The sequence below is a fragment of the Shinella sp. genome (assembly GCF_049651085.1).
Taxonomy (GTDB): domain Bacteria; phylum Pseudomonadota; class Alphaproteobacteria; order Rhizobiales; family Rhizobiaceae; genus Shinella.
The window spans coordinates 114578-225972 of sequence record NZ_JBASBL010000022.1 but is presented as its reverse complement, the minus strand read 5'-3'; the positions used below and the strand labels follow the sequence as shown (position 1 = coordinate 225972).

The window sequence follows — 111395 nt, the reverse complement described above, 5'->3', positions numbered from 1 at the left end:
GATTCCGTTCCGCCGAGGCTGACGGCAAGCTTGAAGATCTTCAGGGCGTTGAGGAACTTGAACGAGGCCGGCTGTCCGCCCTTGATGTCGAAGGAGAAGGTCGAGCCGGCGCCGCTGCACTGGGCGGCGAAGGTGCGCCCGGCCGGTGATGCCGGGTCGTTGAACGGCAGGTAGTGGATCTGCTCGACCTTGGGATGATCCCTGAGGAATTCCGCCACCGCCGCCGCATTGCTGTTTGCCCGCTCCATGCGGATTTGCAGCGTTTCCAGCGACCTGCCGAGCATCCAGCACGAATGCGGATCGAGCTGCGTTCCGATGGCGCCCCTCAGCGCCTTCACCTGCTTCATGACCGCCTTGCGGCCGAGCGCCGCCCCGGCGATGAGATCGGAATGCCCGCCGACATACTTCGTCAGCGAGTAGAGCGAGATATCCGCGCCGAACTCGATCGGCCGCTGGAAGACCGGCCCGAGCAGCGTGTTGTCGCAGGCGACGATAGGCACATGGCCCTGCCGTTCGCCGATCGCATCCGCGACCCGGCGGATCATCGCGACATCGACAAGGCTGTTGGTGGGGTTTGCCGGCGTTTCGATGAGGATGACGGAAACGCGGCCCTTCTGCATGGCGGCCTCGGCCGCCGCCTCGACCGAGGCCTCGCTGGTGCCATCGGCAAAGCCCACGGCCGAAACGCCGAGATTGAGGAAGGTTTTGGCAAGCAGGGTTTCGCTGCCGCCATAGAGCGGCTGGGAATGCAGCACGGCATCGCCCGGCCGCACGAAGGCCAGCAACGTGGTGGCGATCGCCGACATGCCGGACGAAAACAGCGCGCAGCTTTCCGTCCGCTCGTAGACCGCCAGCCGATCCTCGACGATCTCGCTGTTGGGATGGTTGAAGCGCGAATAGACAAGGCCGGCACCCCTACCCTCCGGCGGCTCCTTGCGCCCGGAGACATAATCGAAGAAGTCCCGGCCGTCTTCCGCCGACTTGAAGACAAAGGTCGACGTCAGGAAGACCGGCGGTTTGACGGCGCCTTCGGAAAGCTCGGGGTCATAACCATAGTTCAGCATCTGCGTTTCGGGATGAAGGGCATGGTTGCCGATATGGGTTCTCGGCGGGTGCGGCGCAGTCATGAGGCATCTCCCTTGAGTGATGTTCCGAACGTCAGACCACAAGCTACATCAAATTGCGCCGCGCGCTCCCGCTATTTGCCGCTCTCGAAGCGAACGCCTCATCGACGCCCCGCCTATTCGGGCTCGACGGGCCTTCGGTCCGAGCGAACGAGGCGCGCATGATCGGCGATGAAAGCCGCGACAAGGCCCGCTCCGTTCCGCCATGCAATCGAGCCGCAGCGCGCCCTGACCCGTGAGCGTTCCCAGGGATCGAGCAGGCGATCGACGAAGTCGCGACATGCCGGCAGATCCGTATCGCGCCGCATCATCCAGCCGTAGCCGTTGAGTTGCGCCCAGAGGCCGCGATTGGCCTGAAGATCCATCTCCGGCGCCTCGTTGGGAACAAACAGCGTCGGCAATGCGCCCAGCACGTTTTCGTGGAAACTGTTGTACCCGGCCGCCGAGACCGCCGCGTCGAACGCCTGGCTGTAGCGAAAGGCCGGGAAGGCTTCCCGGACGAAATGGCGCTCGTGGCCTGGAGCGACATCCGTGCCGCCGTTGCGGATGGGCGACTTGAGCTCGACGACAAAGGCATTCCTGTGGGCGAGAACGGCGCTGATGACCGCCGAGCGGGTTTCGCTCATGTCGAAATTGCTGCCCGAGCCGAGCTGGAGGAGGACAGCCGTTCCCTCCGCCGGCAGGTCGAGCAGCCGGCGCGCCGTCGCCGCATCGTGCCGGCAAACCGGGTCGACATGCAGAACCGGAGGCACGACGAGGCTGCGCGCCTGCAATGGCCGGGTCGGGCCGAGATCGAATTCGTTGGCCAGTTCGCCGCGCTCGATCACGGCGTCGAATGTGTCGTGATAGTCGAGGAACTTGCGGTGCACCTCCCGCCACATCGGGCGGCGCACCCAGATGGAATAGATATCCGGGAAAAGCGCGAGGACTTCGGCCACGGCCGGGTAGACCGGTGTCGCGTCATAGGCGATGACGGCCGGCCTCACATGGCGCACAAGCTCGAAAAGCTCCTCGGCAAAAACCGTGCTCCAGTCATCCGGATCGGCTTCCATCGCCCGGTGATGCGGTAGGAAATGCACCTGATAGCCCGCATCGACAGCCACCTTCAACGCATAGGACATGGTGGCGAAGACGGGCGTCAGGTCGGAAGGCAGGCGCTCGGCAATCGCCATCTGCTGGGTGAGATGGCCCATGCCGATGCCGTTGGAAGAAATGAAAAGCACGGTCCGGCGCGGCAGGGGCGGCATGAGCGGCGGCGCGGACACCGCCCCCGCCCTCTCCGGCCCTGTCGCAAGCAGCGCCGCGATCCGCTCGGCAAAGCGGCCGAGGCCATGACGCGTCTCGGCAAAGCGGCGTGCCCGCTCGCTCTGGTCGGCGTAAAGACGGGGATCGGCGACATGGCGATCGATGATAGCCTTCACCTCCTGCGGCGTGCCGTAAAGCGCGCCATCGCCGAAAATCGGCGCGAAACTGGCGGGCAGAATGGTGACCAGCCCCACCGCCAGCGCTTCGAGAATGCACCGCCCGAACGCTTCCGACCACGCATCGCTGTGATGGTAGACGTAAAAATCCAGGCCCCGCAGGAAGCCGGCGACATCGTCCTGCCGGAACGGCAGCAGGGTCCAGTTGGCGGGCACCTCGCCATAATGGTCGTGCAGGAAGCTGCCGCCCCCCAGCATCCGGTTTTCGTAGCGTTTCCCATCGGTCGGATAGGCGGCCTGCGCATCGTCAAGCCGGTCGGGCCATTTCTGGATATGCGGCCGGGAATGCCTGCCGATCCGGATCGGCAGGCCGACGGGTCGCGGCGGCCGCGGCAACCAGCAATCGAGGTCGATGAGATTGTCCCAGTCCTTCTCCATCAACCGGCAGCCATGCGGAAGCCGTTGCGGCAGGCTTTCGCGCACGACCGCGCTGACCGGCGCCAACAGCACTGGCCGGCCGAATGCCGCGACGGCATTGCGAACCACGCACACGAGCTCGAACTGGACGGTGCCCGCACGGTCGACGGCAGGATGGTGCAGCACGACGACAATCTGTTCCGCATCGATCAGCGGCCGCGGCTGCAACGGGTTCATCAGGATGCCCGGATGATGCAGCAGCACAAGTCGGGTTTCGACCTTCTGCAGCGGATCGAGCCGCATGGTGATCCCGGTGTCGAGATGCCCGCGAATTTCCGCATGAACCGGCAAAGGCAGGCCGATGATGGGGCCCTTGACCATCAGCAGGCCACTGTCATGGCCGGCTCGGGCGGCCGCCTTCATCTCGACTGACAGCGCAGTCGACGAACCACCCTCGAAACGGGCGTCAGCCACGAAGACGATATCGAGGCGGCTTACCGTCATGAATCGCCCTCTCCTTTCCGCACCGGCGCAGCGGCGAGAAAGCGGTCGATGTTGCGACCATAGGCGAGCACATGTTCGGGCTGCCATTTGGCGAGCAGCAGGTCCCAACGAATGCGCAGATAGCCCGGCCAGTCGAGCGCGCTCCCATGCGCCACCTGCTGCTCCAGGCAAGGAAAGTATTCGAACGCGGCACCCGCCGCCCGGAAATGCAGGAATTCCGGTATGTCGGTGACATAGACGATCCTGTCGAAACGGGCGAAGGCCGCGCCCACCTTTGCCACGATCTCGTCGTGCCCTTCGCGCGCCACGTCGAACAGCGTCACCATCACGATGCGCTTTCGCCCCTGTGACCGGTAGATATGGAGCTGGTTTTCCTCGTCCTGCTCCACGGGCGACCGGCGACGGAAGAATCGCAGAAGATCAACCATCGGCATGCTCCCGTTTTGCGATAGCGGCATCCGGCCAGCGATCCTGCGCAATCCGCATCAACCAGCCGGACAGGCCGGCAAGGTCCGGCCAGTCAGCGTCATGGGAAAAGAGGCAGGCCACGAGCAAGCCCTCCGGCGGCACCGGCAACACGGCAGCAAGGCGGCTTGCGGGGATCGACTGCTGCCCGTCGGCGGCCACGGGTGCCAGCGTTAGCGCCTGCCCTGATGGAGACACGAGGCGGGCGCACAGGCCCTTGGCCGATCCGCCGAAGCGGACGAAGTCGTCAGCGACTTCCGCCGGCAACTGCGTATGGCACTGCCATGTCACCGTCGGCGGTAGCGCCTGCCGGGGGATGAGGAGGTCCGCGACGATCGCCGCATCTTCAGCGAGTTGAAACGCGCGCAGGTGACGAAAGGGCGAAGCGGGGTCCGACACCTCGATTGCGAAACGCGCCTCCTCCGTTTCGTCGATGATCGCCCGGGCTTCGGCGTCGAGCGACTGTTCCTGTGCGAAGGCGACATTGTGCGCGCGGGTCTGCGCCGGAAAATGGTGAAAGCGCCCCTTCGGGTCAAAGTAGTCCGCCGCCGTGTAATCGCCCCGGCCGAGATCGCAGACGATGCGCTGGGCGTCGATCTCAAGCACGAAACTGCCGAGATCGAGATGGGCGTGATTGGTGCTGTTGCGCCCGCTGCGGGCTGCGAGGTAGCTCCTTCCCTGCCGAAGAACGGCGTATCCGGCATCGAAGATCTGCCTCTGCGGTGAGCCGTTCACGCTCTTCACTTCGGGAGGGGAATTGTACCAAACGAGGTCGAAGGCGTGCGGCTTGCCCGATATTTCCCATTGCCACGCCGCAGCTTCCCGGTCGCCATCGCGCCGTGCGAACCACCCGGCGACGGGCGAGCGCTGCGCCGTGGCAAGACTGTCGCCGGCGTTGAACACCATTCCGGACGGGCCGACCATCGCACGCTGGAAGCGCCAGTGTCGCGACACCCCATTCATGGCCTGCGGCTGGCGCTGCACGAGACCAGCCGCCGCCAAGGCCTCATGCGCGAGAATGGCATACCGCGCGCCATATTCGCCATAGGTCGCCCCTTCGGGCCATCCGCCCCCCGCATCGAAATGCTCAAGGCCCGATTGCAGGATCGGCAAGGCGAGATCGAGGACTTCCTCGCACAAGGGCGTCCGTTCGCTCCGCAACAACGCGGCGGCGACGACCAGGCCGCCGCTGCATACGAGCGTCCAGTTGGTGCCCGCTGTGGTCCAGCCGGAGCCGCCTTTCAACGAGCCGAGGCCGGGATGGAGCCCGAGGCGAACAATGCCGTCGACGACCGCCCCCCTCTGTCGCGCGGTCATCACGTCCTTCGACCAGTCGTAGCCGATGGCGACGGCGGTCATCATCTCGGCGGTGTCGATGAAGTGTTGCCGGTTCCAGTTGGGAAAGTCCGCCGCCGCCTGCACCTCGTCGATGATCCGATTGCGAAAGGCAGCGTGCCCGGTCACCATCCATGCCGTGCCAAGCGTGAAGATGCGCCCACCGAGGAGGCGGCTCGTCTCCAGCAGCGTGCCGCGATCCGGGTCGAGAACATGCGAAACCACATCCGCCCGGCAGATCTCGCAAGCCTGCGCAACCAGATAGTCCGCGATTTCGGCGGCATGCGCATTGCCAGCAACGCACCGTCGCAATGTCTGGGCGCCGAACGGGTTGAACAGGATCAAGGATTGAAAGACCGGCTCAGGTGCATTTCCCGCCTCGCTCCTCCCGAAGTTTACGCCAAAAAGCCATCTGCCACAGCCATTACAGCACGGCCTACATTAGCTTGACAAGCGCAGGTGGTGATCTCAGATTGAGCATACTTCCTTTTATTGGCTCCGGTTCGAAGCAACGCCACCCCGGGATACGGTCATGACGAAATTGCTTGCAGGGAAGATTTCGACACTCATTGCGGCGTTCACGACGTCGATGATTCTGAGCGGGTGCCAAACCGCAACATCCGGGCGTCCGGAACTCTGCAAGACCAATGCGAAAGCGGCCAACTGCGTAAAGCCCAAAGTTACTCCGAAGGCCAAGGCCGTGGTGCCGAAGCGCACCGCCTCCCGATGGAAAGCCCACAACGACTATTGACGGTCTGCAAAGCCGAACCGGAAGGAGCGGCAGGATGACGATGCGTTCGGTATATCTCGCGATCCTCTCTGCCTTCCTCCTGTTCGTGCTGCCCGCCGCGGCGCTTGCGCAGACAGGCAATGCGACGCGCCTTGCGCTCGTCATCGGCAACCAGACCTACAAGGACCTGCCCGCCCTCAAGAATGCGCGCGCCGATGCATCCGCCATGAAAGATGCGCTGGCCGAGGTGGGGTTCGACGTCGAACTCATAGAGGATGCGGAAAAGACCGGCATGGAGCGGGGGCTCATCGCCTTCCGCAACAAGATCACCGCCGGCGCCGTCGTGTTGATCTACTATGCCGGCCACGGGCTTCAGGCCTCGGAAGAGAACTACCTCGTCCCGACGGACGCCAAGGTCTCCGATGCCCTCGACCTGCCGCTTGTGGCCCTTTCGGCCAACCAGATCCTGCGCCAGTTCGAGAACACCGAAGCCGGGTCGATCATCTTCATTCTCGATGCCTGCCGCGACAACCCCTTCCTCGGCAAGGGCGGCAAGACGCGCTCCATCGGCAACCAGGATTCCATGTCGCGCGGCCTTGCGCGCATCGCCAGCAAGCACACCGGCACGCTGATCGCCTTCTCCACCTCGCCGGGCGATGTCGCCCAGGACGGGACCGGCAAGAACAGCCCCTATACGCAAGCCTTGACGGCCGCGCTGCGCATGCCCGGCAAGTCGATTGAAGCGATCTTCAAGGAAACTCGCGCGAACGTGGTCGAGGCCACGGGAGGCAAGCAGATCCCCTGGGAGAATTCCTCCCTGGTCTCGGATGTCGTGCTGATCCCCGAGGCCGGCGGGCCGAAGGTGGTGGAGGCCTCGCCTTGCGATCTTGCCGCCGCTCACCCGTCCGATCCGGAGCGCGTCGGGCCGAGCGTCGAATACGCCAATCTCGACACGCAGCTCGCGATCCCGGCCTGCGAGGCGGCGGTGAAGAGCGATCCCGCAAACATGCGCTTCAAGACCCTTCTTGCCCGCTCCCTCGACAAGGCGGGCCGCGGCGAGGAGGCCTACCAGCTCAACGAAGTGGCCATGGCTGCGGGCAATCTTGCGGCCTACCACAACATGGGCAACCTCTACCGCAAGGGACTGGGCGTGAAGAAGGATTTTGCCAAGGCCTTCGAGCTCTACCTCTACGCCGCCGAACGCGGCCACCCGGAAGACCAGAACAATGTCGGCTATATGTATTTCCAGGGCCAGGGCGTCGAACAGGACTACGCAAAGGCGAAGGTCTGGCTGGAAAAGGCCGCCAATCAGAACTGGGGTGCGTCCCATGACAAGCTGGGGCTGATCTACCTCAAGGGCCTCGGCACGAAAAAACAACCGGAGCGCGCCGCTGACTATTTCCAGAAGGGATCCGACCTCGGCGACCGGAGCGCCATGGTCAACCTGGCCAATCTCTACAAGAGCGGAACCGGCGTCAAAAAGGACCTGAAAAAGGCATTCGACAGCTATTCGCGCGCTGCCCGTCTCGGTGCCACGGCGGCCTATGTCAATCTGGGCAACCTCTTTGCGCAGGGCGAAGGCGTGGAAAAGGATCCCGTCGAAGCCGCCTTCTGGTACACGCTCGCCTCCCGCGACGGCCACGAAGAGGCGCTGGAACGCCTGCGCGAGGCCCTCACGAAACTGTCTGAGGAAGAAAAAGAGACGATAAAGCAGCGCCTTGAGGATTGGGCCCGCAGCCGGTTCGGTTGAGTGGCGGCGCTACGGATAGGCCACATGCCGCGATCACCGCGTCTAGCGTGGCCGCCGGATCGCCCTGATCTTCCCGCTACCGCCGCCACCGCAGAAAAACCGCTCGCCGCCATCGGCTTCCAGTCCGGAAATCCCCACTTCGGGAGGCATGTCTAGCTTTTCCAGCACAGCGCCCGTTTCAGGATCGATCCGCCGCAGATCGCTCTCGTCTCCTTCCCAGGTGGCGTGCCAGAGGTCGCCGTCCACCCAGCTGACCCCGGTGACGAAGCGATTGGACTCGATGGTGCGCAGAACCCTGCCGGTCTCAGGATCGACCTGATGGATCTTGCGGCCGCGATGCTGCCCGACCCACAGCGATCCTTCCGCCCAGGCAAGGCCTGAATCACCGCCGGCACCGGGCGCAGGGATGCAGGAAAGCACGGCGCCGGTTTCAGGATCGATTTTCTGGATACGATCCTCGGCGATCTGAAACAGATATCTGCCGTCAAAGGCGGTTCCTGCATGGGCGGCGACATCGATGCAGCGGTCTATTTTCCCGCTGGCCGGATCGAGCGCGTTCAGCCTGTCGCCGGAGGCGAACCAGACGTGATGCCCGTCGAAGGTGAGCCCATGCACCTCGGCGGCATCGGGAAAAGGGCCATATTCCTGAAGGACTTCTGCGCGGGAATGTTTCATCGGTTCCAATCCTCGGGGCGATGATCGCCGACTTGATATTAGCTGCCAGGCAGCGCGCCGGGGAGTAACAATGTCGTCGGGAATCCCGGCACGGGCGGTGTCATCCAGCGGCGCGCGCGGCCCCGCCCGAAGGACTGCACCCTGCCTGCGCCCGAAAGCTGCTCGAGCGCCCGTTGTACGCTGCGCGGGCTGATGCCGAGAGCAATCGCCAGCGCTGAACTCGACCAGGATTCGCCGTCGGCGAGCAGTGCAATGACCGGCGCGTGCCGTTCTTCGGTGCCCGGCGCCAGTACGACGACCTCGCGCGCTTCGCCTGGTGACAGTATGAAACCCCGCTCCGTCGCATTCACCTTAGCCAGCGTTACGAGTTCGCCGCGCAGCCGCCCGATTTCCACGCGAAGCCGGGCACGATGCGATTCATCGGCGTGTCTTGCCCCGAAAGCCTGCCTGACGAGCATGTCCCGGGTCACGTCGCCGGGCCAACCTTCGGCAAGCGCCCGCGCCAACGCGAACAACACCGGCCGGGTCGCAAGCGAGACCACCGTTCCCGTGGTCCTGACCACATTGCGGCATGCGTCGATGACCAGCCTCCCTGAAGCCAGAAGCGCCTCGACCTCCTCCAGTATGAGAAACCGCTCTTTCCCGCAGGCGATGACCCGCGCCGCCGGCCGCCTCATCAGGAGCGACACGTTTTCCACTTCCGCCTGCAGTGCCGGAATGCCCGCCGCTTGCGCCTCGTGTTCGGCCCGCGCGAGCGCCGCGCGCGCCGTCCCCGTCTGCAGGCGCCGGACCGCAATCCCGGCGACAGCAAGTTCGTAAGCCGTTCTCGATGCCGGCGGCAGCGGCGATGGATCGATTTCCAGGAGCAGGCGCTCCGCCTGTTCAAGCCGGCCGATCAGAAGCAGGCGGCGGGCCGAGAGGCAACCCGCATGCGCAGCATTGACGTGATCGCCGCGCCGTTCGAGCAGTACGCGCGCGGCGTCGAGCGCCTTGGTCGGCCAGGCTAGATCGCGCGAGACAAGGGCTATCTCGGCTTCGGCGACCACGCACCGCGCACGGGCAACCGGATGCCTCTGGCCGAAGGCGCGCGCGGCCCGCCGCAGGAGATCCTTCGCCCGAACAAGATCGCCGAGCTGCGCCATGGCAATGCCGCGTAGCGCAAGTGCCGGCGCATCGTCGCGCAGCGCAATTCTCTTCAATGCCAGGAGCGGGTCACCCGCAGCAAGAGCATGCGCAGCAGCGGTCATCAGCGAATCCATCGCAATCCCGTCACACTTGTTACTCTCACCGCTCGGTTTCCGGTGCCATGCTGTTTCATACCCAACAACGCGATGGGCCGTAAACGGAAAACGCGCTTCAGCCTTGAGGCGCGGAATCCGCCGAAACAAGGAGGTTTCAAAAGCCATGACGACCACAAACAGCCGCAAGGGCGGACAGCCCGGCATGAAGACACCACCGATCGTGTCGCAGGAGGCGTGGGACGCAGCCCGCAAGACATTGCTCGTAAAGGAAAAGGCCCAGACCCGTGCCCGGGACGCACTGGCTGCCGAGCGGCGGCGGATGCCCTGGATGGCCGTGGAAAAGGCCTATGAATTCGAGGGGCCAGCGGGCAAGGCAAGCCTGCTCGACCTGTTCGAAGGCCGGCATCAGTTGATCGTCTACCGCGCCTTCTTCGAGCCCGGCGTGTTCGGATGGCCCGACCAGGCCTGCCGGGGTTGCTCCATGGTGGCCGATCAGGTGGCGCATGTCGCCCACCTGAACGCCCGCGACACCACCCTTGTCTTTGTCTCACGCGCGCCGCAAGCCGACATCGCGCGGGTGAAGGCGCGGATGGGCTGGCGGATGCCGTGGTTCACCATCACGGACCGCTTCGACGCCGATTTCGGCGTGGACGAATGGCACGGCACGAACGTGTTCTACCGCGACGGCGAGCGCGTGTTTCGCACCTACTTCATCAACAATCGCGGCGACGAGCAGATGGGCAATACCTGGAACTATCTCGACATCACGCCGCTCGGCCGGCAGGAGGTCTGGGAGAATTCGCCCGAAGGCTATCCCCAGACCCCGACCTACAAATGGTGGAACTGGCACGACAGCTACGTCGCGGACGCCGCACCGGACAGGAAATGGGTCGAGGTGTCGGATGCCGGAGAGGCAGCGTTCCGGGATCAGGACGCGGGCATGAAGCGATGAGCCACGCCCTTCTTGACGGATCCGGCGGGCAGGCAACCCGCCGGGGCCGGGCAATGCAGAGGGCGGCGGATTGGCTGACCCTTGCCGCTGCGCCGACATTCGCCGCCATGGCGCTGCTGAGCGCCTTCCCCGGCGATGCTTCCGCGCAGATGCTTTGCTCGGCCGGCGCCGTTTCGCCAGTGAACGGGATGGTCGCGATGTACCTGTTGATGAGCGCCTTCCACCTGCCTGCGTGGCTGAAGCTGGTCCGCATGGCGTCCGCCGGAACCTCCCCCTAGAGGACAGCATCCGGCGTGGCGGCCCGGCCGCTTCGCTATCGCTTGGCCAGCTGATGCTCTCGCCAGACGGTGAAAAGGCCTGCGCCCACGACGATGAGCGCACCGATGATCATGTTGATCGTCACGTTTTCACCGAACAGGGTCACGGCGATGATGATGTTGAGGACCAGCTGGAAATAGGTGACCGGCTGGACCTCTGCGGCCTGCAGCAGCCCATAGGCCTTGATAAGGAAGTAATGGCTGAGCGTGCCGCAGACGCAGAGCGCCGCCAGCGCGAACCAGTCGGCGGGCTCGACTTCCACCCAGTAGAACGGCCCGATCAGCGAGATCGTGACGGCCCCGGCGACGCCGGCATAGAACAGGCTGGTCACCGCCGAATCCTCTCGGCTGACCGCGCGCGTGGCGATGCTGTAGAGCGCAAACAGCACCGCTGCCGCGAGCGGCAGAAGCAGCGACATGTCGAAGTGGATATCGACAGGGTTTATGATCACCAGAACGCCGATAAGGCCAACCACCACGGCGGCCCCTCGCCTCCATCCGACGGTTTCCCCAAGAAGCGGTATGGAGAGAATGGTGACGATCAACGGCGTTGCCTGGAAGATCGACTGGCTCATGGCGAGCCCTGCATGAACGTAGGCAAAGACGATGATGACGATTTCCACGACCAGCAGAATGCCGCGGACGATCTGCAGCCACGGGCGACGGGTCACGACAGCGCGGCGGATGCCACCGGGCGAAGACGCGGCAAACAGGAAGACGAAGAGCGCAAACGCCCAGAAGCGTATCATCGTGATGAAGAGCGCCGGGTAGCGATCTCCAAGGTATTTCGTAATCGCATCCTGGGCCGCAAAGATGCAGATCGCCAGGAAGGCAAAAAGGTAGCCGCGGGTCTTGGGATTCATTGCCTGTACAAACTCGGAAGCGTTGCGCACCCGATAGCACACTGTTTCACCGTTGGCCCGAACGAATCGCGACTATCGGGCAAGGATGCGTTCATAGTGGCCCATGCAATGGCGGCCCCCGAAGCGAAACGCTCGTTTCGAACAGGGCACCGCCACGCCATGGAATGTCAGGCCTGTGCGGGCCGATGTTGCGCTGCCTGCGCGACAATGCCGTCGAGCAGCATTTCGATGCTGAGGGCAAACACCGCATTCGGCGCCAGATCCTGATAGAGCGGCATCGCTCCCTTCAGCAGCGGGTGCGAATGATCCGGCAACTGCGCCAGTTCCTCCATGTCCTGCTGGCTGGCGGGCGCGATCAGGCCACCCACCTCGCCCATCGCAAGCCCGGTGATGCAGGCATACCAGCCAAGGCAGATCGACGGGACGTCGCGGGTCGGAATACCCGCCTCATGCAGCGCGCCATGCACCATTTCCATATGGTCGTAGTCGGCAGCGCCCGTATAGACGAAATGCTGCATCAGCCAGAAGCTCCTGGGAAAGCGTAGCGCGACGCTGCGATACTGGTCGGCGAGATGGCGCATGCGGCCGCGCCACGGCAGGCTGGCCGGCGCAATGCGCAACTGCGATTCCAGCCAGCCGGCCATTGCCCGGTAGAGGCCTTCCTTCGATTTGAAATGGTAGAGGATCGACATCGGATCACAGCCGACCCGGACGCCAAGCTTGCGCAGCGTGAACCCGACCTCGCCGCCGGCCTCCATCAGCTCCAGCGCGGCGGCCACCATCGTGTCCTTCGACAGGCCGCGCGGACCGGGACTGGCTTTCTGTCTGGGAGGGGTCATTGCGCTCATTCACGGAACTGCCGCTGGCTTGGAAGAGATGTCAGAGCGGAATCTAGTGGGTTGGCATCCATCTGTCGATGCCGCAGGCGCGGTTGGCGCAGGTTGCGGCGCAGTCAACGAAAACCGGCAGGCCCGCAAGGCCTGCCGGACCGGACTTCAGCGCAGCGCTTCCAGCTTCTGGAAATACCACATGCCGACGGCAAGCGCCCGGTTTCCGAGGTATCGGCCAACTGGAAAGCGCCAGTGGCGGGCGCTGGCGAAGACGTCGAAATCCCGGCTGTCGCCGGTGATCGCCGCGGCCATGATCTCGCCAATGATATGCGAGGTGGCGATGCCATGGCCGGAATAGCCCTGCGCATAGAACACATTGGGCGTGACATTGCCGAGCTGCGGAATGCGGTTGATGGTGATGCCGTCCTGGCCTTCCCAAGCGAAATCGATCTTCACACCGGAAAGCTGCGGGAAGGTCTTGCGGATCGCCGGCAGCATCGGTGCGCCGATGTCGTCGCTGGCCGTGCCCTTGTAGTTGGTGCCGCTGCCGAACAGCAGGCGGCGATCTGCGGTCAGTCGGTAATAATCGAGCACGAAGCGGGTGTCGTAGACGGCGAAATCCTGCGGCAGGATGCTTCTGGCAACATCCTCCGGCAGTTGTTCGGTCGCGACGATGCCGAGCGTTGCGGGAAACAGCAGGCCGGAAAGCCTGCCCGGCGCCAGATGATGATAGCCGTTACCTGCGAGCATCACCTTGCTGGCGCAAACCCGCCCCCGCGCGGTGACAAGCTCCGGCCGCTCTCCGTAGATGATTTTCTCGACCGGTGAATCGGTGAAGATCTGCGCGCCGAGCGAGCGGGCGGCATCGGCTTCGCCAAGGCACAGATTGAGCGAATGAAGGTGCATGTTGCGGCGGTTGATCAGACCGGCATGATAGATGTCGGTGCCGACATGCGCGCGCAGATCCGCGCCGTAGACCATCTCGACCTCATCGCCCATGCCATGCCGGCAGGCGGTGCGATACATGTCTTCCAGCTCGGCAATGTGCGATGGCTGATAGGCGGTCTGCATGTGACCATGCTTGAGGTCGCAGCGGATGCCGTATTTCGCGACACGATTTTTGATGATGTCCTGGCCGCGCCAGCGCAGGTTCCAGACGAAATCGGCGGCCTCGTCGCCGAGTTTGCGGCGAAACTGCTTTTCCATCGCCTTGTCGCCGGAGAGCGAACCCGTGACCTGTCCGCCATTGCGGCCGGAAGCCCCCCAGCCGATGCGGTTGGCCTCGAGCACCGCCACGCGCACGCCGCGCTCGGCGAGTTCGACTGCCGTTGCTATGCCGGTGAAACCGCCGCCGATGATCGCGACATCGACATCGATCTCGCCTTCCAGCCGTGAGAACGGCCCGGCCGGATTGGCGGTCGCGGCGTAGTAGGAGTTGCAATAGGGTTCAGCCATGCTCGGCTCCGTCAGATACAGGGGAAAACGTCGACCGGATCAGACCGACAGCCGATAGGTTTCGAGCTCGAATTCGGTGATACGCGCGCCGAACTCGTTCTGTTCCTGCTGCTTGCAGGCAGAATAGGCGATGACGAATTCCGGATGCAGCAAGGCTTTCGTCCTGTCGGAGGCCAGGAACAGGTCGAGCGCCTGCCGCCAGTCGCGGGCGAGCGCCTCGCAGTCCGCATCATGCGAATTGTTGCTGAGCGGCGTTGGCGGTTCGATGGCGCTGTCCATGCCGTGTAGCGCCGCGCCGAGAATGGCGGCCAGCACGATATAGGGGTTGGCATCGGCGCCGGCGACGCGGTGTTCGATGCGCCGCGCCGCATGCGCGCCCGCCGGAATGCGCACCGCCGAGGTGCGGTTTTCATAACCCCAGGCCACCGTGGTGGGCGCCAGCCCGCCGGGGCACAGACGCCGATAGGAATTGAGATGCGGCGCAAAGGCCAGCGTCATCTCGCTCATGGTCGCCAGCAGGCCGCCGACGGCATGGCGCATCGCATCGGTCCCCCTGTCGGTTCCGTCGTTGAAGATGTTGACGCCCTTGTCGTCGATGATCGAGAAATGCACATGCATACCGGACCCTGCCCAGTCGCGGCTCGGCTTGGCCATGAAGCTTGCGACATGGCCGTGGCGGCGGGCGATGTTCTTGATGATCTGCTTGAAGAAGATCGTGTCGTCGGCGATCTTCAGCGCGTCCGGCTGGTGCAGCAGATTGAACTCGAACTGGCGGGGCGAACCCTCGGCAATCGCCGCCTCGACCTCGATGCCGCAGGCCTCGGCGGCGCGATAGACATCGTCGAGGAAGGCCGCGGCCGCATCCAGCTCGTCCAGCGAATAGATATTGTCGAAATCGCCGCTGATCGTGCCCGGCTTTGAGGCTGCCGGGGCAGGCTCCCCCTCCGCCTCCAGCAGGTAGAATTCCAGCTCCGTCGCCACCACCGGGCGCAGGCCCTTTTCGGCAAAGCGCGCCAGCACCGAGGCGAGCAGATGGCGGGCATCGGCGAAATAGGGCGTGCCGTCCTCCTTCTGCATCGACAACGGCAGGAGCGGTATGTCGCGGCCGGCCCAGCCGAGCGACACCGGCGCGCGGCCGGTCGGCAGGCAGATGCCGTCGAGGTCGCCGCTTTCCAGCGTCAGCTTCGTGCCCGCCACATCGACGCCCCATATATCGACGCCGATCGAGGAGAGCGGCATGCGGATGCCGCCATCGCGGACTGCCTGCAGCTTGCCGCCGGGGATGCGCTTGCCGCGCAGGACCCCGTTGAGATCGCAGATCGCGGCAAAGAAATGACGGTTCTCCGCCGTCCTGTCGCGACAGGTGGTGGATGCGGCAAGATCGGCATTTCCGGCAAACATCATGGCTTCCATGACGGACGTCCCCATTGTCGTTGGCTTTGCGGCACTGATCCGAACGCATCGGTCCGCGCCTGCTCGGCAGGTTTCCGGCTCAAATCTCTACACTGTAGATATTCCAAGTCAAGCCCGCCATTTCCACCAGTGAATGCACCGATAAAACCGGGACGGCCGGGCGTTTACGAATAATATTTCGGCGCCTCATGGCACCGGATACGGCGGTCCGCAACAATCTGCGATAGCGCAACTCCACGAAACCGACTTGACGTACCCCCGAGGGCCTGTATTGTTTCTACATTGAAGGGTTCGGATTCAAGCGTGTGGAGGCGTTGGATCCAACAGGGGAGAAGAACAGGCCGCCGGGGTGGCGCAGGAACATGTCCCGCATCCGCCGATCGCCGTTTACACGTCAACATCGCCTTCTGATCACCCCGTCTCCTCACGCCTGCGCCCTGGCGGCACAGGACTGATTTCGGGCGCACAGAGGCAAAAGGGAGGAAACATGCGAAATCTGAAACGAAGCGCCCTGACGGCGCTGGCAACGGTGGCGATGCTGGCGACGGCCGCAAGCGCCCAGGAAAAATCCCTCAACGTCTACAACTGGTCCGACTATATCGGACCGACCACGCTGGCCGATTTCGAAAAGGCCACCGGCATCAAGGCCAATTACGACGTCTTCGATTCCAACGAGGTGCTGGAAGCCAAACTTCTGGCCGGCAGCTCCAACTATGACGTGGTGGTGCCGAGCGCCCAGTTCCTCGAACGGCAGGTAAAGGCCGGCGTCTACCTGGAACTCGACCGCTCGAAGCTCACCCATTTCGCCGATCTCGACCCGGTGCTGATGAAGCAGCTGGCCCTGAACGACCCGGGCAACGCCTATTCGGTACCCTATCTTTGGGGCGCAATCGGCATCGGCTACAACAAGGCGATGATCAAGGAGCGCCTCGGCACCGACGAGATCGATTCACTCGACGTATTCTTCAAGCCGGAAAATGCGGCCAAGCTCGCCGATTGCGGCCTGACGGTGCTGGATTCCTCATCGGAAATCATGGCGACCGCCCTCGTCTATCTCGGCATCGATCCGAACAGTGAGGATGCGGAGGATCTGGCCAAGGGTACGGAGCTGCTGAAGACGCTGCGCCCGCATGTGCGCTATTTCCACTCCTCGCAGTTCATCAACGACCTGGCCAATGGTGCGGTCTGCATCACGCTCGGCTATGCCGGCGACATGGTCAATGCGCGCGAGCGGGCGGCCGAGGCCAAGAATGGCGTCGAGCTGTCGATCGTCACGCCGAAGGAAGGCGGCATCCTGTTCTTCGACGTGATGGCTATCCCGAAGGATGCGCCGAACCCCGAAAACGCCTATGCCTTCATCAACTACATCTCCTCGCCGGAGGTGATCGCCAATATCAGCAACACGATCAATTTCCCGAATGTCAGCCTGGCTGCCGATCCCATGATCAACGAGGAAGTGCGCAACGATCCCGGCGCCTATCCGCCGACCGAGCTGCGTGACAAGCTGCACGCCATGAAGGCGCATTCGATGAAATACGACCGGCTGCTGACGCGCGCCTGGACCGAGATCAAAACCGGCAAGTAACGGCGAGGCCCCATGAACCGTGCACCTGAAATGCGATCCGCCGGCACCGAAACCGGCGGATCAGAGGCCGCACCCTTCGTCCGCATAGAGGGGATCACCAAGCGGTTCGGCGCAGTGGCGGCCGTCAACAAGATAGACCTCGACATCCAGCGTTCCGAACTGTTCTGCCTGCTCGGCGGCTCGGGCTCCGGCAAGAGCACGCTGCTGCGCATGCTGGCCGGTTTCGAGCAGCCGAGCGAGGGGCGCATCCTGATCGACGGGCAGGACATGACCGGCGTGCCGGCCTATGAGCGCCCGGTCAACATGATGTTCCAGTCCTATGCGCTGTTTCCGCATATGAGCGTGGCCGACAATGTCGCCTATGGCCTGCGCCGCGCCGGGGTGGCCCGCGCCGAGACAAGGCAACGCGTCGCCGACATGCTCGACATGGTCAAGATGGGCGCGTTTGCGCAGCGCAAGCCCAATCAGCTCTCCGGCGGTCAGCGTCAGCGCGTGGCGCTTGCCCGCGCACTCGTCAAACAGCCGAAACTGCTGCTGCTCGACGAACCGCTGGGCGCGCTGGACAAAAAATTGCGCGAGGAAACCCAATTCGAATTGATGAAGATCCAGTCGCAGCTCGGCACCACCTTCATCGTCGTCACCCACGATCAGGACGAGGCGATGACGCTGGCGTCCCGCATGGGGGTGATGAGCGACGGGCGGCTGGTGCAGGTCGGCGGCCCGCGCGATCTCTACGAATTTCCGGCCAACCGTTTCGTCGCCCAGTTCATCGGCGCGGTGAACCTGTTCGACGGCGTATTGATCGAGGACGAGCCGGGCCATGCCCGCATGCGCTGCGAAGAGGCTGGCTGCGTCATTCACGTCAGCCACGGCGTAACCGGCACGCTCGGCCAGACCGTGCATCTGGCGATCCGGCCGGAAAAGATCAATCTTGCCCATGACAGACCGGATGCACAGGACAACGTTGCACCAGGCACCATCGACGAAGTGGCCTATCTCGGCAATCTCAGCGTCTATCAAGTCCGGCTCGATACCGGCCGACTGATCCACGTCACGCTTCCCAATCTCGACCGCCACGAGGGCGAGATTTTCGAGGCGGGCGATGCGGTCTATTGCAGCTGGGGCGCGGCAAGTGCCGTGGTGCTGCCGTCATGAGCGCGCAGACGGCGCCCCAACGCAGGCCGCGTCGGCTCGGCCGCAACACGGTCATCGCCCTGCCCTATCTATGGCTGGTGCTGTTCTTCCTGCTGCCCTTCGCCTTCGTGCTGAAGATCTCGCTGGCGGAAGCCGATATCGCCATTCCCCCCTATACGGCGATGCTCGACTGGATCGACGAGACCACCGTCGCCATCCAGCTGACCTTTGCGAAATATCAGTTCCTGCTCGAAGACGGGCTCTATCTCGCCGCCTACCTCAACTCGCTGAAGATCGCCGCCATTTCCACGTTCTTCTGCCTGCTGGTCGGCTTTCCGATCGCGCTGTTCATCGTCAGCCGCCCGCCGCATGCCCGTTTCTTCTGGCTGGCCATCGTTATGTTGCCGTTCTGGACCTCGATGCTGCTGCGCGTCTATGCCTGGGTCGGCATCCTGCAAAGCAACGGCCTACTCAACACGCTGCTGCTCGATCTCGGCGTGATCCAGCAGCCCCTGGTGCTGCTCCACACCGATCTCGCCGTCTATATCGGCATCGTCTATTCCTACCTGCCCTTCATGGTCTTGCCGCTCTATGCGGCACTGGAGAAACTCGACGTCACGTTGCTGGAGGCCTCCGCCGATCTCGGCGCCAAGCCGGCCGTCTCCTTCTTCACCGTCACTCTGCCCTTGGCCTTGCCGGGCGTCATCGCCGGCTGCCTGCTGGTCTTCGTGCCGGCGGTCGGCGAATTCGTCATTCCGGCGCTGCTCGGCGCGCCCGACACGCTGATGATCGGCCGGGTGCTGTGGGACGAGTTCTTCTCCAATCGCGACTGGCCGATGGCCTCGGCGGTGGCGATCGTCATGCTGGTCATGCTGGTGGCGCCGGTGATGCTAATCCGCGCCCGCGAGACCAAGAAGCCGGAGGGCGCGTAGCATGCTGAGAACCGGTCGCTTCGTCACCGTCATGGCCATTGCCGGGCTGATGTTCCTCTATATCCCCATCCTGCTCATGATGATCCTGAGCTTCAACGACTCCCGGCTGGTATCGGTATGGGGCGGGTTTTCGACGAAATGGTACGGCGAGCTGTTGAACAACGAACAGCTGCTCAACGCCGCCTGGCTGAGCATCAAGGTTGCAGGCCTCAGCGCCACGCTGGCCGTCATCCTCGGCACCCTTGCCGGTTATGTGCTGACGCGCTTCGGCCCATTCCGCGGCCGGGTGATGATGGGCGGCATGGTGACCGCGCCGCTGGTCATGCCGGAGGTGATCACCGGCCTGTCGCTGCTGCTGCTCTACGTCGCCATGGAGGATTTCATCGGCTGGCCGCAGGGCCGCAGCCTCACCACGATCGTCATCTCGCACGCCACCTTCTGCATGGCCTATGTGACGATCGTCGTGCAGTCCCGGCTGACGCAGATGGACGGCGTGCTGGAAGAGGCTGCGCAGGATCTCGGCGCGCGCCCCTGGCGGGCCTTTGTCGACGTCACCCTGCCGATGCTGGCGCCGGCGCTCATCTCCGGCTGGCTGCTCGCCTTCACCCTTTCCTTCGACGATCTGGTCATTGCCAGCTTCGTCTCCGGCCCTGGCTCGAGCACCCTGCCGATGGTGATCTTCTCGAAGGTCAGGCTCGGCGTCAGCCCGGACGTCAACGCGCTCGCCGCCATCCTCATCGGCTTCGTCGGCCTCTGCGTCTTCGTCTACAGCTGGCGCGTCGGCCGCAGGATAAGACGCGGGGAATGAACGGCACCGTATTGTGCCCTGCGAAATAATTCGCGCATAACTGACTCTGCTCATGCGTTAAAGGAACGGGCGGGCCAATCGGGCTCACCGACACCTCGAACCAAAGCCAAATCATTTAAGAGACCATACCAATGAACATGAAACAGTTTGCCCTTTGCGCGATTACCACCCTTCCGCTTGCGGCCTCGCCGGTCTTTGCCGACGACACCCAGCTTCTCGTCAACTCCTCGCGCAACCAGCTCGGGCTGATAAAGTACTGCGTTGCCGAGGGTCACATCGCCAGCCAAGCGGTAGAGGCCTATCAGAAGATCGTCGCCGTGCTTCCCGCCCCGGCCGATGCGGCGCTGGCAGACCAGTATGAAAGCGAAGGGGAACAGGGCTATAGTTTCGACGGCAATGCCCGTGTTTCCATGCAGGAAATCGCCGACGGCACGGGAACGACCATCGCCGACCGCTGCGCACAGTTCTCCGCCCTGACGGCGCAATAAGCCCCCCACCACGGCGACGGGGCAGGCTGCCAACGGCCTGCCCCAGCCAGGTCGGTTCCAGAAAATTCGCACCGCCAGCCCGGGTTCTGGAAACAGATCCTACCCCGTCGCCGTCCGCAGGGCTTTGGCCAGTTTCCTGACCGCGACTTCGAGTTCGTCCGGCGTGTAGGCGGCAAAGCCCATCAGGAAGCCTGGCCTGCCGTCGCCGTCCGCATGGAGCGCCGACAGGCCCAGCAGTTCGACGCCGACCCGCCGGGCGGCATCGATGGCCACCCGTTCCGACAGATCGCAGATCAGGACACAGGGCATTTGCAACCCGCCGACGGGGACGCGCGGTTCGACGAATTCGGAAAGATGCGTGCGAACCAGTTCGGCCAACACGCCGAGCCTGCGGGAATAGACGCCGCGCATCGTGCGGACATGCGCGCCGAAATGCCCGCCTTCCATGAACCGGGCCAGCGTCAGTTGCGCAATGGAGGCGGTATGGCCGTCGAGCAGCGTCCGCGCGACGGCCATGGGCTTCACCAGTTGCGGCGGCAGCACGACATAGCCGATCCGCAATCCCGGAAAGAGGGACTTGGTGAAGGTGCCGATATAGATGGTCCGGTCATACGGATCGAGCCCCTGGACACAGGCCGTGGGTTTGCCGGCATAGTGGAACTCGCTGTCGTAGTCGTCTTCGATGATCCATGCCTGATTGCGGCTTGCCCATTCGATCAGCGCCAGGCGGCGATCCAGCGACAAGGTCGCACCGGTCGGAAACTGATGGGATGGCGTCAGGAACACCGCCTTTGTCGGGCGCGGGTCGTCCATGATCTGCTCGATGACGATCCCCTGTCGATCCACCCGAACGGGAACGCAGTCCAGCCCCGCCGCGTCGAATGCCTTGCGCGCACCGTAATAGGCGGGGTCTTCGATGATGATCCGGTCGCCGGGATCGAACAGCATATTGGCGCAGAGCGTCATCGCCTGCTGCGAGCTGGTGAGCACGAGCACCCGGTCGGCCGTGGCGCGGGCCCCGCGCTCGAGGTTCACATAGTCGGCAATCGCACGGCGCAGCGCCGGCGTGCCTTGCGGGTCACCATGAAGCAGGGCCTGCGTACCGGCCTCTTTCAACACCTGCCGTTCCAGGCGCTCCCAGAGCGCAAGCGGGAAGGAGCGCGTCTCCGGCACGCCATGCGCGAAGGGCCGGGGCAGCAGCATCTCGCTGACGCCCCCGCTGCGGAACATGGCATTTCCGCGCCGGCTGAGATTCGGCGCCTGGTTTCGCAACAGAGCATCACGCATAGAGCGGCGATGGCCGGGCGTGAATTCCGGCATTTCCGCGACAAAGCTGCCGCTGCCGACACGCCGCTCGATAAAGCTCTCTGCGTGAAGCCGGGCATAGGCGGATTCTACCGTGTCGCGCGAGACGCCGAGCGATCTGGCGAGCGCGCGCGAGGCGGGCAACGGCTTGCCGGGACCGAGCGTACCGTCGAGGATCAGCTGGCGGATCGCCCGCTGGATCCGCGCATGGAGCGGCATCGCCGCATGCGCGGGATGGGCAAGCGATGCCTTCACGGATTCGAGCTGGGAATGCCTGAACAAATGGTCTGGCCTTCTTGATGGAAATGGCTGGGCGTATCCGTCCATTTTTCCGCTAGATGTCAAGCCGTGTCATCGGCCCAGCGCCCACCTTCAGGAGATTCGTCAGAACAATGCCGTCCAGCCCATCACCATCGCCCCTCCGGTTGAATGACCTTCCCCATCCCATCGTCGCAGGATTGATCTCCGTCATCGTCAACTATGGCGGCACGTTCATTCTGGTTTTCCATGCGGCAAAGGTCGCCGGCCTCAGCCCCGAACTGACAGCATCATGGGTGTGGTCAGTGTCGATCGGCGTGGGCCTGACGGGGCTTTTCCTGAGCTGGCGCTATCGCGAACCGATCATCACCGCCTGGTCCACCCCGGCTGCGGCCTTCCTCGTGACGGCGCTTGCGACAACATCCTACGCCGAAGCCGTCGGCGCCTATATTGTCTCGGCCACCGCCTTCGTGCTGCTGGGACTGTCCGGCTATTTCGAGAAGGTCATCCGGTTGATCCCCCCCGGCATCGCCTCGGGCCTTCTGGCAGGCATCCTGCTTCAGTTCGGCATCGGAGCCTTCGGCGGCGCGAGCACCGAGCCGGTGCTGGTCGGCCTGCTGGTCGTCGCCTATGTTCTGCTGAAGCGCTTCACCGCCCGCTATGCCGTGGTCGGCATCCTCGTGATCGGGCTTGGGTTCCTGCTCGTGCAGGATCGCGTCGATCTGTCCGGGCTGCACCTCGATCTGGCCACCCCGGTCTTCACCGCGCCGGTCTTTTCGCTGAACGCGCTTCTGAGCGTCGCGCTGCCGCTTTTTCTCATTACGCTTACCGGCCAATACATGCCGGGGATGCTGGTGCTGCGCAATGACGGCTTCAGGACCAGCGCGAACCCCATCGTGACCGTCACAGGGCTCGGCTCGCTCGTCATGGCCCCGTTCGGCTCGCATGCCTTCAACATCGCGGCGATTACCGCGGCAATCGCCACGGGCCGGGAAGCGCATGAAGACCCTTCCAAGCGTTGGATCGCGGGCATTGCGGCGGGTGTCTTCTATGTGCTCGTCGGCGTGTTCGGCGTGACGCTCGCGGCCGTCTTCATGGCGTTTCCGCCGACCTTCATCACCACGCTGGCCGGACTGGCCCTGCTCGGCACGATCGGCGGAAGCCTTGCCGGCGCCATGGCGGAGCCGGCCTCGCGTGAAGCGGCACTGATCACCTTCCTCGCCTCGGCGGCAAATATCAACATGCTGGGTGTCGGCGGGGCGTTCTGGGGGCTGGTGATCGGTCTTGTCGCCCATATCGTCCTCAACGGCCGCATACCCCGCAGGCAACGCCCCGCACTTGTGGCAAGCGAGACCACGGCCAAGGGATGATCATGTAGGCAGGCACCATAGCCGCCTCTTCCAGGCGGGCCGAGCGTATCGACATCGGCTCGCCCGCGGACTTGTCCGTGCGCTACTGCGGCCCGGCGTTCGGCTGTCGAGCGTTCATTCGTCCTGAAGCGGGCGGGTCGCGGTCATCTCTGACAGCCAATCCCGGAATGCCGCAACTTTCGGCAGCTTCGCCTTCTGCGCCGAGGTGAGGAACCAGTATGAACCGGCTGCCTGAAGCCGGACGCGGAATGGCTCCACCAGCAGGCCGCTTGTCAACTCGCGCTCGACAAGGGCCGCCCGGCCGAGCAGGACGCCCTTGCCCTCCACGGCGGCGCGTATCGCCATGATCGATTGATCGAAGAACGACCCGGAAGAGGTATCGGCACCCTTCACTCCGACATGGGCGAGCCAGGTGTCCCAGTCTTCCGCATATCCGGGCACATGCAGCAGGTCGTGCCCCTTCAGATCCTGAACGCAGGCAAGCCCCTCGGCATATTTCGGCCCGCAGACCGGAAACGCCTCGTCGCGAAGCAGAAGCATGGCCTCGTGCTTCGGCCAGTTGCCCACCCCGAAGGCAATCGTGGCATCGACCTTGTCGTCGCCCTGATCAAGCGCGGTGAGCCTCAGATCGATATTGGGGTGTCGGGCACGAAAAGAGTCGAGCCTCGGCGCGATCCACTGGCTGGCAAACGATGTGGGCACATGCACGACCAGCATTTCACGGGTGCCATGCCCGGCGATCCGGCGGCTGGCCTCGTCAATCGCGGCAAAGGCACGGCCCAGTTCCTCGGCATAGCGCCGACCGCGATCCGTCAGCCTGACGCCATTGGCATGACGTGCGAACAACTCCTTGCCGAGCCTGTCTTCCAGCGCCCGGACATGCTGCGAGACGGCGGAGGGGGTGACGTTCAGTTCAGCGCCGGCCCCGGCGAAACTGCCGATCCGCGCGGCGGCCTCGAAGGCGCGAAGCCAGTTCAGCGGCAGATGAGAGGAGGCCATGGCACCATAAGTTTTTCTAACCCTTCCCCCAAGGTAATCGCGTTTGCCCTGCCTGGCAAGAACGGTTCCAATGCATGCAATTCATTCTTCCGGAGGCATTCCATGAACGTCCATTGGTTGCAAGCATACAAGCCCGGCTACGGCCTGCCGGGAGCTTTCTATACAGACCCGGAGATCTTCGCCGAAGAGCAACGGCGCATCTTCCGCAACAACTGGTTTTTCGCCGGCCACTCCGTGGAGCTTGCCGGTCCGGGCGACTACATGACGCTGAATGTCGGCGGCGCGCCCGTCGTCGTCATCCGCGATCGCGACGGCAAGCTGCATGCCCACCACAATGTCTGCCGTCACCGTGGCTCCATCATCTGCACCAAGGAAAAAGGCAAGACCTCCCGCCTGGTCTGTCCCTACCACTCCTGGTCCTACACCCACGATGGCCGGCTCATCGGCGCGCCGATGATGGGAGAGGATTTCGACAAGACGGCGCATGGCCTGAAGCACGCGCATGTGGAGGAATTCGACGGGCTCGTCTTCGTCAACCTCTCCGACACCCCCTCCCCGTTTCACGAACTGCGCGACCACCTCTCGCCGATCCTGAAATCGCAGGGCATGACCAAGGCCAAGATCGCCCTGATCCGCGACTACGAGCTGGATGTGAACTGGAAGATCGCCGTCGAGAACAATCGCGAGTGCTATCACTGCGAGGCCAATCACCACGGCTATGTCTCCGTGCAATACGACACCGAGAACGACAATCCCGATCTGCAGGAGGAAATCGCCGAACGATTGAGCGACTGTCGCGTGCGTTGGGAAAAGGCGGGCCTCGACGTTGCCCGCGTCAACACCTCGTCCCGCAACACGTCGGAATGGTTCCGCGCCAACCGCACGCCCGTGCGCAAGGGCATGGTGACCGAAAGCCCCGACGGGCAGCTGGTTTGCCGCACGCTTATGGCCGGTTTCACCGATGCCGACATGGGTACCGCGCGCGCCAACACCAACATCAATTTCTGGTGCCACGCCAATTCCGACTATGCCCATACCGTGCGCATCACGCCGGTTTCGCCGACGAAGACGATCGTGCGCGCCTATTGGCTGGTGGATGAAAATGCCGAGGAAGGGCGCGACTACGATCCCGAGACGATCGCGGCCTTTCATCATCAGGTGATGTCGGAAGACTGGGAAATCTGCCGCCGCCAGTGGATCGGCGTCACCTCGCCCGGCTTTGCACCCGGCCCCTACTCGCCGACCAAGGAAGAGAGCGTCGACCGCTATGTGCGCTGGTATGTCAGGCAGATGAGCACAGAGATCGCGCCTGAAGCCGCCCCGGAACAGGCGGCCTGTCCGGCGGCGTGATCGACCTCGTGCCGTTGCCCTGAACCCGGCCCCGCCCCCTGCAAGATCAATGTCGAAAGATCGAAAATGTCCAAGCTTCCCTCGCACGCCCGCATCGTCATCGTCGGCGGCGGCGCCATCGGCACCAGCATCGCCTACCACCTCGCCCAGGCGGGAGAAAAGGATGTGTTGCTGCTTGAAAAGACCGCACTGACGGCGGGCTCGACCTGGCACGCCGCCGGTCTTATGGGCCAGCTGCGCAGCAAGGTGAACCTGACGCGCCTCATGCAGTACAGCGCGGACCTTTGCGCCAGGATCGGCGCGGAGACCGGTCAGGACGTCGGCTGGAAGAATGTCGGCAGCCTGCGCCTCGCCGCCTCCGATGCCCGCTGGGAAGAACTCAAGCGAGCCCACACGGCCGCCAAGAGCTATGGCTTCGACCTGGAACTCATCGGCCCCGACGAGGTCAAGCGGCTGTTTCCTCTTGTCGATACGAAGGACCTGCGTGGCGCGACCTGGATTGCCTCTGACGGCCATGTGGATCCCTATTCGCTGACCCACGCCTATGCGAAGGGTGCACGCGCCGGCGGCGTGCGCATCGTCGAGGGCGTCACCGTCACCGGATTTGCCATCAAGGATCGACGCATCACGACGGTGCAGACGAACGAGGGCGATGTCGGCTGCGAGGTCGTTGTCAACGCGGCCGGCCTCTGGGCGCGCCAGCTCGGCGAACTTGCCGGCATAAACCTGCCGATCACCGTGGTCGAGCACGAATATTTCGTCACCGAGAAATCGCCGAAGGTGCCGGACGACCTGCCGACGCTGCGTGATCCGGACGCCAATTTCTACGTCAAGCCGGAACCCGGCGCGATGGTGATCGGCGGCTGGGAGAAGGAGACGCGCGCGGCCTACGGGCTCGGCAAGCTGCCGATGGATTTCGGCCAGGAATTGTTCGCCGACGATCTCGACCGGATTGCGGAGGTGATCGAGGGCGCATCGAACCGGATCCCGATCCTGGGCGAGCTTGGCGTACGCTCCGTCGTCAACGGCCCGATCCCGATCTCGGCCGATGGCGAGCCTGTGATGGGCCTGGCCGGCGACTTCGAGAACTTCTTTGTCGCCTGCGGCTTCACCTCCGGCATTGCCGCATCCGGCGGCGCCGGACGCGCCATGGCTAACTGGATCCTCGAGGGGGATCCCGGCATGGACCTGTGGGCCTTCGACCTGCGCCGCTTCGGCCATCCCCATGGCGGCCTGGCCTATCTGCGCGACAGCGCGCTGGAGGCCTACTCCAAATACTACGCCATCGCCTGGCCGGAAGAGGAGCGCTCGGCCTGCCGGCCGCTGCGCCGCTCGCCGCTGCACGCGACGCTCACCGCGCAGGGCGCAGTCAACGGCGTCAAGTTCGGCTGGGAGCGGCCCAACTATTTCCTCAAGCCGGGTGAGATCAAGCCGCCGCTCGAAACCTTCGAACGTGCACCCTATGCCGAAGTGATCGGCCGCGAGCACCGCACGATCCGTGAAGGCGTGGCGCTGGTCGATCAATCCTCCTTCTCGAAGTTCGAGATTTCCGGCCCCGGCGCGCTCGCCTATCTGCAATGGCTGGCGGCAGCGGATGTCGACCGCGGCGACAATGCAGTCGTCTATACCCAGCTGCTCAACCAGCGCGGCGGCATCGAGGCGGACCTCACCATCATGCGGCGCGGGGAGGACAGGTTCCACGTCGTCACCGGCTCGGGCTTCGGCACGCGCGACGGCGATACGATCCGCCGCCACATGCCACGGGATGGCTCGGTATCGATGCATGACGTGACGAGTGCCTACGGCGTGCTCAATATCTGCGGCCCACTGGCGCGCGAGGTGCTCGCCAAGGTCACCGAGCATGACGTCTCCAACCAGGCATTCCCCTATATGACCTGCCGGGAGATCCGCATCGGCTGGGCGCCGGCTTTTGCCGCGCGCGTCACCTATGTCGGCGAACTCGGCTGGGAACTGCATGTGCCGACCGAATATCTCGCCTATGTCTATGAGGTGTTGCGCGAGGCCGGCGCGCCCTTTGCCATCGCGGACGTCGGATACAAGGCGATCTCCAGCCTGCGCATGGAAAAGCGCTATCTCTACTGGGGCGCCGACATCACGCCCGACGACACGCCGCTGGAAGCAGGATTGGGTTTCGCCGTATCGATGAAGAAGGGGAATTTCCAGGGCCGCGATGCCATCGCGGCACAGAAAGAGCGTGGCCTCACCCGCAGGCTTGCCTGCTTCAAGCTCGACGAGCCCCTGCCGGTCTATGGCGGCGAGGCGATGCTGGCGAACGGCCGTGTCATCGGCATGACGACGAGCGGCGACTTCGGTCACACCATCGGCGCTTCCCTCGTCTTCGGCTATCTCAAGGAGGAGAACATGGCGCTGCGCGAAATCGAGATCGAAGCGTTCGGGCGCCGAAGCAGCGCGACGGTCGTCGACCGCTGCGCCTATGACCCGCAAGGAGACCGTGTGCGTTCCTAGGGATCGTGCATCGATGCGTTCCGGCGGGTCAAAAGACTACGCCGGAACGTAGGTCAACCGGATGACATCCTCGCCGATCCGGTCGTCGGTCACAAGGCGGAGGCGCGGCCGTGGGCCTGCGAAATAGGGCGTGCCGCGGCCAAGCACGACGGGGTGCAGGTAGATCCGGTACTCGTCGATCAAGCCAAGCTCGGTAAGGCTTCGTGCAAGGTCAGGGCCGGCAATTTCGATCTCCCCGTCGTGCTCGGCCTTCAGCGCACGGATAGAGGCCGCAAGATCATCGCCGACAAGCCGGGCATTGGGGCCGACAGACTTCAACGTGCGCGAGACGACCCATTTCGGCTGTTTGCGCCATGCCGCCGCGAAGGCCTGCTCGTCCTCATCCCATTCGGGACGATCGTCGTCCCAGTAGCGCATGATTTCATACATTCGACGCCCATATAGGCTGCCCGCCTGCCCTTCGGCCTCCTTGATGAAGTGGCGAAAGAGCGTGCGATCCGGCGCAAACGCCATATGATCGACATAGCCGTCCAGGGACTGGTTCATTCCAAACACGAGCTTGGCCATACCCACTTCCTTCCGCCAGTTTCCGTGTCCGTGCGGACCTGATTGCATTTTGCAATCGGTCCCATGCTAGATCGACCGATTTCATATCGCAACTGGTTTTTGGAATGCGCATTGAGACGGACACCATCGACAGGGAGTGGCCCGCTCAAAAACCCTTCGAGAGCAGATAGGTTCTGGCGATTTCGTGCAACCGGGCTTTTCCGAACCTCAGGCCGTGACCGCCGTGAACGGCATCGACATCGAGCTGCGACAGGCGCTGCATGGTCGCCTTGTAGGCCTCGACGTCGCAGCCCGGCAGGTCGTCCACCAGATTGCCGTCGTAGATTGCGTCGCCGCTGAAGAATGTTCCCGTCTTCTCGTCGAGAAGGCCGATGGAACCCGGAGAATGGCCGGGCAGGTGCAGGACCGTGTAGCGGGTATCGCCGATGTCGATGATGTCGTTTTCCGCAAGTATCCTGGTCAGCGGCGCCGGTGAAATCGAATGGGCTTGCGGCGTCACGCCGCTGGGCGGCACCTGCGCGAGAGCGTCCGGTTGCGAACGAAAATAAGCGGCCAGCGTGGCGGCGTCGGGCATCTGCGCGAAGGCGGCGGCCTCGGCTTCATGGCCCAGCCGGCTGTCAAATTCGTAAAACGAGCCGACATGGTCGATATGGACATGGGTCGCGACCGCGAGGACCGGCTTGCCGGACGGGATGTCCAGCTCGCCGGCAAGACTGCCGAGACCCATGCCGAAATCGATGACAAGGTCGGCGTCCCGGCCGACGACGTGGAACAGGTTGGCCCGGAAGAAGCGGTGGACATGCGGCTCATATAGCCGGGTCAGTCCCCCGCCGATCGCTTCCTTCGAAAACCAGTTCCCGTTGCCCACGCCTACCTCGCTCAATGCAGGAGCTTGCCAAGGAAGCGCTTCGTGCGCTCATGCTGCGGCGCCGAGAACAGGATGTCGGGCTTGTTGCGCTCGATGATCTGGCCGCCGTCCATGAAGACGACTTCGCTCGCCACCTCGCGCGCGAAATTCATTTCATGCGTCACGCACACCATCGTCATGCCGTCGGCGGCAAGCGAAATCATCGTGTCCAGCACTTCCTTGACCATTTCTGGATCGAGCGCCGAGGTCGGCTCGTCGAACAGCATGATACTCGGGTTCATGCACAGGGCGCGCGCGATGGCGACACGCTGCTGCTGGCCGCCGGACAGCTGGCCGGGATATTTGTCGGCTTTCTCCGGAATGTGGACACGCTCCAGATACCGCATCGCAATCTCGGTCGCCTCCTTCTTCGGCAACTTGCGCACCCAGCGCTGGGCGACCGTGCAGTTCTCCAGAACCGTCAGATGAGGAAACAGATTGAAATGCTGGAAGACCATGCCGACGTCGCTTCGAACGCGGTCGATGCGCTTGAGCTGGTTGGTGAGCTCGATGCCATTGACGACGATCGAGCCTTCCTGATGAACCTCCAGACGGTTCATGCAGCGGATCAGCGTCGACTTGCCTGAGCCGGACGGGCCGCAGATCACGATGCGTTCGCCCTTGTTCACCGTGAGATCGATGCCCTTCAGGACCTGGAAAGCGCCGTACCATTTATTGACACCGGCCACCTGGATTGCGGCCTGATGCGGAAAATCGGTCGTCATTTGCGTGTTCATGTCCAACTCGTGAATGAAGCGGGGATCAGCGATAGCCGCGCGAAAGCACGCGCTCGATGCGGTTCTGCGCGAGCGTCAGCACCGAGACGATGACGAGGTAGTAGACGAGCGCGGCGCCATACCATTCGAGGAAACGGAAGCTCGTCGCGATGGCGAATTGCGAGACGGTCATCAGTTCCTTGAGCGAAATGACGGTGGCGAGCGACGTGGTCTTCAGCAGCGAGATGAACTCGTTCATCAGCGCGGGAACCGCGATGCGGAGCGCCTGCGGCATCGTGATGACCAGAAAGATCTGCCAGCGATGCATGCCGAGCGCGGCCGCTCCTTCCTGCTGCCCACGGCCGACGGCCGCAAAGGCGCTGCGCAGGATTTCCGCCAGATAGGCGATCTGGATGAGCGACAGCGCCAGAAACGCCGCGACGAAGGGGGTGAACCAGCCGGCGCGGAAGATCTCCGAAATCTGCGGCAGGCCGTTCCACACGAACAGCAGCACCAACAGCGCCGGTGCGCCGCGGAAGAGCCAGACATAGAGCGTCACCAGCCAGCGCACCGCCGGTCGCGGGGAGCCCGCCATGGAACCGAGGCCCATGCCGAACACGAGGGACACGGCCATGACGCAGAAGGAAAGGCCGATCGTCAGGAGTGCCCCCTTGAAAAGGGGGGCACTGAAAACCGCCTGCAGGAAGAGGTCGAGCTGGAACAACGCGGACCGTCCTGTCGTCAGTTTACGTCGTGGGAAATATCGGTCGCCGTTTCCGGCAGGCTCCATTTCTGAAGCAGCGCCTTCATCTCGCCGCTCGCCTGCAGGGCCTCGATCGCCTCCTTCAGCAACTGGCGATCACCATCGCTCTTTCTCAGATAGATGCCGTAGTTTTCGCTTTGATCGTAGGTGTAGGAAACGCTCAGCCTGCCCGGAACCTGAAGCATGCGGTAGGCAGCCGTCGTATCCTGCGTGATGGTGGCCGTCGCGCGGCCGACCAGGATCTGCTCGATCACGCCGGAGGCCGAGGGGTAGGTCTGCGCCTCGACCGGCGCCTTGCCGGCGGCCTCAAGCTCCGTATTGAGATCAGCGACCATCTTTTCGTAGGATGTGCCGGCTTCGATCGCCATCACCTTGCCGCTGACATCGGCGGGAACTTTCGTCTCCGCGTCGCTGGCTGCGGTGACCATCACGATGCGCGAGCTGAAATAGGGGATGCCATCGTATTTTTCGAGGCGGGCCGGTGTGATCAGGATGCCGCTGGCGACAAGATCGCAACGCTTCGAATCGAGCGAGGGCAGCAGCCCCTTGAAGTCGCCGACGACATATTCGGCCGTCACGCCCCAATGCTTGGCGATCGCATTCATGACATCGACCTCAAAGCCGACGAGATCCTTGTCGCCCGGGTTCTGATAATATTCCATCGGCGGAAATTCGCCGCTGGTGCAGACTTTCAAAACGCCGCCCGATACGAAATCAGGCTTCTGCTCGGCGGCAAGACCATCGCTTGCGCCAATAAGGACGGCAAGCACCGTGCCGGCCAGAAGAGACGGTTTCATTCCCAGAGTTGCAGTCGTCATGGTCGTGTTCCCTTGTTTTTGGCTTCTTGGGTTGACGTTGGTGAAGTCGCTTACGCGCTCATTGCAAAAAACTAGGCAATCGCATCGAGGATCTGTCCGTACACGCCGGTATCGAACGCCGGGAGGATAAGCGGCTCGACATGCCCATCGCGGCGCGCGGTGAGGACGTATTGCATCATCGCTTCATTGCTCGGCATCTCGAAAACCTGCACGAAATCATAGGATCCGAGCAGGGCGTAGAAGGCGATCGATCGACCGCCGAGCGCTGCCACGCGATCCTCGCTGACCTTTCGACGCTTGGCGCTGTCAGTCAGTTCGGTGAGCCCCTTTTGCGTCAGGCGCATCAGGGAAACGTATTTCTGGTTCGCAGGTGCCTCGCTCATTTCGCGGATTTTCCAAGCTTCTTCAGGCCTTCGAGAACCGCCGCGCTATCGGTGAGCGCGCCGAAAATGCCGTTCTCGACGGTCACCATGTGAAGGGCCGCCTCATGGGCATACTGGTCGCCACTGGCGCAGGCGTCGGAGATCGTGAGGCACTGGAAGTTGCGGTCGCAGGCTTCCCGCAGCGTCGTGTGAACGCAGACATCCGTGGTGACGCCCGAAAACAGCAGATGCGTGATGCCCTGTGCACGCAGGACATGTTCGAAATCCGTATGCGTGAAGGCGCTGTTGCAGGTCTTGTCGATGATGACGTCTTCCGGACGAACATCGACTTCGGGAACGATCTCGAAGCCAGGGCTCGAACGCAGCAGCGCCGTGGTCCCTTCCATGCCGGACCGCTGCCGGCGCCATTTTTCGTAAGGGGTCATGTCCGCGAGATCCGCGCGATAGCCCTGCCGCGTATGGATGATCAGGATGCCTGCTTCCCTGCAGGCCGCGATGAGGCTGCCGACCGCGGGAAGGATGGCGCGAAGCGGCGCCGGATCGTATCCCTGACGGGCGAAGTATCCCGTCGTCGAGAGGAAATCCTCTTGCAGGTCGATGACGATCAGCGCGGTTTTCTGCGCTTCCAGATTCCCGTCGTAGGGATAGTCGAATGGTTTTGCCGCGATCATGAACAGCCCTCCTGTTTGCAGATGGAATAGCACCCTTAACAGTTTTGAAAAATCAATTTATAATCACCTATATCGTTCTCAAAAACTAAACGATTGAGCGGATACACCGATGAGCAGACTGCCCCCGTATCTGCAATATCTGCCGGCTTTCGAGGCCACCGCGCGCCTCGGCGGGGTCCGGCATGCGGCAGAGGAGCTGAACCTCAGCCCCAGCGCGATTTCGCTGCAACTGAAGAAGCTGGGCGAAGCGACGGGAATCGTCCTGTTTCAGAAATCGGGCAGGAACGTCGCACTGACCCAGGCGGGCAGGGATTTTTCGCAGGCCGTCGCCATATCGCTTGGGCAGCTCGACACGGCGACGCGGGCCTCGCGAAAAATCGCCACCGGCGACCAGCCCACCTCCCTGTCGGTCTCCGTACCGACGGCGCTCGGCATCGCCTGGCTGACCGCCGCCATCGTCGATTTCGCCCAATCAAACGGCATTGCCAGCCTGACGATCAACGAGGCGATCACGGCTGCGGAAGTGGACTGGGACAAGAACGACATGGCCGTCGTCTACGACAATCCGCCTTTCACGGGGAAATACTGGCGATCGCTCAGCGAGGTCAGGCTCTGCGCCGTCTGCTCGCCGACGCTGTTTCCCCGCCTCGACCTGCGCAATCGCGACAGGAAACTGAGTTCCGTCGCCCTGCTGCATGAAGACGACGGCGGCGAATGGGCAAAATGGTCCGTCGCCGCGCGGATCGGTCTTGCGGGCAACACCCGTGTCCGGGTCAACTCGGTCGCCCAGGCGATTGCATCCGCCGTCCAGGGCCGCGGCGTGGCGCTGGTCTCGGATGTCCTGACGCGGAACTATCTGAGCGAAGGCCGGCTCATCCAGCCATTTTCCACCATGATCAACGCGGCGCGGGAATATTACATTGTCTGCCGCGTGGATCCGGCGGGCGACCCCGTTCTTCGGGCGCTGGCCGACCGCATAGTCGAGCAGCTACGGCCGGGACGCGACCAGAATGCCTCCTGAACCTCTCTCGGCGCAGCGAACGTAGCAGTTGCTTACGGGACGCCACCCTGGCCCGGGTTCGGCTCGCAATGGCGCCGATCGCAGATCGCGCGCAGCAAGGGCATGTCGAGGTTTGCGGGGGCGGTCCAGGCGAGGAAGCCGGCGATCCGGCGCTCCACCTTGACGGCATGGTTCTGTGCGATGTCGGCGAGCCGATGTTCAAGGAAGGGATTGGCGAAACGCTCCAGCGTGACGGCCATGAAACGCGCCGCCTCGTCCGCCATGCCCATCGCGGCAAAGCCCGGCAGAACCTCCGTTTCGAGAATGTGCATCAGCATTTCGCGCCAGTCCGGATCTTCCAGTGCACGGCGCACCACGAGGCCTGCATCCGCCCTCGCAAGCCAGCGGTCCGCCAAAACGGTATGGCTGAGATTGAGGACATGCAGTTTCAGCCTCTCCAGCGGCTCAAGCGCCGGGACGACCATGATCGCCGGATGCCGGAAGGGCGCATCCTCGGGACGGTCGCCCTCGATTGCCCAAAGGGCATAGGGCTCCGCCACCGCACCCGCAGGCTCGATCGGTTCGGACACGATGCGGTCGACAAGGCTGTTGGCAAAGCGAACCTCGGCGCGCATCCAGTCGCGGAAGGCGCGCGGCAGGCCGGCGCGCGCCGCAAGATCGTCCAAGACCGCGCGCAGGACGTCACCATTGGCGCTGACCAGTTCGCAGGGAAAGATCGCAAGCCCCCGGCCGGTCTCGCGCCACCGCCGGTGCAGAAGCGCGGCCAGCCGCGCGGGAAAGCCCTGCGGGCAGCCATTCGGATCGGCCAGCGCCGCGCAATCGCCCTGTGCCTCTATATAGCCCGCATCGCCGGTATTGGAGACAATGAGGTCCGTTCGCTGGACAAAGGCGCGGCAGAGCACCTCCCAGTCGCCCGGCAGCGCCAGCGCGCCTGTCACCGACGTGACGCGGATTGTCTCGTCGAGCACCTGCCCGGCCTCGATGCCGCGCAACCGAACGGGATAGCCGTCAGGGGCGGCGAGCGCCGCAACGCGGTGCGTGCGCGCCGGATCGGGGGAACCCTTCACGACCGTGATCTCGATCTGCGCGTCCCCGGCGACATTGGCCTGATGGGCGAATAGATCGATATGGGCCTGAAGAAATCGGCTGGTGCCGAATTGCAGGATGCGCAGCGAAGCCACCGGTCAGATCCTCACCAGCGCCTTCACCAGGCCGCGCTTGTCCTGCGCCCAGCGGGGTAGGTCTTCGGCCACCCGGTCGAGGGAGGTCTCGTGCGTTGCCAGCAAATCCATCGGAACCTTGCCCGCTGCCATCGAGGCGATCACATGCACGAAGTCTTCGGACGTAGCGTTGCGGCTGCCGATCAGCGACATTTCGCGCTTGTGGAATTCAGGGTCGGAGAAGGTGATATCGTCCTTGACCACGCTGACCAGCACATAGGTGCCGCCGTGGGCGACATGCTGGAACCCCGCCGTGACCGACGCCGCGTTGCCTGTCGCGTCGAAAACCGCGTCGAAGCCGGAAGGCTGATGCTGGCGCACGAGCGGACCGTCGTTCTGGCCGGTCAGTTCCAGGACCGGCACGTCGCCGAGAACGGCGCGCGCCTGATCGAGACGCTCGGCGCTGATATCCGCCACCGTGATGGAAACGCCTGCGATCCGGGCGAAGATGGCAGTGCCGAGGCCGATCGGCCCGGCGCCGACGATCAGTGCGTGCCCGGCAGTACAGCCGGCGCGCCGGACGGCATGAGCGCCAATGGCGAGAAACTCGACCATGGCCGCGTCGCGCAGCGACAGATCCCCCGCCGGAATGAGGTTTGCGGCCGGCACCGCAAGGCGTTCGCATAGCCCGCCGTCACGATGGACGCCGAGAACCTCGATGGCTTCACAGCAGTTCGGCTTGCCGTTGCGGCAGGCGATGCAGCCGCCGCAGGCCAGATAGGGATTGACCACGACGCGTGCGCCGGCGGCAAGGCCGGGAACGCCATTGGCGTCGGCGACGGTTGCGGAAAGCTCGTGGCCGATCACCCGGGGATACGCAAGGAAGGGGTGCTTGCCCTCATAGATATGGTAATCCGTTCCGCACAAGCCGACATAGGCCATGTCGAGAAGAACCCACCCAGAAGGGGGCGCGGCCGGATCGGCGCATTCCCGCAGTTCGATAGCACCGGGATGATGGCAAACAACCGCTTTCATTGCGCCTGTCCTGTGGGTGGAGAGCCGAGCGTCGAGCACCTGCGAAAGCCGTCTCCCGGCGACCGATCGAGCAATCCGCACTGTCTATTATCGTTAAAGACCACATGGACGCTTCACCCCGGTTGTGTCAATGTGTTTTTTTCAGGTGTTATTTCTCGGATAAAAACAAGCAGGACTGACCAGGGAATGAAGGACAATTCGGTCTACAAGCGCAGCCACAACGCCTGCCTCGACCTGATCGGTGGCATGGCACCGGGCGATCTCCTTGGTTCGGAGCCCGCGCTGGCCGGGCAACTCGAGGTCAGCCGGACGACTGTCCGCACCATCCTTGCACGTCTGGCAGATGACGGGGTCCTGCATATAGACGGCCGCGAGAAGCGCATCCTGCGCCTGCCGCGCGACGAGGAATATTTTCCGGACGTGGAGACGGAAAGCAGCGCGGAACTGGTCGAGCGCAAGTTCATGGCACTCATCCTGCAAGGCGAGCTTGCCCCGGGATCAGTGATCAACACGCTTGAACTGGCGCGGCAGTTCCAGGTCTCGACCTCGGCGATCCGGGAATATCTGAGCGGGTTCAGCCGGTTCGGCCTGATCCTGAAGCGGCCGAACTCCAGCTGGGTGTTTCAGGGCTTCACCAGCTCCTTTGCGCTGGAACTGTCGGACATCCGCGAACTGTTCGAAATGCAGTCGCTGGAACATTTCGCCGCCAGCCTGTCCGATGGCGCCGGGCAGGCCAAGCTCCGCGCCTTCAAGGAGGAACATATCGACCTCCTGCGGCGGATCGAGACGGATTTCCACAGCTTTTCAGAACTGGACGAACGGTTCCACCGGGCCATCAACGACGCCTCGGGCAACCGCTTCATCCGCGAGTTCTATGATGTCATCTCACTGATTTTTCACTACCATTTCCAATGGAGTAAAGTTGACGAACGCGAACGCAACGAGGTGGCCATTCATGAGCATCTGGCCATTATCGCCGCGCTCGAGCAGGGCGATCTACCCCGCGCCAAGAAAGCCGCAGCCAACCACCTCAAATCCGCGCGGGAAACGCTGTTGCGGTCCGTGGTTCGCGGCTAGCCAGGAAGTCGTATCCGGGGCCCGCGCATGCACTCGATGCGATGGTCGAGGACTTCAACCTCTTCCTCTCGAGAAAGGAATCACACCGCCTGCGGCGCAATGAACTGGTAGTACGCCCAGACAAGCGCGATCACGAGCACGCAGGCGAGCCAGATCCTGCCGTTCTTCGGCCCTGGCGCGGCGGGCTTGTTGTCTTTCTCGGGTTTCCGGCGCTCGAATTTCAAAACATTCCTGTCGTTCAAGGCAACCTCCGTCGCGCAGTCGTTCGCCGCAGGCTTAGCGGCGATTTGGCCATTCCGGCAAGCGGTCCATGCACAAAGTTAGTGCCGGCCGGGAAAAATCGGCTAGTCGCGCCCGCCCTCGGCAAGGATCGAGAGGCCGGCTACATCGAGTACGAGGAGTTTCTGCCGCCCGCCTTCGACAAGGCCCTGCGTTTCCCATGCACTGAGAATGCGCGAGACGGTGTGCAGCGTCGTCCCGGTCATTTCGGCGATGTCCTGCCGCGAGATCGGGAAATCGATGCGGATGCCCTCCCCCTCCTTGCGGCCGGCCTGCTTGGAAAGCCGGAGGACGGCGTGGGCCACACGGCGCTCCACCTCCTGCGTCGACATTTCCCGGATGCGGGTATGCGCTTCCTCGAGCCGCTGGCCGATCGTCTGCATGGTGCTGACGGCAAGGCGTGGGTTCTGCTCGACGAAATGCGGCCAGAGGTCGGTCGGCCAGCCAAGGATGACGCTTTCCGTCGCCGCACGCGCCGTACCCGGATAGTCGGACCGCTGGAGGGCTTTCGCAAAGCCGAAAAGATCGCCGGGATGGACGACGCGCACGATGATCTGCTGGCCGTCCGCCGTCACCTGTGTCACCTTCAGGCGGCCATGCAGCAGCAGGAAGAAGCTGGCCGCCTGCTGGCCCTGCTCAAAGACGGCGTCGCCCTGCGCCACGCGGCGTGCCGTCGCGTGGGTGAGCAGTCTGTCGAGATCCTCGTCGCTCATCTTGTCGAACAGGCTGAGCGATCGCACGACGGTCCGGTCAATCTTCACAGTCGCGTCCCTCTGGCGTGAAAAGTCACCGGCTTCTATCACGCCTCATCGCCTGCCGGAAGTTCAGAGCGGAATACCGCGCTCCTTTAACGCGGCAAGCAAGGGAGCATACCAGCGCGTATCCTTGACGAGTCGAAAGCCGACATTGTCCGGCGGCACCCCGACGGCACAACCGCCGCCTTTCGGGTTGCGCACGAAGGAACTCATCGCCGCCCGGTGCTTGCCGCTCGCGACATAGATGCCGCACGACGAAGCGTCGTTCACCACGCGCCCCGCCTTGTCGAGATTGACGCGCCGGTTGCAGGTCGCGGTCCATTCCCAGACATTGCCGGCAAAATCGGCAAGGCCAAACTCGTTCTCGCCGAACTGGCCGAGCGGCTGGGGAACCGGATCGCGCGAGGCCTTGCGCCCCGCCTCCCGGCGGTAGTCCGCCAGCCACCGGTCCGCCGGGTTTGTGCTGTCGAGATCGACGCCGAGCGCATCGTCCGGGAAGCGCGCGCCGGCGGCGAACGCCAGATCCCGGTCGCTCGGCAGCGTCCATATCTCGCCGGTGCGCTCGCTGAGCCATGCGGCATAGGCCATCGCATCGTCGTAGCTGACGCCGGTTGCCGGCGTTCTGGTCGCGTCGACCGGCGTGAAGCCCGGCTCGGCCGGCGCGCAGGCGCCATCGGCGACGCAGTGCGCATAGTCGCTCGCAGTGACCTGGTATTTGGTGATGGTAAGCGGACGCCGCATCACGTCGTCCTTGACCGGCCCATCGACGGCAAAGCCGTTGCGGAAGAATTCGCCGCTCTCGCGATAGGTAAATTTGCGCGGCGCGATCTCGATCGTCTGCGGCTCGTCCAGCACATGGCCCGCCGGCGTCGTGCCGACAAGATCGGTCTTGACCGCAAGCACGCCGGCAAGGCCGACGAGCAGGACGGCGGGAAGTGCAAGCGATGTCCACGAAACGCCGGGCCTTGAAGTCATTGTAGCCATGATGGCCTCCTTGCACCTCGCCCGGACGATCACGGCGTCCGGGACGGGCGCCGATTTGCGACCGGATCGCCACCGGCGCTCCGGGGTGCCATGCCCAGTCTTGCGGATGGGCATGGCCGTTCCTTTGGTCTCAGGCGCCGGTCGGCGGCGTGACCGAGGTCATCAGGTCGTCGTTCCACTCCCCGGTCACGACGAAGTGGCCGGCAGCGCCCAGTTCGAAGGCCTCGATCAGGTTGTGGTTGACGTAGGCATAGATGCCGGGCTGCTCGAAGGTGTAGTAGGCCGCACCCGCCGTACCGCCCGGGATGAACCAGGTCTCCTGGTCGATATCCGGCATGTTGTGGAACTTGCCGGTTGCCCAGACATAGTCGCCATGGCCGCCGATGAGGTGCGGGCGGGTGTCGCGGTTGGCCTGCGAATGCACGATCAGCACCCGGTCACCCACCTTTGCCTTCAGCGCATTGTCCCCGGTGAGCGCCCCGACGGCGCCGTTGAAGACGATATGGCTCGGCGTCAGCGTCCGCATCACTTCAAGCGTATCAGCATACGATTCCCCGACGCTTTCATACTTCTTGTAGTTCCCTTCCGCATCGCGCGGCACGTAGAAGTCCTGCTCCCCGACATAGTAGACGTGGTCATAGGCCAGCTCCTTGCCGTGCCCGTCCGTCAGGCCCTCGCGCGGCAGCACCATGATCGCGCCGTTCATGCCCGACGTGACGTGCCAGGGCACCATTCCGGGAGGTGCGCAATGGTAGACGAAGACGCCCGCCTTGGTGGCCTTGAAGCGCAGGACCGTCTGCTCACCGGGGTTCACCACGGTCAGCGCACCGCCACCGAGGGCGCCCGTTGCCGAGTGGAAGTCGATATTGTGCTGCAGCTCGTTGGTATCGGGGTTGATCAGCGTCAGCTCGACATAGTCGTTCTGGTGCACAACCATCAGCGGACCGGGAACCGAGCCGTTGAAGGTCATGGCGTGCACCTCGGTGCCCTTGTCGTCGAGGATCATCTTCTTTTCCTCGATCGTCATGGTGAATTCGTAGACCTTCGGCCCGCCTTCAGCCTTCTGGGTGTGGGGGTGAACGAAAGGCGGCTTTACCAGCTCGACCTTCACGCGCTCCAGCTTCGCGATGTCGGCTACCGTTGCGGCTGCATTCGTTGCGATCGCACCACCTTCGGCACGCGCCACCGAAGCCGCAATGATCGGCGTCAGGACGCCGGCAAAAGCGGCCCCGCCCAGAATGGTGCGGCGTGTCATCTGAAACTGCTCAGTCATTGCTTCTCTCCTTGTAAGGACGGAGCGGCGTATCGCCCTGTCACTTCTGTTTTAGGAGCATTCGCGCCGGCCTCTTTGTCATGGCACAAATTACCCTTTCTGGTTGCCGCGGCATTTTGGCAGATGCTGATTTGCTCTTTGCCATCTCGCAAAGAAGCCAGCCCCCGCATCCCCTAGAAAGAGCTGACATTTGCAAAGGAACGAGACGATCATGAGTGCAAGCCAACCCGCAGCGCGCGTCAGCCGCGCCGTCCCGCGCGGTCTTTCGCGCACAGGCCCCGTGCTGTTTTCCTATGGCTTCCGGCCGTTCTTTCTGGGTGGCGGCGTCTGGGCCGTCGTTGCCATGGCCGCATGGATCGCGGCGATCTCCGGCAGGCTCGATCCTGCCGGTGACTATGGCGCGCCCAACTGGCACGCGCATGAAATGCTGTTCGGCTTCGCTCCCGCTGTTCTCGCCGGCTTCCTTCTGACGGCGGTTCCCAACTGGACGGGACGCCTTCCCGTTTCCGGCTGGCCGCTCGCCGGACTGTTTGCCCTGTGGTGCGCCGGCCGGATCGCCCTTCTCCTTACCGGGGAAATCGGCGTGGTGGCCGCGGCCGTGATCGACGCTCTCTTCCTGCCGGCGCTGCTGGCCATCTGCGCGCGCGAAGTGATCGCGGGCCGCAAGTGGAAGGACCTGAAGGTGCTCAGCGGCCTGCTGGCGCTGTCGCTCGCCAACGGCATCTTCCATCTTGCCGTCATCGACGGCGATCATGTCCATACGGCAACACGCCTCGCCGTCGCTGCCTATGTCGTGCTGGTGATGATCGTCGGCGGCCGCATCGTGCCGAGCTTCACGCGCAACTGGCTTAACAAGGCTGGTCGCACGGATTTTCCGGTGCCCTACAATCGCTACGACACTATCGCCATTTTCGCCGGCCTCGGAGCGCTCGGAGCCTGGACGGCGCAACCGCTGCATCCAGCAACTGCCGCGCTCGGGCTTGCCGCTGCGGCACTGCATTGCATCCGTCTGCATCGCTGGCGCGGCTGGACGACGGCACCGGAAAAGGTGCTCGTCATCCTGCATATCGCCTATGCTTTCGTGCCGCTCGGCCTTCTGGCCATCGGCCTCAGCGCGCTCGGCTATCTGGAGGAACGCTCGGTGCTGCACCTGCTTTCGGTCGGCGCGATCGCCTGCATGATGCTGGCGGTGATGACGCGGGCAAGCCTCGGCCATACCGGCCGCCCCCTCAAGGCCTCGCGCACGACCATCGCGTCCTATGTGGCACTGGTCCTTTGTGCGCTGGTGCGCCCGCTCGGTGAAGTGTTTGCCGATGCAAGCACCGAGATCTATGCCGCCGCCGGCCTGCTCTGGATTGTCGCCTTCGGCCTGTTCTGCCTTGAATATCTGCCGATTCTCGCCCGCAAGCGGCGCGCGCCGCTCTGAATGCAAATGGCCCGGAGCTGTCTCCGGGCCATTCGTCTCAGCCTTCCGCCGTCTCCATCATGTCCGGCGTCCAGGGCGGCTCATAGGTCATGTACACTTCAACATATTCGACGCCCGGTACGTACCAGACACAATTGCCGACCGCTTCCTTGAGATAGCCGCTTGCCGGACAGCCGCGCGTCGTCGTGGTCATGGTCACGCGCACGACGCCGCCCTCCTCCACCGCCACGTCGTAGATCAGGCCAAGTTCGACGATGTTGCGACCGATTTCCGGGTCGATGATCATGCGCAGCGCGTTGCGGATGTCCTCGACGAGCGCGGCTTTCTCCTGATCGCCCATCCGGTCAATCCTCCGCGTGGCCGACCCGCACGAGAATGCGGTAGGCCGCGCCGCTCGCATCGAAATTGCCGGCCCATTGATGGCCGCGCTTCGTCAGCTCCGGAAACAGGAACAGCGGCTCGCGCGAAAGAACAGCGAAGAGCACCTCGCCCGGTTCCAGCTCCTCGGCGGCGGCAAGGATGCGCACCATCGGCTCCGGCGGATCGAGATCGGCAAGGTCGAGGTGAAGCGACGGATCCGGCCAGGTCTCCGGTCTGTCGGCATCGACGGAGGTTTCCACCGGGGCTGCGCCCTTTTGCGGCGTGAACATCACCTCCCAATGGCCATCCTCGATTTCGCGGGCCTCGTGGTCGAAGCCGCGCCCCTCCATGACGCGGAACAGCGGCTGCGGACGGAACGGGGCGACAAGTTTCAGCCCCTGCCCCGGCACGAGGCCCTGCACCGCCTGCATGATCTCCTGGAACGGCTCGCCGCCGCTCTTCAGGATCGGCCGCACGTCGAGCACTTTCGGTTCGATTCCGGTTGAAACGTCGGACATGGTTATCTCCTTGAAGCAGAAAGGGGCAGGAAAAGATGCGGCCGCACCGTACCCTCGGGTGGACGCAAAGCGGCGGGCACGACGGACAGCCGGCGCGCGCGGACAAATTCCCGCATCAGCGCCAATGTCGCGACGAGTTGCAGGCAAACCGCACCGCGAAAGATATCGGGCATGGCTGCAAGCAGCGCCGCCGTCGCCGCAGCCACCGCGCCATAGTAGAGCAGGAACAGGATACGCGCCCGGCGCTCCTCGACAAGATCCTGCACGCGCGGCACGGGCGCCCGGCCGAGCACCGGCCCGTAGGCCTCCAGCCAGGTCAGAAAGGCGACGATTTTGTAGAGCTGGGCAAGCCCGAGCCCACTCAGCCAGCCGAAGGTGAAGAGATAGACGACCGCCGCCACGCCGTCGCCGGCGCGGATGGCCGGAACGTTAACGAGGACAAGCGAGATTGCGAGCGCCACAAAGGTGGGAAGACTGGCGCGAATGTTCAACTCCGCTTTTTTCCGCTTGCGTGAACGATAGAGGTGAAGGACGTCGCCACCATAGAGCAGCACGGCCACCAGCGTCAGCAACAGCGCGGCGGCAAACAGTACGGAAACGCCGGGAAAAGCAAAAAACACGAAGACAACGGCCATCGCAATGAGCCCTGCGGCAAGGGCTGCAGTCCACCACACGGCATGGCTTGTCCGACGCTCCACTTCGGGCGCGAGCAGGAACATGGCGAGCAGGCGATAGCTCACCCCGATCGCCGTGATGCTCAGCCAGCCGCCGAGACCGAGCGCGGCATGCAGTTCGACGCCGCTCGCAACCAGCCGGGCGAGCGCCGCGCTCTCGCCGAGGCCGGACAAGGCCAATGTGAAGGCAACGCCGATGATGATCGTGGCTACGAGTGCGACGAGCGCCACCGCAACGAAGCGGGCAGGCAATGGCAGCGGCCGCGCTGCATGGAGCGTGGCGGCCAGAAGGCCGGCGATGAGACCGAAGCCGAGGAGAAGCATGCCACCGCCGAGCGGCAACAGGATGAGCGGCAGGTCAAGCGCGCCGGATAGCGCGACGAAACCGGAAACGAGGAAACTCAATCCGACGAGAAGCAGCACCAGAGCCGGCGCCGCAAGACGGTCGCCGACAAGCGGGCGGGCAACCAGCACCGGCACGAATTGCAGGAGTGCGCCGACCATCAGCAGGCTCAGCCAGCCGATGGCGACGACATGGACGAGCGCCAGCGTTTCCGGGGCATTGATGGCAGCGGCGGGATAGCCGTAGCCCGCCACCATCAGGCCCTGCCCGGCAAGAAGCATAAGGCAGGCGGCGGCGAAGTAGGACATGGTCCAGCGGGAGAGCGTAGCGCTCGGCATTTCGGTTCCCCTTCGCCGCGTTTGCGCTAGTGCTCGGAGCCGCAGCTGCATTCGCAGCCGCTGTCGTCCAGCCGGTCGATCTCCACACGCCAGACCGCAGGACCCTGTTCGAGGTAGTTCCAGCCGAACTGGCCCGGGAAATTCGTTTCAAGCTGATAGTGCAGCGGGCGCGGATCGTGGTCACTGGTGATGAGCATGGAATTTCCCGGCAGAAGCGCGCCGAGCATGCCGAAGATGCGCGGATGGCGCTCGCGCGGTGGAACGACGCGGACGTCGATGGAGGGCTTTTCCTGATTTTCAGACATGTTCTGGCGTTTCCGTCCCGGCCGTTCCGATCGCGTTCCGGAAGGCACGGCCGAACCGACCGGAACCATCTGAAGCTAACGCCGCAGGTTCCCCGCCACTTTGACGTTGCGCAAACAATTTCCGGGTTCAGGCCGTGATGCCCCGCTGCTTGGCTTTTCGCAAAGAAGGACGCCCTTCCCGCCCCTAGGCTTTGTCCATTCGCCCATCACGGACAAAGGAACGCGTCATGCAACAGGCCCTGATCGAGAAATACGGCGAGGCGCGGTTGCCGCGCTATACGAGCTATCCGACGGCGCCGGGCTTTTCGCCGACCGTCGGTGCCGGCACCTACGGCGACTGGCTCTCCGCCCTCAAGCCGGGCGCGGATGCCTCGCTCTACCTGCATATCCCGTTCTGCCGCTCCATGTGCTGGTATTGCGGCTGTCATACGACGATCACCCAGCGTGACGAGCCGATCCTCGACTATATCGACATGCTGCGCAAAGAGATCGACCTCGTTTCCAGGACGGTCGGCGGTCGGCCGAAGATCCGCCATGTGCATTTCGGCGGCGGCACGCCGACCATCATGCAGCCGGAAGAGTTTCGCGACCTCGTCGGCCTGATGCGCGCGCGCTTCGCCTTCACGGCGGGCATGGAGATCGCCGTCGAGATCGACCCGCGAACCCTCACGCCGGAGATGGCGGCAGCGCTCGGCGATGCGGGCGTCACCCGTGCAAGCCTCGGCGTGCAGAGCTTCGATCCCGTCGTGCAGAAGGCGATCAACCGCATCCAGAGCGAGGCGCAGACGGCGGAAGCCGTGACGCGACTGCGCACGGCCGGGGTGCAGGGCATCAATTTCGACCTGATCTACGGCCTGCCGCACCAGACGGTGCAATCCTGCATCGAGACGGCGAAGGCGGCGGTCGCCATGCGGCCGGAGCGTTTCGCCGTCTTCGGCTACGCCCACATTCCCTCCTTCAAGAAGCACCAGCGGCTGATCGACGAGCGCGCGCTTCCCGATGCAGCCATGCGCATCGAGCAGGCCGAGGCGATTGCCGAAACGCTTGCCGCGAGCGGCTATGTCCGGATCGGCCTCGATCACTATGCGCTACCCGGCGATGGCCTTGCGCTTGCAGCCAGACGCGGCAGGCTGCATCGCAATTTCCAGGGCTATACGACGGATGCCTGCACCACGCTGATCGGCTTCGGTGCTTCGGCTATCGGCCGCACGCCGGATGGCTATATCCAGAACGAGGTGCCGCCGGGCCTCTATGCCCAGCGCATCGCCTCCGGCAGGCTCGCAACCGTCAAGGGATATCGGCTGACCGCGGAGGATCGGCTGCGCGCCGAAATCATCGAGCGGCTGATGTGCGATTTCCGCGTCGATGTCGTCACCATTGCCGCCCGGCACGGCTTCGACAGCGCGCCGCTCGTCGAGGGCAATGGACGACTGGCGGCGCTGAAGGAGGACGGGGTGATCGATGTTCGCGGCGGCACCGTCACCGTGCGGCAGGATCACCGGTTCATCATCCGCGCCGTCGCCGCCGCCTTCGACGCCTATATCGACCGATCGGCACGCACGCACAGCAAGGCGGCGTGAAAAAGCCCGGCAATGCCGGGCTTCATCCTTGCTTTCAGAACCAGCGCTGGCGGCGGGGCGGCTCGTTTGCCATGGAGCCGATCAGATAGCCGATCACGACGCCGGCAAGTCCGGCGGCAAGCACGACGGACGACAGGGCGGCAGGGTGCTCGCGTGCCGCCTGTGCCACGGCTGCGCCTTCGTTCCGGACATATTTGCGCGCGGAACGAACCGCGGGCCGGGCTGCCTCCATCGCATTGCCGGCGCGGTCGCGCATCGTCTCGTAGGCTTCTGCGCCCTTTTCGCCCAGGTCCTTCTGGAGCTGGGTGATCTCGGCACGCAGGGCGGAAATCTGGGATTGAGCATCTGTGGCTGCCATCATGGTCTCCTTGTCTGAAGTCAAGGGCGAACGGATGGCGCGCGGCTTGGTTCCACGCCAAGGAAGAGAATTGCCCGTCAGCTGGCCTGACGGCGGCCGTCGCGGCGGATCTGTGAGGGCGTATCGCCGAAGGCGGCGCGGAAGCGGCGGGTGAAATGCGACAGGCTCTCGAAGCCAGTTTCCAGCGCAATCTCGATCAGCGGCTTGTTGGTGCGGATCACCATATTGAACGCGGCGGCCATGCGGATCTTCATGTAGATCGCGCTCGGCGAGGCGCCCATGTCGCTTTCGAACAGTCGCTCAAGCTGGCGACGAGAGACGTTGGTCATGGTCGCGATGCTGTCGATGGAAAGCAGGTCTTCCGTGTGCTGCTCCATCATCATGATGGCGAGGTGGACGCGGCGGTCGCGCGCTTCCAGTCCAAGCGGATTGCGGGGCTGGAGGTCGGTGGCGTCGCGCCGGTGGCGGATCTGGAGAATCTCCAGCGCATTGCGCTCCGCCGCCTCGCCGACGTGGTGACGCACCAGCGTTGCCGCAAGATCGGCGACGCTGCTGCCGCCGGCACAGGTGGCGACCTTGCCGTCGAATCGGAAAATCTGCTCGGAGGTCGCGCCTATATCGGGGAACCGGCCGCGGAATTCGCGGTGATGCAGCCAGCTCACGCAGGCCGTATGGCCCTTGAGCAGGCCGGCTTCTGCGAGAATGAAGCTGCCGGTGCACAGTCCGATCAGCCCGACGCCGGCGTTCGCCGCCTTGCGCAGATAGGTCATCGCATAGCTGTCGATCGGCTCCTCGACACTCAGGAGCCCGCCGACGACAGCGATATAGTCGAAACAGGACGGGTCGGCGAAGGGGGCGGTCGGCGCGACCTGAATGCCGCTCGACGAGGAGATGAAGTTGCGCGTGCTGGAAAGCACGTCCCAGTCGCAGTTGACGCGGCGGGAACGGTCCTCGCTGTCACTGGCAAGGCGCAGCGTATCCACGAACAGGGCGAAGGCTGAAAGGGTGAAACTCTTCGACAGGATGAAACCGACCCGCAACGCCTTGGGCGCCGCCGCTCCTCCTATCTCCTTCGATGTCCGAACATCCACCGCCATCAGACCTCCCCAGGTCGCTCCACCGCACAATATCGTGGCGGGTGGAGACCGCTGCAAGCAGCCATAGCAGATTTCCCGGCGGGTCTCCATTCCCCGCCCGACGTTTGTGCGTGCACCCCAGCCACCAGGCCAGGCAGACATCAAACGATGCCCTGCCCTACCCCTTTAAAACAAGCCTGACCCAATCCTCCAGGGCACCGCGTATTGCAGCTTCGGCCGGCTGCTCGCGTGTGAACGCCCACCAGGTATGGGCGCCCTGCCAGACGCTCGCCATCTGCCAGCCGAGGCGCTTGCCCTCGTCCGGGTCCGGGGACAGGCGGCGGCCGAGGGCGGCGGCGAGCCGGTGGCCCCACGCCGCGCCCCGGCTGCGAAGCACAGGATTGCGGATATCCTCCCGCAAAAGCAGCAGTCCGTCGGTGGCGTCCTGCTCGGCATTCTCGGTCGGCATCAGATGCAGCAGGACGTCGATCGCTCCGTCAGGAGTGAGCGCCGCTTCGGCGTCTATCGATTCCGTCTCGGCGTCGAGCCTATCCCAGGCGCGCAACATCGTTGCCTCGAGCAGTCCGTCCCGGTCTCCGTAGCGCTGAACCAGCGTTGCCGGAGAAAGACCGGATGCCTTGGCGGCAAGAGCGAAGGTGAGGCCTGCCGGGCCGGTTGTCCACAGGGCTTGAAGGATGGTGTCGAGCACCGTTTCGTCGGGAATCGTCTTGCGTCGCGCCATGATGATATATAAACGTATGTTCGTTTATTATTCAAGGAGATTTTCCATGGCCCGTATTCTCGGATACATCGCCGCCAGTCTCGATGGAATGATCGCCACCGAAGACGACAATCTCGAATGGCTATTCAAATATGACGGCATGAACCTCGGCGAGCACGACTATCGCACGTTCCTCCAGCGCATCCGTACCGTTGTGATGGGACGAAGCACCTATGATTTCATCGAAAACGAGCCCTCCCCCTGGGCCTATCACGAGCAGCGCGTGATCGTGGTCACCTCGCGGCCCATCGAAAACCCGAAAGGACCGATCGAGGTGCGCAGCGATATCGGCGCGCTCGTGTCCGAATTGCGCATGCTCGATGACGGCGATGTCTGGATGGTCGGCGGAGGGCAATTGCAGATGGCGTTCCTGGAGCGTGGAGCGCTGGACGAAATCGAAATCTACCTCATTCCCGAAATGCTCGGCGGAGGGCGGCCGCTCTTTCCCGCGACGGGCTTTCGCGCCAGCCCGACGCTGGTCAGCGCGCAGGCACTAGACAAGGGGTGTGTGCGGCTTCACTACCGGTTCTGAAGGGCGGCCCGGCACTCGCGGCCTGCCGCGCGTTTCGGCGAGCGCCGTGCGCTCTTTCAGCACCTCAAGGAATTCGTAGCCGGCCGTCCAGCGGCCAAAACCACTGGCGACATTGATATGGCCGGCTGCGCCGATATCGACGAGGCCGCTACCCCAGGCGCCTGCGATCCGGCGTAGCCGGTCGATCGGCATGTAGGGGTCGTTGAGGCTGCCGACGACCAGCGATGGAAACGGCAGGCGCTTGTCCGGCATGGCGCCGAACTTCACGACGCAAGGATGCAGGATCTCGGTCGCAGCCAGATCGCAGGGCGCAACGAGCAGCGCGCCGCGAATGCGCGCCGCAAGCCGGCTTTCGGCGAAACGCGCCGCCAGCACGCAGCCGAGACTGTGACCGACGAGCCAGATATCCCGGCCGACCATCTCGACCTGCCGCTCCAGCTCCGCGAGCCAGTGTTCACGCACGGGGCACGCCCAGTCGTGCTGCTCGACGACCCGGCTATCCGCGTGGTCGCGTGCCCAATGGCGCTGCCAATGGACCTGCGGCGACCCGTTGAGGCCGGGCAGGATAAGCGTGTCGACGGGGATATCGATTGACGGCATGACGGGCCTTCCTCGCAATCAGGATCTGCCCCGAATGATGCGCGCGAAGGACCGCAATCGTAAGAAAGACGCTGCTACGGTCTTCCGGATCCATGAAAAATTCTTTGCCTTCCGGACGGGATACGAAGCATCGGGCGGCTTCCCGCCTCCGGTTTGCGGCGGGCCTTTCTGCGGAGGCGAAATAGCCGGCCATTTCCACCGCCCGGAGCAGCCACGCCAGGCGCGTCATGGCCAGTGCCAGGCATTATCCAGGGCTGAATTCCCCGGGCTTTGCACGCAGAACGGATAAAATCGAAAAGCCCTAAAACGCCCTTTGCAGATTTGATCAAATCATGGTTTGTTGTGATCATAAAGAACACAAGCCTATCACATAAGAGCTGCATCAGCGGCCGGACAGAAGACAGCGGGCGGTTTGGGCGGAGGAAGCCCGGCACGTCGGCCGATAAACGGGGAACCGATGACTGACACCCGAACGCCCCCAGCCCATGGCGGTGCCATTGGCATGCATGGCATCCAGAAATGGTTCGGCACCTTCCAGGCCGTTGACAACGTCACACTGGATATCCGCTCGAACGAATTCTTCACCCTTCTCGGCCCATCGGGTTGCGGAAAAACCACCCTCCTCAGAATGATCGCCGGCTTCGAGCTGCCCACCGAGGGACAGGTCCTGCTCGACGGCACGGACATTTCCAGCCTTCCGCCGAACCAGCGGCCGGTCAATACGGTCTTCCAGAACTACGCGCTTTTCCCGCACCTGACCGTCGCCGAAAATATCGGTTTCGGCCTCAGGATGCTCGGCAAGCGGAAGTCCGAGATCGAAGCGGTCGTCAAGGACATGCTGAAGCTGGTGCATCTCGAGGGGCGCGGCGACAATCCCGTGACGCAGCTTTCCGGCGGCCAGCAGCAGCGCGTGGCGCTTGCCCGCGCGCTTGCGCCACGGCCGAAAGTGCTGCTGCTCGACGAGCCGCTCTCGGCGCTCGATCTCAAGCTGCGCAAATCCATGCAGATGGAACTGAAACGCCTGCAGCTCGAAACCGGCATCACCTTCGTCTTCGTCACGCATGACCAGGAAGAAGCGCTCACCATGTCCGACCGCATCGCCGTCATGTCGACGGGCACGGTCCGGCAGGTCGGCTCGCCCTGGGATATCTACGATCGCCCGGCCGAACGTTTTGTCGCCGACTTCATCGGCGAGACGAATTTCCTGGAGGCCGACGTCGTGTCCGTCTCCAGCGACCGAGCCCGCGTGCGCCTCGCGTCCGGCGCGGAGATCCCGGCGACTTTCCCGGCCGGCGTCGCGCCGAGCGGCAAGGTGACCGTCGTCGTCCGCCCCGAGCACGCCCGGGTCAGCCCCGCCTCGCCTGCTCCGGTGCTGCGCGGCGTCATCCACGAGATCGTCTATCTCGGCACAGACACGCATTTCCACATTCGCCTTGAGGACGGCACGACCTTCATGGTCCGCCAGCAGAATGCCCGCAGCGGTCATTGCGGTTTTTCCAAGGATGAAACGGTCGGCATCGACCTCAGCGACGACGTCGCCCAGATATTGAGGGACTGACGATGAGCGGCGCACAACAGGCCGCTCTGGCGGCGAGGAAACAGGACGTTCGCTCCCGCTGGCTGCTCAGCGCACCGGCCCTGCTCGTCATCTTCATTGCAGCGGCCGGGCCGCTCTTCGTCATGTTGCTCTATTCGTTCATGGCCAAGGGCGACTATGGCGACGTCAGGTTCGGCGAGTTCTCGCTGGACGGCTGGACCGCGGTGCTCTTCCAGCGCGATATATTCGATGACACGCTGGGCCTTGCGGACGCGCATCTGTCCATCATCTGGCGATCGCTTCAGCTTTCCTTCTTCACGACCCTTCTCACCCTGATCCTCGGCTTTCCGACAGCCTATTTCATCGCAACCCGCCCACCCCACACCCGGGAGATCTGGGTCTTCCTCGTCACGATCCCGTTCTGGACGAACCTTCTGATCCGCACCTTCGCGATGCAGCAGGTCATCCGCAACGAGGGCCTCCTGAACAATGCGCTGATCTGGCTCGGCGTCATTAAGAGCCCGCTGCAGATCATGTACACGGACACCGCCAACCTGCTCGGCATGACCTATGTCTATCTGCCGCTGATGGTGCTGCCGCTCTACGCCTCGATCGAAAAACTAGATTTCCGGCTGGTGGAGGCGGGATACGATCTCTATGCGACGCGCTTCCAGGTGCTGCGGCGGATCGTGATCCCGCTGGTCAAGCCCGGCCTCATCGCCGGTTCCATCCTCGTCTTCATCCCTTCGCTCGGCGCCTATGTCATTCCGCGCGTGCTGGGCGGCGGCAAGAACATGATGCTCGGCAACCTGATCGAGATGCAGTTCGGCTCCGGCCGGAACTGGCCGCTCGGCGCGGCCATGTCGATCACCCTGATGGCGTTGGTGATGGTCGCGCTGATCTTCTATGTGCGCAATGCCTCGCGCGGAGGATCGGGCCATGTTTAAGACCCGCTTCGACGTGCGCGCCCAGCCCGGCTTCGGGCTCATTACCCTGTTCACATTCTTCGCGCTCTATCTGCCGATCGCCGCACTGGTCATCTATTCCTTCAACGGAGCGGAATCCCTGTCCCGGTGGGATGGCTTTTCGACGCGTTGGTTCGTGGTGGCCTGGCAGAACCAGGCCGTCCAGGACGCAGCGATCCGTTCGCTGATCATCGCGACTTGGGCAGCCTTTCTCGCCACCATCGCCGCCACCATGGCTGCGCTGGCGACGACGCGGACCGAGCCCTATCGCGGCCTGACCTTCAAATATGCCCTCATCAACCAGCCCTTGATGGTGCCGGAAATCGTCACGGCCGTAGCGCTGCTGATCGTCTTCTCGCGGATCAAGGTCTGGACCGGCTATTCAGGCCTCGGCTACCTGATCGTCGCGCACAGCGCCTTCTGCATTCCCTTTGCCTACCTGCCCATCCGCGCCCGGCTGGAGAGCATGGACCTGACGCTGGAGCGGGCGGCGGCCGACCTCTATGCCACACGCTGGAAGACTTTCCTGCATGTGACCTTGCCGCTGCTGCGCCCGGCGATCATCGCCGGTTTCATGCTGGCCTTCGTCATTTCGCTGGATGACGTCGTCATCACCGAATTCGTCAAGTCTGGCGGACAGGACACCTTGCCGACCTACATGCTGGGACAGCTCCGGCGCGAGACTTCGCCCGAGATCAACGCCATCGCCACGGTTTTCCTTGCGCTTTCCACCGCGCTTGTCGTGATCTTCTTCTTCATCAACCGCCGAAAACAATAATCATCTCAAAACGAACAACAGAGAGGAACAGACAATGAGAATGAAATGGATGACGACGACAGCAATGGCGGCAGTTGGCGCGCTGGCCATGGCCAGCACCGCCTCGGCCGCCGGCCAGCTCAACATCTACAACTGGGGTGACTATACCAGCCCGGAACTCATCAAGAAGTTCGAAGAGAAGTTCGACGTCAAGGTGACGATCACCGACTACGATTCCAACGACACGGCCCTTGCGAAAATCCGTGCCGGCGGCCACGGCTTCGACATCGTCGTGCCCTCCGCGAACTACGTGCAGATCTGGGTCAAGGAAGGCCTTCTGGACGAAGCCCGGCCCGACCAGATGGAAAACTTCAAGAATGTCGACGAGCAGTGGGTCAATGTACCGTGGGATCCGGGCCGTCACTACACGGTTCCGTGGCAGTGGGGCCTGACCGGCATCGGCGTCAACAGCTCGGTCTACAAGGGCGACATCAACACGTCGGCCATCTTCCTGGACCCGCCGGAAGAGCTGGTCGGCAAGATCAACGTGGCGCCGGAAATGAACGACGTCCTCTTCGCCACGATCAAGTATTTCGGCGGCGAATGGTGCACGATGGACAAGGATGTCCTGCGCAAGGTCCGCGACAAGCTCGTGGAGGCGAAGGCCAAGTGGCTTGCCATGGACTACAGCGTGACCGAGAAGCTGCCCGCCGGCGACTATGCGGCCGTGTACTACTGGAACGGCGCCATCATGCGTTCGCGCGAGAAGAACGCCGACATCAAGTTCGGCTATCCGAAGGAAGGTTTCGCATACTTCATGGATAGCATCGCGATCCTGAAGGACGCCAAGAACGCCGAGAACGCCAAGCTGTTCATGAACTTCATCATGGAGCCGGAAAACGCCGCCATGATTTCGGCCTTCGCCAAGTATGCCAACGGCATCAAGGGTTCGGAAAAGTTCCTGCCGGCCGAAATGCAGACCGCACCCGAACTGACCGTCCCGGCCGAATTCCAGCCCGCCGGTGAGTTCCTCGCGAGCTGCGAGCCGGAAACGCAGCAGCTCTACACCAAGATCTGGACCGAACTGCAGAAATAGGCGGCACCGCCGCAAAACTCGACGACGACCTTACGCGGGAAGGCACATCGCCTTCCCGCGCTTCAGTTGGAAAGAACATGATCAAGACCTTCAAGAACAGGCACGGCTTTGCGCGCGCCGACGTCACCCTCGCCAACTGGCGCACCGCTCCCTACAGCCGCTGGACCTTCCAGAACGTCCGCGACCTCGTACCCACCTCGCTGATCAACGCGGAGGTCGTGACGGCGGAAGTGCCTGTCGCCAGCGACGCCTTCCTCGATGCGCCGATGGAGACCGGGCTTGCCGGTAGCCCGACCGCCCGTGCCTTCCTCGACTTCGCCCATACGGATGCCTTCGTGCTGATGCGCAGGGGAGAGATCGTCGCGGAACACTACGCTGCGCATACAGACCCCAATGCGCCGCATCTCGTCTTTTCCATCTCCAAGTCGCTGACGGCCGTGCTCTCCGGCATTCTGGAAGCGCAGGGCCTCATCGACCCGAACCGCCCCGTGACCGATTACCTGCCCGAGGCAAAGGGCAGCGTCTACGGCGACTGCACCTATCGCGACGTGCTGGACATGCGCGTCAGCCTCGATTTCGAGGAAGCCTATCTCGATCCCTACGGGGCCTTCGCGCGCTATCGTCGCTCCATGCTGTGGAACCCGCCGCTGCCGGATGCCGAGCCGGAGACGCTGGCCTCCTTCCTTCTCACGCTGGAGAAGGCCGAGCGGCCGCATGGCGGACCATTCTACTATGCCTCGCCCAATGCCGATCTTCTCGGCGTCATCATCGAGCGCGTGACCGGCGCGCGCTTCGCCGACCTTGTATCCGATCTCCTGTGGAAGCCGATGGGCGCGAAGAGCAATGCCAACATCACGGTGGATGCGATCGGCACGCCGCGCACGGCAGGCGGTGTCTCGATGACCGCGCGCGACCTTGCCCGTCTCGGCGAGCTGCTGCGAAACCACGGCGTGCGCAACGGCCGGCAGGTCGTGCCGGAAGGCTGGATCCGCGACATGCAGGAGAACGGCGACCGGGAAGCCTGGCAGCAGGGCCGCAATGTCGACCTGCCGAACGGGCGCTATCGCAGCCAATGGTATCAGTCGGGCGAGGCCGATGGGGCCTTCTGCGCCATCGGCATCCATGGCCAGTGGCTCTATGTCGACCCGAACACCGAAACCGTCATCGCCAAACTATCCTCCCAGCCGGAACCGCTGGGCGACGAAGACAACCAGGACATGTTCACCTTCTTCCGGGCGCTCTGCCAGCGGGCAGCCTGAGAAAACGAGGCCAAAGCCATGCAGCGGGAAGCGAGCTATATCATCCGCAATGCGCGGGTACTGACGATGAACGAGGCGAACCCGCGCGCGAGCGCGATCGCCATCTCGGGCAACCGCATCCTGGCCGTCGGTTCGGAGGCCGGGATCGACCAGTTCTCCGGCCCCGACACCCATGTGATCGACGCGAAGGGCGGCACGGTCCTGCCGGGCTTCAACGAAGCGCACATGCACATTTTCGGCGGCTCGGCCGGACTGCGCGAACTCTCGGTCATGGGCATGAAGGGCTTCGATGCGCTGGACAAGGCGTTGAAGGCCTATGCGGCAGAACACCCGGAGCGCCGGCTGCTGATCGCCCAGCATGCCGACTACACCATCCTTTCCGACGACGAGCGCATGACGCGCCATCATCTCGACCGTATCCTGCCGGATCGCGCCGTGCTGATCTTCGCGCCCGACCACCACACCGCCTGGGCCAATACGCTGGCGCTGGAAATGGCGGGCATCCTCGAGGGGCGTGACGTCGGCATCGGCAACGAGATCGTCATGGGCGAGGACGGCCTTGCGACCGGGGAATTGCGCGAGAGCGACGCCATCCGCCCCGTCTCCATGTTCGGCGAGACCGGCGCGCGCGACATGCTCGGCGTCGGCACCGGTGGCGACCCGGACCATGTCACCGCCGAGGAACGGGCCGGAGACATCGAGATCATCCGGCACGGCTTTGCCTATGTCGCATCGCTTGGCATCACCTCTTTGCAGAACATGGACGGCAGCCTGTACCAGCTGGAAATGCTGGACGAGATCGAGAGGACGAGCGGCCTTCCGGTGCGGGTGCGCATGCCCTTCCACATGAAGAACTTCATGCCGCTCTCGGACCTTGAGACCAAGGCGGCCGCGTGGCGCGAGCGCTTCAATTCCGATCGCCTGCGCTCGGACTTCGTAAAACTCTTCATGGATGGCGTGACGGAATCGAGCACAGCCGTTTTCATCGACGATTATGCGCACCAGCCGGGCCTGAAAGGCGATCCACTGTTCACGCAGGCCCATTTCGACGACATCACCATCGCCGCCGACAGGCTCGGCCTGCCGGTCGCGGTCCATGCCATCGGCGACGGCGCCGTGCGCATGGTGCTGAACGGCTACGAGGCCGCCATGAAGGCGAACGGCAAGCGCGACAGCCGCAATCGCATCGAGCATATCGAAGTGGTGCATCCGGACGACATTCCGCGTTTCAGGGAACTCGGCACCGTCGCCTCCATGCAGCCGACCCATCCGCCGGGCAGCGCCGGCCTGCCGCTGGAACCTTACCTGTCCTATATCGGCGAGGCGCGCTGGCCCCACGCCTTCGCCTGGCGCACACTGGTCGATGCCGGCGCGCCGATCGTCTTCGCCACCGACTGGCCGGTTTCCCCGCTCGATCCGATGCACTGCATCGAATGCGCCATGACACGCAGCGTCTGGAAGGACGGCATGAAGGACGAGCGGCTTTCGCTGCACGAGACGCTCGCCGCCTATACGAAGACCGGCGCATGGGTCGAGTTCATGGAAGACCGCAAGGGCATGCTGAAGCCAGGCTATCTGGCGGATATCGTCGTGCTCTCCGGCGATGTGGAAACGACGGACGCGACACGGCTCGCAGCGCTCCGGCCCGTCACCACGATCTGCGATGGACGCATCACCTATCAGGCATGATGGAAAGCCCACCGAGGTAAGAGTTGAAGGCGTGCCGCATTGGCGGATCCTCGGGGCACACCCGAGGATCGATGGCGGCTGTCAGCCCTGACGCGCGAGGTCCAGCAGATAGGTGTTTTCCGCCCGCGACTTCGCATAGTCCTCGGGGCGGATTTCGGCGAACAGCAGGGTTTCGCCCTCGCAGGGGCCTTCGGCGAGCAGCTTGCCGTCGGGCGCGGCGATCCGGGACAGGCCGGCATAGGTGAAGTGATCGTCCTCGCCGCAATGATTGATATAGGCGACGAAGACCTGGTTTTCGAAAGCGCGCACCTGGATCATGTGATTGGCGATGAAAGTGCCGGAAGCGCCCTTCGGCAGCGCCGTCGGAACGACGACGAGATCGGCCCCGGCCAGCGCCAGACGACGCACGTTTTCAGGGAACTCCACATCGTAGCAGATCAGCATGCCGAGCCGAACGCCGCCGAGTTCCACCATGACGGAGGTCGGCGCGGCGGGCTTGAAGGCGCTGCGCTCGTAGTCCCCGTAAAGATGCGACTTGCGATAGACCGCGTTGGTGCCGATGCCATCGGTGAAGAGTGCGCTGTTGTAGGTCCGCGTGCCTTCCTGCTCGGCAAAGCCGGCAACGATGGCAAGCTTGTTGTCGCGTGCAATCGCGCTGAGCCGCGTTGCCACGTCGCCGGTTGCGGGCGACGCGAGCCGTGCGAAAGCCTCCTGCCCCGCACCATAGCCGGTGACGGCCAGTTCCGGCAGGATCAGGAGCTTCGCACCGCAAGCGGCGGCATCGGCCGCAGCAGCGGCGATGCGCTCGATATTGGCCTCGCCATCGCCTGCGATGGCGTGCATCTGGAGGGCGGCAATGCGCATGGTATCTCCTAATCCCGCGACGACATGGCGCCGAGCAGCTTCGGAAGATCGCCGAAGCGCGCGACGAGGCCGAAGATGGTGGCGGCGATCGCAACGAACAGGATCGTGACCGAAGCCATGGTCGGCGTATAGCCGTAGCGCAACGCATTGAAGATCTTGATCGGCAGCGTCTCCATCGTGAAGCCGATCGTCATATAGGCCACAATATACTCATTGAGCGACAGCACGAAGGCGAATGCATAGCCGGAGACGAGATAGGGCAGGATCAGCGGCAGGACCACGGTGCGGAAGACCGTCCGGTCATCGGCGCCCATCGTCGCGGCGGCTTCCACCAGCGAACGGTCGATGGAGGAAAACCCGAGCGAGAGCGTCACGAGCGGCAGAGTGACGAAGAAGATCGCATGGCTGATGACGGCGGTTGCCGGCTGTCCATAGAAACCGGTCGTCGCCCAGAAGGTGAGAAGGCCGAGCGCGGTAATGACCGGCGGCAGCGTGAAGGGCGCGATGCCGAGCAGCTGGAAGATGTTCGCCCAGGGGGCATGCCGGCGCCAGAGGAACCAGGCGAGCGGCAGCGCGATGGCGAGCGCCAGCGCCGCCGAAAGCGCGGCAAGCGTAAGCGATGCGAAGAGCGCATTGCGCCATTCGGGATTGGAGAAGATCTCGCCGTACCAGCCGAGCGAAAAGCCCTGCGGCGGGAAGGCGAGTGTCTGCTTCTCGTTCACCGACACGCCGGCGACGACGATGAACGGCAGCGAGAGGAACAGGCCGATGAGGCCGAAATAGACCTTTTGCAGGAGGGCGTTCATGCGGCTTCTCCCTTGCGGCCGGCATAGACCGTCAGTGCGACGAGGCCGAGCGTGACGAGCACGAGGAACACGGCCATGGCGGCGGCGAACGGCATGTTCGACTGGTAGATCGCCTGATCGGTGATGAGGACAGAGAGCGTCCAGTGCTGCGGCCGGCCGAGAATCTGCGGCAGGAGGTAGGAGCCAAGCGCGAAGATGAAGACCATGATCAGCGTTGCGACGATGGTGTTGCGCAGCGCCGGCACGACGACGGTGAAGAAGGACTTGACCGGCGAGGCGCCGAGCGTGCGCGCGGCTTCCGTCAGAGTCGGATCGAGCCGCACCAGGGCGGGATAGAGCACCAGCACGGTATAGGGCAGCGCCTGATAGACCATGGCGGTGAGCACCGCGCCGAAGCTCGGGTTCAGCGCCACCGCCTCCTTCATGACGCCGAGCGTGACGAGGAGATTGGTGATGCCGGCCGTGCGCGAGAACAGTGTCGACCAGGCAAAGCCGATGATGACTTCCGAAAGCGAGAGGATCGAAAGCAGCGCCACCAGCCAGAGCACCTGCGTGCGGCGCTTGGCGCGCGACAGCAGGTAGGTGAAGGGAACGGCAAGCACGACGCAGCAGATGGCGACGGCCACCGCGAGGAACAGCGAGAAGCCGAGCACCTTGCCGAAGAAGAGGCTCAGGAACCGAACATAGTTGTCGAAGACGAAGTCGACCGAATAGAAGCCGGCCGGATCGCGCTTGAAGAAGGAAACGGCGATCATCGTCGCGAAGGGCACGACGAAGAAGACGATCAGCATGCCCGCAGGAAAGACGAGCGGACCGTAGTCGGAAAGCTTTTGCGGGGCCTCTCGTCTCATGATTTGAGCACCACGCAATCGTCCGGATTCAGCGAGACGCCGACGGACTGGCCGACGGAAACCTCCGGCCGGGCGTTCGGCATGGACACGGCGACGATCTGCTTGCCGCCGGCCTCCACGAAGGTCTCGATCGTGCCGCCGAGATCGCGCACGAAGCTGACCGTGCCGGTGATCGCTCCGTTGCCGGGAGCGGTCAGGCGCACGTCTTCCGGGCGGACGGAGAGGATGCCCGACTTGAGGCCGGACGGGATGGCGAGACCGGAGACGGATGCGCCGAGAACCGAAGTGCCGGAGGCATCGGCGGAAAAATCGATGAGGTTCGTCATGCCGATGAAGTCGGCGACGAAGGTGTCGGCCGGGCGGCGGTAGATGTCGACCGGCGGTGCGGCCTGACGGATTTCGCCGCCGTTCATCACGACGACCGTATCGGCCATGGTCATCGCCTCGCGCTGATCGTGCGTGACGACGATGGTGGTGATGCCGAGGCGCTGCTGGAGCTGGCGCAATTCCACCTGCATGGCCTCGCGCAGCTTGGCGTCGAGCGCGGAGAGCGGCTCGTCGAGCAGGAAGAGTTTTGGCGAGATGGCGAGCGCCCGGGCGATGGCGACGCGTTGGCGCTGGCCGCCGGAGAGTTTTGCGACGGGGCGGTCGGAATAGCCGGTGAGATGGATCATCGCGAGAAGCTCGTCGACCCGCTTCTTCTGATCCTCCTTGCTGACGCCGCGAATGCGCAGCGAATAGGCGATGTTCTCGCCCACCGTCAGGTGCGGGAAGAGCGCCAGCGACTGGAAGACCATGCCGAGATCGCGCTTGTGGGTCGGAACATTCGTGATGTCCTTGCCGTCGAGCCGGATCTCCCCGCTCGTCGGCAGGTCGAGGCCGGCAACCATGCGCATCAACGTGGTCTTGCCGCAGCCGGATGGCCCGAGCAAGCAGACGAAGGTGCCGTGCGGCACCGTCAGTTCGACATTCCTGACGGCCGTAAACGTGCCGAATTGCTTGGTGACGTTCTGGAGGGTCAGTCCGGACATTGGAGCTCCGCTCGGCGCTTGCGGCCTGTTGCCAGCCGGCTGCGAGAGCCGGCTGGTGATGTTGATGGCGACCGGAGCGTCAGCCCGCGATCATTTCCGTCCACTTCTGGTTCAGCCAGTCGGCCTTGGTCGTGTAGAGATCGTAGCGCGGAATGATCGGCTCGATGTCGGAGGAGACCGCGGCAAACTCTTCGGCCGTCAGGTCGAGGAGATCGCGCTTGACGGTCGGCGCAGTGCCGACCTTGCGCGACAGCAGCGCCTGGATCGACGGCTGGCTCATGTAGTTGATGAAGGTGTGGGCTTCCTCGACCTTGCTCGAAGCGCGCGACAGCGCCCAGCAACCCGAATCCATGATGCCGCCTTCCTTCGGGAAGGTGGAGCGGACCGGCTGGCCATCGGCGGCGGCAAGGCCCGTCACGTCGTGGTAATACTGGCCCATCGGGATTTCGCCCGACTTCAGCGACTGCTCGAACTGGGCTTCGTCACGATACCACAGGCGAACGTTCGGCTTGACTTCCGCGAGCTTCTCGAACGCCTTGAGGAGGCCTTCCTCGGTGTCGAGCGCATTGGTACCGCCGAAATGGGTCTTGGCCGTCACTTCCAGCAGGAAGGAGTTGGAGACGAGCGCCAGCAGGCCGAGCTTGTCGGCGTTTGCCGGATCCCACAGCGCGCTCCAGGAGGTCGGGGCTTCCTTGAAGACATTCGTGTTGGTGACGAGCGTGATGTACCAGGCCACCGCACCGATGCCGGCGACGCGGCCGTCCGGATACTTGTTGACGAAATGTTCGATGAGGTTCGACCCGTTCGGGATCTTCGCCATGTCGAGCGGCGCCCACAGTTCGGTCGACTGGCCCTTCAGCATGGCGACCTGCGACATCATCGAGACGTCGGCCGGGGCCTGACCGGCGCGTGCGGCCTGTTCGAGCTGGACGAGCCAGGCTTCGCCGGTCGGCTCGGCGACCGATTCGACCGCGATCCCCGTTGCCTTGGTAAAGTCCGCAAAGATGTTCTTGTCGAAAGAATCCTTGAAATAACCGCCGTAGACGCCGACCTTCAGCGACTTGTCCTGCGCGCGCAGCACCGCCGGCATTGCAAGCAGCGATGCGCCGGCAACGCCTGCGCCCAGCACGGCGCGGCGGCTGACATTGGTCTTGAGGATGTCACGCATAGTCGTCTTTCTCCTGTTAGGCCGGCCGGTTGTTCCGGCCGGGTTCGTTCCCGTTATTGCTATTCTAGTCAGGCGGTCCGCGCCACGGAAGGACTGAATACCATGAGGCTCAGAATTTCAAAGAGTACCTGTGCACCCGTTTGCGCCGTGTTGGTGGTCGCATCGTATTGCGGCGCCACTTCCACGACGTCGCCGCCCACGAGATTGATGCCCTTGAGGCCGCGGATCAGCTCCAGCACTTCGCGCGTCGTCAGGCCGCCGATCTCCGGCGTTCCGGTGCCGGGCGCAAAGCTCGGATCGAGACTGTCGATGTCGAAGGACAGGTAGGTCGGCCCGTCGCCGACGATCGCCTTCGCCCTTTCGATGATCGCCGGAATGCCGAGGCCGGTCACTTCTTCGGCGTGGATGACGGTCATGCCGGACTCATAGGAGAATTCCCACAGATATTCCGACGAGCCGCGAATGCCGATCTGGATCGTGCGGGCCGGATCGAGCACGCCGTCCAGCACCGCGTTGCGGAACGGGCCGCCATGGTGGAACTTGGTCTGGTCGAACAGGCCGCCCGTATCGCAATGGGCATCGATATGGATCATGCCGACAGGCTGCTTCTTGCCGACCGCCTTCATGATCGGATGGGTGATCGAGTGGTCACCGCCGACGGCGAGCGGAATCACCCCGGCATCGACGATCTGGTTGAAACGCTTCTCGATGTCGTCATGGCTGAGTTCGAGCCGGTAGCGGCTCTGGAACGGCACGTCGCCGATATCGGCCACGCGCAGTTCCTGCACCGGCGCGCAATCGAGCACGTGGTTATACGGACCGATGCGCTCGATGGTGCGCAGGGCGCGCGGCCCGAAACGCGAACCCGGACGGTTGGTGACACCGAGATCCATCGGCACGCCGGTGATGGCAACCTGCAGGTTGCCGAAGTCCGGCTCCTCGGCATCGACCGCCATGAAGGGCGCGGACAGGAAGGTCGGCATGCCGGCATAGGGCGCGACACGGGTGCCGTTCTTGGTGAAGATTTTTTCGGCGACCTTGCGGAAGGCCGGGTCGAACATCTCGCCGCCGTGGCTTGCGCCGTACTTTGCCTTCAGTTCATCGAGCTTGCTGCCGGTCATCGTTCTACCTCGCTTGTCAGGAATGCGGGCAGACCGGGGGCCGGTGCGAAAGCGTTTCGATATGTTCCCCCGGGGCTATGCCCTCGTTTTTTACAGTATCGTTACAAAATGTCTGGAAAATCAATTGACATTGTTGTAGCTCTCACCGTGAGAAAAACTCACACATCAGGTTTCGTTGACGATGTCGCGCCTGCCACCGCTCAATCCCCTGCGTGCCTTCGAGGCGACCGCCCGGCGCGGCGCCGTTTCAGCGGCTGCGCGGGAACTGAACGTCACGCACGGCGCGGTGAGCCACCAGATCCGCGCGCTCGAGGAATCGCTGGGAACGACGCTTTTCGAGCGCGGCGGCAAACGGCTCAAGCTGACGCCGCAGGGCGCGCTGCTGCTGCCGGCAGTCACCAACGCTTTCGGCGAGATCGCGGCGGCGACAGCCTTGATGCGACAACCGGAAACCCGCGGCGACCTTACCATCGCCTGCGTGCCCGCCCTGCTTTCGCTCTGGCTGATTCCACGCCTCAACACCTTCACCGATCAATTTCCGGGCGTGCGCATCACGCTCATCGCCTCCAACGACCCCGACAATCTGCGCTCGCTGGATACGGATGTCAGCATGCTCTATGGCGACGGCAACTGGCCGGACTGCTGGACGCGGCTCTGGTCGTATCTGCAGCTTTTCCCCGTCGCCAGCCCGACGCTGCTCAATAGCCGCCCGCTGCGCTCCATTCGGGATCTTGCGGACCACACGCTGTTTCACGGCGATGACGGGCGCGAATGGAACACCTGGCTTTCGGCGGCCGACGCCCTCGAGATAGGCCGTGGCCGCCAGCACTTCATGAGCGATGCGCGCCTGTCCACCGAAGCGGCCCTGCACGGGCAGGGCATTGCTCTCGGCGATACGATCACCGCAAGCAACCTGATCGCTCGCGGCGAGCTGGTGGTGCCCTTCGACCTGTCGGTCCCGGCGAACGACGCCTTCTATGTCGCCTGCCGGCAGTCGGCGCGCCAGACGCCCATCGTGAAGGTCTTCATCGACTGGCTCTTTGCCGCGCTCGAAGAAACCCTTCCCGAACCGCAGGCCAATGCCCGCAAGCTGCTGCGCGGCCGAGGCCGCACGACAGATACCCCAACCCCGGCCAAGAACCGGTCCCTCTCCACCCCGATGCGCAAGACCCGCGCCTGACCTTCCACGGAAACAGCCATGCCTCGCTTCAACCCGCTCGTCGAAACCCTCGCTGCCCCGCCCATCCCGTCCGTCTTCGCCTGGGGCAAGGCCTATGACGGCCGCAGCGGACCGATGATCGACCTGTCGCAGGCCGTTCCGGGCTACCCGCCGCATCCCGAGATGCTGCGGCTGCTCGGCGAATACGCCGCCTCACGCGCCTATACCGGCTATGGACCGATCGAGGGGGAAGACGTGCTGCGCGCGGCCTATGCCGGGCATCTTTCGCAAACCTACGGCGTCCCGCTTGACGCTGGCAATGTTCACGTCACATCCGGCTGCAACCAGGCCTTCATCTGCGCCGCCATGGCCATCGCCGGGACCGGCGATGCCGTGCTGATGACCGATCCCTACTACTTCAACCAGGAAACCACGCTTGCCATGCTGGGTATCAAGACGCGGTTTGCCGCCTGCGATCCGGCAAACGGTTTCCTGCCGGATGTCGAGACGCTTGCTGCCGCAATCACCCCGGACGTGCGGGCGCTGGCGCTGGTTTCGCCGAACAACCCGACCGGCGCGGTCTATCCGACGGAACTGCTTTCAGCCATCTACGACCTTTGCGTGGCGCGCGGCATCTGGCTCATCCTCGACGAAACCTATCGCGACTTCCTGCCGGAGGGCACTGGGCGCCCGCACGACCTGTTTGGCCGCGCCGGCTGGCAGGACACGCTGATCGGCCTCTACAGCTTCTCCAAGTCGTTCTGCATCCCCGGCCACCGGCTCGGCGCGATCACGGCCGGCAGCGGCGTGGTCGAGCAGGTGGCGAAGATCATGGACAACCTGCAGATCTGCCCGCCGCGCTCCGCCCAGGCTGCCGTCGCGACCGCCCTGCCACTGCTGGCCGACTGGCGTGAAGAGAACCGCCGCGAGATCGCGCGCCGGGTGGAAGCGCTTCGCGCCACCATGGCCCATACGCCAGCCTGGCGCATCGGCGCGGTCGGCGCGTATTTCGCCTTCATCGGCCACCCGTTCGGCGACGCGCCTTCGGCCCGCGTTGCCGAAAAGCTCGCCAAGGAGGCCGGCATCCTCTGCCTGCCCGGCAGCTATTTCGGCGCAGGACAGGAAGGCTATCTGCGCTTTGCCTTCGCCAATGCCGATGTCGAAACCATTTCGCGGCTGAAAGACCGCCTCGGCGGGTTCACGCTGGATTGAACGGCCATTTCAGGACTTGACCTTGCCATGGGGTAAGGCTTCAGCATGTGGAAACACATAGGAGATACCCCATGAGCAATGCCAATATCCTCGCCTTCACCGTTTCCGACATGACCTGCGGCCACTGCGCCAAGGCGATCACCGGCGCGGTGCTCACCGCCTACCCCGCAGCCAAAGTCGATATCGACATCGCCGCAAAGCGCGTCACCATCGAGAATGCCGGCGACCGCGCCGCGGTCGCATCGGTCATCGAGGCCGAAGGCTATTCGCCCGTCGATGCATGATTCCCGAAACATCGCTTGACCTTGACATGATGGGAAGATGCACGATCTATCCGAGTTAGGATGAAGGGTGCATCATGCTCACCGCAAACGACCAGCAGACGATCAGGATTTCTATCTCGGACATGACCCGCGCCTCCTGCATGCGCCGGGTGGAGACCGGTGACCGCAGGCCTGCTCTACCGACCTTCGGCATCCGGTTCTCGCCGGCGCTGGCGGCGGGCGCCATGGCGCTCTCCAGCACCTTCGTCGTCTCCAACGCGCTACGGCTGAAGCGCTTCCGCCCGACCTACAAGGAAGATTTGGCATGAATATAGGCGAAGCGGCGGAGGCGACAGGCGTCACCGCCAAGATGATCCGCCACTACGAGCAGATCGGCCTCATTCCACAGGCCGGACGGACGGGCGCCGGCTACCGGGTCTACGGTCCGCGGGACCTTTCGACGCTCTCCTTCATCCGCCGCGCCCGCGATCTCGGCTTTTCCATCGCCCAGATCCGCGATCTCCTGACGCTGTGGCAGGATCGCGCCCGCGCCTCGGCCGACGTCAAGCGCATCGCCGGCGCGCATATCGACGAGATGCGGGAAAAGATGCGCCTGCTGCAGGAAATGGTGCACACGCTCGAACACCTTTCCGCCCATTGCCAAGGTGACGACCGGCCGGACTGCCCGATTCTCGAGCAGCTCGCCACCGGAAAATCAGAGGAAAAATGCTGCTAGATCATGCAGCTGCGGACAGATGTTCATGTACGGCGAGCCAGCGGCCGGCGTTGTTGCGCGCAAAGACGATCGTCTCGCGCTCGTTGTTCGTCACCGTCTCGCCACCGACCGAGACATCGGTTTCGACAGCATGGGTGAAGATCGCCACGTCTCCGACGAGCTGAACCTTGCGGTCGGTCGAGCGGCAGCCGAGTACGCGAAAACCGTCGCGCTCCTCCCACAGCGCCCATTCCGCCTCATAGGCGGCGCGGTCGGCGAGCGTGCGGTCGAGATTGTAGAAGAGAAAGGTCGCCTCGGGCGCAAAGGCTTCGAAATAGGCGGCGCGGTCGTGCCGGGAAAAGGCCCCTACCAACGCGTCTGCGGCGGATAGGACGGCGGATTTCGTGTCTGTCATGCGTTCCTCGACTTAGACGATCTTGATGCTGCTGATGAGCGCGGCGATAGGCTCGTGTTGGCTGTTGACGCGCGCCCTCAGCTCTTCGAGCGGCATGGCGTCCACCTTGCAGAACTCGATGAACATCATGTTGAGATTGTTGAAGAAGACTTCACCCATGGATTTCGCATCGACGCCGGCATGCACGACGCCGCGCGCCTGCAGGGTCTCGACGAGCTGGACAACCTGGGCGCAGAGCTGGCCGTCCAGCTCCGTATAGCGCCTGGAGAGCGGCGTTTCGGGCTGCTGGATGGAGATCGCCATGGCCGTGCGCCACATCTCCTTGGAGAGATAGACCAGCGAGTGGTCGTAATATTGTTCGATCAGCGTGCGCAACGCTTCGGCCACATTGAGCGGCGGATTGGCGAGGATGCGCGCGCCCCCCTCCAGCACTTCCGTCACCTCCATCGCGACGGTGGCAACGAGGATATCGCCCTTGTTCTGATAGTAGTTGTAGAGCGTGCCGACGGAGACCTCGGCCATCTCGGCAATGTCCTCGATGCGGGCGCTGTCATAGCCCTGCTCGCGGAACAGCGTGGTCGCGGCCTCCAGGATGCGGCGCGTCTTGTCAGCTTTCTGTTTTGCCCGCAATCCGGCCATGGAACCCTCCGTGGAATCTCCTCAAAATTGAGATTGACTTAAAAAATGAACTCGTTCAATCTTTTTCTCAAGGCACCGCAAACGAGTGCCATCCGCCAAGGCCGAAAGCCTTAAGCCAGAGGGAAAGTTGATGACGAAAACCGTTTCCGGCGGCATGTCCCGCCACATGCTTCTTGCCACCGCCGCAGCAATCGCCCTTTCGCCTGTCAGCGCGCTGGCGCAGGACGAGCTCAACGCGCTCGTCTGGTGCGACCACACCGATCCGGCGCTGGTCGAGCCCTTCGAGAAGGCCAACAACGTCAAGGTCAACCTCAAGGAATACGAGGGCACGGGTGCCGCAATCTCGATCATCGAACAGTCCCGCCCCGGCGACTGGGACGTGCTGGTGATCGACGCCGTCGACGTGCCGCGCGCCATCGACATGGAGATTCTCGGCGAAATGCCGGCCGATCAGCTGCCGCTGAACGACCTCTTCCCGGAAGTGCGCATGGACGCGACGACGACCAAGGACGGCAAGGTCTACGCCATTACCGAAAAGTTTGGCTACAACACCATTTCCTATGACAAGTCGAAGGTCGATCCGGCCGACATGGACGACCTTTCGGTCATCTGGTCGGACAAGTACAAGGGCCGCATCGCGCTCTATGACTACTACCTGCCCATGGTCGGGCTCACCGGCGTCGGCATTGGCAAGAAGACCGCCGACCTCACGCAGGACGACCTGCCGGCGATCAAGGAAAAGCTCTTCGAGATGAAGGCCGTCTCCCGTCAGGTGAGCGACGTGGTCGCCTCGCAGACGGCGCTGGCAACCGGCGAGGTCGATATCGTCGTGGGTGGCGGCGAGTGGCTGACGGCCGGCCTCACCGCGGAAAAGCCCAATCTCGACTGGACGATCCCGAAACAGGGCGCGCTGCGCTGGGCCCAGTCGATCGGCGTCTTCAAGGATTCGGCCAAGCAGGACCTCGCCCTGAAATTCGTGCAGTACATCGTCAGCCCCGAGGGACAGGCGCGGCTTGCGACCTCCTCCTGCTACTGGGCAATGCCCTCGAACGCCAAGGCGGGCGAACACCTGACCGACCAGCAGAAGACGGCGCTGCGCTGGGACAAGCAGCCTGAATACCTGAAGAACTCGCAGCTCTACCCCGTCGCCGATGCCGACATGGACGCCGCGATGCAGGACGTCTGGACCGAGATGCTGCAGCAGTAAGGTTCTGGCACGGCGGCGCGCCGCCGTACACGAAACTTGCGTCAGGGATTTGCCCCTCACCCTAGCCCTCTCCCCGCAAGCGGGAGAGGGAACGCCCCGCCGATTGCCGGAAGGGCAGGAAACGGCGCTGGCCGGCAGGCCGCCCGGACGAGGGGCAGCATCCCGCAGAACGCGAACGGAGACCCGAAGCATGACCGCCACTGCCCTCGAACGCGCGGAGCGCCGCAAGGCCTGGGCCTTCGCCCTGCCCGCGCTGCTCTGGACGGGTTTCTTCTTCCTCGTGCCCTTCGCCTATATGGCGGCAATCAGCTTCTGGACACGGCAGGGGCGCGAGATCGTCGCCACCTGGACGCTCGACAACTACATCGCCTTCTTCGGCAAGGCGCATTTCTTCAAGGGCCTCGTCGTCTCGCTGGAGATCACGGCCACCGTCACCGTCATTTCTATCCTGCTCGCCTATCCGCTCGCATGGATCATCGCCGAGCGCATCCCGAAGAAGTGGCAGCGCTTCGCGCTCATCATGGCGATCCTGCCTTTCTGGACCTCCTATGTGGTGCGTTCCTATTCCTGGCTGCTGGTGCTGTCCAAGGGCGGCGTCGTCAACCAGGCGCTGCTCTGGCTCGGGGTCATTGCCGAGCCGCTGGAGCTGTCGGCCAACCGCATCGGCACGATCATCGGCTTCGTCCATTTCTTCGTCATGCTGCTGACGCTGACCATCTATGCCAACCTCATCCAGCTTTCGCCGAATTACCGTCGCGCGGCCGCAGATCTCGGAGCCAATGCCTTCCAGACCTTCTGGCACGTCGTGCTGCCGTTGACGCTGCCCGGCATCATGGTCGGCGCGTTCCTCACCTTCGTGCTGTGCATCGGCGACTACATCACGCCGCAGATTCTCGGCGGCAACAACGAGCTGGTCCTGCCGCAGATCATCATGCTGCAACTCGGACGACGGGCCGATTTCCCGATGGCCGCCGCGCTGTCGCTGGTGCTGATGGTCATCGTCACGCTCGCCTATATCGCCTGCGCGCGCTGGCTGAAAATGGAGCGGACCTGATCATGCGGCACCTCACCACGGCGCTCGCCGCGCTCTATGCCGGCCTTGTCTATCTCTTCATCTTCCTGCCGGTCGTCGTGCTGGTGCTGTTCTCCTTCCAGGACGGCACGCTGCCGGTGCCGCCCCTGAACGGGCTGACGCTGCGCTGGTACGAAGCGATCTTCGCCGACAGCAAGCTGATGTCCGCACTCGGCAATTCGCTGGTCGTTGCGATGATCTCCTCGGCGGTCGCCTGCCTGCTCGGCTTCCTCGCCGCCTACGCCTTCGCCCGCTACAGGCTGCCGGCCTCGGGCCTGATGCGCGGCCTCATCGTCGCGCCGATGACGGTAAGCACGCTGATCATCGGCCTCGGCCTCCTGTCGGTGCTCAACGTCACCGGCATGCGGCTTTCGCTGTGGACGGTCGGTATCGGCCATGTGGTGATCAACCTGCCGCTCTGCTTCGCCATCATCTATGCCTCGATGGGCGGGCACCAGGTGAATATCGAGCGGGCGGCGCGCGATCTCGGCGCGAAGGACTGGCAGGTCATGCTGCTGGTCACCGCGCCCATGCTGATGCCGTCGATCCTTGCGGCCTTCTTCCTTTCCGTCACCTTCAGCTGGGACGAATTCATCGTCGCCTTCCTGCTGTCGCGCTTCGACGTGACGCTGCCGGTCGAAATCTGGAGCATGCTGCGCTCCGGCCTCGATCCCAGGACCAATGCCATCGGCAGCGTCGTCTTCCTTGTCTCGGTCGCGTTCCTCGTCTTCATGGAACTCACCGTCTTCCGCAAAACCGGGAAATCCTCATGACCGCTGACGTTTCCATTCGCAACGCCACGAAGAATTTCGGCGCATTCCGGGCGCTCGACGATGTCTCGCTGGATATCGCCGCCGGCGAATTCATCGTATTGCTCGGCCCCTCCGGCTGCGGCAAGACCACCCTGCTTTCGATTCTCGGCGGCTTCATCGAGCCGACGTCCGGACGGATCGCGATCGGCGGGCGCGACATGACACATGTCTCGCCGGCAAAACGCCCGACCACGACCATGTTCCAGGACTATGCCCTCTTTCCGCATATGTGCCTGCGCGACAATGTCGGTTTCGGGTTGCGCATGCGCGGCATGGGCAAGGCTGAGCGATACGAGAAGGCGTTCTCCTATCTCGACCTCGTTGGGCTCCGAGCATCCTCCGCCAGGAAACCGCATGAGCTTTCCGGCGGCCAGCGGCAGCGCGTGGCGCTCGCCCGGGCGCTTGCCGTCGATCCCGACGTCCTCCTGCTCGACGAGCCGCTCGGCGCGCTCGACCTGAAACTCCGCCGGCAGATGCAGGACGAGCTGAAGGCGATCCAGAAGCGGGTCGGCACGACTTTCGTGCATGTCACCCACGATCAGGAAGAGGCCATGGCGATCGCCGACCGCATCGTCGTGATGAACAAGGGCCGCATCGAGGATGTCGGCACGCCGGCCTCTATCTATATGCGCCCGCGCTCGCTGTTTTCCGCCGGCTTCATGGGCGAGGCGAATTTCCTCCCGGCCAAGGTGCGCGGCACCGGGCCGAACGAGGCCGAGGTCGAAACGGCTCTCGGGCGCGTCGCCCTGCCCGTTTCGGCCTTCGTCGCCGGTTTCCCCGCTGCGGGCCGCGATGTCACGCTCTGCGTGCGGCCGGAGCATTTCCGCTCTGCATCGGCGGATGTGCCCACCGTCTCGCTCGGGCGCGGGCGCATTACCGGCAGTGCCTTCTTCGGCACGCATCACCGCTGCCACGTTTCGGCGGGCGACACGACGCTGACGGCCCATCTGCCGCAAACCGACAACCCGCAGGTCGGCCTGGAGCTTGACCTGCGCCTCAAGGCGGATAGCATCGTCGTGCTTCAGGACGGAGCGGGAGTGGTAGGATAAAATGCAGCGCATCCGCCCGGAGGACTGGTACAGCCTGCGTCGCCTCGACGACAGCGTGACCTATATCTCGGAGCCCTATATCCAGGAATTCTATCGCTGCAACATCTGGCACGTGCGCGGCCGGGATGGCGACATGCTGGTCGATAGCGGCATGGGCGTCGTCTCGCTTACCGAATGGGTACCGCTGGTCACCGAGCGCGACCTGATCGCGGTCGCGAGCCATACCCATTTCGACCATATCGGCTGTCACCACGAATTCGAATGCCGCGCAGTGCATTCGGCGGAAGCCGATCTTCTCGCCGACCCGACGCGTGAGAACACGCTCGCCGACCCTTACGCCACCGATGGGATCTTCGACGCGCTGCCGCCCGAGCCCTATTGCTCGAAATGCTACGCCGTGAAAAAGGCCCCGGCGACGCGCATCCTCGAAGACGGCGATGTCATCGATCTCGGCGACCGGCATTTCGAGGTGATCCACACGCCGGGCCATTCCCCGGGGGGTATTGCGCTCTATGAAAAGGCGACCGAAATTCTCTTCTCGGGAGATATCCTCTACGATGGCCCGCTGATCGAGGACACCTATCATTCCGACCCGGCGGACTATGTCGCCTCGATGGAAAGGCTCATGACCCTGCCGGTGCGGATCGTGCATGGCGGCCATTTTCCAAGCTTCGGCGGGGAACGCTACCGCCAGCTCATCAGGAGCTGGCTCGACGAAAAACAGAAGAAGTGATGGAGACAAGCATGCTCGACAAGCGCAAATTCTACATCGACGGCCAGTGGGTCGATCCGCTCAAGCCCAACGACCTTCCGGTTCTCAACCCGGCGACGGAAAAGCCGATCGCGGTCATCTCCATGGGCACCGCCGCCGATATCGACCGCGCCGTCGCCGCCGCCAAGAAGGCCTTCGCGACCTACAGCCAGACCAGCGTGGAAGAACGCCTTGCCCTGCTCGAGAAGCTGCTGGCAATCTACAAGCGCCGCTATGAGGAGATGGCCCGCACCATCACGCAGGAGCTCGGCGCGCCGATCACCATGAGCACCGAGCAGCAGGCGGATGTCGGCGTCGGCCACCTCCAGGGCTTCATCGACGCCTTGAAGCGCCTCAAGAGCCGCGACGTACTGCCGAACGGCGACGTCGTGCGGCGCGAGCCGATCGGTGCGTGCGGCCTCATCACGCCGTGGAACTGGCCGATCAACCAGATCGCGCTCAAGGTGGTGCCGGTGCTGGCGACGGGCTCGACCTGCGTGCTGAAGCCATCCGAATTCACCCCGCTCAACGCCATTCTCTATGCGGAGATGGTGCATGAGGCCGGCTTCCCGGCGGGCACGTTCAACCTCGTCAACGGCGACGGCATCGAATGCGGCGCCACGCTGTCCAAGCACAAGGACATCGACATGATGTCCTTCACCGGCTCCACCCGCGCGGGCATCGCCGTCAGCAAGGACGCGGCCGAGACCGTCAAGCGCGTGACGCTGGAACTGGGCGGCAAGTCGCCGAACCTCGTCTTCGCCGATGCCGATCTGGAGGACCGTGTCGCCGGCAGCGTGCGCGAATGCTTCAACAATTCCGGCCAGTCCTGCGACTCGCCGACCCGCATGCTCGTCGAGCGCTCGGTCTATGACAAGGCGGTGGCGATCGCCGAACGAACCGGCAAGGAAGTGCGGGTCGGCAATCCCGAGGAAGAGGGCGAACATATCGGGCCGCTCGTCTCGCATATCCAGTTCGGCCGCGTGCAGGCGCTGATCGAGGCCGGCGTTGCCGAAGGCGCGCGCCTCATCGTCGGCGGCCCGGGCAAGCCGGAAGGCTTCGAGACCGGCTATTTCGTCAAGCCGACGATCTTCGCCGACGTCAACAACCAGATGCGCATCGCCCGCGAGGAAGTGTTCGGCCCGGTACTCTCGATCATCCCCTTCGACACCGAAGAGGAAGCGATCGCGATCGCCAACGACACTGCCTACGGTCTTGCCGCCTATCTGCAGACCGGCGATCCGGACCGCGCCGAGCGTGTCGCCGCCCGTCTTCGTGCCGGCATGGTGCACATCAACGGCGGGCCGCATCGCTACGGCAGCCCCTTCGGCGGCTACAAGCAGTCCGGCAACGGTCGCGAAGGCGGCATGTTCGGGCTGGAGGACTTCCTCGAGGTCAAGACCGTCCACCGGCCGGATGCGGCCTGACCTGATCTGACAACATCGAAGGCGGCGCTATCGAAGCGCCGCCTTTCGCATTGTGCCAAACATTTCACCTATTTTACGGCGCCCTCTGGCTGAAACCGGTGTGGTCTGATAGCCCGCATGCATCCTCCCTCTTCGGACTGCCGCCGTGTCGCCGATTTCCACCTCCCGCCATGCCCGCCTTGCCCTGATCGCCCTTCTCGTCGGAGGCATCGCCATCGGCGGCTCGCCGATCTTCGTGCGCCTCTCGGAAGTAGGCCCGATGGCCACCGCCTTCTGGCGTGTGTCGCTGGCCCTGCTGCCGTTCCTCCTGATCTCGCGGATCACCAGGCAGCGTGACGAGACGCCCTCCGGCCTGCGCGACTATTTCTTCCTGCTTCTGCCGGGGGTATTCCTTGCCGTCGACCTCGCGGCCTGGCACCTGTCGCTGCACATGACCTCGGTCGCCAACGCGACGCTACTCGCCAATCTTGCGCCGGTCTTCGTGACGCTCGGATCCTGGCTCATATTCCGCACCCGCATCACGCCGATCTTCCTGACCGGACTTGCGCTCGCGCTTGCCGGCGTCATCGTGCTGAAGGGCGGGCCGGCGGCGATCGGCGGCGGGCAGCTTGCGGGCGATGCCACGGCCATCGTCGCGGCGATCTTCTATGCCGGCTACATGCTGTCGCTCGGCCATGTGCGCTCGCGCTTCTCGACGCTGCGCATCATGGTCTGGACGACCTTTTCGGCGGCCGTCTGCATGCTGCCCCTCGCCTTCTTCTTCGAAGGCGACATGATACCCGTCACGCTCTTCGGCTGGGCCATGGTGCTGGGCCTCGCCTTCATCAGCCATGTCGGCGGACAGGGGCTCGTCACCTATGCGCTCGCTTACCTGCCCACCGCCTTTTCATCGCTGACGCTGCTGCTCCAGCCGGTCGTCGCCGCCATCCTTGCCTGGGTCCTGCTTGGCGAACCGGTAGGTGCCATGCAGGCGGTCGGCGGGCTGATCGTGCTTGCCGGCATTCTCGTCGCCCGCCGGGGTTGACGCCCGTCAGTGGTTGTGGCGCGGCGGCGTCTCCGCGATCCTGCGGAAATCGGCTGCCCCGTCGATGACGGCGCCGTCCGAAAGCTGGGTGACCGTCTGGCGGTAGATCCGCTGCCAGGGTGTCGCGTCCGCCGGCACCGGCGGAATGCCATCCGCCTTGCGCCTCTCGATTTCCGCCGCATCGACCAGCATGTCGCAGCGCCCGTTTTCAAGATCGATGCGGATCACGTCCCCGGTGCGAAGCCAGGCAAGCCCGCCGCCGGCCGCGCTCTCGGGCGAGGCGTTGAGGATCGACGGGCTGTCGGCCGTGCCTGACTGGCGCCCGTCGCCGATCGTCGGCAGGCTGGTGATGCCGCGCTTCAGCAGATGATCCGGCGGCTGCATGTTGACCACTTCCGCCGAACCCGGCCAGCCGAGCGGGCCTGCGCCGCGAATGACCAGGATGGTGCGCTCGTCGATCTCCAGCGCCGGATCGTTGATGCGCCTGTGATAGTCCTCCGAGCCGTCGAAGACGACCGCCCTGCCCTCGAAGACGCCCTGCCGGCCCGGCTCGCTGAGAAAGCGCTGGCGAAATTCTTCGGAGATGACCGAGGTCTTCATGATGGCGAAATCGAAGAGGTTGCCCTTGAGTACGAGGAAACCCGCCCGCTCCTTCAGCGGCTCGCCATAGGCCCGGATCACCTCGCGGTCCACCGAGCCGCGACCTTCAAGATTTTCCGCCATGGTTCGCCCCGTGACGGTGGGGCAGCTTCCATCAAGCTTTCCGGCATCGAACAATTCGCGCATGATCGCCGGCACGCCACCCGCCCGGTGGAACCGCTCGCCGAGAAAGCGGCCGGCCGGCTGCACGTCGGCGAGCAGCGGAATGTCGTAGCCGTGCGTCTGCCAGTCTTCCGGCTTCAGCTCCGCGCCCGCATGTTTCGCCATGGCCATCAGATGCGGCTGGGCATTGGTCGAGCCGCCTATGGCGGAATTGACGCGGATTGCATTGAGGAAGGCGTCGCGCGTCAGGATATGCGACGGGCGGATGTCCTCCAGCACCAGCTCCACTGCGCGGCGGCCGGTGCGGTAAGCCATCTGGCCACGTTCGCGATAGGCAGCCGGGATCGCCGCGCAGCCCGTCAGCGACATGCCGAGCGCTTCGGCGAGCGCGTTCATGGTGGAGGCGGTGCCCATGGTGTTGCAATGGCCGACGGACGGAGCCGAATCCATCGCCGCCTGCAGGAACTCCTCCTCGTCGATGGTGCCGGCCGCCAGCTTGCGGCGCGAACGCCAGATGATGGTGCCGGAGCCGACCAGATCGCCCTCGTGCCACCCGTCGAGCATCGGCCCGCCGGAAAGCACGATGGCCGGAATATCGACGGTAGAGGCAGCCATTAGCGCAGAGGGCGTGGTCTTGTCACACCCGGTCGTCAGGACGACCCCGTCGATCGGATAGCCGTAGAGCACCTCGACGAGGCCCAGATAGGCAAGGTTGCGGTCGAGCGCGGCGGTCGGCCGCTTGCAGTTCTCAAAGATCGGATGGGTCGGGAATTCGATCGGAATGCCGCCTGCGTCGCGAATGCCGTCACGAACGCGCTTTGCAAGCTCGATATGGTGGCGGTTACAGGGCGTGAGATCGCTGCCGCTCTGTGCAATGCCGATCACCGGTTTTCCCGCACGCAGCTCCTCCGGCGTGATGCCGTAATTCATGAAGCGTTCGAGATAGATCGCCGCCATGTCGACATGGTCGCGGTTGTCGAACCAGTCCTGCGATCGCAGCCGGCGTTTGCCCTTGTTTTCGTCCGTCATGAAATGTGCCTCTTGAAAATTCGCAGTCCAGTCTTTCACCGCCGACCGGCGGGATCAACCGAAAGGACATCCGTCGCACCGCTTTATACAACTATCAAAATTGCTGACTGGATCGCCCCAGAGGAATGTGCCACAGCCGTAGCATATCAAGATCCGGGTTTTGCCATGACCGACATCACCGCTTCCTCGCCTGCATCGGGCTCAGCCCGCCTCGGCGTGCTCCTGATGCTGCTCGGCATGGTGATGTTCTCGCTGAACGACGTGCTCGGCAAATGGCTGGTTGCCACCTATTCCGTCGGCCAGCTCATGCTGATCCGCAGCATCGCCGCGCTCATCGTTCTGGCGCCCTTCTTCTGGCGCGTGGGCTGGCGCAGGCTGGTCGAAGTCGACCGGCCGAAACTGCATTTCCTTCGCTCCGGGCTTTTCGCCATTGAAGCCTCGGCCTTCTACTTCTCCGTCGCCTATATGCCGCTGGCCGACGCCATGACCTACTGGCTCGCCGCGCCGATCTATGTTGCCGCCCTCTCGCCGATGATGCTCGGCGAGAAAGTCGGCTGGCGGCGCTGGACGGCAATCCTCGTCGGCTTCCTCGGCGTGGTGATCGCGCTGGAGCCTTCCAGGGATACTTTCACGCTGCCGGCGCTCATCGCGCTTACCGGAAGTCTTGCCTTCGGCCTTGCCATGGTGCTGGGCCGCTCGCTGCGCGCTGCGCCAGACACCACGCTGGTCTTCTGGCAGATTGCCGGCGCGGCCATCTTCGCCGGCATCTGGTGCCTTGTCGATCCCGCAGGATGGGCACCGGTCAGCAGCATCGATTTCGGCTTCCTCAGCCTGCTCGGCATCGCCGCGATGAGCGCGCATATGCTGGTCAACCGCTCCTTGAAGCTGGCGGATGCCGCAACGGTCACACCGCTGCAATATACGCTGCTGCTCTGGGCCGTGATCTTCGGCTGGCTCTTCTTCGGCGATGCGCCGCGCACGGCCATGCTGGTCGGCGCCGCCTTCATCGTCGTCTCCGGCCTCTTCATCTTCTTCCGCGAACAGCAGCTGAAGCGGCGGGGCTGACCCCGCCTATTTGTACCGGCCGTGGCGCTGCAGGACCTCGATCTTGTAGCCGTCCGGATCCGTGACGAAGAAGAACCGGGCCAGAAGGTTTCCGTCCCGGTTGAATTCGACAATCTTGCCCGGCGAAAATCCGAGATCGCTCATGCGTCCATGCTCGGCGTCGAGATCACCGACCGATACGGCGAAATGGCCATAGCCGTCGCCAAGCTGGTAGGGCTCGGAGCGTCCCTTGTTGACCGTCAACTCCAACTCGAACTCGCTTTCCGCATTGCTGAGATAGACCAGCGTGAAGGTCTCGAAATCCAGACGCTCGGCAATACCGAGACCGAAGGCCTTGCCGTAGAAGTCCACGGACTTCTGCTCGTCCAGAACACGGATCATGGAGTGGATGGATTTTGCCATGGTTCTTGCCTGCTTTTCATCGAGGAGTAGGAAACCGAGCCGTCAGGCTCAGAAGGTCGGCGGCGTGTTGATCCAGATCAGCACCGTCTCGCCGTCGTGCCGGTTGCGCCAGGCATGGCGACGGCAGCTTTCGAAATAGAGGCTGTCGCCGGGGCCGAGATCGTGGAACTCGTGCCCGTCCAGCACCATCTCGACGCGGCCGGAAAGCACATGGACGAACTCCTCGCCGTCATGCTCGTAGGCACCGTCACTGGAAGCGCCGGGAGCGAGCACGAAACGATGGCAGTCCATCATGTTGCGCCCGTCCGCCAGAACCTGCACGGTGACACCCGGCGAGGTTTCCGGCCAGAGCTTCCACTCGCCGGACCGCACGACGGAGCGGTTCTCGTTGTCCTCTTCGCCGGAAAGCTTCGACACGGTGGTGCCGTAGTAATCGGCAAGGTCATGCAGCACGCGGAAGGTCACGCCCTGCGAGGTGCGCTCGAAGGTGGAGAGCACCGAGGTGGCGATGCCAATGTCGCCGGCAACCTGCTCCAGCGTCTTGCCCGCCGCATGGCGCAGGCTCCGCAGCTTGCGGCCAACCCCCTGCGGCGCATCGCCTTCCGGGGAACTGTTGTCGCCGGCCGGCTCTTCCGCATCGAGCGCCTCGCGGATGGCGGCGGGGTTGAGGCCCCGTTCGGTTCGATACCACGCAATGCGCTTCAGCCGCGCGACGTCCTCGCCGCTATACTGGCGATGGCCGGTCTCCGAGCGTCCCGGCACGACGAGCCCCTGCGTCTCCCAAAGCCTGAGCGTGGAGGCGGAAACGCCGGCAAGCCGCGCGGCTTCCGCCACCTTGTAGTGCACCGGCTCCTCGGAACCCATCACGCCAATCCCTGATTCTGCCATGCCGTTTATTGACCTCATTTACATGGAATTGGGTCGGCACGTCGAGGACGGCGCCGAAATTAGCGCCGGCAGGTCCGCGCAAAGGCCATTTTCCACCCAGGGCAGAGATCAAGAAACCGTAAACACGGAAGGCGGGATTTTAAATGTATATTAATGCAGTTTTAACAGTGCGCGGACGCTCACGGTTTCTTTTCTTGGTTTGTCGCCCCCGGCAAGACAGGCTTTGCTTGGTCGCACGAATACAGGCAGAGGCTGCAGTGGAGTGATTTCCTTCGTCATCCGGCTCAAGAGCCGCGCACATTTCATCGTCAGACGCGACGACGGCGCCTTCATCGGCACCAATGCCGGCCGGCGCAAGCAGGCGCGCCAGCGCCTCGCGATCCTGATTGCCGGTTTCTTCGCGCTCTACCTCGCGCTGGGCGCTCGCCTCGTCCAGTATGGCCTTGCCGAACCGGTGGTATCCGCGTCCATTGCCGGCGGCGCCCACGCGGTCGCCTCCCGTCCCAACATCGTCGACCGCAATGGGAAACTGCTGGCGACCGATCTCAACATGGTGTCGCTCTACGCCGAGCCCCGCCGGATCGTCGATGCCGATGAAGTAGTGGAGAAACTGGCGCAGGTCGTGCCGAATCTCGACTGGAGCGAGACGCACAGGCGGCTGCGATCCGGCACCGGTTTCCAGTGGCTGCGGCGTCAACTGACGCCCAAGCAGCAGGCGGACATCCTCGCCCTCGGCCTTCCCGGGCTCGGCTTCAGGCCGGAGAAGCGTCGGTTCTATCCGGGCGGCGTTACCGCCTCGCATATTGTGGGGCACGTCAATGTCGACAATCAGGGCCTCGCCGGCATGGAGCGCTATCTCGACCAGCAGGGCCTGGCCGATCTCCGGGCAGCAGGCCTGACCAACGACACGCGCCTCGAGCCGGTGAGATTGTCGATCGACCTGCGCGTCCAGAACATCGTGCGTGAGATCGTCGCCGCAGCCATGACCGACTATCAGGCGGAAGCCGCCGGCGCGGTGATCCTCGACGTGGAGACCGGCGAAGTGCTTGCCATGGCTTCCGTCCCCGACTACGACCCGAACCAGCCGTCCCGGACCCTGCCGGACGGAAGCGTCGACAAGGAATATGAAAAGGGCTGGTTCAACCGGATCAGCAACGCGACCTTCGAGATGGGCTCGACCTTCAAGAGCTTCACGCTGGCCATGGGCCTGGACGCCGGGAGCATCAACCTGAACTCGGTCGTCGACGCCTCCCGCCCCATCCGCATGGGCGGCTTCACCATTCGCGACTTCCGCGGAAAGAACCGCCCGCTCACCATCCCGGAAGTCTTCCAGTACTCCTCCAACATCGGCACCGCCGCCGTGGCCGACATGGTCGGCATCGACGGTCACCAGCAGTTCCTGACCCGGCTCGGCCTGTTGTCCAAGATGGAAACGGAGATGCCCGGCGTCGCCCTTCCGACCCAGCCGCGAACATGGAAGAAGATCAACTCGGTCACGATATCCTTCGGCCATGGCGTGGCGACGACGCCCTTGCAGACCGCGGCGGCCAGCGCCGCGCTCATGAACGGCGGCCACCTGATCCCGCCGACCTTCCTGCCCCGCACGAAGGAAGAGGCTCAGTCCATCGCAACGCGCGTCCTCAAGGAAAAGACGAGCGCGGACATGCGCTTCCTCTATAACTGGAACGGGCAGAATGGCTCGGGCCGCCGCGCGCAGGTCGAGGGTTTCCACGTCGGCGGCAAGACGGGCACGGCCGACAAGGTGATTGACGGGCGATACGCCAAGACCATCAACTTCAACTCCTTCCTCGGCGCGTTTCCCATGGACAAGCCGCGCTACATTGTCCTGTCCATCATCGATGCGCCGCGCACGGGCGAAAACGGCGGACGAACCGCCGCCTCGACGGCCGCCCCGATAGTCAAGGCGATCATCCAGCGCGCTGCGCCGCTGCTCGGCGTCAATCCGCGATTCGGCGCCCCCGGGGAGGACCTGCTGCTGGTCGACTACTGAAGCGGCACGCGTGCAGCCCGACTGCAATTTCCGGCTGCACAAACCGCATTTCCCCCCGCGCTCTCCACATCCTTCCCTTCCGGAAGGCCGGTTTTGCACGCCGGTCTATTGACAATGCCCTGCCCTTGAAGCTTGATAGGTCATCCAATAAAACAGACAAATGTCTTCTATATTGGACATTCTGAGATGTTCATTAGGGGGAGTATCATGACCATTTCCTTCCGCGCCGGCGTCCTGTCGCTGGCAGTTGTTTCCGCCGCCCTGTTTTCCACGCCCGTTCTGGCCGAAGGCAGCAAGCTCGATGAAGTTCTGGCGCGTGGCCATCTGGTTCTCGGCACCGGCAGCACCAATGCGCCGTGGCACTTCAAGAGCGCCGAAGACAAGCTGCAGGGCTTTGACGTGGACATGGGCCGCATCATCGCCAAGGCGCTGTTCGGCGATCCCGACAAGATCGAATATGTCAACCAGTCGTCCGACGCCCGCATCCCGAACATCACCACGAACAAGGTGGACCTCACCTGCCAGTTCATGACGGTCACGGGCGAGCGCGCGCAGCAGATCGCCTTCACCATTCCCTACTATCGCGAAGGCGTCGGCCTGATGCTGAAGGGCGACGGCAAGTATGCTGACTACGAAGCGCTGAAGGCGGCGGGTTCTTCCGTCACCATCTCGGTCCTGCAGAACGTCTATGCCGAGGCGATGGTGCATGCCGCGCTGCCGGAAGCGACGGTCGACCAGTATGAATCCGTCGACCTGATCTATCAGGCGCTGGAATCGGGCCGCTCCGACGCGGTTGCGACCGACCAGTCATCGCTTGCCTGGTACATGACGCAGAACCCCGGTCGCTACAAGGATGCCGGCTACGGCTGGAACCCGCAGACCTATGCCTGCGGCGTCAAGCGCGGCGATCAGGACTGGCTGAACTTCGTCAACACCGCCCTGCACGAAGCCATGACCGGCGTCGAGTTCGACTTCTACGCCACGTCCTACAAGACGTGGTTCGGCAAGGAACTCACGCCTCCGCAGATCGGCTTCCCGGTCGAATACAAGTAATCGCAGGGGGAGCGGGGTTCGCCCCGCTCCCCAAGCCGGGATGGCCTGATATGGGTTACACGCTGAATTTTGCCGCCGTCTGGCGCAATTTCGATTTTCTTTTGAGCGGACTGGCGCTGAGCCTCGGCCTTGCCGTCATCTCGATCTTCATCGGCGCCGCCATCGGGCTTGCCGTCGCCTTCGCGCTGACGTCGAAGAACCGGCTGATCGGCGTACCGGCCCGGCTCTACGTCACGGTCATCCGCAACCTGCCGATCCTCGTGCTGGTGCTTTTCGCCTATTTCGCGCTGCCGCAGATGGGCTTCCGGCTGGGCAAGATCGAAAGCTTCGTGATGGTGCTGTCGCTGTATTCCGGCGCCTATCTGGCTGAAGTTTTCCGCGCCGGCCTGCTGTCCATACCGCGCGGATTGACGGAGGCGGGACTGGCCATCGGGCTCACGCCCATGCAGATCCGCAGCTCGATCATCGCGCCCCTCATGCTCCGCAATGTCCTGCCGTCGCTGTCTTCCACCGTGATCTCGCTCTTCAAGGACACGTCGCTCGCCGCCGCCATCGCCGTGCCGGAACTCACCTTCGCGGCGCGCAAGATCAACGTCGAGAGCTTTCGCGTCATCGAGACCTGGATGGTGACCTCCGCCCTCTATGTCGCCACCTGTTTCCTCATTGCCGCCCTGCTGCGCCGCGTCGAGCGCCGGCTGGCCCTGCCGAGGTAGCCCGGATGTCCTCCTTTGCCTTTCTCGAACAGCTCTGGATCGCCAGAAACGTCATTCTGAGCGGCCTCGGCACCACCGTGTCGATCTCGCTTCTCGCCATCGTCGCGGGTTCCCTGTCCGGCATTCTCGTCGGCCTTGCCCTCGTCTATGGCGGCAAGGCGCTGCGCTTCGTCGTGCGCGTCTACATCGACATCATCCGCGGCACGCCGGTTCTCGTGCTGGTGCTGGCGAGCTACTATGTCTCGGCCGCCGCCGGCCTCGATCTCGGGCCGTTCTCGGCCGGCATCCTGGCGCTTGCCGTCTTCTGCTCGTCGCATGTCGGCGAGATCGTGCGCGGCGCGCTGCAGGCGATCCCCAAGGGGCAGACCGAAGCAGCCAAGGCCATCGGCCTCACCTTCGGCCAGACCTTCACCTCGGTTCTCTGGCCGCAGGCCCTGCGCCAGTGCCTGCCGGCGTGGGTGAATACCGCGGCCGAAATGGTCAAGGCCTCGACGCTGCTCTCCGTTATCGGCGTTGCCGAACTCCTCCTGCGCACGCAGGAGATCATCTCGCGCAACTTCATGAGCCTGCAGTTCTATTTCCTGGCCGGCGCACTCTATTTCATCGTCAACTACAGCATCGAGCGCTTCGGCAAATATGTCGAGCGCAAGACCGCCCTGCCGTCCTGAGGAGACCTGACCGATGGCCAAGACCATTCTCGACATCAAGGGGCTGCGCAAGACCTACGGCCAGCACGAGGTACTGAAGGGCGTCGACTGCGCCGTCGAGGAGGGCGAAGTCATTTCCATCATCGGCTCGTCCGGCTCCGGCAAGACGACCATGCTTCGCTGTATCAACATGCTGGAGGAATTCCAGGGCGGCACGATCAATCTCGACGGCGAGGAGATCGGCTATCACGTCGAGGGCACCACGCGCCGGCGCAAGAGCGAGAAGGAGATCGCCCGCCAGCGCGCGCTGACCGGCATGGCCTTCCAGCAGTTCAACCTCTTCCCGCATATGACGGCGGCCGAAAATGTCATGCTCGGCCTCGTCAAGGTTAAGAAGATGAGCCGGGCCGAGGCCCGCGCGATTGCAGAAACGTGGCTCGACCGCGTCGGCCTTTCCGCCCGCGCCGATCACTATCCCGGCCAGCTGTCCGGCGGCCAGCAGCAGCGCGTCGCCATCGCCCGCGCCATCGCCATGTCGCCGCGCCTGATGCTGTTCGATGAGGTGACTTCCGCGCTCGACCCGGAACTGGTGGGCGAAGTGCTGCAGGTCATCAAGGGTCTTGCCGCCGATGGCATGACCATGCTGCTCGTCACCCACGAAATGCGCTTCGCCTTCGAGGTCTCGGCCCGGGTCATCTTCATGAACCAGGGCGTCATCTGCGAGGAAGGCGATCCGAAGGAGATGTTCGTGCAGCCGAAGACCGAACGGCTTGCCGAGTTCCTCAAGACCTCGAGCTTCAACTAGCGAGCTTCAAACAGACCAGAATCGATCAGGCCAGAATCAACAGGAAAGTGAGACACCATGACAATCAAACGCTACGGCACCGGCCAGATCGGCGCCGGCGGCCAGCCGCTGCCCTTTGCCCGTGCCACCGAAGCTGCCGGATGGCTCTATGTCTCCGGCCAGGTGCCGATGGAAAAGGGTGAGATCGTTTCCGGCGGCATCGTCGCCGAAAGCCGCAAGGCGATCGACAACATGATCGCCATCCTCGATGAAGCCGGCTACGGCCTTGAGGATATCGTGCGCGTCGGCGTCTGGCTCGACGACCCGCGTGATTTCTGGAGCTTCAACGGCGTCTATGCCGAATATTTCGGGGCAAACCCGCCGGCACGTGCCTGCGTCCAGTCGCGGATGATGGTCGATTGCCGAGTGGAAATCGACTGCGTCGCCTACCGCGCCGATCGCGCGTAGACACCGCGCTGACAAGCCCGGCAGCGCGATGGCCGCAGCCGGGCCTGCCCCCCCCGGAGGGGACGAAAATTCCTTGAGCACGGCTGAACCGGAACCTGCATGCCTAGAAGGCAGCACTGGGACGGTATAGAACTGCGTGGACCAACCGCAGCCCACCTTCTTCAGGAAGGCGCTTCGGTGCTTTACATGCGTTCTTTTGACGACAAGGATGTGTTTCATGACCGAAAAATCCCCTGCCGACAATTTCCCCGCCGGTTACGAACCGCCAGCGGTCTGGACCTGGGAAAAGGGCAATGGCGGTACGTTCGCCAACATCAACCGCCCGATCGCCGGCGCGACCCACGAGAAGGAACGGCCGGTCGGCAAGCATCCGCTGCAGCTCTACTCGCTTGCTACGCCCAACGGCGTGAAGGTGACGATCATGCTGGAGGAGCTTCTGGCGGCAGGTCATGCGGGCGCAGAATACGATGCCTGGCCGATCCGCATCGGTGACGGCGACCAGTTCGCCTCCGGCTTCGTCGAGGTCAATCCGAATTCCAAGATCCCGGCGCTGATGGATCATGCACCCAGGGGCGGCGGCGAGCCGGTGCGGGTTTTCGAATCCGCCTCCATCCTGCTCTATCTCGCGGAAAAATTCGGCGCCTTCCTGCCGGGCGAGCTTCGCGCCCGCACCGAAACCTTCAACTGGCTGTTCTGGCAGATGGGCTCGGCCCCCTTCCTCGGCGGCGGCTTCGGCCATTTCTACGCCTATGCGCCGATCCACATCAAATATGCCATCGACCGCTACGCCATGGAGGTGAAGCGCCAGCTCGACGTGCTCGACCGCCATCTCGCCGACAACCGGTTCATGGCGGGCTCCGAATACACCATCGCCGACATGGCGATCTGGCCGTGGTACGGCAGCCTCGCCCAGAACAAGCAATATGGCGATGCCGGCACATTCCTCGAGGTCGAGAGCTACAAGAACGTCCAGCGCTGGACCGCCGAGATCGCCGCCCGCCCGGCCGTCATCCGCGGCCGCATGGTCAACCGGCTGTCGGGGGATCCCGCCGAGCAGCTGCACGAACGGCACGACGCCTCCGACTTCGAGACGAAGACGCAGGACAAGATCGGTCAGGCCGATACGGTATAGGGAGCATTTGCGCCTTCCGCCCGGAAGCGAAAACGCTCTATCACTTTGTTTTATGCAATTCCGGCAAAACCGCTTCGCACTTTTGCCGGAATTGCTCTAAGGAGCATCGGATGGCAAACCTACCCGACATGATCAAACATCGTGGCTTCCCCTCCGGCATGCCGGGCACGGGCGTCCAGTTCACAATCCGCCGCGCCAATCCGAAGGGCGTGACGCCGATCAAGGCGCTGCCCCGCCGGGCGCGCGCCGGCATGGCCGAGCACCGCATCGATGCGGCCTTCCTGCACGCCCTGTGGCATCATTTCGGAGACGAACCCTTCGAGCGCGGCAATCTCGATGCTGCCCGCCTCAGCCTGCTGTTCGGCCGGGAGGTCCTGCCAGCGGAGAAGGATTTCGACCCGCTTTCCTACGAGGCTCTTCTCGTCATCAACGAAAAGGTCGCCCGGCAGAGCTTCCCGGAATCTTTCGAGGACCATTTCGAGGTATAGTCGAGCCTCTGGATTTTAGGCTACGCGGACATCGGGGACATCGGGCACCGGGCCGCCGGCAAGCGCCACAGTATTCCTGCCCATGCGTTTTGCGTCGTAGAGCGCGCCATCCGCATCCTGCAAAAGCCGCTTGAGCGTGGTTTGCGCAGGGTGCGCCATGGCCACGCCCAGGCTTACGGTGACGCAGCCCTCGTCGAGCCCGCGATGGCGCATGCCGAGCCCCTCGATTGCGGTGCGGATGCGTTCGGCCAGTGCCAGCGTGTGTAACGGCTCCCGATCCACCGAGAGTACAAGCATCTCCTCGCCGCCGAAGCGGAAGACGAATGACGCCTCGTCGACCGTATCGCGAATGCATTGCGAGACGGCGCGAAGGCATGCATCGCCTTCTATATGGCCATGGACGTCGTTGAACCGCTTGAAGTGATCGATATCGAGCAGGATGGCAGCAACGGCAGTATGGCCCGCCGTGCCGCTCCACAGCCCGTCGGCCGTGCGCGCCAGCGAACGGCGGTTCAGCAGCCCGGTCAGCTCGTCGTGCTCGGACTTGTATTCGAGTTGCCGGTAGAGCAAGCTTCCGCGCAGCTGGTTGAGAAAGTTCTGCCGGTCCTTGTGCTCCAGAAAATAGGCGCTTGCCGCAAGGAAGATCGAAAGCGTCACATAGAACGTGACGATACCGGAATAGGTGACGGCGTCGAATGCGCCCGTTATCTGCGTGGTGGTGAAATGCGAGGCGCACATCAGCGCAAGCCCCGCCAGCACGGCAGGAAAGCGCGGTCGCAGCGCGATGACGAAGAACAGGAAAGCGGCGGAATTGCCGTTCTGGTAGACGAAGAGGTAGGGGCTTGCGCTTTGCGTCGCCACGGCCATGGGCACGGTGACGCCCAGCACGGCGATCGCCACGGAGAGAATGTCGTAGAGCAGTGCATTGGGCCAGCGACGCACAGCCAGGATACATCCGACCACGAAGGGCGTGAAAACCAGGAAGCGCCCGATGACCAGTTCGGTGAAGACGTCCGACATCATGCTGCGATCGCCGAAATAGACGAGATCGTAGATCACCGTGCCGATCACGCCCCAGATGACCACGAGCCGCACCCGTTCGGCCACGTAGTCCTTGCGGAACACCGCCTCTATGTCCGGCGCGAAGCGTAGCAAACGAAAACCCTGCGCCATCTGGCGCTCTACATGGTCTATCGTCATTACGCTCATCAGTGAAAATCCCGGATGCTGCAAGATTGCATCACGTTACGGGAGAAAGCTGAACAACGACCTAAAGACGGGCTGCGCCGCTGCGCACCGGCCACAGGACCGGATTAAAGGCTGGCGCCGCTGCCTGTATTTTGACAAAAATAGGTTTTTCATCACGTGAACAGAACTGAACGGACAAGGATACGGACATGGACATGATTTTCTCTCCAGTGCTGACGGTTTGCGGGATCGAGGAACTGCCGGACCAGCGCAGCCGCAGCGTGACGCATGTCCTGTCCATCGTCGATCCGGATCTTCCCGAGCTTGAAGCGTTCTCCACCTATGGCCAGCATCATCGCATGACGCTGCGCTTCCACGACATCATCGCCGCCGCACCGCAGCGCGTCATGCCCCAGCCGGATCATGTCGAGGCCGTCCTGAAGTTCGGTGAGGACTTCCTGGCGCAGCAGGACCGACAGGCGTCAAGCCACCTGCTCGTGCATTGCCATATGGGCGTGTCGCGCTCGACGGCCGCCATGTTGACGCTGATGGCGCAGGCCAATCCCGACGAGGCGGCCGAAAGTCTCTTCGCGCGCCTCCTCGCCATTCGCCCGCAGGCCTGGCCGAATTCGCAGATGGTAAGCTTTGCCGACGAACAGCTTGGCCGCAAGGGCGAGCTTACCGCTGCCCTGCGCCATCACTACGGCCGGCAGATCAAGAGCCGCCCGCAATTCACCGAATGGATGACGATGCTCGGCCGTCAGGCCGAGCTGGAGATGGCTATCCTAGATTGAGGCGCTGTTACAGAAGGTCGTAGCGGCGCAGGATGTCCGCGATCTGCGCATCCTGTTCCGCATTCGGCAGCAGCGCCGGCTGGCGGCTGGCGCCGACCGACTGATCCTGCAGATAGAGTGCACGCTTGACCATGGCCGGCGCGAAGCCCAGCGCATAGAGGTCCGTGCGGAAGGCGGCGAAGATGGCCTGCTGCCTTTCCGCCTCGGCGAAATCGCCCGCATTGACCGCCTTGAGGATGCCGGCAAGCACCTGCGGCATGGCGTTGCCGAGGCCTGAAATGCAGCCGGCGGCGCCATTCTGCAGCGCCCAGAGAACCAGGTGGTCCGGGCCGGAATAGACCTCGAAGCCATCCACCTCCCGGGCGACCTGCAAATAGGCCTCCAGCGTTTCCTTCGCGCCGCCCGAATCCTTGATGCCGGCAATGTTGCCGTGACCGGCGAGCGTGCGCGCCGTCTCGGGCTCGATATGGTTCTGCGTGCGGGCCGGGATGTCGTAGAGATAGGTGGGCGTCTTCACCGCATCGGCGACCGTCGAGAAATGGCGGATGAGGCCATCCTGCGTGCAGGCGATGAAGAAGGGCGTGATGACGGCAATGCCGTCGACGCCGATGCGGTCGAATTCGCGCGCCAGCTTCACCGTCTCAAACGTCGCGGGCATGCCCGCATTGACGATCACCCTGACGCGCCCGTCCACCTCGCCGACGACTTCCTCCGTCAGCCGCACCTTCTCCTCGAAGGTGAGTGCGCTGAAATCGCCATTGGTGCCGGCGCACATGATGTTGTTGCCGGCCTCGACCTGGCGACGGACCTGCGCGCGCGTCGCCTGATAGTTGATGGTCTCGTCCTCGTTGAAGCAGGTCACGAGGGCGACGAAGGCTTGCTTGGTCATGGGATCTTCCTTTGAAACGGGCGCGCTCAGGAGGCGCGTTGAAGGCGGGCGGCGCGATGGGCTGCCTGGACGTCGGGATCGGGATCGAGGCCGGCCGACAGGAGCGCGCGGGTATAGGTTTCCTGCGGTGCATCGAAGACGTCGCGCACCGTGCCGAGTTCCACGATATTGCCCTGCTGCATAACCATGACGTGGTCGGCGAAGTCGCGAACCACCGGCAGGTCGTGGGCAATGAAGATGAAGGCGATGCCCATCTCCTTGCGCAGCTTGTCGAGCAGCGCGATGACCTGCGCCTGCACCGACACGTCGAGCGCCGAGACGGCCTCGTCGCAGATGATGAGCTGCGGTTCGAGCGCAAGCGCCCGGGCAATGGCGATGCGCTGGCGCTGACCGCCGGAAAACTGGTGCGGATAACGCCCCATATGTTCCGGCCCGAGGCCGACCTGCACCAGCAATTCGGCAACGCGCTCGCGCCATTTCGCCTTTGGCAAAATATCCGGGTGGATGACCCAGGCCTCAGAAATGAGCTGGTACACCGTCATGCGCGGGTTGAGCGACTGGGTGGGGTCCTGGAACACCATCTGCAGGTCGCGGCGCAGCTTGTAGAGTTCAGCCAGCGACAGGGTGAAAAGATCGCGCCCCTTCCAGTGCGCCGTGCCGCTGTCCGGTTCGTCGAGCCTGAGCAGAATGCGCGCGAGCGTCGACTTGCCCGATCCGCTCTCGCCGACGACGGCCATGGTCTCGCCGGGCATGAGATCGAAGGAAACGCCCTTCAGCGCTTCGAAATTGCCGTACCGCTTGCGCACGTCGCGCACCGACAGGACGGGTTCTGCGCGGGCGCCGGGCGCATGCATTTCACCCTTGCCGGGCGCCGCGCCGATCAGCTTCTTCGTATAGGGATGCTGCGGGTTCTTGTAGACCTCGCGCACCGTGCCGGCCTCAACCAGCACGCCCTTCTCCATCACCACGACCCGGTCGGCGATCTCGGCGACGACGCCGAGATCGTGGGTGATGATGAGCACGGCCATGCCGGTCTCTTCCTGCAACTCCTCCAGGAGGGCGAGCACTTCCGCCTGGACGGTGACGTCGAGTGCGGTCGTCGGCTCGTCGGCGATCAGGAGGTCGGGACGCAGTGCCAGCGCCATGGCGATCATGACGCGCTGGCGCTGGCCGCCGGAAAATTCGTGCGGATACTTGCCCAGTGAGCGCTCCGGATCAGGAATGCCGACGCGGGCGAGAAGCCGCAGCGCCTCGGCCTGCGCCTTTGCGCCGTCCGTTCCGTGCGTGGTGAGCGCCTCGCGGATCTGCCAGCCGACCGTATAGACGGGATTGAGATGGCTCAGCGGGTCCTGAAAGATCATGGCGATGCGCCGGCCGTTCACCGCACGCCGTTCATGCGCCGGCATCTTCAGGAGATCGACGCCGTCGAGCAGGATCTCGCCGGAACTGATGCGACCCGGCGGCATGTCGATGAGGTTCATGATCGCCGAGGAGGAAACCGACTTGCCCGATCCGCTCTCGCCCAGGATCGCCAGCGTTTCGCCACGGTCGAGATGATAGGAGATGTCGCGCACCGCCTTCACGACGCCGCCGGCGGTGTGGAACTCGACCGAGAGGTTGCGGACTTCCAGGAGATGGTCAGCCATTGTTGCGACCTTTCATTTCGAGGCGCCAGCGCTGCACCGGATCGAGCGCGATGCGCAGCCAGTTCGACAGGAGATTGAGCGACATGGTGGTGAGAATGATCGCTAGGCCCGGCCAGAAGGACAGCCACCAGGCATTGGTGAGATATTGCCGGCCCTGCGAGATCATCAGGCCCCAGGTGATTTCCGGAGGCTGGATGCCGATGCCGAGGAAGGACAGCGCGCTTTCGGCCAGCATGACATAGGCGAAATCGAGCGTCGCAAGCGTCGTCAGCGTCGGCAGCACGACGGGCAGGATATGGCGGAAAAGGATGCGCTTGTTCGATGCGCCCATCACGCGCGCAGCCTGCACGAACATGCGTTCGCGGATTTCCAGCACTTCGGCCCGCGTCGTGCGCAGATAGACCGGAATGCGGGTGATCGCGAGCACCAGCATCAGGTTCAGGATCGACGAGCCGAGGATGTAGAGGACGATCACGGCGATCAGCAGCGAGGGGAAGGACATGATGACATCGGCCAGTCGCATGATCACCTGGTTGACGCGCGGCGAGGAGAAACCCGCGACCAGCCCGAGGAACGTGCCGACGATGGCCGACAATGCAACCGCACCGGCAGCGACCAGCAGCGTGTTCTGCGTGGCGACGATGATGCGGGCCAGCAACGGCCGGCCGAGCGCATCCGCGCCCATCCACCAGACCCAGCCGCGCTCCCAGTCGAAGGGCGCGGCATTGCGCCCGCGAAGGTTCTGCTTGGTCGCGAGATCGCCGAGCCATGCCGGGCCGACGATAGCGAGGATCAGGACGACGACGAGGAAGATCGCCGCGCAGAGCGCGAACTTGTCGGCCAGCAGCATGCGGAACATGCGCGTGGCGAAGGGAGGTTCCTCGACGATGGCCGTATCGGAGGTATGAAGGGTCATGTCCGCCTCCTCAATGCCGGATGCGCGGATCGAGCAGCGCATAGGCCAGGTCGATCAGGAGGTTCATAAGAAAGATCGCCAGCGCCGTGACGAGGATCGCAGCAAGTACGACGTTGAAGTCGCGCTGGAGAATAGAATCGATCATCAGCTTTCCGACACCGGGAAAACCGAAAATCGTCTCGATGATGACAGCGCCGTTGAGGAGGCTGGCGGCCTGGTCGCCGATGACCGTGATGACCGGCAGCATGGCATTGCGCAGGGCATGGACGAAGATGATCGGACCCGACTTCACGCCCTTGGCGCGCGCCGTTTTCACATAGGCCGAGGAGAGCGCTCCGATCATCGAGCCGCGCACTACCTGAACGATGATGCCGAAGGGCCGGATGAACAGAACGGAGATCGGCAGGATCCAGTGGAGCAGCGAGCCTGTGCCCGAAGTCGGCAGCCAGGCGAAATTCACCGAGAAGACGACAATTGCCACGATCGCCAGCCAGAAATCGGGAACGGACGCGCCGACCAGCGAAATGACGGAGGAGAGACGGTCGAAGAAGCCGCCGGCGCGGAAGGCGGCAAGCGAGCCGACGACGATGGCCGCAACGGTCACGAGAGTCATGGTGATGACCGCCAGCCAGAGGGTCCAGACGAAGGCTTCCAGCACGACGTCGAGCGCGGGCCGCGCCTTGCGCAGGGATTCGCCGAAATCGCCGGTGAGGACATCGCCGACATAGCGGCCGAACTGCACCAGCAGCGGATCGTTCAGGCCATGCAGTTCCCGGAACTGCTGCTTCAATTCCGCGGAGGCCTCGACCGGAAGGAACAAGGCGGCCGGATCACCGGTCAACCGCGAGAGGAAAAAGACCATGACGATCAGTCCGACGAGCGAGATCAGACTGGCCACGGCGCGTTTTCGAACGAATTTCAGCATGGCGCCCTCAGGGAATCCGGCGGCGGGATCATCCCGCCGCCTTGATTGCTTTTGTGACCGGCAAACGTGGCGTTCGCCAGCGCAAGTTTACTTGATCTTGATTTCCGACAGCTGGAGCGTCCCGTTGGTCGCCATCGTCGGCTTGAAATCCAGCCGCTCGGCGACACGCGAGAAACCGACCATGTGGAAGAGCAGGACGTCTGCGACGACCTCGTCATGCACATAGGCGATCACCTCGGACCACAGCTTGGCACGCTCGTCGCCAACGGCGGCGGAAGCGCGCTGGATCAGGTCGTCGACCTTCGGATCGGAGAAGCCGGACTGCGTGCCTTCGGTCGCATACTTGAAGAACATCGAGAACGACGGATCGCCCTTCGCGTTGTCATGCATGGCGGCGACGATCTGCGGACCGCGGCCTTCCTTGAAAGGCTTGGAGTAGTACTGCTCGTGCTCGGCGACCTCGACGAACTTCAGCTCGACCGTAAAGCCGACTTCCTGGAGCTGCGCCTGGATGGCTTCCATAATCTCCGTGACGTTCGGGAAATTTGCCGAACGGGCGATGATCGTGATCGGCGTATCGACCTTGATGCCGGCGGCCTTGGCTTCCTCGAGAAGTTTCTTCGCGCCGTCCGGATCGTACGGGAAGACCTTGACGTCGGGGTTCCAGCCGAGCGTCGGCGGCGGAACGATGGCCGTCGCAAGGAGCGCGCCTTCTGGAACCAGCGTACCGATGAAGGCCTGCCGGTCGATGGCAAGGTTCATCGCGCGGCGGACGCGAACGTCGTTCAGCGGCTCGATATTGTGGTCGACGCGCAGATAGACCGTCTCACTGTCGAGATAGGAGAAGTCCGTTGCCGGATTGGTCGCATCGAGCTGCGCGATCGACGGCGACAGGTCGGCTTCGCCGGCTTGCACCATGGCGGCGCGAACGGACGGATCGGCGCGGAAGAGGTAGGTCGCTTCCGTCACTTCCGGCTTTTCGCCCCAATAGTCGTCACGGCCCGAAAGCACGATCTGCTGGCCCGGCGTCCAGTTGGTCAGCTTGTAGGGACCGGTGCCGATCGGCTCGCGCACGAACTCGAGCGGCGTTTCTTCCGGCACCATGGTCACGAGCGACATCAGCAGCGGCAGGATCGGCTGGACCGGATCGGCCTTGAAGTCGACCGTGTAGTCGTCGACAATTTCAGGCGTCACGGTCATGCCGCCGAAGTAGCGGCGCGATTCACAGGCGTTCTTGTCGCTCATGATGCGATCGAAGCTGTGCTTGACATCCTTCGCATCGAAGGCCGTGCCATCGGAGAACTTGACACCCTGACGCAGATGGAAACGCCAGCTGCCGTCGGCGTTCTGCTCCCACTTTTCGGCGAGGCGCGGCATGACGCCCTTGTCGCCGCGCACGTCGAGTTCCGTCAGCGTTTCGCTGACATTCTGCATGATGACGCGGCCGATATTCGAGCGCGTCGCCATGCAGGGCTCAAGCAGGTCCGCTTCTTCCGGCAGCACGATCTTGATCGGGCCGGATCCGGCGAAGGCCGGCGACAGCGCAGAGCCCAGCATGAGGGCACTCAGGACAAGTATTTTCTTCACGGCATTTCCTCCCTAGTGAAATTCGATCAGGCCGATGTTGGTTTTCCGGATCGCGCGGCGATCAGCGCCGCGCAACAGATGAGCCCTCCGCCGCAAAGCGTGGTGAGGGCAATGTTTTCGCCGAACAGCGCGAACCCGCCGAGCGCCACCAACGGTAGGCGCAGAAAATCGACGGGGGCGACAATGGTGGCGGGGGCAAGCGAAAAGGCGTGGGTCATCATGCCCATGCAGGCGGCGCCGACGACGCCCTGGAGTGCCAGCAGCCCCATCTCCCTCGAGCCGGGCATCGTCCAGAACGGAACCGCAAAGACAAGCGCGATCGGCACCGTCAGCAGCAGGTTCCAGACGACGAGCGTTGCGGTCCTGTCACCCTTCGACATGGATTTGAGGATCAGCTGGATGGCCGACTGAAGCACCGCGCCCGCCAGCGCCAGAAGAATGGCAAGACTGAATCCGGCGCCGGACGGCCCGATGACGAACAGGGCACCGACAAAGCCGATGGCAACCGCGCCGATCATCGCCGGCCCGGGTCGCTCGCCGAGCGTCAGCGCGGCCCCCAGCACCAGGAAGATCGGCGAGGTGAAGGCGATCGCCGTCACGTCGGCGAGCGGCCCCCAGCTGAAGGCGGCAAAGAAGGCAACCATGGCAAGGAGCTTGAAGCCGGCCCGCACGGCATGCTGGCGCAAGGGATGGGTCGAGCGCAGAATACCGGGACGCAGCACGATCCAGGGCAAAAGGACGATCGCGCCGAAGAAGGCGCGGAAGAACCCGATGACAAAGGGGTGCACGGCGCCATTGAGGGCGCGCACGATCACCGCATCGGTCGCAGCCAGGATCGCAGCGCCCACCGCAAAGATGACGGCCACCCTGGCCTGATGATGATTACCGGCTGCCGGCATGCAGTGCTCCTCCCGGCATCCTCTCACCGGCTGGCCCAGACCATCTCTTTTTCGAACAAGTTTGTCAATTTATTTTGCAATGTAAAATCTTATGTCTTAAATTTCCTATTTTTAATGCTTTAAAATCAATTGTTTACTAGAAAGACGCCAACAATGAAAGGCCACATGTAACATTCTTAAACTTGACAACTTAGGAAATTTGGCGATTTTCGGCATCATACAGGAGGAGCCGATGAATCCCGAGGAAATAGCCCGCGACATGAATGGCCAGCTCAAGGCCGTATCGCCCGGACGCGTGGAGGCCATGCTGCCTTCGCCCATGATCCAGAATCATGCGGCGTTCCTCCACCTGCTCGCCGATGGCGCCATTGCCTGCGCGTGGTTCGGCGGCACGCTCGAAGGCAAATCGGATATTTCGATCTTCGCCTCGGTGCTGCGGCCGGGCGCCGCGCAATGGGGACCGCCGCAGCGCCTCAGCTTCGACGCCGCCCATTCGGAGCAGAATCCGGTATTCTTCACCGCCCCGGACGGCAGGCTCTGGCTTTTCCACACCTCGCAACCCTCCGGCAACCAGGACGAATGCCGCATCCGCATGGCAGAAATCCTGCGCGATGCCGATCCGCTGGTGCTGACCGCTTCCGAAGGCCGCTACCTTGACCTGCCGCCCGGCTGCTTCGTCCGCGCGCCGGTGGTGCTGCGCGACGACGGGGCGTGGCTGCTGCCGATCTTCCGTTGCGTCCAGCGGCCCGGCCAGAAATGGAACGGCAGCCACGATACGGCCGCTGTCGGCGTCTCGCTGGATCAGGGCGCGACATGGCGGCTGGAAGAGCTCGACCAGTCGATCGGCTGCGTGCACATGTCGCCCGTGTCGATCGGCGAAGGGCGCCTTGCCGCCTTCTTCCGCCGGCGGCAGGCGGACTGGGTGTACCGAACCGAGAGCCTCGACGGCGGCCGTTCCTGGTCCGCACCGGCGGCGAGCGATGTTCCGAACAACAATTCCTCCATCGCCGCCATGCGTCTTTCCGACGGCCGGATCGCGATGATCTGCAACCCCGTCAGTGCCGCCCAGTCGTCCGACCGGCGTGCCTCGCTCTATGACGAGCTTGGCGAAAACGACAGCCGTCCCGATGCGGACCCGGCCGGCGGCTGCGCCCCGGTCTGGGGCGTGCCGCGCGCGCCCGTCGCCCTCTGCCTGTCGGAGGATGGCGGCAGGACGTTCCCCGTCCGTCTGCTGATCGAGGACGGGCCGGGCACCTGCCTTTCCAACGACTCGACCGACGGGCGCAACAAGGAAATGTCCTACCCCTGGCTGCTGGAAGGGGCGGACGGCACCTTGCACCTCGCCTACACCTACCACCGGCGCGCCATAAAATATGTCCGCCTTTCCCGCGGCTGGGACAGCGCCGACGCACGGAGAATTTCATGAGCAACATCATCGGCATAACCATGGGAGACCCGTGCGGGGTCGGCCCTGAGATTTCGGTCCGCGCGCTTGCCGGCATGTCGCCGGAAGAACGCAGCACGATCCGCATCTACGGCAATCTTGCAACGCTTGAGGCGGCGCGCGCGGCACTCGGCATCGATGTCGACCTTACCCCCCATGTCGTCGATCTTGCCATCGAGGGTGCGCCCCTGCCCTGGGGGCAGCTCAGCCCCATTGCCGGCGACGCCGCCTTCCGCTTCATCGAGAAGGCGGTGCGCGATGCAGAGGCCGGGATCATCGGCTGCATCGTCACCGCGCCGATCAACAAGGAAGCGTTGAACCTTGCCGGCCATCACTATGACGGCCACACCGGCATGCTGCGCAGCCTCACCGGCTCCAAGGCCGCCTATATGCTGCTCGCCTCCGAGCGGCTGAAGGTCATCCACGTCTCGACCCACGTCTCGCTGCAGGAAGCGATCCGCCGCTCGACCACCGAACGCGTGCTGGCGACGATCCGCGCGGGCGATGCCCATCTCAAGCGCATCGGCTATGCGGCACCGAGGATCGCGGTTGCCGGCATCAACCCGCATTGCGGCGAGAACGGGCTTTTCGGCACCGAGGACGACGACCAAATCGCGCCCGCTGTGGCAGCGGCGCGCGCCGAAGGCATCGATGTCCAGGGGCCGATCTCCGCCGATACCGTGTTCTACCGGGCCTATTCCGGCGCGTTCGACCTCGTCGTCGCGCAGTACCACGATCAGGGACACATCCCGATCAAGCTCGTCGCTTTCGATACCGCAGTGAACGTTTCGGTCGACCTGCCGATCGATCGCACCTCCGTCGACCACGGCACGGCTTTCGACATTGCCGGAAAGGGCGTCGCCGATCACGGCAACATGAATTCCGCCATCGCCTATGCCCGCAAGCTCGTGGCGGGCACTGCAAAGCGAGGATGACCCTATGACCACCGCTTCAATCACCCTTCACCAGCCCCGTCGCCTCGCGGTCGGTGCGGGCACCATCGCCGAGGTTGGCGCCTGGGCAGCCGACGCCACCTCCATCTTCGTCATCGCAACACCGATCACCGCCGGTTTTGCCGACCGTCTGAAGCTGTCCGGCCGCGCCACCCTCTTCGACGCGATCCCCGGCGAGCCCGATATCGGCACGCTCGACGCGGCCCTCGCGGCTGCGCGCCAGTGCAAGCCAGACCTCATCGTCGGCCTCGGTGGCGGCTCGGTTCTCGACGTCGCCAAGCTGGTGGCAGCGCTGTGGGACAGCGAGCAGACACTTGCCGATGTGGCAGGCCCGAACCGCGTGGCCGGCCGCCGCACCCGGCTGGCGCAGGTGGCGACCACCGCCGGCACGGGATCCGAAGCGGGCATCCGCTCGCTGATCACCGACCCGGAAAAGGGCAACAAGATAGCGGTCGAAAGCCCGCACATGATCGCCGATCTGGCGGTGCTCGATCCCGAACTCACCTATTCCGTGCCGCCCGCCGTGACCGCGGCGACGGGCGTCGATGCCATGGCGCATTGCGTCGAGGCCTTCACCAACCGCCGTGCCCATCCGATGATCGACGGCTTTGCCCGCATGGGCTTCCGGCTGGTCGGCAAATATCTGGCGCGCGCCGTCAAGGACGGGGCCGACACCGAGGCGCGCGAGGGACTGATGCTCGCCTCCTACTATGGCGGCATCTGCCTCGGGCCGGTAAACACGGCGGCAGGGCACGCCATCGCCTATCCGCTCGGCACGCGGCTTCGGCTGCCTCACGGGCTGGCCAACGCCATCATCTTCCCGCATGTCCTCGCCTTCAACCAGAAGGTCGCCGAGAGCAAGACCGCGGAAGTGGCCGAGGCGCTGGGGCTGGGCGAAAATCTCTCCGCCGATGCGCTGCTCGATACCGCCTGCGGCTTCTGCCGGGATATTGGCATCGAAATGTCCCTTGCCGCCCATGGCGCGAAGACGGACGACCTGCCGCTCTACGCCAGCGACGCGCATGCCAACCGCCGCCTGATGGACAACAACCCGATCGACATGAGCGTGGAAGAGGTGCTCGGCATCTACAAGGCCGCGTACTAACCCCGTAGTCACTGCTACGAAAAACCCCGGCAATGCCGGGGTTTTTCTTTGATCTATTTGCTCGTCTGGAACAGGCGATCGCGCGATCCGGAGAGATGTTCGTGCATGAGCCGCCGCGCCGTTGCGCCATCGCGTGCGGCAATGGCTTCGGCAATCGATTCATGTTCGGCGAAGACCCGCGTCAGGCCGGTCGTCTCGCGCTTGATCGAGGCGCCATGGAACTTCATGCCGACGGCGATATGGTCCTTCAACGCCTCCATGGCGGTGTAGAAATAGCTGTTCTGCGCTGCGCGGGCGATGGCGAGATGGAACTGGAAGTCTGCGTCCTCGCGGTGGGATTGCCGGTTGGTCGCATCGCGCATGAGTTCGAGCGCCTGGCGAATGGCGACGAGGTTCTCCGCATCGTGACGTTCCGCCGCCGCGGCCGCTGCGGCCGGCTCGACGGTCAACCGGAACTCGTAGCAGTTCAGGAGATCGGCGACGTTCTCCAACTGCCCGAAGCCGAGCGGTTCGCGCATGCCGACGGCGCGCACGAAGCTGCCGGCGCCCCGGCGCGAATAGATGAAACCTTGCTCGCGCAACCGCCGCAGCGCCTCGCGAACGATCGGGCGCGAAACCTCGAACTCGATCGCCAGATCATGCTCGGTCGGCAGACGCTCGTCCGGCTGGTAGGCGCCGGACTTGATCGCGCGGTGCATGCGCTCGAAGACGAGATCGCCGAGGCTCTTGCGTGCTGTTCCGTTCTCCAGTCCCATTTGTCATCCCGTCTTGCGGAAGATCCTGTCCGCGATCTCTCTCAGCGTATCCGGCCCACCGAATCCACCGGATTTGGCGATGATGCAATGTCCTTGAGCGTGCGCCAAGCCCAGGCCCGGCAGGCACTCGCCCAACAGACGAAACCGCGCGATCCCCATCCTTGCCAGCACCGCTTCCGCCGTGGCCCCGCCGGTCAGAAGCAATGTCGACGCACCCCGCGTCAAGACCGGGCAGACGCTTTCGGCAAGCGCCTGGGAAACCTCCTGCCCGCTTGCCGTCGATGCGCCCGGCACGGCCTGAACCAGCGTGATCGGGCTATCATCGGGCTCGACACCGGCAAGGCGGCCGTTCGGCGCCGGCAGATATCGCGGATCGCAGGCAGCACGGAGCGCTTCGATCTGCGCAAGCGTGATCGGATCGCGCGAGCCGATGACAAAAAGCCCGCGTCCCTGCGGGATCGCTGCAAAGCCCGGCGCCGCGCCGCCGCTCATCGCCTCGGCGACGGCTTCGGCAAGGCCCCTGGCACCGATCAGCAGATCGACGCCATCGCGCACCGACGCGTCCAGCCTTTCGCGCAGCTGCTCCTGGGTCAGTGTATCCGGGATTCGCACGCGCGCGGCATGCCGCCCAAGTTTTTCGGCAATGGAAACAGGCGCATCCACGCCGAAGCCCTTCACATGACCGTCCTCGACCACCCGTCCGAAATCGGGGATTCCCGGCGCGACAAGGGCGGACCGGAAGGAGATCGCCTCAAGCTCGGCCGCAATATGCCCCTTGAGCCGCGAATCGACCTTCTTGAACAGGCGCGTTCCCGCCGGCAGAGCCGCAAGCGTAGCGGCAGTCAGCCGGCGTGCCGCCTCGGCGCTGGTTTCTCGCGACGCGATGTTCACCGAAAGCACGTCCGGCGTCTCGCGCACCGCCTCGGCGATAGCCTCCACTGCCAGCGCGACTTCCACATGGAGCCCCCTGCTCGCGAAGGGAGCGGCAGTGTCCAGCGCACCTGTCAGATCGTCCGCGATAATGGCCAGCATGAAGAAACCTGCGATTTGTTGTTATCTTCATAATTTATTTTCATATTGAAAAGTCAATTTAATTTACAAATGCATGACAACTTTCTTTCGTTTTTTCCTTCTGTCTGCTGAGCAAACGCTGAACGTTGCGATCAAACACTCTTCCCAATTCGATATGTTTTGATAAATATATCGAATTGGGTTTCCGTCAGCGCGGAAAACCTTGAAAAAGAGATGCCGATCGGAGCCCCAATGCCGTCCCTCCCCCGCCTGATCCTGCCGAACGCCGCCGCATCGCGCATCGCGCGCCTCCCCAAGAGTGAACCGCCGGCCACTACTTCACGAAACGATGGCCAGCGGCTGCGGATATGGGACATTCCCGCGACGTTTCACTGCTCGATCATCGGAACCTGCCTGACGACGGGGGAATTGCGCCAGGTGCTCATCAAGGCCGGGCAGGACGATGCTCGCAGCACAAGCGACCACACCCTGCATGGCCGCGGCGTACGCCTTGCCGGACAGCGCGATCAGGCGGCAAAACTGCTCAACAAGGCGCTCGACAAACGCCATGAGACGAGCGTCAAGCGGCTATCCCGCCAGGCGGGCGAAGAGGAACTGAGGGCCGTCTGGCGGGAATGCTTCGACCGGGGCGATATTGCCGGGCCCTATTGGGCGCTGATGAGCCATCCGGGGAGTTCGCCGGGCCTGATCCGCGACATTTTCGGCGAGGTCCACATGCTGTCGCATCTCGTCGGCAGCGCAAGCCGCCTCGATATCGCCCGCCTGACCCGGCTGGAAGCGGACCACGAGCAGGAGCGGGCTCGCGGCCGGCGGCAGGAAACACGCCTGAAGGTGGCAGCCGACGAGCGGATCGCCCTGCAGCAACGCATTCGGCGGCTTGAGGAGCGGGTGCTACAGGCCGATGCGGCTGCCACGGCCTTCGACCGGCCGGTGCGCTCCGACAGGTCCGGCCGCTCCGGACGGCTGGAGACGGAAGCGCTTCGCAGCGATACGCTGGCCCAGCGGCTTTCGGATTCAGAGGTGAAGTGCAGCGCCCTTCAGCGGGAGCTGGAGCAATTGCAGGATCTGTCGCACGCGATCCTGCGGGAAAACGAAGCCCTTGAAATCACGGTTGCATCAGGCCTCCAGACGAGCGCCCGGCAGGTGCCGCCGCAGCCTGCCGGACCTGTGCTCTATGTCGGCGGGCGGCGTAATCTGTTCGATCATTTGCGGGCCTATGCGGAAAGCCGCAGCATCGACCTCATCCTGCACGATGGCGGCCTGGAGGACAGCACGACGCTGCTACCCGCCCTCGTCGGCCAGGCGACGACTGTGCTCTTCCCCGTCGACCATATCAGCCACGCGGCCGCCGGCATCCTGAAGCGCCTCTGCCGAGCGCAGGGCAAGTCTTATCTTCCCCTGCGCTCGGCGGGACTCGCCAGCTTCCTTGCCGCCGTCAGCGGCGCGGGTGGCGCTTACGGCCGGCTATAGGGTCGCCGCTCATATCCACCGTTACTCCACGCCTCCCTGCGTCCCCTGCCAGCGCCGGACGATGCCGGGGTCGAGGTCGAAGAGGTCGAGCACGCGGCCGACCGTGTGCTCGACCATCTCCTCAAGGCTTTGCGGCCTGGCATAGAAGGCCGGTACGGGCGGATAGATGATGCCGCCCATTTCGGTGACCTGCGCCATGTTGCGGATATGGCCGAGATGCAGCGGCGTCTCGCGCAGCATCAGCACGAGGCGGCGACGCTCCTTCAGCACCACGTCGGCGGCGCGCGAGAGCAGGTTGTCCGTCGTGCCGGTCGCAATTTCGGCCAGCGTCTTCACCGAGCAGGGCGCGACGATCATGCCGAGCGTCTTGTAGGAGCCGGAGGAACAGACCGCACCGATATCCTTGTTGGAGTGGGTGGTCGTCGCCAGCGCCTCGAGGTCCTGCTTCGTGAAATCCGCCTCGGCCGCGAGCGTGATGCAGGCCGCCCGCGACATGATCAGGTGCGTCTCGATCTCCAGATCGCGCAGCACTTCGAGGATGCGCTTGCCGTAGATGACCCCGGAAGCCCCCGAAATGCCGACGATCATGCGTGCTGGCCGCATCGTCATGGCCTATCCCACCGGCCTGAGAAGCGCGGCGGCGCGCGCGGTCGCCTCGTCGCTGATGCGGGCGCGCACACCATGGAAGTTCGGGCCGCGCGTCGCATCAAGCCCCATGCGGGACGTGGTTCCGATGCCGCTTGCCGAGGGATCGAGCGCATTGCCCGGCAGGCCCTCGATGATGACGACATCCTTGTGCGGCTGGAAATGGGTGGCGAGCGCCCAGAGCACTTCCGAGTCCTTGGTGATATCCACGTCGGCATCCACCACCACGACATTCTTCAGGTACTGGTCCCAGCCGAGCAGGCCGAGCATCACCTGCCGCGCCTCGCCCTCACGCGTCTGGTTCATCGCGATATAGGCGTGGAAATGGGTGCCAGAGGACGGATAGTGCACGGCAGTGATCGAGGGGAAGCGCGCCTTCAGCTTCTCCACCACCTCCGCCTCGCGCGGCACGCGGCCGAGGTTCAGGTGCTCGGCCGAATTGCCGCCCGCCACGGAAACGAGCATCGCGTCACGCCGGCGCAGGATGGTTTCGACGGTGAAGAGGTTGTTGGTCGAGCGGTCGGAGGAATAGCCGGTGAATTCGCCGAACGGGCCTTCCTCGACATGCGCCTCGGGATCGAGCACGCCTTCCAGCACGATTTCCGCATGGGCAGGAACGCGGATGCCGTATTTGGGCGTTCGCACGACCTGCAGCGGTTCGCCCATCAGCCCACCGGCGACGTCGCGCTCATCCTCGCCGAAGGCAAGACGGGCGGAGGCGGCGATCATGAACAGCGGATGGCCGCCGATCACCATGGCGACCGGCATCGGCTTGCCCTTCTCCTTCGCCATGTTCATCAGGCGCCAGAGATGGCCGCGCGAGTGCAGCGAGGTCGCGAGCGAATTCCTCGAATGGATCATCGCGCGGTGATAGCTGAGATTGCCGGCCCCGGTTTCCGGATGCTCGCCGATGATGATGCCCGACGTGATGTATTTCGCGCGATCCGTGTCGAAGTGATTGAGCATCGGCAACGTGTTGAGATCCACGGCATCACCGGAAATGATCTCTTCCGTGATCGGGCCGCTTTCCAGCACTTCCGGTGTGAACGGCCTGTTGGAGCGCGCCTGATAGGCCTCGTGCAGGTTCTCGGCGGTCGAGCCGAGAAGCCGGGCGATGCGCTCGCGCGAGGCAAAGATGTTGCAAAGGACTTCGCTGTCGATGCCGCTGACATTCCTGAGATGCAGCATGGGGTGCTGCCCCTTGTCCGCAAGGTTCCAGATCAGCGCCGTCGCGTCCTGATCGTCCGAGACCGGCCGGTCGATGGTGATGACATCCTCGGGATGTTCCGCCCGGTAATCCGCCAGAAAGCGGCGAACGTCTTGCTTGTGGTATTCTGTCATGTCTCGGCCTCGGGTCGCTGCGGGTGGGTGACGACGCCCCAAAGGGCGCCGCCGTGTTTCGGATCAAGCCGGCTGCAGCAGATGCTTGCCGGTGGCGCGATCGACGCCGGCATAGCTGTCGGTCAGGCGCGCCTGGGCATCCTTCACGTCACGCGGCGGCGGCGACGGATCGATGCCGACGAGCTTGGCGATGTTGTTGCCGAGATAGCCTTCCAGATCGTCCTCGGAGAGGTTGATGCCGTGCGGCGGATCCTTGCAGAGCACTTCCAGCTCGCGCAGCCACATGCCCGGATCGTTCGGCGGGCTGTCCGTGCCGAAGACGATCTTGTTCTTCGGCAACTGCTGGGCGAACTCCACGATGCGCGACTGGAAGCACCAGCCGGATTCGCAGTAGACGTTCGGCGTATCCATCGCCATCCAGAAGGATTCGAACGAGTAGTTTCCGCCCGTCTGGATGCCGAAGTGACCGATGATGAAGTTGACCATCGGGAACTCGCGGATGATCGGGTAGAACATCGTCGGGATCGTGTAGGGGCCGTCGCCGGTGTGGATGAGGACGACGACGCCGAGCTCGGCGCACTTCTTCATCGCCGGGCGCAGCCATTCGAGCGCGCGGTCGGGACGATAGCCGTGCATGTTGGCATGCAGCTTCAGCATCTTGAAGCCGTATTCCTTGACGTGGAATTCCAGCTCCGCAGCGCCGTTCTCAGGCCCCCAGCGCGGGTTGTAGTTGAAGTTGCCGATGAAGCGGTCCGGATACTTCTCGCACAGCTCGGCGATATAGGCCATGTAGTCGCGAATACCTTCGCGACCCTTGCGGTTGCCGTCACGGTAGCCGGTGTTACCCGGCGGCGGCTGGATGAAGCCCATGTCGATACGGCGCGGCTTGCCGTTGATCATGTAGGGGCCGTCCATCAGCTTGAGCATGCGCTCGCCCGTGAAAGGCGTACCCGTATGACGCCACGCCTCGTCGACGAGGTTGGTCGGGTGAAGATGGGTATCAATAATCATTGTTCACTCCGTTCTTTTACGCGGCGATCTGGACGCCGTGCTGGCGCAGATACGCCTCGGCTTCCTCGACGCTTGCCGGCGGCGCAGTCGGCTCGAGGCCGATCATGCGGGCGAGGTTGTTACCCAGGTAGTCCTCCAGATCGTCCTCGGAGAGGTTCAGGCCCTGCGGCGGCTCGTGGCAAAGGACTTCCAGAAGGTTGATCCACATGCCCGGCTCGTTCGGCGGGGTGTCGGAGCCGAAGAGGATCTTGTGCTTGGGCAGGACCTTGGCGAATTCGACGATACGCGACTGGAGGCACCAGCCGGATTCGACGTAGACGCTCGGCGTGTCGAGGGCCATCTGCATCGGCTCGAACACGTAGACGCCGCCCGTCTGGACGCCGAAGTGGGCGAGGATGAAGTTGACTTCCGGGAACTCGCGGATGATCGGGTAGAATTCCGTCGGGATCGAATAGGGACCGTCGCCGGTATGTACCTTCACCATTAGGCCGAGCTCGGCGCACTTCTTCATGGCCGGGCGCAGCCAGTCGAGCGCGCGGTCCGGGCGGTAGGCGTGCATGTTCGCCTGCAACTGGACCATCTTGAAATCGAATTCCTTGGCGTAGCGTTCGATTTCGTCAACGCCGTTCTGCACGCCGTAGCGCGGATTGTAGACGAAGCAGCCGAGGAAGCGGTCGGGATGCTCCGTCACCATTTTTTCCGTGTAACCCATGTACTGGCGGATGGCGGCCTTGCCTTCCAGGTCCATGATTTCATGAGTGTAGATGGTGTTGCCCTGCGGCGGCTGGATGAAGGCCTTGTCGACGCGGCGCGGCTTGCCGTTCACATAGTACGGGCCGTCCATCATCTTCAAAAGCTTGTCGCCGGTGAACGGCGGTCCGTCATGGCGCCAAGCCAGATCCACCAGGTCGGTGGGATAGCAGCTTAGGTCAATTATCATTGCGTTCTCCTGTCGTAGAGGGTCCGGTCGATGCGGGGCCGCGCGATGAACGCCATGCCGGCGGAAGCCGGACGTGGATGCGCGATCTCAGGTAATGCCGCTGACGGAGAAGAACGGCCGGTATGGAGGGCCCGGGACGGGCACAGCCGGCAGGTGTTCCTTTCGTAGTCAGCATCGACATTGCGGCCTCATCTTCCAACAGACGGTGAGCAATTGTCGGTGCTTCTACTCAGTGCCAAATGAACCATGAGGTGGGCTTTGTGTCAATAAAATAATCAATCTAAGTCATTATTTTAAAAAGGTTTTTTGACAAAAACAGCAATGACCGCCCGCGCGCTGGAGGGTGCGCGGGCGGTTCAGACAGAGGACTTGTGCAAGCGTCCGGCGACGGGAGAAGCGTCGCTAGGCCGCCAGGCATGCGCGCAAGTTTCTGTCTATGCCGTCACGGTCGAGATTGCGGCCGATGAAGACGAATTTCGACTTCGGCGTATCCTCGCCCCAGGCGTGATCCGGGCGGAAATCGACCAGCTTGTGCACCGCCTGGAGCACGAAGAACCGGTCGTCATTCGCCACGGAGACGATGCCCTTGGTGCGGAAGATGTCGTCGCCGTGCTCGCCGAGATAATCCTTCAGGAAGGAGGCAAGCTTCTCGCCGTCGAAGGATTGCGGATAGACGAAGGAATGCGACTTCACCGTCACATCGTGCTGGTGCGGCCGACGGGCGGTTTCCGGAGCGTGCCCATGGTCGTGATCATGGTGCGCATGATCGTGATCCGGGTGATCGCAGGCCGCATCGTGGCAATCGTGGTGGTGATGATGCGCGTCCTGCTCGTCATCCATGTCGATGTCGAGGATTTCCGCCCGCTCGCGCACGTAGGAAGGCCGGAAGCCCTTGACGCCGAGGATGTTGGCAAGATCCACGACGCCGTAGCTGGAACGCAGGATCGGCGCCGTCTGGTTGAGCTTGCGCAGCGAGCCCTCCAGCGAGCCGAGAGCCTCTTCACCTGCAAGGTCGATCTTGTTGACGATGATGCGGTCGGCCGCGACGATCTGGTTGACCGCCTGGTTGTCGCTGCCATCAAGCACCGGATCATAGAGGTGCTGGTCGATATGCATGGCGTCCACCAGTGTCACGACGGCGTCCAGTTCCACCTCTTCCGCCACGCTGCGATCGACGAAGAAGGCGGTGGCGACGGGCGTCGGGTCCGCTAGGCCGGAGGTCTCGATGATGATGTGATCGAACTTGTCCTTGTGGCTGAGCAGCTTCTTCATCACGTCGATAAGGTCGTTGCGCACGTCAACGAAGCAGCAGATGCAGCCGTTCTGCATCTGGAATATCTCCTCGTCGGAGGCCAGCACCAGGTCGCTGTCGACATCCACCTCGCCGAACTCGTTCTCGATCACCGCGATGCGGTGGCCGTGGCGCTCGGTGAGGATGTAGTTGAGCAGCGTGGTCTTTCCGGAACCGAGAAACCCGGTGAGGATGGTGATGGGGAGTTTCCGGCTGGCGGGCTCGATATGCATGTTCATGTGCTCTGCTCCCTCAAGGCTTTCAGGACGTCTTCCGGGGTAATCGGATAGTGGTGGAAACGGACGCCGATGGCGTCATGGATGGCGTTGGCGATGGAGGGGCCGATGGCGATGATCGGATCTTCCCCGACGCCCTTGGCGCCCCAGGGGCCGCCCGGATCCGGTGCAGCTTCCAGGATGATCGTCTCGATGTCGGGCATGTCCATCGACAGCGGCATCTTGTAGTCGACGAGGCCGGCGTTCAGAGACCGGCCGGTCGTCTTGTCGATCACGTAGTCCTCGGTCAGCGTGTGGCCGATGCCCTGCTGGATGCCGCCCTCGATCTGGCCTTCCGCCGCGATCGGATGGATGACCCGGCCGACATCGTGCACCGGAACGACGCGCTTGACCTCGACGATGCCGGTTTCCGTATCGACATGCACCTCGGTGAAATGCGCCGCGAAGGAGTAGGACTTCGTCGGCTCATAGGTGCCGTTGGCAATGATATTGGCGGCCGGAATGCCACGCGACGGTCCCATCGCCTCGGCCACCGTCATGGCGCGGCCGGGATCGTTGATGAGGAACACGGTGCCTTCGCTCATGTCGAGTTCGGTCGGCGAAACCTGCAGCTTCATCGCCGCCCGTTCGAGCACGGCGGTGCGCACCTTGCCGGCGGCCATCTTGGCGGCGGTACCGACAAGATAGGTCGTGTGGCTGGCGAAGGCGCCGATGTCCCACGGCACCACATCCGTATCGCCATGGATCGTGCCGACATCCTCGAAGCGCACACCGAGTTCCTCGGCGACGATCTGCGCCAGCGCGGTATGCGCGCCGGTGCCGAGGCCCGCCGCGCCGGTGAGCAGCGTCACCGTGCCGTCCTCGTTGACCTTCACCGTGGCATTGCCCTGCTCCTTGATGCCCGGATAGGCCGACGAGCCGTGCATTTCACAGCCGATGCCCCAGCCGGTGCGGATATGCGGGCGCTTCGGGTCCGGCGTGCGGTCGCGATTGCGCAGCTTCTTCCAGTCCAGCACGTCGACGCCGTGCCGGATGCAGATCTCCAGCCCATGGCCGAGGATTGGATGGCCGGACGGTGCGATATCGCCCTCGCGCACCACGTTTTTCAGCTTCAGCTCCGCTGGATCCATGCCGATCCGTTCGGCGGCCTCGTCCATCTGGATATCGAGCGCATAGTAGCTCTGCACGACGCCGTAACCGCGGAAGGCGCCGTTGATCGGCGTGTTGGTATAGACGCAGCGCCCTTCCAGCCGCACGTTGTCGCAGCGGTAGAGCGAGGTGGCGGCGGTGGTGCCGACGATGGTGACACCCGGGCCGTGCGATCCGTAGGCGCCGGAATCGTAGACGAGCTTCATGTCGCGCGCCACGAGCGTACCGTCATTCTTGAAGCCCTGTTTCAGCCAGATCTTGCAGGGATGGCGCGAGCGGCCGGCCACGAACGTCTCGCGGCGGGTGAATTCCATCTTCACCGGCCGGCGCGTTTCCTTCGCAAGCAGCGCGCAAAGGAACTCGTGCTGGAAGAGATCCTGCTTGGCGCCGAAGCCGCCGCCCATGTGATCGACCAGCACGCGAACCTTGGTGAGCGGCAGGCCGAGCACTTCGGCCAGGCTGCCGCGCACCATGAAGGAGGTCTGCGTCGAGGTCCAGAACGTCAGCTTGTTGGAACCGTCCCAATCCGCGATGCAGACATTCGGCTCCATATAGGCCGGATGCGGCCGGCCACCGGAGAAGGTGCCCTCGAGAATGAAATCCGCCTCGGCGAAGCCGACTTCGACATCCCCGCGGTTGACGCGCACCGGGTCGAGCACCAGGTTGCCGCCCGGACCGACATCGTGGATCAACGGCGCACCGGGCTTTGCAGCCTCTTCCGGCTCGAAGACGGCCGGCAAGGGCTCATATTCCACCACGATCAGGTCCAGCGCCTCGTCGGCGATCTCCTCGCTGATCGCGGCGATGGCGGCAACGCCCTCGCCCCAGAAGCGAACCCGGTCGTCGAGGATATACTGGTCCTTGGTGCAGGAGGCCGAGCGCGGATGCGGCGAACCGTAATGCAGCACGCGCGGCACGTTCTCATGGGTCAGCACCGCCTTGACGCCCGGATAGGCGAGCGCCTTGCTGACATCGATGCTCTTGATGCGGGCATGGGCGATGTCGGCGCGCTTGATCTTGCCGTACAGCATGCCGGGCAACTTGATGTCGCCAGTATATTCGGCCTCGCCCGTCACTTTCTCCAGCACGTCGTCGCGCTTGACGCTCTTACCGACGATCTTGAATTCGCGCTTCTCGATAGGGGTCGTCATGTTCATGATCTTGCAGCCTCCATCTCGCGCGCGGCGGATTTGATCGCGTCGAAAATTTTCGTGTAGCCCGTGCAGCGGCAGATATTGCCGCTGAGACCGAAACGGATGTCCTCGTCGGTCGGCGCCGGATTGTCGTCGAGCAGCTTCTTGGCCATCATCAGGATACCCGGCGTGCAGAAGCCGCATTGCGAGGCGCCATGCTGCATGAAGGCGTCCTGCAACGGATGCAGCGTATCGACGCCCGGCTGTAGGCCCTCGACGGTCTCGACCGAGCGGCCTTCGGCCTCCACGGCAAGCATCAGGCAGGCATTCATCGGCTCGCCGTCGACCAGCACGGTGCAGGCACCGCAATCGCCGACGTCGCAGCCCTTCTTGGTGCCGGTAAGGCCGACATCGTCGCGCAGCGCATCGAGCAGCGAGCGGCAGGTATCGACTGCCATCTCGCGCGCCTCGCCATTGACGGTGAATTCCACGATCCGTTTCATGCGCAAGTCTCCAATGCCTGTTTGATGGCGCGGCCCGTCAGCACGCCGACCATGTCGCGGCGGTAGTTGGCGCTGGCGCGCACGTTGCTGATCGGGGTGCACTCCTCCATCGCCTTGTTCGCGGCGTTCCTGATCGTCTCGGCGTCGAGCGTGGTGCCACGCAGCATCTCCTCGGCCTGCGGCGCACGCAGCACCGTAGCGCCGACCGCGCCGAGCGCGATGCGGATGTCACGGCAGACGCCGCCATCCATGGAGAGGCTGACGGCAACGCCGACGGTGGAGAGTTCCATCGCCTTGCGGCGGCCGTGCTTCAGATAGGCCTTGCCAACATTGTCGGCCGCCGGCGGCACCGTGATGCCGGTGACGATCTCGCCCTTGGCGAGCACGGTCTTGCCGGCCCCGGTGAAGAAATCGGCAAGCGGAATGACCCGCATGTTGGTGCGGCTGTAGATGTGCACGAATGCGCCATCGGCAATCAGCGGCGGGATGGTATCGGCCGAGGGCGAGGCGCGACAGATATTGCCGACGACGGTCGCGCGGTTGCGCACCTGGATGGAGGCCAGCGACGCCAGCGCGGCGCAGAGATTCGGATAGCGCTCGCGCACCAGCGGCAGGTGTTCCAGGCGCCCGACCGTCACAAGCGCCCCGAAGGTCAGGCCCCGCGTTTCGTCATAGAGGATATCCGACAGGCCGGGAATCTGCTTGATGTCGATGACGTTGCGCACGCGGCGCAACCGCTCCCGGATCTCGACCAGCAGGTCCGTGCCGCCGGCGAACAGAAATGTATCCTCGCCGAGGTCCGTGAGAAGGCGGGAGGCCTCCTCCAGCGTTTCTGCCCGATGGTATTCAAAGCGTCTCATGGGATTTCCCTTTGTTCGGGGCTCCGGCGGCTCCGCGCCGCCGGACTAAAGTCGATTGCTCTTCAGGCGAGATCCGCCGCAGGGACGCCGTTCTCGTTTTCCGCCTCCTCCGTTTCCTTCGGAGGGATGCCGTTGAAGAGGATGTTGAGAAGCGCTGCCGCGAAGGTGCCGACGAGCACGCCGCTGTGCAGGAATTTTCCAACCGCTGCGGGCAACTGATTGAAAATATTCTCCGAAACGACGGGCACCATGGCCAGGCCAACGCTGACGGCGACGATGTAGAGATTGCGCCGGTTCGCGACGAAATCCACCTTCGCCAAGATCTTGACGCCCGTGGCCGAAACCATGCCGAACATCACGATGGCGGCGCCGCCGACGACATAGCTCGGGATCGACGCGCTGACGAAGGCGACCTTGGGCAGCAAACCGAGCAGGATCAGGATGAGACCGCCCGCGGCGACGACCCAGCGGCTGAGCACGCCGGTGATCTGGAGCAGGCCGACATTCTGCGCATAGGTCGTGTAAGTGAACGTGTTGAGCAGACCGCCGAGAATATTGCCGACACCGTCGGTGCGAAGGCCCCGGGTCAGATCCTTTTGCGAGATCTTACGCCCAGCCATGTCGCCGACCGCAAGGAACTGCCCGGTCGATTCGATCATCATCACCGTCATGACCGCACAGAGCGAGAAGATCGACCAGAACTCGAAGATCGGCCAGCCGAAGGCGAGCGGATGGATGACGCGCACCCATTCGGCATCGCCGACACCGTGGAAATCGACCTTGCCGGCGGCAATCGCGATGGCGAAGCCGACGCCGATGCCGATCAGCACCGCGAGATTGGACA

The 111395-nt window shown here is 63.7% G+C and carries 111 protein-coding genes (2 of these 111 running past the window's edge); 49 read left to right on the top strand and 62 right to left on the bottom strand.

The annotated features are described in order from the left end of the window. From WA950_RS15535 to WA950_RS15520, 4 genes are all read right to left on the bottom strand, one after another. Positions 1–1127, bottom strand: the 5' portion of a protein-coding gene (locus WA950_RS15535; RefSeq protein ID WP_424552616.1) for a cystathionine gamma-synthase family protein. 157 nt of this gene lie to the left of the window's left edge; only the first 1127 of its 1284 coding nucleotides appear in the window; its start codon is at positions 1125–1127; its stop codon lies beyond the left edge, outside the window. Between the two features lie 113 nt (positions 1128–1240). After that, complete coding sequence (locus WA950_RS15530; RefSeq protein WP_424552615.1) at positions 1241–3466, bottom strand: glycosyltransferase; 2226 nt, start codon at positions 3464–3466, stop codon at positions 1241–1243. Then, positions 3463–3894 carry a hypothetical protein gene (locus WA950_RS15525; protein ID WP_424552614.1) on the bottom strand — a complete coding sequence of 144 codons (432 nt, stop codon included), beginning with the start codon at positions 3892–3894 and terminating at the stop codon, positions 3463–3465. The genes WA950_RS15530 and WA950_RS15525 overlap by 4 nt, the downstream gene beginning before the upstream one ends. Continuing rightward, positions 3887–5611, bottom strand: a complete 1725-nt coding sequence (locus WA950_RS15520) for a heparinase II/III domain-containing protein (RefSeq protein ID WP_424552613.1) — start codon at positions 5609–5611, stop codon at positions 3887–3889. Before WA950_RS15520 ends, WA950_RS15525 begins: the two co-directional genes overlap by 8 nt. A 187-nt stretch (positions 5612–5798) precedes the next feature. On the opposite strand from WA950_RS15520, the gene WA950_RS15515 reads away from it, so the two are divergent. Beyond that, on the top strand, positions 5799–6017 hold the full coding sequence (locus WA950_RS15515) for a hypothetical protein (protein WP_424552612.1): 219 nt from the start codon (positions 5799–5801) through the stop codon (positions 6015–6017). Positions 6018–6051: 34 nt separating this feature from the next. After that, the gene (locus WA950_RS15510) at positions 6052–7746 is read left to right on the top strand and encodes a caspase family protein (RefSeq protein WP_424552611.1); all 1695 of its coding nucleotides are present in this window, start codon (positions 6052–6054) and stop codon (positions 7744–7746) included. 42 nt (positions 7747–7788) lie between these two features. Here the strand turns inward: WA950_RS15510 and WA950_RS15505 are convergent, their stop codons facing one another. Together WA950_RS15505 and WA950_RS15500 are read right to left on the bottom strand one after the other, a co-directional pair. Beyond that, positions 7789–8421, bottom strand: a complete 633-nt coding sequence (locus tag WA950_RS15505; protein WP_424552610.1) for a glutamine cyclotransferase — start codon at positions 8419–8421, stop codon at positions 7789–7791. Positions 8422–8459: 38 nt separating this feature from the next. Further along, positions 8460–9680, bottom strand: coding sequence for a helix-turn-helix domain-containing protein (locus WA950_RS15500; RefSeq protein ID WP_424552687.1), 1221 nt, complete (start codon positions 9678–9680; stop codon positions 8460–8462). 145 nt (positions 9681–9825) lie between these two features. Here WA950_RS15500 and WA950_RS15495 point away from each other — a divergent pair, with 145 nt between their 5' ends. Continuing rightward, positions 9826–10614 (top strand): DUF899 domain-containing protein, encoded by a 789-nt coding sequence (locus WA950_RS15495; protein ID WP_424552609.1) that lies wholly within the window; start codon positions 9826–9828, stop codon positions 10612–10614. Next, positions 10611–10892, top strand: coding sequence for a hypothetical protein (locus WA950_RS15490; protein WP_424552608.1), 282 nt, complete (start codon positions 10611–10613; stop codon positions 10890–10892). The genes WA950_RS15495 and WA950_RS15490 overlap by 4 nt, the downstream gene beginning before the upstream one ends. Before the next feature lie 35 nt (positions 10893–10927). On the opposite strand, the gene WA950_RS15485 is transcribed toward WA950_RS15490, so the two are convergent. From WA950_RS15485 to WA950_RS15470, 4 genes are all read right to left on the bottom strand, one after another. Next, positions 10928–11794: a DMT family transporter gene (locus tag WA950_RS15485; RefSeq protein WP_424552607.1), complete on the bottom strand. Its 867-nt coding sequence runs from the start codon at positions 11792–11794 to the stop codon at positions 10928–10930. 167 nt (positions 11795–11961) lie between these two features. Next, positions 11962–12633: a TetR/AcrR family transcriptional regulator gene (locus WA950_RS15480; protein ID WP_424552606.1), complete on the bottom strand. Its 672-nt coding sequence runs from the start codon at positions 12631–12633 to the stop codon at positions 11962–11964. A gap of 156 nt (positions 12634–12789) precedes the next feature. After that, complete coding sequence (locus WA950_RS15475; RefSeq protein ID WP_424552605.1) at positions 12790–14079, bottom strand: NAD(P)/FAD-dependent oxidoreductase; 1290 nt, start codon at positions 14077–14079, stop codon at positions 12790–12792. 39 nt (positions 14080–14118) lie between these two features. Next, positions 14119–15492: a glutamine synthetase family protein gene (locus WA950_RS15470; RefSeq protein WP_424552604.1), complete on the bottom strand. Its 1374-nt coding sequence runs from the start codon at positions 15490–15492 to the stop codon at positions 14119–14121. A gap of 487 nt (positions 15493–15979) precedes the next feature. Here WA950_RS15470 and WA950_RS15465 point away from each other — a divergent pair, with 487 nt between their 5' ends. The 5 genes from WA950_RS15465 (at position 15980) to WA950_RS15445 (ending at position 20439) form a co-directional block, all read left to right on the top strand. Continuing rightward, positions 15980–17077: a polyamine ABC transporter substrate-binding protein gene (locus tag WA950_RS15465; protein WP_424552603.1), complete on the top strand. Its 1098-nt coding sequence runs from the start codon at positions 15980–15982 to the stop codon at positions 17075–17077. A 12-nt stretch (positions 17078–17089) separates the two neighbouring features. Continuing rightward, on the top strand, positions 17090–18232 hold the full coding sequence (locus WA950_RS15460; RefSeq protein ID WP_424552602.1) for an ABC transporter ATP-binding protein: 1143 nt from the start codon (positions 17090–17092) through the stop codon (positions 18230–18232). Further along, positions 18229–19143, top strand: coding sequence for an ABC transporter permease subunit (locus WA950_RS15455; RefSeq protein ID WP_424552601.1), 915 nt, complete (start codon positions 18229–18231; stop codon positions 19141–19143). Before WA950_RS15460 ends, WA950_RS15455 begins: the two co-directional genes overlap by 4 nt. Position 19144: 1 nt before the next feature. After that, entirely contained in the window at positions 19145–19951 is an 807-nt protein-coding gene (locus WA950_RS15450; RefSeq protein ID WP_424552600.1) for an ABC transporter permease subunit, read from the top strand. 131 nt (positions 19952–20082) lie between these two features. Continuing rightward, the gene (locus WA950_RS15445) at positions 20083–20439 is read left to right on the top strand and encodes a hypothetical protein (protein WP_424552599.1); all 357 of its coding nucleotides are present in this window, start codon (positions 20083–20085) and stop codon (positions 20437–20439) included. Positions 20440–20538: 99 nt separating this feature from the next. On the opposite strand, the gene WA950_RS15440 is transcribed toward WA950_RS15445, so the two are convergent. Further along, complete coding sequence (locus WA950_RS15440) at positions 20539–22026, bottom strand: PLP-dependent aminotransferase family protein (protein WP_424552598.1); 1488 nt, start codon at positions 22024–22026, stop codon at positions 20539–20541. Between the two features lie 110 nt (positions 22027–22136). Between WA950_RS15440 and WA950_RS15435 the strand changes: the two genes are divergently transcribed. After that, positions 22137–23372, top strand: a complete 1236-nt coding sequence (locus tag WA950_RS15435) for a benzoate/H(+) symporter BenE family transporter (RefSeq protein ID WP_424552597.1) — start codon at positions 22137–22139, stop codon at positions 23370–23372. A 114-nt stretch (positions 23373–23486) separates the two neighbouring features. Here WA950_RS15435 and gcvA read toward each other — a convergent pair whose 3' ends face one another. After that, a complete protein-coding gene (gcvA, locus tag WA950_RS15430) occupies positions 23487–24371 on the bottom strand; it encodes a transcriptional regulator GcvA (RefSeq protein ID WP_424552596.1) in 885 nt (294 codons plus the stop codon). Between the two features lie 102 nt (positions 24372–24473). Between gcvA and WA950_RS15425 the strand changes: the two genes are divergently transcribed. Together WA950_RS15425 and WA950_RS15420 are read left to right on the top strand one after the other, a co-directional pair. Further along, positions 24474–25721 (top strand): aromatic ring-hydroxylating oxygenase subunit alpha, encoded by a 1248-nt coding sequence (locus WA950_RS15425; RefSeq protein ID WP_424552595.1) that lies wholly within the window; start codon positions 24474–24476, stop codon positions 25719–25721. Positions 25722–25787: 66 nt separating this feature from the next. Further along, positions 25788–28208, top strand: coding sequence for a GcvT family protein (locus WA950_RS15420; protein ID WP_424552594.1), 2421 nt, complete (start codon positions 25788–25790; stop codon positions 28206–28208). A 36-nt stretch (positions 28209–28244) separates the two neighbouring features. Here WA950_RS15420 and WA950_RS15415 read toward each other — a convergent pair whose 3' ends face one another. The 7 genes from WA950_RS15415 to WA950_RS15385 all read right to left on the bottom strand — a co-directional run bounded on the left by WA950_RS15415 (position 28245) and on the right by WA950_RS15385 (position 33033). Further along, positions 28245–28775 (bottom strand): dihydrofolate reductase family protein, encoded by a 531-nt coding sequence (locus WA950_RS15415; RefSeq protein ID WP_424552593.1) that lies wholly within the window; start codon positions 28773–28775, stop codon positions 28245–28247. 145 nt (positions 28776–28920) lie between these two features. After that, positions 28921–29643, bottom strand: a complete 723-nt coding sequence (locus WA950_RS15410; RefSeq protein WP_424552592.1) for an MBL fold metallo-hydrolase — start codon at positions 29641–29643, stop codon at positions 28921–28923. 11 nt (positions 29644–29654) lie between these two features. Continuing rightward, positions 29655–30419, bottom strand: coding sequence for an amino acid ABC transporter ATP-binding protein (locus WA950_RS15405; protein WP_424552591.1), 765 nt, complete (start codon positions 30417–30419; stop codon positions 29655–29657). A 25-nt stretch (positions 30420–30444) separates the two neighbouring features. Continuing rightward, positions 30445–31122, bottom strand: a complete 678-nt coding sequence (locus WA950_RS15400) for an amino acid ABC transporter permease (protein WP_424552590.1) — start codon at positions 31120–31122, stop codon at positions 30445–30447. Between the two features lie 17 nt (positions 31123–31139). Then, complete coding sequence (locus WA950_RS15395) at positions 31140–31979, bottom strand: ABC transporter substrate-binding protein (protein ID WP_424552589.1); 840 nt, start codon at positions 31977–31979, stop codon at positions 31140–31142. Between the two features lie 71 nt (positions 31980–32050). Next, positions 32051–32362, bottom strand: a complete 312-nt coding sequence (locus WA950_RS15390; protein WP_424552588.1) for a GYD domain-containing protein — start codon at positions 32360–32362, stop codon at positions 32051–32053. Then, positions 32359–33033, bottom strand: a complete 675-nt coding sequence (locus WA950_RS15385; RefSeq protein WP_424552587.1) for a cysteine hydrolase family protein — start codon at positions 33031–33033, stop codon at positions 32359–32361. Before WA950_RS15385 ends, WA950_RS15390 begins: the two co-directional genes overlap by 4 nt. 109 nt (positions 33034–33142) lie before the next feature. On the opposite strand from WA950_RS15385, the gene WA950_RS15380 reads away from it, so the two are divergent. Further along, the gene (locus tag WA950_RS15380) at positions 33143–34054 is read left to right on the top strand and encodes a LysR substrate-binding domain-containing protein (protein ID WP_424552586.1); all 912 of its coding nucleotides are present in this window, start codon (positions 33143–33145) and stop codon (positions 34052–34054) included. A 32-nt stretch (positions 34055–34086) separates the two neighbouring features. Here WA950_RS15380 and WA950_RS15375 read toward each other — a convergent pair whose 3' ends face one another. Beyond that, positions 34087–35235: a mannitol dehydrogenase family protein gene (locus WA950_RS15375; RefSeq protein ID WP_424552585.1), complete on the bottom strand. Its 1149-nt coding sequence runs from the start codon at positions 35233–35235 to the stop codon at positions 34087–34089. Positions 35236–35238: 3 nt separating this feature from the next. Next, a complete protein-coding gene (locus WA950_RS15370; protein WP_424552584.1) occupies positions 35239–36249 on the bottom strand; it encodes a zinc-binding alcohol dehydrogenase family protein in 1011 nt (336 codons plus the stop codon). Between the two features lie 186 nt (positions 36250–36435). On the opposite strand from WA950_RS15370, the gene WA950_RS15365 reads away from it, so the two are divergent. Then, entirely contained in the window at positions 36436–37326 is an 891-nt protein-coding gene (locus WA950_RS15365) for an FCD domain-containing protein (RefSeq protein WP_424552686.1), read from the top strand. An 80-nt stretch (positions 37327–37406) separates the two neighbouring features. On the opposite strand, the gene WA950_RS15360 is transcribed toward WA950_RS15365, so the two are convergent. From WA950_RS15360 to nirK, 4 genes are all read right to left on the bottom strand, one after another. Beyond that, complete coding sequence (locus WA950_RS15360; RefSeq protein ID WP_424552583.1) at positions 37407–37568, bottom strand: hypothetical protein; 162 nt, start codon at positions 37566–37568, stop codon at positions 37407–37409. Positions 37569–37670: 102 nt separating this feature from the next. Next, positions 37671–38366, bottom strand: a complete 696-nt coding sequence (locus WA950_RS15355; RefSeq protein WP_424552582.1) for a Crp/Fnr family transcriptional regulator — start codon at positions 38364–38366, stop codon at positions 37671–37673. Between the two features lie 63 nt (positions 38367–38429). After that, positions 38430–39344: an SUMF1/EgtB/PvdO family nonheme iron enzyme gene (locus WA950_RS15350; protein ID WP_424552581.1), complete on the bottom strand. Its 915-nt coding sequence runs from the start codon at positions 39342–39344 to the stop codon at positions 38430–38432. 130 nt (positions 39345–39474) lie between these two features. Beyond that, positions 39475–40617, bottom strand: a complete 1143-nt coding sequence (gene nirK, locus WA950_RS15345) for a copper-containing nitrite reductase (RefSeq protein WP_424552580.1) — start codon at positions 40615–40617, stop codon at positions 39475–39477. Positions 40618–40828: 211 nt separating this feature from the next. Here nirK and WA950_RS15340 point away from each other — a divergent pair, with 211 nt between their 5' ends. Next, complete coding sequence (locus WA950_RS15340; protein WP_424552579.1) at positions 40829–42043, top strand: NnrS family protein; 1215 nt, start codon at positions 40829–40831, stop codon at positions 42041–42043. 37 nt (positions 42044–42080) lie between these two features. Here WA950_RS15340 and WA950_RS15335 read toward each other — a convergent pair whose 3' ends face one another. From WA950_RS15335 to WA950_RS15320, 4 genes are read right to left on the bottom strand one after another with little or no spacing between them, the layout of a single operon-like run. Next, a complete protein-coding gene (locus WA950_RS15335; RefSeq protein ID WP_424552578.1) occupies positions 42081–42383 on the bottom strand; it encodes a metal-sulfur cluster assembly factor in 303 nt (100 codons plus the stop codon). A 4-nt stretch (positions 42384–42387) separates the two neighbouring features. Next, positions 42388–42921 (bottom strand): DUF2249 domain-containing protein, encoded by a 534-nt coding sequence (locus WA950_RS15330; protein ID WP_424552577.1) that lies wholly within the window; start codon positions 42919–42921, stop codon positions 42388–42390. A 2-nt stretch (positions 42922–42923) separates the two neighbouring features. Continuing rightward, a complete protein-coding gene (locus WA950_RS15325) occupies positions 42924–44276 on the bottom strand; it encodes a hypothetical protein (protein WP_424552576.1) in 1353 nt (450 codons plus the stop codon). Between the two features lie 26 nt (positions 44277–44302). Beyond that, on the bottom strand, positions 44303–44581 hold the full coding sequence (locus WA950_RS15320) for a DUF2249 domain-containing protein (RefSeq protein ID WP_424552575.1): 279 nt from the start codon (positions 44579–44581) through the stop codon (positions 44303–44305). Positions 44582–44808: 227 nt separating this feature from the next. Here WA950_RS15320 and hemN point away from each other — a divergent pair, with 227 nt between their 5' ends. Then, positions 44809–46161, top strand: coding sequence for an oxygen-independent coproporphyrinogen III oxidase (hemN, locus tag WA950_RS15315; RefSeq protein WP_424552574.1), 1353 nt, complete (start codon positions 44809–44811; stop codon positions 46159–46161). 34 nt (positions 46162–46195) lie between these two features. Here hemN and WA950_RS15310 read toward each other — a convergent pair whose 3' ends face one another. The 3 genes from WA950_RS15310 to WA950_RS15300 form a co-directional block, all read right to left on the bottom strand. After that, a complete protein-coding gene (locus WA950_RS15310) occupies positions 46196–46519 on the bottom strand; it encodes a hypothetical protein (RefSeq protein WP_424552573.1) in 324 nt (107 codons plus the stop codon). Positions 46520–46596: 77 nt separating this feature from the next. Then, positions 46597–47616 (bottom strand): GlxA family transcriptional regulator, encoded by a 1020-nt coding sequence (locus WA950_RS15305; RefSeq protein WP_424552572.1) that lies wholly within the window; start codon positions 47614–47616, stop codon positions 46597–46599. A gap of 157 nt (positions 47617–47773) precedes the next feature. Continuing rightward, on the bottom strand, positions 47774–48337 hold the full coding sequence (locus tag WA950_RS15300) for a TetR/AcrR family transcriptional regulator (protein WP_424552571.1): 564 nt from the start codon (positions 48335–48337) through the stop codon (positions 47774–47776). 46 nt (positions 48338–48383) lie between these two features. On the opposite strand from WA950_RS15300, the gene WA950_RS15295 reads away from it, so the two are divergent. Continuing rightward, a complete protein-coding gene (locus WA950_RS15295; RefSeq protein WP_424552570.1) occupies positions 48384–48908 on the top strand; it encodes a dihydrofolate reductase family protein in 525 nt (174 codons plus the stop codon). Here the strand turns inward: WA950_RS15295 and WA950_RS15290 are convergent. Then, positions 48870–49508, bottom strand: a complete 639-nt coding sequence (locus WA950_RS15290; protein ID WP_424552569.1) for an RBBP9/YdeN family alpha/beta hydrolase — start codon at positions 49506–49508, stop codon at positions 48870–48872. The two genes, WA950_RS15295 and WA950_RS15290, sit on opposite strands and share 39 nt — an antisense overlap. A gap of 457 nt (positions 49509–49965) precedes the next feature. Here WA950_RS15290 and WA950_RS15285 point away from each other — a divergent pair, with 457 nt between their 5' ends. From WA950_RS15285 to WA950_RS15260, 6 genes are all read left to right on the top strand, one after another. After that, a complete protein-coding gene (locus tag WA950_RS15285; RefSeq protein ID WP_424552568.1) occupies positions 49966–51066 on the top strand; it encodes an ABC transporter ATP-binding protein in 1101 nt (366 codons plus the stop codon). A gap of 2 nt (positions 51067–51068) precedes the next feature. Continuing rightward, positions 51069–51992, top strand: a complete 924-nt coding sequence (locus WA950_RS15280) for an ABC transporter permease (RefSeq protein ID WP_424552567.1) — start codon at positions 51069–51071, stop codon at positions 51990–51992. After that, complete coding sequence (locus WA950_RS15275; RefSeq protein WP_424552566.1) at positions 51985–52788, top strand: ABC transporter permease; 804 nt, start codon at positions 51985–51987, stop codon at positions 52786–52788. The genes WA950_RS15280 and WA950_RS15275 overlap by 8 nt, the downstream gene beginning before the upstream one ends. Positions 52789–52828: 40 nt before the next feature. Next, on the top strand, positions 52829–53863 hold the full coding sequence (locus WA950_RS15270; RefSeq protein ID WP_424552685.1) for an extracellular solute-binding protein: 1035 nt from the start codon (positions 52829–52831) through the stop codon (positions 53861–53863). Positions 53864–53940: 77 nt separating this feature from the next. Then, the gene (locus WA950_RS15265) at positions 53941–55122 is read left to right on the top strand and encodes a serine hydrolase domain-containing protein (protein WP_424552565.1); all 1182 of its coding nucleotides are present in this window, start codon (positions 53941–53943) and stop codon (positions 55120–55122) included. Positions 55123–55140: 18 nt separating this feature from the next. Beyond that, positions 55141–56811, top strand: a complete 1671-nt coding sequence (locus WA950_RS15260) for an amidohydrolase (RefSeq protein WP_424552564.1) — start codon at positions 55141–55143, stop codon at positions 56809–56811. An 81-nt stretch (positions 56812–56892) separates the two neighbouring features. On the opposite strand, the gene WA950_RS15255 is transcribed toward WA950_RS15260, so the two are convergent. The 6 genes from WA950_RS15255 to speB all read right to left on the bottom strand — a co-directional run bounded on the left by WA950_RS15255 (position 56893) and on the right by speB (position 62652). Next, positions 56893–57675: a carbon-nitrogen hydrolase family protein gene (locus tag WA950_RS15255; RefSeq protein ID WP_424552563.1), complete on the bottom strand. Its 783-nt coding sequence runs from the start codon at positions 57673–57675 to the stop codon at positions 56893–56895. 8 nt (positions 57676–57683) lie between these two features. Beyond that, positions 57684–58481 (bottom strand): ABC transporter permease, encoded by a 798-nt coding sequence (locus tag WA950_RS15250; protein ID WP_424552562.1) that lies wholly within the window; start codon positions 58479–58481, stop codon positions 57684–57686. Further along, complete coding sequence (locus WA950_RS15245) at positions 58478–59332, bottom strand: ABC transporter permease (RefSeq protein ID WP_424552561.1); 855 nt, start codon at positions 59330–59332, stop codon at positions 58478–58480. Before WA950_RS15245 ends, WA950_RS15250 begins: the two co-directional genes overlap by 4 nt. Further along, positions 59329–60363: an ABC transporter ATP-binding protein gene (locus tag WA950_RS15240; RefSeq protein WP_424552560.1), complete on the bottom strand. Its 1035-nt coding sequence runs from the start codon at positions 60361–60363 to the stop codon at positions 59329–59331. The genes WA950_RS15245 and WA950_RS15240 overlap by 4 nt, the downstream gene beginning before the upstream one ends. Positions 60364–60442: 79 nt before the next feature. After that, the gene (locus tag WA950_RS15235) at positions 60443–61531 is read right to left on the bottom strand and encodes an ABC transporter substrate-binding protein (RefSeq protein WP_424552559.1); all 1089 of its coding nucleotides are present in this window, start codon (positions 61529–61531) and stop codon (positions 60443–60445) included. Positions 61532–61599: 68 nt separating this feature from the next. Further along, positions 61600–62652 carry an agmatinase gene (gene speB / locus WA950_RS15230; protein ID WP_424552558.1) on the bottom strand — a complete coding sequence of 351 codons (1053 nt, stop codon included), beginning with the start codon at positions 62650–62652 and terminating at the stop codon, positions 61600–61602. Positions 62653–62833: 181 nt separating this feature from the next. Here speB and WA950_RS15225 point away from each other — a divergent pair, with 181 nt between their 5' ends. The 5 genes from WA950_RS15225 to cueR all read left to right on the top strand — a co-directional run bounded on the left by WA950_RS15225 (position 62834) and on the right by cueR (position 66022). Then, the gene (locus WA950_RS15225) at positions 62834–63832 is read left to right on the top strand and encodes a LysR substrate-binding domain-containing protein (protein ID WP_424552557.1); all 999 of its coding nucleotides are present in this window, start codon (positions 62834–62836) and stop codon (positions 63830–63832) included. An 18-nt stretch (positions 63833–63850) separates the two neighbouring features. Further along, complete coding sequence (locus tag WA950_RS15220; protein ID WP_424552556.1) at positions 63851–65023, top strand: aminotransferase; 1173 nt, start codon at positions 63851–63853, stop codon at positions 65021–65023. Positions 65024–65094: 71 nt separating this feature from the next. Beyond that, positions 65095–65307, top strand: coding sequence for a heavy-metal-associated domain-containing protein (locus WA950_RS15215; protein ID WP_424552555.1), 213 nt, complete (start codon positions 65095–65097; stop codon positions 65305–65307). Positions 65308–65381: 74 nt separating this feature from the next. Then, complete coding sequence (locus WA950_RS15210) at positions 65382–65615, top strand: hypothetical protein (protein WP_424552694.1); 234 nt, start codon at positions 65382–65384, stop codon at positions 65613–65615. Further along, positions 65612–66022, top strand: coding sequence for a Cu(I)-responsive transcriptional regulator (gene cueR / locus WA950_RS15205; RefSeq protein WP_424552554.1), 411 nt, complete (start codon positions 65612–65614; stop codon positions 66020–66022). The genes WA950_RS15210 and cueR overlap by 4 nt, the downstream gene beginning before the upstream one ends. Position 66023: 1 nt before the next feature. Here the strand turns inward: cueR and WA950_RS15200 are convergent, their stop codons facing one another. Both WA950_RS15200 and WA950_RS15195 read right to left on the bottom strand, forming a co-directional pair. After that, positions 66024–66416: a YybH family protein gene (locus WA950_RS15200; RefSeq protein ID WP_424552553.1), complete on the bottom strand. Its 393-nt coding sequence runs from the start codon at positions 66414–66416 to the stop codon at positions 66024–66026. Positions 66417–66428: 12 nt separating this feature from the next. Then, positions 66429–67055, bottom strand: coding sequence for a TetR/AcrR family transcriptional regulator (locus WA950_RS15195; protein ID WP_424552552.1), 627 nt, complete (start codon positions 67053–67055; stop codon positions 66429–66431). 130 nt (positions 67056–67185) lie between these two features. Here WA950_RS15195 and WA950_RS15190 point away from each other — a divergent pair, with 130 nt between their 5' ends. The 7 genes from WA950_RS15190 (at position 67186) to WA950_RS15160 (ending at position 74397) form a co-directional block, all read left to right on the top strand. Next, positions 67186–68262: a polyamine ABC transporter substrate-binding protein gene (locus WA950_RS15190; protein ID WP_424552551.1), complete on the top strand. Its 1077-nt coding sequence runs from the start codon at positions 67186–67188 to the stop codon at positions 68260–68262. Positions 68263–68452: 190 nt separating this feature from the next. Further along, on the top strand, positions 68453–69316 hold the full coding sequence (locus tag WA950_RS15185) for an ABC transporter permease (RefSeq protein WP_424552550.1): 864 nt from the start codon (positions 68453–68455) through the stop codon (positions 69314–69316). Between the two features lie 2 nt (positions 69317–69318). Then, complete coding sequence (locus WA950_RS15180) at positions 69319–70107, top strand: ABC transporter permease (protein WP_424552549.1); 789 nt, start codon at positions 69319–69321, stop codon at positions 70105–70107. Next, entirely contained in the window at positions 70104–71195 is a 1092-nt protein-coding gene (locus tag WA950_RS15175) for an ABC transporter ATP-binding protein (RefSeq protein WP_424552548.1), read from the top strand. The genes WA950_RS15180 and WA950_RS15175 overlap by 4 nt, the downstream gene beginning before the upstream one ends. A 1-nt stretch (position 71196) precedes the next feature. Then, positions 71197–71928, top strand: a complete 732-nt coding sequence (locus tag WA950_RS15170) for an MBL fold metallo-hydrolase (RefSeq protein ID WP_424552547.1) — start codon at positions 71197–71199, stop codon at positions 71926–71928. Positions 71929–71939: 11 nt separating this feature from the next. Next, positions 71940–73373, top strand: coding sequence for an aldehyde dehydrogenase family protein (locus tag WA950_RS15165; RefSeq protein ID WP_424552546.1), 1434 nt, complete (start codon positions 71940–71942; stop codon positions 73371–73373). A gap of 145 nt (positions 73374–73518) precedes the next feature. Next, the gene (locus WA950_RS15160) at positions 73519–74397 is read left to right on the top strand and encodes a DMT family transporter (RefSeq protein ID WP_424552545.1); all 879 of its coding nucleotides are present in this window, start codon (positions 73519–73521) and stop codon (positions 74395–74397) included. Between the two features lie 6 nt (positions 74398–74403). On the opposite strand, the gene WA950_RS15155 is transcribed toward WA950_RS15160, so the two are convergent. Beyond that, positions 74404–76188, bottom strand: coding sequence for an IlvD/Edd family dehydratase (locus tag WA950_RS15155; RefSeq protein WP_424552544.1), 1785 nt, complete (start codon positions 76186–76188; stop codon positions 74404–74406). Positions 76189–76353: 165 nt separating this feature from the next. Here WA950_RS15155 and WA950_RS15150 point away from each other — a divergent pair, with 165 nt between their 5' ends. Beyond that, complete coding sequence (locus WA950_RS15150; RefSeq protein WP_424552543.1) at positions 76354–77253, top strand: DMT family transporter; 900 nt, start codon at positions 76354–76356, stop codon at positions 77251–77253. Between the two features lie 6 nt (positions 77254–77259). Here the strand turns inward: WA950_RS15150 and WA950_RS15145 are convergent, their stop codons facing one another. Together WA950_RS15145 and WA950_RS15140 are read right to left on the bottom strand one after the other, a co-directional pair. Further along, positions 77260–77655: a VOC family protein gene (locus WA950_RS15145; protein ID WP_424552542.1), complete on the bottom strand. Its 396-nt coding sequence runs from the start codon at positions 77653–77655 to the stop codon at positions 77260–77262. A gap of 48 nt (positions 77656–77703) precedes the next feature. Then, on the bottom strand, positions 77704–78519 hold the full coding sequence (locus WA950_RS15140; protein ID WP_424552541.1) for a MerR family transcriptional regulator: 816 nt from the start codon (positions 78517–78519) through the stop codon (positions 77704–77706). Positions 78520–78805: 286 nt separating this feature from the next. Here WA950_RS15140 and WA950_RS15135 point away from each other — a divergent pair, with 286 nt between their 5' ends. The 8 genes from WA950_RS15135 to WA950_RS15100 all read left to right on the top strand — a co-directional run bounded on the left by WA950_RS15135 (position 78806) and on the right by WA950_RS15100 (position 85839). Then, positions 78806–80554: a peptidoglycan D,D-transpeptidase FtsI family protein gene (locus WA950_RS15135; protein ID WP_424552540.1), complete on the top strand. Its 1749-nt coding sequence runs from the start codon at positions 78806–78808 to the stop codon at positions 80552–80554. Between the two features lie 207 nt (positions 80555–80761). Continuing rightward, the gene (locus WA950_RS15130) at positions 80762–81607 is read left to right on the top strand and encodes a transporter substrate-binding domain-containing protein (RefSeq protein ID WP_424552539.1); all 846 of its coding nucleotides are present in this window, start codon (positions 80762–80764) and stop codon (positions 81605–81607) included. A gap of 50 nt (positions 81608–81657) precedes the next feature. Further along, the gene (locus WA950_RS15125; RefSeq protein WP_424552538.1) at positions 81658–82320 is read left to right on the top strand and encodes an amino acid ABC transporter permease; all 663 of its coding nucleotides are present in this window, start codon (positions 81658–81660) and stop codon (positions 82318–82320) included. Positions 82321–82325: 5 nt separating this feature from the next. Further along, the gene (locus tag WA950_RS15120) at positions 82326–82988 is read left to right on the top strand and encodes an amino acid ABC transporter permease (protein WP_424552537.1); all 663 of its coding nucleotides are present in this window, start codon (positions 82326–82328) and stop codon (positions 82986–82988) included. A 13-nt stretch (positions 82989–83001) separates the two neighbouring features. Then, positions 83002–83772: an amino acid ABC transporter ATP-binding protein gene (locus WA950_RS15115; protein ID WP_424552536.1), complete on the top strand. Its 771-nt coding sequence runs from the start codon at positions 83002–83004 to the stop codon at positions 83770–83772. A gap of 57 nt (positions 83773–83829) precedes the next feature. Beyond that, a complete protein-coding gene (locus WA950_RS15110; RefSeq protein ID WP_424552535.1) occupies positions 83830–84219 on the top strand; it encodes a RidA family protein in 390 nt (129 codons plus the stop codon). A 217-nt stretch (positions 84220–84436) separates the two neighbouring features. After that, the gene (yghU, locus tag WA950_RS15105) at positions 84437–85351 is read left to right on the top strand and encodes a glutathione-dependent disulfide-bond oxidoreductase (RefSeq protein WP_424552534.1); all 915 of its coding nucleotides are present in this window, start codon (positions 84437–84439) and stop codon (positions 85349–85351) included. Between the two features lie 110 nt (positions 85352–85461). Then, entirely contained in the window at positions 85462–85839 is a 378-nt protein-coding gene (locus WA950_RS15100; RefSeq protein WP_424552533.1) for a hypothetical protein, read from the top strand. Between the two features lie 15 nt (positions 85840–85854). Here WA950_RS15100 and WA950_RS15095 read toward each other — a convergent pair whose 3' ends face one another. Beyond that, positions 85855–87048, bottom strand: coding sequence for a GGDEF domain-containing protein (locus tag WA950_RS15095; RefSeq protein ID WP_424552532.1), 1194 nt, complete (start codon positions 87046–87048; stop codon positions 85855–85857). 194 nt (positions 87049–87242) lie between these two features. Here WA950_RS15095 and WA950_RS15090 point away from each other — a divergent pair, with 194 nt between their 5' ends. Beyond that, positions 87243–87821, top strand: a complete 579-nt coding sequence (locus WA950_RS15090; protein WP_424552684.1) for a tyrosine phosphatase family protein — start codon at positions 87243–87245, stop codon at positions 87819–87821. A gap of 7 nt (positions 87822–87828) precedes the next feature. On the opposite strand, the gene WA950_RS15085 is transcribed toward WA950_RS15090, so the two are convergent. The 6 genes from WA950_RS15085 to WA950_RS15060 form a co-directional block, all read right to left on the bottom strand. Then, positions 87829–88710, bottom strand: coding sequence for a dihydrodipicolinate synthase family protein (locus tag WA950_RS15085; RefSeq protein WP_424552531.1), 882 nt, complete (start codon positions 88708–88710; stop codon positions 87829–87831). 26 nt (positions 88711–88736) lie between these two features. After that, positions 88737–90356 carry a dipeptide ABC transporter ATP-binding protein gene (locus tag WA950_RS15080; RefSeq protein WP_424552530.1) on the bottom strand — a complete coding sequence of 540 codons (1620 nt, stop codon included), beginning with the start codon at positions 90354–90356 and terminating at the stop codon, positions 88737–88739. Then, positions 90349–91272: an ABC transporter permease gene (locus WA950_RS15075; RefSeq protein WP_424552529.1), complete on the bottom strand. Its 924-nt coding sequence runs from the start codon at positions 91270–91272 to the stop codon at positions 90349–90351. The genes WA950_RS15080 and WA950_RS15075 overlap by 8 nt, the downstream gene beginning before the upstream one ends. Positions 91273–91282: 10 nt before the next feature. After that, positions 91283–92197 carry an ABC transporter permease gene (locus WA950_RS15070; RefSeq protein WP_424552528.1) on the bottom strand — a complete coding sequence of 305 codons (915 nt, stop codon included), beginning with the start codon at positions 92195–92197 and terminating at the stop codon, positions 91283–91285. 87 nt (positions 92198–92284) lie between these two features. Then, positions 92285–93754, bottom strand: a complete 1470-nt coding sequence (locus tag WA950_RS15065) for an ABC transporter substrate-binding protein (protein WP_424552683.1) — start codon at positions 93752–93754, stop codon at positions 92285–92287. A 56-nt stretch (positions 93755–93810) separates the two neighbouring features. Beyond that, positions 93811–94683, bottom strand: coding sequence for a DMT family transporter (locus tag WA950_RS15060; RefSeq protein ID WP_424552527.1), 873 nt, complete (start codon positions 94681–94683; stop codon positions 93811–93813). Between the two features lie 232 nt (positions 94684–94915). Between WA950_RS15060 and WA950_RS15055 the strand changes: the two genes are divergently transcribed. From WA950_RS15055 to WA950_RS15045, 3 genes are read left to right on the top strand one after another with little or no spacing between them, the layout of a single operon-like run. Continuing rightward, positions 94916–96109, top strand: coding sequence for a sialidase family protein (locus WA950_RS15055; protein ID WP_424552526.1), 1194 nt, complete (start codon positions 94916–94918; stop codon positions 96107–96109). Then, positions 96106–97062, top strand: coding sequence for a 4-hydroxythreonine-4-phosphate dehydrogenase PdxA (gene pdxA, locus WA950_RS15050; RefSeq protein WP_424552525.1), 957 nt, complete (start codon positions 96106–96108; stop codon positions 97060–97062). Before WA950_RS15055 ends, pdxA begins: the two co-directional genes overlap by 4 nt. Before the next feature lie 4 nt (positions 97063–97066). Next, on the top strand, positions 97067–98185 hold the full coding sequence (locus tag WA950_RS15045; protein WP_424552524.1) for an iron-containing alcohol dehydrogenase: 1119 nt from the start codon (positions 97067–97069) through the stop codon (positions 98183–98185). A 53-nt stretch (positions 98186–98238) separates the two neighbouring features. On the opposite strand, the gene WA950_RS15040 is transcribed toward WA950_RS15045, so the two are convergent. Together WA950_RS15040 and WA950_RS15035 are read right to left on the bottom strand one after the other, a co-directional pair. Beyond that, positions 98239–98940, bottom strand: a complete 702-nt coding sequence (locus WA950_RS15040) for a FadR/GntR family transcriptional regulator (RefSeq protein ID WP_424552523.1) — start codon at positions 98938–98940, stop codon at positions 98239–98241. Positions 98941–98943: 3 nt separating this feature from the next. Beyond that, positions 98944–99972: a four-carbon acid sugar kinase family protein gene (locus WA950_RS15035; protein ID WP_424552522.1), complete on the bottom strand. Its 1029-nt coding sequence runs from the start codon at positions 99970–99972 to the stop codon at positions 98944–98946. A 231-nt stretch (positions 99973–100203) separates the two neighbouring features. Between WA950_RS15035 and WA950_RS15030 the strand changes: the two genes are divergently transcribed. Then, positions 100204–101442 carry a DUF2325 domain-containing protein gene (locus WA950_RS15030; protein WP_424552521.1) on the top strand — a complete coding sequence of 413 codons (1239 nt, stop codon included), beginning with the start codon at positions 100204–100206 and terminating at the stop codon, positions 101440–101442. A gap of 21 nt (positions 101443–101463) precedes the next feature. Here WA950_RS15030 and WA950_RS15025 read toward each other — a convergent pair whose 3' ends face one another. The 9 genes from WA950_RS15025 to WA950_RS14985 form a co-directional block, all read right to left on the bottom strand. Further along, positions 101464–102051: a UbiX family flavin prenyltransferase gene (locus tag WA950_RS15025; protein ID WP_424552520.1), complete on the bottom strand. Its 588-nt coding sequence runs from the start codon at positions 102049–102051 to the stop codon at positions 101464–101466. 3 nt (positions 102052–102054) lie between these two features. Beyond that, complete coding sequence (locus WA950_RS15020; protein ID WP_424552519.1) at positions 102055–103428, bottom strand: UbiD family decarboxylase; 1374 nt, start codon at positions 103426–103428, stop codon at positions 102055–102057. A gap of 63 nt (positions 103429–103491) precedes the next feature. Then, positions 103492–104439 carry an amidohydrolase family protein gene (locus WA950_RS15015; protein WP_424552518.1) on the bottom strand — a complete coding sequence of 316 codons (948 nt, stop codon included), beginning with the start codon at positions 104437–104439 and terminating at the stop codon, positions 103492–103494. A 16-nt stretch (positions 104440–104455) separates the two neighbouring features. Further along, positions 104456–105379, bottom strand: a complete 924-nt coding sequence (locus WA950_RS15010; protein WP_424552517.1) for an amidohydrolase family protein — start codon at positions 105377–105379, stop codon at positions 104456–104458. 402 nt (positions 105380–105781) lie between these two features. After that, positions 105782–106909 (bottom strand): CobW family GTP-binding protein, encoded by a 1128-nt coding sequence (locus tag WA950_RS15005; RefSeq protein ID WP_424552516.1) that lies wholly within the window; start codon positions 106907–106909, stop codon positions 105782–105784. After that, positions 106906–109212 (bottom strand): xanthine dehydrogenase family protein molybdopterin-binding subunit, encoded by a 2307-nt coding sequence (locus WA950_RS15000; protein ID WP_424552515.1) that lies wholly within the window; start codon positions 109210–109212, stop codon positions 106906–106908. The genes WA950_RS15005 and WA950_RS15000 overlap by 4 nt, the downstream gene beginning before the upstream one ends. Further along, the gene (locus WA950_RS14995; RefSeq protein WP_424552514.1) at positions 109209–109691 is read right to left on the bottom strand and encodes a (2Fe-2S)-binding protein; all 483 of its coding nucleotides are present in this window, start codon (positions 109689–109691) and stop codon (positions 109209–109211) included. The genes WA950_RS15000 and WA950_RS14995 overlap by 4 nt, the downstream gene beginning before the upstream one ends. Further along, positions 109688–110551 carry an FAD binding domain-containing protein gene (locus WA950_RS14990; RefSeq protein WP_424552513.1) on the bottom strand — a complete coding sequence of 288 codons (864 nt, stop codon included), beginning with the start codon at positions 110549–110551 and terminating at the stop codon, positions 109688–109690. Before WA950_RS14990 ends, WA950_RS14995 begins: the two co-directional genes overlap by 4 nt. Before the next feature lie 62 nt (positions 110552–110613). Beyond that, positions 110614–111395 carry the 3' portion of a nucleobase:cation symporter-2 family protein gene (locus WA950_RS14985; RefSeq protein ID WP_424552512.1) on the bottom strand. It continues 610 nt past the right edge of the window, so the window shows 782 of its 1392 coding nt (coding positions 611–1392); its start codon lies beyond the right edge, outside the window — the gene reads right to left on this strand; the stop codon is at positions 110614–110616.

Excerpts from the sequence above, each read along its gene's own strand:
- WA950_RS15530 (WP_424552615.1), bottom strand. The coding sequence starts at position 3,466 with ATGACGGTAAGCCGCCTCGATATCGTCTTCGTGGCTGACGCCCGTTTC.
- WA950_RS15525 (WP_424552614.1), bottom strand. The coding sequence starts at position 3,894 with ATGGTTGATCTTCTGCGATTCTTCCGTCGCCGGTCGCCCGTGGAGCAG.
- WA950_RS15515 (WP_424552612.1), top strand. The coding sequence starts at position 5,799 with ATGACGAAATTGCTTGCAGGGAAGATTTCGACACTCATTGCGGCGTTC.
- WA950_RS15510 (WP_424552611.1), top strand. The coding sequence starts at position 6,052 with ATGACGATGCGTTCGGTATATCTCGCGATCCTCTCTGCCTTCCTCCTG.
- WA950_RS15505 (WP_424552610.1), bottom strand. The coding sequence starts at position 8,421 with ATGAAACATTCCCGCGCAGAAGTCCTTCAGGAATATGGCCCTTTTCCC.
- WA950_RS15500 (WP_424552687.1), bottom strand. The coding sequence starts at position 9,680 with ATGGATTCGCTGATGACCGCTGCTGCGCATGCTCTTGCTGCGGGTGAC.
- WA950_RS15495 (WP_424552609.1), top strand. The coding sequence starts at position 9,826 with ATGACGACCACAAACAGCCGCAAGGGCGGACAGCCCGGCATGAAGACA.
- WA950_RS15490 (WP_424552608.1), top strand. The coding sequence starts at position 10,611 with ATGAGCCACGCCCTTCTTGACGGATCCGGCGGGCAGGCAACCCGCCGG.
- WA950_RS15485 (WP_424552607.1), bottom strand. The coding sequence starts at position 11,794 with ATGAATCCCAAGACCCGCGGCTACCTTTTTGCCTTCCTGGCGATCTGC.
- WA950_RS15480 (WP_424552606.1), bottom strand. The coding sequence starts at position 12,633 with ATGACCCCTCCCAGACAGAAAGCCAGTCCCGGTCCGCGCGGCCTGTCG.
- WA950_RS15475 (WP_424552605.1), bottom strand. The coding sequence starts at position 14,079 with ATGGCTGAACCCTATTGCAACTCCTACTACGCCGCGACCGCCAATCCG.
- WA950_RS15470 (WP_424552604.1), bottom strand. The coding sequence starts at position 15,492 with ATGGAAGCCATGATGTTTGCCGGAAATGCCGATCTTGCCGCATCCACC.
- WA950_RS15465 (WP_424552603.1), top strand. The coding sequence starts at position 15,980 with ATGCGAAATCTGAAACGAAGCGCCCTGACGGCGCTGGCAACGGTGGCG.
- WA950_RS15460 (WP_424552602.1), top strand. The coding sequence starts at position 17,090 with ATGAACCGTGCACCTGAAATGCGATCCGCCGGCACCGAAACCGGCGGA.
- WA950_RS15455 (WP_424552601.1), top strand. The coding sequence starts at position 18,229 with ATGAGCGCGCAGACGGCGCCCCAACGCAGGCCGCGTCGGCTCGGCCGC.
- WA950_RS15450 (WP_424552600.1), top strand. The coding sequence starts at position 19,145 with ATGCTGAGAACCGGTCGCTTCGTCACCGTCATGGCCATTGCCGGGCTG.
- WA950_RS15445 (WP_424552599.1), top strand. The coding sequence starts at position 20,083 with ATGAACATGAAACAGTTTGCCCTTTGCGCGATTACCACCCTTCCGCTT.
- WA950_RS15435 (WP_424552597.1), top strand. The coding sequence starts at position 22,137 with ATGCCGTCCAGCCCATCACCATCGCCCCTCCGGTTGAATGACCTTCCC.
- gcvA (WP_424552596.1), bottom strand. The coding sequence starts at position 24,371 with ATGGCCTCCTCTCATCTGCCGCTGAACTGGCTTCGCGCCTTCGAGGCC.
- WA950_RS15425 (WP_424552595.1), top strand. The coding sequence starts at position 24,474 with ATGAACGTCCATTGGTTGCAAGCATACAAGCCCGGCTACGGCCTGCCG.
- WA950_RS15420 (WP_424552594.1), top strand. The coding sequence starts at position 25,788 with ATGTCCAAGCTTCCCTCGCACGCCCGCATCGTCATCGTCGGCGGCGGC.
- WA950_RS15415 (WP_424552593.1), bottom strand. The coding sequence starts at position 28,775 with ATGGCCAAGCTCGTGTTTGGAATGAACCAGTCCCTGGACGGCTATGTC.
- WA950_RS15405 (WP_424552591.1), bottom strand. The coding sequence starts at position 30,419 with ATGAACACGCAAATGACGACCGATTTTCCGCATCAGGCCGCAATCCAG.
- WA950_RS15395 (WP_424552589.1), bottom strand. The coding sequence starts at position 31,979 with ATGACGACTGCAACTCTGGGAATGAAACCGTCTCTTCTGGCCGGCACG.
- WA950_RS15390 (WP_424552588.1), bottom strand. The coding sequence starts at position 32,362 with ATGAGCGAGGCACCTGCGAACCAGAAATACGTTTCCCTGATGCGCCTG.
- WA950_RS15385 (WP_424552587.1), bottom strand. The coding sequence starts at position 33,033 with ATGATCGCGGCAAAACCATTCGACTATCCCTACGACGGGAATCTGGAA.
- WA950_RS15380 (WP_424552586.1), top strand. The coding sequence starts at position 33,143 with ATGAGCAGACTGCCCCCGTATCTGCAATATCTGCCGGCTTTCGAGGCC.
- WA950_RS15370 (WP_424552584.1), bottom strand. The coding sequence starts at position 36,249 with ATGAAAGCGGTTGTTTGCCATCATCCCGGTGCTATCGAACTGCGGGAA.
- WA950_RS15365 (WP_424552686.1), top strand. The coding sequence starts at position 36,436 with ATGAAGGACAATTCGGTCTACAAGCGCAGCCACAACGCCTGCCTCGAC.
- WA950_RS15350 (WP_424552581.1), bottom strand. The coding sequence starts at position 39,344 with ATGGCTACAATGACTTCAAGGCCCGGCGTTTCGTGGACATCGCTTGCA.
- nirK (WP_424552580.1), bottom strand. The coding sequence starts at position 40,617 with ATGACTGAGCAGTTTCAGATGACACGCCGCACCATTCTGGGCGGGGCC.
- WA950_RS15340 (WP_424552579.1), top strand. The coding sequence starts at position 40,829 with ATGAGTGCAAGCCAACCCGCAGCGCGCGTCAGCCGCGCCGTCCCGCGC.
- WA950_RS15335 (WP_424552578.1), bottom strand. The coding sequence starts at position 42,383 with ATGGGCGATCAGGAGAAAGCCGCGCTCGTCGAGGACATCCGCAACGCG.
- WA950_RS15330 (WP_424552577.1), bottom strand. The coding sequence starts at position 42,921 with ATGTCCGACGTTTCAACCGGAATCGAACCGAAAGTGCTCGACGTGCGG.
- WA950_RS15325 (WP_424552576.1), bottom strand. The coding sequence starts at position 44,276 with ATGCCGAGCGCTACGCTCTCCCGCTGGACCATGTCCTACTTCGCCGCC.
- WA950_RS15320 (WP_424552575.1), bottom strand. The coding sequence starts at position 44,581 with ATGTCTGAAAATCAGGAAAAGCCCTCCATCGACGTCCGCGTCGTTCCA.
- hemN (WP_424552574.1), top strand. The coding sequence starts at position 44,809 with ATGCAACAGGCCCTGATCGAGAAATACGGCGAGGCGCGGTTGCCGCGC.
- WA950_RS15310 (WP_424552573.1), bottom strand. The coding sequence starts at position 46,519 with ATGGCAGCCACAGATGCTCAATCCCAGATTTCCGCCCTGCGTGCCGAG.
- WA950_RS15305 (WP_424552572.1), bottom strand. The coding sequence starts at position 47,616 with ATGGCGGTGGATGTTCGGACATCGAAGGAGATAGGAGGAGCGGCGGCG.
- WA950_RS15300 (WP_424552571.1), bottom strand. The coding sequence starts at position 48,337 with ATGGCGCGACGCAAGACGATTCCCGACGAAACGGTGCTCGACACCATC.
- WA950_RS15295 (WP_424552570.1), top strand. The coding sequence starts at position 48,384 with ATGGCCCGTATTCTCGGATACATCGCCGCCAGTCTCGATGGAATGATC.
- WA950_RS15290 (WP_424552569.1), bottom strand. The coding sequence starts at position 49,508 with ATGCCGTCAATCGATATCCCCGTCGACACGCTTATCCTGCCCGGCCTC.
- WA950_RS15285 (WP_424552568.1), top strand. The coding sequence starts at position 49,966 with ATGACTGACACCCGAACGCCCCCAGCCCATGGCGGTGCCATTGGCATG.
- WA950_RS15280 (WP_424552567.1), top strand. The coding sequence starts at position 51,069 with ATGAGCGGCGCACAACAGGCCGCTCTGGCGGCGAGGAAACAGGACGTT.
- WA950_RS15275 (WP_424552566.1), top strand. The coding sequence starts at position 51,985 with ATGTTTAAGACCCGCTTCGACGTGCGCGCCCAGCCCGGCTTCGGGCTC.
- WA950_RS15270 (WP_424552685.1), top strand. The coding sequence starts at position 52,829 with ATGAAATGGATGACGACGACAGCAATGGCGGCAGTTGGCGCGCTGGCC.
- WA950_RS15265 (WP_424552565.1), top strand. The coding sequence starts at position 53,941 with ATGATCAAGACCTTCAAGAACAGGCACGGCTTTGCGCGCGCCGACGTC.
- WA950_RS15260 (WP_424552564.1), top strand. The coding sequence starts at position 55,141 with ATGCAGCGGGAAGCGAGCTATATCATCCGCAATGCGCGGGTACTGACG.
- WA950_RS15255 (WP_424552563.1), bottom strand. The coding sequence starts at position 57,675 with ATGCGCATTGCCGCCCTCCAGATGCACGCCATCGCAGGCGATGGCGAG.
- WA950_RS15250 (WP_424552562.1), bottom strand. The coding sequence starts at position 58,481 with ATGAACGCCCTCCTGCAAAAGGTCTATTTCGGCCTCATCGGCCTGTTC.
- WA950_RS15245 (WP_424552561.1), bottom strand. The coding sequence starts at position 59,332 with ATGAGACGAGAGGCCCCGCAAAAGCTTTCCGACTACGGTCCGCTCGTC.
- WA950_RS15240 (WP_424552560.1), bottom strand. The coding sequence starts at position 60,363 with ATGTCCGGACTGACCCTCCAGAACGTCACCAAGCAATTCGGCACGTTT.
- WA950_RS15235 (WP_424552559.1), bottom strand. The coding sequence starts at position 61,531 with ATGCGTGACATCCTCAAGACCAATGTCAGCCGCCGCGCCGTGCTGGGC.
- speB (WP_424552558.1), bottom strand. The coding sequence starts at position 62,652 with ATGACCGGCAGCAAGCTCGATGAACTGAAGGCAAAGTACGGCGCAAGC.
- WA950_RS15225 (WP_424552557.1), top strand. The coding sequence starts at position 62,834 with ATGTCGCGCCTGCCACCGCTCAATCCCCTGCGTGCCTTCGAGGCGACC.
- WA950_RS15220 (WP_424552556.1), top strand. The coding sequence starts at position 63,851 with ATGCCTCGCTTCAACCCGCTCGTCGAAACCCTCGCTGCCCCGCCCATC.
- WA950_RS15215 (WP_424552555.1), top strand. The coding sequence starts at position 65,095 with ATGAGCAATGCCAATATCCTCGCCTTCACCGTTTCCGACATGACCTGC.
- WA950_RS15210 (WP_424552694.1), top strand. The coding sequence starts at position 65,382 with ATGCTCACCGCAAACGACCAGCAGACGATCAGGATTTCTATCTCGGAC.
- cueR (WP_424552554.1), top strand. The coding sequence starts at position 65,612 with ATGAATATAGGCGAAGCGGCGGAGGCGACAGGCGTCACCGCCAAGATG.
- WA950_RS15200 (WP_424552553.1), bottom strand. The coding sequence starts at position 66,416 with ATGACAGACACGAAATCCGCCGTCCTATCCGCCGCAGACGCGTTGGTA.
- WA950_RS15195 (WP_424552552.1), bottom strand. The coding sequence starts at position 67,055 with ATGGCCGGATTGCGGGCAAAACAGAAAGCTGACAAGACGCGCCGCATC.
- WA950_RS15190 (WP_424552551.1), top strand. The coding sequence starts at position 67,186 with ATGACGAAAACCGTTTCCGGCGGCATGTCCCGCCACATGCTTCTTGCC.
- WA950_RS15185 (WP_424552550.1), top strand. The coding sequence starts at position 68,453 with ATGACCGCCACTGCCCTCGAACGCGCGGAGCGCCGCAAGGCCTGGGCC.
- WA950_RS15180 (WP_424552549.1), top strand. The coding sequence starts at position 69,319 with ATGCGGCACCTCACCACGGCGCTCGCCGCGCTCTATGCCGGCCTTGTC.
- WA950_RS15175 (WP_424552548.1), top strand. The coding sequence starts at position 70,104 with ATGACCGCTGACGTTTCCATTCGCAACGCCACGAAGAATTTCGGCGCA.
- WA950_RS15170 (WP_424552547.1), top strand. The coding sequence starts at position 71,197 with ATGCAGCGCATCCGCCCGGAGGACTGGTACAGCCTGCGTCGCCTCGAC.
- WA950_RS15165 (WP_424552546.1), top strand. The coding sequence starts at position 71,940 with ATGCTCGACAAGCGCAAATTCTACATCGACGGCCAGTGGGTCGATCCG.
- WA950_RS15155 (WP_424552544.1), bottom strand. The coding sequence starts at position 76,188 with ATGACGGACGAAAACAAGGGCAAACGCCGGCTGCGATCGCAGGACTGG.
- WA950_RS15150 (WP_424552543.1), top strand. The coding sequence starts at position 76,354 with ATGACCGACATCACCGCTTCCTCGCCTGCATCGGGCTCAGCCCGCCTC.
- WA950_RS15145 (WP_424552542.1), bottom strand. The coding sequence starts at position 77,655 with ATGGCAAAATCCATCCACTCCATGATCCGTGTTCTGGACGAGCAGAAG.
- WA950_RS15140 (WP_424552541.1), bottom strand. The coding sequence starts at position 78,519 with ATGGGTTCCGAGGAGCCGGTGCACTACAAGGTGGCGGAAGCCGCGCGG.
- WA950_RS15130 (WP_424552539.1), top strand. The coding sequence starts at position 80,762 with ATGACCATTTCCTTCCGCGCCGGCGTCCTGTCGCTGGCAGTTGTTTCC.
- WA950_RS15125 (WP_424552538.1), top strand. The coding sequence starts at position 81,658 with ATGGGTTACACGCTGAATTTTGCCGCCGTCTGGCGCAATTTCGATTTT.
- WA950_RS15120 (WP_424552537.1), top strand. The coding sequence starts at position 82,326 with ATGTCCTCCTTTGCCTTTCTCGAACAGCTCTGGATCGCCAGAAACGTC.
- WA950_RS15115 (WP_424552536.1), top strand. The coding sequence starts at position 83,002 with ATGGCCAAGACCATTCTCGACATCAAGGGGCTGCGCAAGACCTACGGC.
- WA950_RS15110 (WP_424552535.1), top strand. The coding sequence starts at position 83,830 with ATGACAATCAAACGCTACGGCACCGGCCAGATCGGCGCCGGCGGCCAG.
- yghU (WP_424552534.1), top strand. The coding sequence starts at position 84,437 with ATGACCGAAAAATCCCCTGCCGACAATTTCCCCGCCGGTTACGAACCG.
- WA950_RS15100 (WP_424552533.1), top strand. The coding sequence starts at position 85,462 with ATGGCAAACCTACCCGACATGATCAAACATCGTGGCTTCCCCTCCGGC.
- WA950_RS15095 (WP_424552532.1), bottom strand. The coding sequence starts at position 87,048 with ATGAGCGTAATGACGATAGACCATGTAGAGCGCCAGATGGCGCAGGGT.
- WA950_RS15090 (WP_424552684.1), top strand. The coding sequence starts at position 87,243 with ATGATTTTCTCTCCAGTGCTGACGGTTTGCGGGATCGAGGAACTGCCG.
- WA950_RS15085 (WP_424552531.1), bottom strand. The coding sequence starts at position 88,710 with ATGACCAAGCAAGCCTTCGTCGCCCTCGTGACCTGCTTCAACGAGGAC.
- WA950_RS15080 (WP_424552530.1), bottom strand. The coding sequence starts at position 90,356 with ATGGCTGACCATCTCCTGGAAGTCCGCAACCTCTCGGTCGAGTTCCAC.
- WA950_RS15075 (WP_424552529.1), bottom strand. The coding sequence starts at position 91,272 with ATGACCCTTCATACCTCCGATACGGCCATCGTCGAGGAACCTCCCTTC.
- WA950_RS15070 (WP_424552528.1), bottom strand. The coding sequence starts at position 92,197 with ATGCTGAAATTCGTTCGAAAACGCGCCGTGGCCAGTCTGATCTCGCTC.
- WA950_RS15065 (WP_424552683.1), bottom strand. The coding sequence starts at position 93,754 with ATGCTGGGCTCTGCGCTGTCGCCGGCCTTCGCCGGATCCGGCCCGATC.
- WA950_RS15060 (WP_424552527.1), bottom strand. The coding sequence starts at position 94,683 with ATGCCGGCAGCCGGTAATCATCATCAGGCCAGGGTGGCCGTCATCTTT.
- WA950_RS15055 (WP_424552526.1), top strand. The coding sequence starts at position 94,916 with ATGAATCCCGAGGAAATAGCCCGCGACATGAATGGCCAGCTCAAGGCC.
- pdxA (WP_424552525.1), top strand. The coding sequence starts at position 96,106 with ATGAGCAACATCATCGGCATAACCATGGGAGACCCGTGCGGGGTCGGC.
- WA950_RS15045 (WP_424552524.1), top strand. The coding sequence starts at position 97,067 with ATGACCACCGCTTCAATCACCCTTCACCAGCCCCGTCGCCTCGCGGTC.
- WA950_RS15040 (WP_424552523.1), bottom strand. The coding sequence starts at position 98,940 with ATGGGACTGGAGAACGGAACAGCACGCAAGAGCCTCGGCGATCTCGTC.
- WA950_RS15035 (WP_424552522.1), bottom strand. The coding sequence starts at position 99,972 with ATGCTGGCCATTATCGCGGACGATCTGACAGGTGCGCTGGACACTGCC.
- WA950_RS15030 (WP_424552521.1), top strand. The coding sequence starts at position 100,204 with ATGCCGTCCCTCCCCCGCCTGATCCTGCCGAACGCCGCCGCATCGCGC.
- WA950_RS15025 (WP_424552520.1), bottom strand. The coding sequence starts at position 102,051 with ATGACGATGCGGCCAGCACGCATGATCGTCGGCATTTCGGGGGCTTCC.
- WA950_RS15020 (WP_424552519.1), bottom strand. The coding sequence starts at position 103,428 with ATGACAGAATACCACAAGCAAGACGTTCGCCGCTTTCTGGCGGATTAC.
- WA950_RS15015 (WP_424552518.1), bottom strand. The coding sequence starts at position 104,439 with ATGATTATTGATACCCATCTTCACCCGACCAACCTCGTCGACGAGGCG.
- WA950_RS15010 (WP_424552517.1), bottom strand. The coding sequence starts at position 105,379 with ATGATAATTGACCTAAGCTGCTATCCCACCGACCTGGTGGATCTGGCT.
- WA950_RS15005 (WP_424552516.1), bottom strand. The coding sequence starts at position 106,909 with ATGAACATGCATATCGAGCCCGCCAGCCGGAAACTCCCCATCACCATC.
- WA950_RS15000 (WP_424552515.1), bottom strand. The coding sequence starts at position 109,212 with ATGAACATGACGACCCCTATCGAGAAGCGCGAATTCAAGATCGTCGGT.
- WA950_RS14995 (WP_424552514.1), bottom strand. The coding sequence starts at position 109,691 with ATGAAACGGATCGTGGAATTCACCGTCAATGGCGAGGCGCGCGAGATG.
- WA950_RS14990 (WP_424552513.1), bottom strand. The coding sequence starts at position 110,551 with ATGAGACGCTTTGAATACCATCGGGCAGAAACGCTGGAGGAGGCCTCC.